General features: G+C 62.7%; 108 protein-coding genes and 2 pseudogenes (2 of these 110 running past the window's edge). 48 read left to right on the top strand and 62 right to left on the bottom strand.

Going from position 1 to position 113,937, the window contains the following annotated elements:
* The 4 genes in view from U5A67_RS15040 to phnG are tightly spaced (at most 11 nt apart) and all read right to left on the bottom strand, a layout consistent with a single transcriptional unit that may run on beyond the window.
* On the bottom strand, positions 1–71 hold the 5' portion of the coding sequence (locus U5A67_RS15040; protein WP_321815059.1) for an alpha-D-ribose 1-methylphosphonate 5-phosphate C-P-lyase PhnJ. It extends 841 nt beyond the left edge of the window; the window shows 71 of its 912 coding nt (coding positions 1–71); the start codon lies at positions 69–71; its stop codon lies off the left edge, out of view.
* Complete coding sequence (locus U5A67_RS15035) at positions 68–1,189, bottom strand: carbon-phosphorus lyase complex subunit PhnI (protein WP_321815060.1); 1,122 nt, start codon at positions 1,187–1,189, stop codon at positions 68–70. Before U5A67_RS15035 ends, U5A67_RS15040 begins: the two co-directional genes overlap by 4 nt.
* Positions 1,189–1,833, bottom strand: coding sequence for a phosphonate C-P lyase system protein PhnH (phnH, locus tag U5A67_RS15030; protein ID WP_321815213.1), 645 nt, complete (start codon positions 1,831–1,833; stop codon positions 1,189–1,191). Before phnH ends, U5A67_RS15035 begins: the two co-directional genes overlap by 1 nt.
* 11 nt (positions 1,834–1,844) lie before the next feature.
* Positions 1,845–2,345, bottom strand: coding sequence for a phosphonate C-P lyase system protein PhnG (gene phnG / locus U5A67_RS15025; protein ID WP_321815061.1), 501 nt, complete (start codon positions 2,343–2,345; stop codon positions 1,845–1,847).
* A 249-nt stretch (positions 2,346–2,594) separates the two neighbouring features.
* Between phnG and phnF the strand changes: the two genes are divergently transcribed.
* The 4 genes from phnF (at position 2,595) to U5A67_RS15005 (ending at position 5,639) form a co-directional block, all read left to right on the top strand.
* Positions 2,595–3,350, top strand: a complete 756-nt coding sequence (gene phnF / locus U5A67_RS15020) for a phosphonate metabolism transcriptional regulator PhnF (protein ID WP_205987398.1) — start codon at positions 2,595–2,597, stop codon at positions 3,348–3,350.
* Positions 3,347–4,087, top strand: coding sequence for a DUF1045 domain-containing protein (locus tag U5A67_RS15015; RefSeq protein WP_321815062.1), 741 nt, complete (start codon positions 3,347–3,349; stop codon positions 4,085–4,087). Before phnF ends, U5A67_RS15015 begins: the two co-directional genes overlap by 4 nt.
* Positions 4,084–4,638 carry a phosphonate metabolism protein/1,5-bisphosphokinase (PRPP-forming) PhnN gene (gene phnN / locus U5A67_RS15010; protein ID WP_321815063.1) on the top strand — a complete coding sequence of 185 codons (555 nt, stop codon included), beginning with the start codon at positions 4,084–4,086 and terminating at the stop codon, positions 4,636–4,638. The genes U5A67_RS15015 and phnN overlap by 4 nt, the downstream gene beginning before the upstream one ends.
* 107 nt (positions 4,639–4,745) lie before the next feature.
* Positions 4,746–5,639 carry a LysR family transcriptional regulator gene (locus U5A67_RS15005; protein ID WP_205987392.1) on the top strand — a complete coding sequence of 298 codons (894 nt, stop codon included), beginning with the start codon at positions 4,746–4,748 and terminating at the stop codon, positions 5,637–5,639.
* Positions 5,640–5,657: 18 nt separating this feature from the next.
* Here the strand turns inward: U5A67_RS15005 and U5A67_RS15000 are convergent, their stop codons facing one another.
* Positions 5,658–6,071: a VOC family protein gene (locus U5A67_RS15000; protein ID WP_205987390.1), complete on the bottom strand. Its 414-nt coding sequence runs from the start codon at positions 6,069–6,071 to the stop codon at positions 5,658–5,660.
* The gene (locus U5A67_RS14995) at positions 6,068–6,574 is read right to left on the bottom strand and encodes an AraC family transcriptional regulator (RefSeq protein ID WP_321815064.1); all 507 of its coding nucleotides are present in this window, start codon (positions 6,572–6,574) and stop codon (positions 6,068–6,070) included. The genes U5A67_RS15000 and U5A67_RS14995 overlap by 4 nt, the downstream gene beginning before the upstream one ends.
* 136 nt (positions 6,575–6,710) lie before the next feature.
* Here U5A67_RS14995 and U5A67_RS14990 point away from each other — a divergent pair, with 136 nt between their 5' ends.
* Both U5A67_RS14990 and U5A67_RS14985 read left to right on the top strand, forming a co-directional pair.
* On the top strand, positions 6,711–7,184 hold the full coding sequence (locus tag U5A67_RS14990) for a MerR family transcriptional regulator (protein WP_321815065.1): 474 nt from the start codon (positions 6,711–6,713) through the stop codon (positions 7,182–7,184).
* Positions 7,118–7,537: a carboxymuconolactone decarboxylase family protein gene (locus U5A67_RS14985; RefSeq protein ID WP_321815066.1), complete on the top strand. Its 420-nt coding sequence runs from the start codon at positions 7,118–7,120 to the stop codon at positions 7,535–7,537. The genes U5A67_RS14990 and U5A67_RS14985 overlap by 67 nt, the downstream gene beginning before the upstream one ends.
* Positions 7,538–7,572: 35 nt before the next feature.
* Here the strand turns inward: U5A67_RS14985 and U5A67_RS14980 are convergent, their stop codons facing one another.
* Positions 7,573–8,397, bottom strand: coding sequence for an IclR family transcriptional regulator (locus tag U5A67_RS14980; protein WP_205987379.1), 825 nt, complete (start codon positions 8,395–8,397; stop codon positions 7,573–7,575).
* Between the two features lie 620 nt (positions 8,398–9,017).
* On the opposite strand from U5A67_RS14980, the gene cyoA reads away from it, so the two are divergent.
* The 6 genes from cyoA (at position 9,018) to pcaF (ending at position 15,377) form a co-directional block, all read left to right on the top strand.
* A complete protein-coding gene (gene cyoA / locus U5A67_RS14975; protein WP_205987377.1) occupies positions 9,018–9,911 on the top strand; it encodes a ubiquinol oxidase subunit II in 894 nt (297 codons plus the stop codon).
* 6 nt (positions 9,912–9,917) lie between these two features.
* On the top strand, positions 9,918–11,921 hold the full coding sequence (gene cyoB, locus U5A67_RS14970) for a cytochrome o ubiquinol oxidase subunit I (protein WP_321815067.1): 2,004 nt from the start codon (positions 9,918–9,920) through the stop codon (positions 11,919–11,921).
* Positions 11,922–11,924: 3 nt separating this feature from the next.
* Complete coding sequence (gene cyoC / locus U5A67_RS14965; RefSeq protein ID WP_321815068.1) at positions 11,925–12,536, top strand: cytochrome o ubiquinol oxidase subunit III; 612 nt, start codon at positions 11,925–11,927, stop codon at positions 12,534–12,536.
* Positions 12,536–12,853, top strand: a complete 318-nt coding sequence (cyoD, locus tag U5A67_RS14960) for a cytochrome o ubiquinol oxidase subunit IV (protein ID WP_205987372.1) — start codon at positions 12,536–12,538, stop codon at positions 12,851–12,853. The genes cyoC and cyoD overlap by 1 nt, the downstream gene beginning before the upstream one ends.
* Before the next feature lie 202 nt (positions 12,854–13,055).
* A complete protein-coding gene (locus U5A67_RS14955; RefSeq protein WP_321815069.1) occupies positions 13,056–13,913 on the top strand; it encodes a DUF3800 domain-containing protein in 858 nt (285 codons plus the stop codon).
* A gap of 261 nt (positions 13,914–14,174) precedes the next feature.
* Complete coding sequence (gene pcaF, locus U5A67_RS14950; protein ID WP_205987371.1) at positions 14,175–15,377, top strand: 3-oxoadipyl-CoA thiolase; 1,203 nt, start codon at positions 14,175–14,177, stop codon at positions 15,375–15,377.
* Between the two features lie 343 nt (positions 15,378–15,720).
* Here the strand turns inward: pcaF and U5A67_RS14945 are convergent, their stop codons facing one another.
* Positions 15,721–15,951 carry a hypothetical protein gene (locus tag U5A67_RS14945; RefSeq protein WP_321815070.1) on the bottom strand — a complete coding sequence of 77 codons (231 nt, stop codon included), beginning with the start codon at positions 15,949–15,951 and terminating at the stop codon, positions 15,721–15,723.
* Between the two features lie 316 nt (positions 15,952–16,267).
* On the opposite strand from U5A67_RS14945, the gene U5A67_RS40720 reads away from it, so the two are divergent.
* A complete protein-coding gene (locus tag U5A67_RS40720; RefSeq protein WP_415767839.1) occupies positions 16,268–16,540 on the top strand; it encodes a hypothetical protein in 273 nt (90 codons plus the stop codon).
* 24 nt (positions 16,541–16,564) lie between these two features.
* Positions 16,565–16,885: a hypothetical protein gene (locus U5A67_RS40715; RefSeq protein ID WP_415767838.1), complete on the top strand. Its 321-nt coding sequence runs from the start codon at positions 16,565–16,567 to the stop codon at positions 16,883–16,885.
* 126 nt (positions 16,886–17,011) lie between these two features.
* On the opposite strand, the gene gabD is transcribed toward U5A67_RS40715, so the two are convergent.
* A complete protein-coding gene (gene gabD, locus U5A67_RS14935; RefSeq protein WP_321815071.1) occupies positions 17,012–18,463 on the bottom strand; it encodes an NADP-dependent succinate-semialdehyde dehydrogenase in 1,452 nt (483 codons plus the stop codon).
* Positions 18,464–18,603: 140 nt separating this feature from the next.
* Positions 18,604–19,896, bottom strand: coding sequence for a 4-aminobutyrate--2-oxoglutarate transaminase (gene gabT, locus U5A67_RS14930; protein WP_321815072.1), 1,293 nt, complete (start codon positions 19,894–19,896; stop codon positions 18,604–18,606).
* A 131-nt stretch (positions 19,897–20,027) separates the two neighbouring features.
* On the opposite strand from gabT, the gene U5A67_RS14925 reads away from it, so the two are divergent.
* A complete protein-coding gene (locus tag U5A67_RS14925; protein WP_321815073.1) occupies positions 20,028–21,710 on the top strand; it encodes a PLP-dependent aminotransferase family protein in 1,683 nt (560 codons plus the stop codon).
* A gap of 15 nt (positions 21,711–21,725) precedes the next feature.
* Here the strand turns inward: U5A67_RS14925 and U5A67_RS14920 are convergent, their stop codons facing one another.
* The 17 genes and pseudogenes from U5A67_RS14920 to phnC form a co-directional block, all read right to left on the bottom strand.
* Complete coding sequence (locus tag U5A67_RS14920; RefSeq protein ID WP_321815074.1) at positions 21,726–22,265, bottom strand: YSC84-related protein; 540 nt, start codon at positions 22,263–22,265, stop codon at positions 21,726–21,728.
* A gap of 185 nt (positions 22,266–22,450) precedes the next feature.
* A complete protein-coding gene (locus U5A67_RS14915; protein WP_321815075.1) occupies positions 22,451–23,089 on the bottom strand; it encodes a PqiC family protein in 639 nt (212 codons plus the stop codon).
* 66 nt (positions 23,090–23,155) lie between these two features.
* On the bottom strand, positions 23,156–23,890 hold the full coding sequence (locus U5A67_RS14910) for a paraquat-inducible protein A (protein WP_321815076.1): 735 nt from the start codon (positions 23,888–23,890) through the stop codon (positions 23,156–23,158).
* A complete protein-coding gene (locus tag U5A67_RS14905; protein WP_321815077.1) occupies positions 23,887–24,540 on the bottom strand; it encodes a paraquat-inducible protein A in 654 nt (217 codons plus the stop codon). Before U5A67_RS14905 ends, U5A67_RS14910 begins: the two co-directional genes overlap by 4 nt.
* Positions 24,537–25,808, bottom strand: a complete 1,272-nt coding sequence (locus U5A67_RS14900; protein ID WP_321815078.1) for an anaerobic sulfatase maturase — start codon at positions 25,806–25,808, stop codon at positions 24,537–24,539. The genes U5A67_RS14905 and U5A67_RS14900 overlap by 4 nt, the downstream gene beginning before the upstream one ends.
* A gap of 122 nt (positions 25,809–25,930) precedes the next feature.
* On the bottom strand, positions 25,931–28,315 hold the full coding sequence (locus U5A67_RS14895) for an arylsulfatase (RefSeq protein WP_321815079.1): 2,385 nt from the start codon (positions 28,313–28,315) through the stop codon (positions 25,931–25,933).
* Positions 28,316–28,396: 81 nt separating this feature from the next.
* Positions 28,397–28,990, bottom strand: a complete 594-nt coding sequence (locus tag U5A67_RS14890; protein WP_321815080.1) for a hypothetical protein — start codon at positions 28,988–28,990, stop codon at positions 28,397–28,399.
* A 35-nt stretch (positions 28,991–29,025) separates the two neighbouring features.
* Positions 29,026–29,757, bottom strand: a complete 732-nt coding sequence (locus U5A67_RS14885; RefSeq protein WP_321815081.1) for a TolC family protein — start codon at positions 29,755–29,757, stop codon at positions 29,026–29,028.
* 138 nt (positions 29,758–29,895) lie between these two features.
* Positions 29,896–30,264, bottom strand: a complete 369-nt coding sequence (locus U5A67_RS14880; protein WP_321959717.1) for a TolC family protein — start codon at positions 30,262–30,264, stop codon at positions 29,896–29,898.
* Positions 30,227–32,599: an FUSC family protein gene (locus U5A67_RS14875; protein ID WP_321815083.1), complete on the bottom strand. Its 2,373-nt coding sequence runs from the start codon at positions 32,597–32,599 to the stop codon at positions 30,227–30,229. Before U5A67_RS14875 ends, U5A67_RS14880 begins: the two co-directional genes overlap by 38 nt.
* Positions 32,596–33,655: pseudogene (gene mdtN, locus U5A67_RS14870) on the bottom strand (multidrug transporter subunit MdtN). Before mdtN ends, U5A67_RS14875 begins: the two are co-directional and overlap by 4 nt.
* An 18-nt stretch (positions 33,656–33,673) precedes the next feature.
* Complete coding sequence (locus U5A67_RS14865; protein WP_205987341.1) at positions 33,674–33,913, bottom strand: YtcA family lipoprotein; 240 nt, start codon at positions 33,911–33,913, stop codon at positions 33,674–33,676.
* A 156-nt stretch (positions 33,914–34,069) separates the two neighbouring features.
* Positions 34,070–35,236 (bottom strand): porin, encoded by a 1,167-nt coding sequence (locus U5A67_RS14860; RefSeq protein ID WP_321815214.1) that lies wholly within the window; start codon positions 35,234–35,236, stop codon positions 34,070–34,072.
* Between the two features lie 576 nt (positions 35,237–35,812).
* Positions 35,813–36,649: an EamA family transporter gene (locus U5A67_RS14855; protein ID WP_321815084.1), complete on the bottom strand. Its 837-nt coding sequence runs from the start codon at positions 36,647–36,649 to the stop codon at positions 35,813–35,815.
* Between the two features lie 192 nt (positions 36,650–36,841).
* Entirely contained in the window at positions 36,842–37,612 is a 771-nt protein-coding gene (gene phnE / locus U5A67_RS14850) for a phosphonate ABC transporter, permease protein PhnE (protein ID WP_321815215.1), read from the bottom strand.
* Between the two features lie 65 nt (positions 37,613–37,677).
* A complete protein-coding gene (gene phnD, locus U5A67_RS14845; RefSeq protein ID WP_321815085.1) occupies positions 37,678–38,664 on the bottom strand; it encodes a phosphonate ABC transporter substrate-binding protein in 987 nt (328 codons plus the stop codon).
* A 65-nt stretch (positions 38,665–38,729) separates the two neighbouring features.
* Positions 38,730–39,584: a phosphonate ABC transporter ATP-binding protein gene (gene phnC / locus U5A67_RS14840; RefSeq protein WP_321815086.1), complete on the bottom strand. Its 855-nt coding sequence runs from the start codon at positions 39,582–39,584 to the stop codon at positions 38,730–38,732.
* Positions 39,585–39,820: 236 nt separating this feature from the next.
* Between phnC and U5A67_RS14835 the strand changes: the two are divergent.
* Both U5A67_RS14835 and U5A67_RS14830 read left to right on the top strand, forming a co-directional pair.
* Positions 39,821–39,965: pseudogene (locus tag U5A67_RS14835) on the top strand (hypothetical protein); the annotation flags it as partial.
* Between the two features lie 477 nt (positions 39,966–40,442).
* A complete protein-coding gene (locus U5A67_RS14830) occupies positions 40,443–40,637 on the top strand; it encodes a D-Ala-D-Ala carboxypeptidase family metallohydrolase (protein WP_321959716.1) in 195 nt (64 codons plus the stop codon).
* 264 nt (positions 40,638–40,901) lie between these two features.
* On the opposite strand, the gene U5A67_RS14825 is transcribed toward U5A67_RS14830, so the two are convergent.
* Both U5A67_RS14825 and U5A67_RS14820 read right to left on the bottom strand, forming a co-directional pair.
* A complete protein-coding gene (locus U5A67_RS14825; RefSeq protein ID WP_321815088.1) occupies positions 40,902–41,528 on the bottom strand; it encodes a hypothetical protein in 627 nt (208 codons plus the stop codon).
* Positions 41,529–41,948, bottom strand: coding sequence for a hypothetical protein (locus U5A67_RS14820; RefSeq protein ID WP_321815089.1), 420 nt, complete (start codon positions 41,946–41,948; stop codon positions 41,529–41,531).
* 332 nt (positions 41,949–42,280) lie between these two features.
* Here U5A67_RS14820 and U5A67_RS14815 point away from each other — a divergent pair, with 332 nt between their 5' ends.
* The 5 genes from U5A67_RS14815 (at position 42,281) to U5A67_RS14795 (ending at position 52,010) form a co-directional block, all read left to right on the top strand.
* Complete coding sequence (locus tag U5A67_RS14815) at positions 42,281–43,309, top strand: M14 family zinc carboxypeptidase (RefSeq protein WP_321815090.1); 1,029 nt, start codon at positions 42,281–42,283, stop codon at positions 43,307–43,309.
* A complete protein-coding gene (locus tag U5A67_RS14810; protein WP_321815091.1) occupies positions 43,306–44,091 on the top strand; it encodes an alpha/beta hydrolase in 786 nt (261 codons plus the stop codon). Before U5A67_RS14815 ends, U5A67_RS14810 begins: the two co-directional genes overlap by 4 nt.
* Before the next feature lie 93 nt (positions 44,092–44,184).
* On the top strand, positions 44,185–45,258 hold the full coding sequence (gene selD / locus U5A67_RS14805) for a selenide, water dikinase SelD (RefSeq protein ID WP_321815092.1): 1,074 nt from the start codon (positions 44,185–44,187) through the stop codon (positions 45,256–45,258).
* Positions 45,255–46,160 carry a cation diffusion facilitator family transporter gene (locus U5A67_RS14800; RefSeq protein ID WP_321815093.1) on the top strand — a complete coding sequence of 302 codons (906 nt, stop codon included), beginning with the start codon at positions 45,255–45,257 and terminating at the stop codon, positions 46,158–46,160. Before selD ends, U5A67_RS14800 begins: the two co-directional genes overlap by 4 nt.
* Before the next feature lie 327 nt (positions 46,161–46,487).
* Positions 46,488–52,010 (top strand): YadA-like family protein, encoded by a 5,523-nt coding sequence (locus U5A67_RS14795; RefSeq protein WP_321815094.1) that lies wholly within the window; start codon positions 46,488–46,490, stop codon positions 52,008–52,010.
* A 163-nt stretch (positions 52,011–52,173) separates the two neighbouring features.
* Here U5A67_RS14795 and U5A67_RS14790 read toward each other — a convergent pair whose 3' ends face one another.
* Both U5A67_RS14790 and U5A67_RS14785 read right to left on the bottom strand, forming a co-directional pair.
* Complete coding sequence (locus U5A67_RS14790) at positions 52,174–52,548, bottom strand: DUF4148 domain-containing protein (protein WP_321815095.1); 375 nt, start codon at positions 52,546–52,548, stop codon at positions 52,174–52,176.
* Positions 52,549–52,788: 240 nt separating this feature from the next.
* Positions 52,789–53,793 carry a LysR family transcriptional regulator gene (locus tag U5A67_RS14785; RefSeq protein ID WP_205985412.1) on the bottom strand — a complete coding sequence of 335 codons (1,005 nt, stop codon included), beginning with the start codon at positions 53,791–53,793 and terminating at the stop codon, positions 52,789–52,791.
* A gap of 191 nt (positions 53,794–53,984) precedes the next feature.
* Here U5A67_RS14785 and U5A67_RS14780 point away from each other — a divergent pair, with 191 nt between their 5' ends.
* From U5A67_RS14780 to U5A67_RS14755, 6 genes are all read left to right on the top strand, one after another.
* On the top strand, positions 53,985–54,917 hold the full coding sequence (locus U5A67_RS14780) for an alpha/beta hydrolase (protein ID WP_321815096.1): 933 nt from the start codon (positions 53,985–53,987) through the stop codon (positions 54,915–54,917).
* Between the two features lie 69 nt (positions 54,918–54,986).
* Complete coding sequence (locus U5A67_RS14775; protein WP_205985410.1) at positions 54,987–56,207, top strand: efflux RND transporter periplasmic adaptor subunit; 1,221 nt, start codon at positions 54,987–54,989, stop codon at positions 56,205–56,207.
* An 83-nt stretch (positions 56,208–56,290) separates the two neighbouring features.
* Entirely contained in the window at positions 56,291–59,476 is a 3,186-nt protein-coding gene (locus U5A67_RS14770; RefSeq protein WP_321815097.1) for an efflux RND transporter permease subunit, read from the top strand.
* A gap of 42 nt (positions 59,477–59,518) precedes the next feature.
* Positions 59,519–61,039, top strand: a complete 1,521-nt coding sequence (locus U5A67_RS14765) for an efflux transporter outer membrane subunit (protein ID WP_321815216.1) — start codon at positions 59,519–59,521, stop codon at positions 61,037–61,039.
* A gap of 198 nt (positions 61,040–61,237) precedes the next feature.
* Positions 61,238–62,446 (top strand): acyl-CoA dehydrogenase family protein, encoded by a 1,209-nt coding sequence (locus tag U5A67_RS14760; protein ID WP_321815098.1) that lies wholly within the window; start codon positions 61,238–61,240, stop codon positions 62,444–62,446.
* A gap of 61 nt (positions 62,447–62,507) precedes the next feature.
* The gene (locus U5A67_RS14755) at positions 62,508–63,833 is read left to right on the top strand and encodes an Nramp family divalent metal transporter (RefSeq protein WP_321815099.1); all 1,326 of its coding nucleotides are present in this window, start codon (positions 62,508–62,510) and stop codon (positions 63,831–63,833) included.
* Between the two features lie 140 nt (positions 63,834–63,973).
* On the opposite strand, the gene flhC is transcribed toward U5A67_RS14755, so the two are convergent.
* The 3 genes from flhC to U5A67_RS14740 all read right to left on the bottom strand — a co-directional run bounded on the left by flhC (position 63,974) and on the right by U5A67_RS14740 (position 66,417).
* A complete protein-coding gene (gene flhC / locus U5A67_RS14750) occupies positions 63,974–64,576 on the bottom strand; it encodes a flagellar transcriptional regulator FlhC (protein ID WP_205985426.1) in 603 nt (200 codons plus the stop codon).
* 10 nt (positions 64,577–64,586) lie between these two features.
* A complete protein-coding gene (gene flhD / locus U5A67_RS14745) occupies positions 64,587–64,907 on the bottom strand; it encodes a flagellar transcriptional regulator FlhD (RefSeq protein WP_183732050.1) in 321 nt (106 codons plus the stop codon).
* Positions 64,908–65,577: 670 nt separating this feature from the next.
* A complete protein-coding gene (locus tag U5A67_RS14740) occupies positions 65,578–66,417 on the bottom strand; it encodes a helix-turn-helix domain-containing protein (RefSeq protein ID WP_321815100.1) in 840 nt (279 codons plus the stop codon).
* Positions 66,418–66,609: 192 nt separating this feature from the next.
* Here U5A67_RS14740 and U5A67_RS14735 point away from each other — a divergent pair, with 192 nt between their 5' ends.
* From U5A67_RS14735 to U5A67_RS14725, 3 genes are all read left to right on the top strand, one after another.
* Entirely contained in the window at positions 66,610–66,765 is a 156-nt protein-coding gene (locus U5A67_RS14735) for a hypothetical protein (RefSeq protein ID WP_205985405.1), read from the top strand.
* Positions 66,766–67,006: 241 nt separating this feature from the next.
* Complete coding sequence (locus U5A67_RS14730; protein ID WP_205985404.1) at positions 67,007–67,438, top strand: DoxX family protein; 432 nt, start codon at positions 67,007–67,009, stop codon at positions 67,436–67,438.
* A 70-nt stretch (positions 67,439–67,508) separates the two neighbouring features.
* Entirely contained in the window at positions 67,509–67,778 is a 270-nt protein-coding gene (locus U5A67_RS14725) for a hypothetical protein (protein ID WP_205985403.1), read from the top strand.
* A gap of 96 nt (positions 67,779–67,874) precedes the next feature.
* Here the strand turns inward: U5A67_RS14725 and U5A67_RS14720 are convergent, their stop codons facing one another.
* Both U5A67_RS14720 and U5A67_RS14715 read right to left on the bottom strand, forming a co-directional pair.
* Entirely contained in the window at positions 67,875–69,365 is a 1,491-nt protein-coding gene (locus U5A67_RS14720) for an MFS transporter (RefSeq protein ID WP_321815101.1), read from the bottom strand.
* A 140-nt stretch (positions 69,366–69,505) separates the two neighbouring features.
* Positions 69,506–70,807 carry an MFS transporter gene (locus U5A67_RS14715; protein WP_321815102.1) on the bottom strand — a complete coding sequence of 434 codons (1,302 nt, stop codon included), beginning with the start codon at positions 70,805–70,807 and terminating at the stop codon, positions 69,506–69,508.
* A gap of 397 nt (positions 70,808–71,204) precedes the next feature.
* Here U5A67_RS14715 and U5A67_RS14710 point away from each other — a divergent pair, with 397 nt between their 5' ends.
* Entirely contained in the window at positions 71,205–71,921 is a 717-nt protein-coding gene (locus U5A67_RS14710) for a response regulator transcription factor (RefSeq protein WP_205985400.1), read from the top strand.
* Positions 71,922–72,044: 123 nt separating this feature from the next.
* Here U5A67_RS14710 and U5A67_RS14705 read toward each other — a convergent pair whose 3' ends face one another.
* Both U5A67_RS14705 and U5A67_RS14700 read right to left on the bottom strand, forming a co-directional pair.
* Positions 72,045–72,257 (bottom strand): hypothetical protein, encoded by a 213-nt coding sequence (locus U5A67_RS14705; protein ID WP_205985425.1) that lies wholly within the window; start codon positions 72,255–72,257, stop codon positions 72,045–72,047.
* A gap of 297 nt (positions 72,258–72,554) precedes the next feature.
* Complete coding sequence (locus U5A67_RS14700; protein ID WP_205985399.1) at positions 72,555–72,887, bottom strand: hypothetical protein; 333 nt, start codon at positions 72,885–72,887, stop codon at positions 72,555–72,557.
* Positions 72,888–73,212: 325 nt separating this feature from the next.
* Here U5A67_RS14700 and U5A67_RS14695 point away from each other — a divergent pair, with 325 nt between their 5' ends.
* Positions 73,213–76,446: a transglycosylase domain-containing protein gene (locus tag U5A67_RS14695; protein WP_321815103.1), complete on the top strand. Its 3,234-nt coding sequence runs from the start codon at positions 73,213–73,215 to the stop codon at positions 76,444–76,446.
* Positions 76,447–76,547: 101 nt separating this feature from the next.
* Here U5A67_RS14695 and U5A67_RS14690 read toward each other — a convergent pair whose 3' ends face one another.
* Both U5A67_RS14690 and U5A67_RS14685 read right to left on the bottom strand, forming a co-directional pair.
* Entirely contained in the window at positions 76,548–77,075 is a 528-nt protein-coding gene (locus tag U5A67_RS14690) for a YMGG-like glycine zipper-containing protein (RefSeq protein ID WP_205985397.1), read from the bottom strand.
* Positions 77,076–77,130: 55 nt separating this feature from the next.
* On the bottom strand, positions 77,131–77,511 hold the full coding sequence (locus U5A67_RS14685) for a hypothetical protein (protein WP_205985396.1): 381 nt from the start codon (positions 77,509–77,511) through the stop codon (positions 77,131–77,133).
* 605 nt (positions 77,512–78,116) lie between these two features.
* Between U5A67_RS14685 and U5A67_RS14680 the strand changes: the two genes are divergently transcribed.
* The 6 genes from U5A67_RS14680 (at position 78,117) to U5A67_RS14655 (ending at position 85,126) form a co-directional block, all read left to right on the top strand.
* Positions 78,117–78,581: a DUF2844 domain-containing protein gene (locus tag U5A67_RS14680; RefSeq protein ID WP_321815104.1), complete on the top strand. Its 465-nt coding sequence runs from the start codon at positions 78,117–78,119 to the stop codon at positions 78,579–78,581.
* 11 nt (positions 78,582–78,592) lie between these two features.
* Positions 78,593–80,017 (top strand): DUF3443 family protein, encoded by a 1,425-nt coding sequence (locus tag U5A67_RS14675; RefSeq protein ID WP_321815105.1) that lies wholly within the window; start codon positions 78,593–78,595, stop codon positions 80,015–80,017.
* A 490-nt stretch (positions 80,018–80,507) separates the two neighbouring features.
* Positions 80,508–82,205, top strand: a complete 1,698-nt coding sequence (locus U5A67_RS14670) for a methyl-accepting chemotaxis protein (RefSeq protein ID WP_321815106.1) — start codon at positions 80,508–80,510, stop codon at positions 82,203–82,205.
* Positions 82,206–82,223: 18 nt separating this feature from the next.
* On the top strand, positions 82,224–83,075 hold the full coding sequence (locus U5A67_RS14665; protein WP_321815107.1) for a protein-glutamate O-methyltransferase CheR: 852 nt from the start codon (positions 82,224–82,226) through the stop codon (positions 83,073–83,075).
* Positions 83,062–83,562, top strand: coding sequence for a chemotaxis protein CheD (locus tag U5A67_RS14660; protein ID WP_205985391.1), 501 nt, complete (start codon positions 83,062–83,064; stop codon positions 83,560–83,562). The genes U5A67_RS14665 and U5A67_RS14660 overlap by 14 nt, the downstream gene beginning before the upstream one ends.
* A gap of 70 nt (positions 83,563–83,632) precedes the next feature.
* On the top strand, positions 83,633–85,126 hold the full coding sequence (locus U5A67_RS14655; protein ID WP_321815108.1) for a chemotaxis protein CheW: 1,494 nt from the start codon (positions 83,633–83,635) through the stop codon (positions 85,124–85,126).
* 14 nt (positions 85,127–85,140) lie between these two features.
* Here U5A67_RS14655 and U5A67_RS14650 read toward each other — a convergent pair whose 3' ends face one another.
* Together U5A67_RS14650 and U5A67_RS14645 are read right to left on the bottom strand one after the other, a co-directional pair.
* Entirely contained in the window at positions 85,141–86,151 is a 1,011-nt protein-coding gene (locus tag U5A67_RS14650; RefSeq protein WP_321815109.1) for a DUF2891 domain-containing protein, read from the bottom strand.
* A gap of 59 nt (positions 86,152–86,210) precedes the next feature.
* The gene (locus U5A67_RS14645; RefSeq protein WP_321815110.1) at positions 86,211–86,960 is read right to left on the bottom strand and encodes a TetR/AcrR family transcriptional regulator; all 750 of its coding nucleotides are present in this window, start codon (positions 86,958–86,960) and stop codon (positions 86,211–86,213) included.
* 228 nt (positions 86,961–87,188) lie between these two features.
* Here U5A67_RS14645 and U5A67_RS14640 point away from each other — a divergent pair, with 228 nt between their 5' ends.
* From U5A67_RS14640 to U5A67_RS14625, 4 genes are read left to right on the top strand one after another with little or no spacing between them, the layout of a single operon-like run.
* Entirely contained in the window at positions 87,189–88,370 is a 1,182-nt protein-coding gene (locus U5A67_RS14640) for an isovaleryl-CoA dehydrogenase (protein WP_205985387.1), read from the top strand.
* 32 nt (positions 88,371–88,402) lie between these two features.
* Positions 88,403–90,010: a carboxyl transferase domain-containing protein gene (locus tag U5A67_RS14635; protein ID WP_205985386.1), complete on the top strand. Its 1,608-nt coding sequence runs from the start codon at positions 88,403–88,405 to the stop codon at positions 90,008–90,010.
* A 27-nt stretch (positions 90,011–90,037) separates the two neighbouring features.
* On the top strand, positions 90,038–90,823 hold the full coding sequence (locus tag U5A67_RS14630) for an enoyl-CoA hydratase/isomerase family protein (protein ID WP_321815111.1): 786 nt from the start codon (positions 90,038–90,040) through the stop codon (positions 90,821–90,823).
* Positions 90,824–90,855: 32 nt separating this feature from the next.
* Complete coding sequence (locus U5A67_RS14625) at positions 90,856–92,865, top strand: acetyl/propionyl/methylcrotonyl-CoA carboxylase subunit alpha (protein WP_321815112.1); 2,010 nt, start codon at positions 90,856–90,858, stop codon at positions 92,863–92,865.
* A 70-nt stretch (positions 92,866–92,935) separates the two neighbouring features.
* On the opposite strand, the gene U5A67_RS14620 is transcribed toward U5A67_RS14625, so the two are convergent.
* The gene (locus tag U5A67_RS14620) at positions 92,936–93,394 is read right to left on the bottom strand and encodes a carboxymuconolactone decarboxylase family protein (RefSeq protein WP_321815113.1); all 459 of its coding nucleotides are present in this window, start codon (positions 93,392–93,394) and stop codon (positions 92,936–92,938) included.
* A 96-nt stretch (positions 93,395–93,490) separates the two neighbouring features.
* On the opposite strand from U5A67_RS14620, the gene U5A67_RS14615 reads away from it, so the two are divergent.
* Positions 93,491–93,964 carry a MarR family transcriptional regulator gene (locus U5A67_RS14615; RefSeq protein ID WP_321815114.1) on the top strand — a complete coding sequence of 158 codons (474 nt, stop codon included), beginning with the start codon at positions 93,491–93,493 and terminating at the stop codon, positions 93,962–93,964.
* A 15-nt stretch (positions 93,965–93,979) separates the two neighbouring features.
* Here the strand turns inward: U5A67_RS14615 and U5A67_RS14610 are convergent, their stop codons facing one another.
* From U5A67_RS14610 to U5A67_RS14560, 11 genes are all read right to left on the bottom strand, one after another.
* The gene (locus U5A67_RS14610) at positions 93,980–94,780 is read right to left on the bottom strand and encodes a CDP-diacylglycerol diphosphatase (RefSeq protein ID WP_321815115.1); all 801 of its coding nucleotides are present in this window, start codon (positions 94,778–94,780) and stop codon (positions 93,980–93,982) included.
* Positions 94,781–94,978: 198 nt separating this feature from the next.
* Complete coding sequence (locus U5A67_RS14605) at positions 94,979–95,269, bottom strand: DUF6587 family protein (protein ID WP_321815116.1); 291 nt, start codon at positions 95,267–95,269, stop codon at positions 94,979–94,981.
* Entirely contained in the window at positions 95,266–97,125 is a 1,860-nt protein-coding gene (feoB, locus tag U5A67_RS14600; RefSeq protein ID WP_321815117.1) for a ferrous iron transporter B, read from the bottom strand. The genes U5A67_RS14605 and feoB overlap by 4 nt, the downstream gene beginning before the upstream one ends.
* Positions 97,122–97,388 (bottom strand): FeoA family protein, encoded by a 267-nt coding sequence (locus U5A67_RS14595; RefSeq protein WP_321815118.1) that lies wholly within the window; start codon positions 97,386–97,388, stop codon positions 97,122–97,124. The genes feoB and U5A67_RS14595 overlap by 4 nt, the downstream gene beginning before the upstream one ends.
* Before the next feature lie 278 nt (positions 97,389–97,666).
* Positions 97,667–98,467, bottom strand: coding sequence for a transporter substrate-binding domain-containing protein (locus tag U5A67_RS14590; protein WP_321815119.1), 801 nt, complete (start codon positions 98,465–98,467; stop codon positions 97,667–97,669).
* Positions 98,468–98,575: 108 nt separating this feature from the next.
* A complete protein-coding gene (iaaH, locus tag U5A67_RS14585) occupies positions 98,576–100,030 on the bottom strand; it encodes an indoleacetamide hydrolase (RefSeq protein ID WP_321815120.1) in 1,455 nt (484 codons plus the stop codon).
* A gap of 77 nt (positions 100,031–100,107) precedes the next feature.
* Positions 100,108–101,028 carry a ferritin-like domain-containing protein gene (locus U5A67_RS14580; RefSeq protein ID WP_321815121.1) on the bottom strand — a complete coding sequence of 307 codons (921 nt, stop codon included), beginning with the start codon at positions 101,026–101,028 and terminating at the stop codon, positions 100,108–100,110.
* A 73-nt stretch (positions 101,029–101,101) separates the two neighbouring features.
* Positions 101,102–101,365 (bottom strand): transcriptional regulator, encoded by a 264-nt coding sequence (locus U5A67_RS14575; protein WP_321815122.1) that lies wholly within the window; start codon positions 101,363–101,365, stop codon positions 101,102–101,104.
* A 372-nt stretch (positions 101,366–101,737) separates the two neighbouring features.
* Positions 101,738–102,397, bottom strand: a complete 660-nt coding sequence (locus U5A67_RS14570) for an NAD(P)H-dependent oxidoreductase (protein WP_321815123.1) — start codon at positions 102,395–102,397, stop codon at positions 101,738–101,740.
* Between the two features lie 386 nt (positions 102,398–102,783).
* Positions 102,784–103,215, bottom strand: coding sequence for a hypothetical protein (locus U5A67_RS14565; RefSeq protein ID WP_321815124.1), 432 nt, complete (start codon positions 103,213–103,215; stop codon positions 102,784–102,786).
* A 261-nt stretch (positions 103,216–103,476) separates the two neighbouring features.
* A complete protein-coding gene (locus U5A67_RS14560) occupies positions 103,477–104,733 on the bottom strand; it encodes a cyanate transporter (protein WP_321815125.1) in 1,257 nt (418 codons plus the stop codon).
* 170 nt (positions 104,734–104,903) lie between these two features.
* Here U5A67_RS14560 and U5A67_RS14555 point away from each other — a divergent pair, with 170 nt between their 5' ends.
* Positions 104,904–105,641 (top strand): GntR family transcriptional regulator, encoded by a 738-nt coding sequence (locus U5A67_RS14555; protein WP_321815126.1) that lies wholly within the window; start codon positions 104,904–104,906, stop codon positions 105,639–105,641.
* Positions 105,642–105,685: 44 nt separating this feature from the next.
* On the opposite strand, the gene U5A67_RS14550 is transcribed toward U5A67_RS14555, so the two are convergent.
* The gene (locus U5A67_RS14550) at positions 105,686–105,901 is read right to left on the bottom strand and encodes a hypothetical protein (RefSeq protein ID WP_205985370.1); all 216 of its coding nucleotides are present in this window, start codon (positions 105,899–105,901) and stop codon (positions 105,686–105,688) included.
* Between the two features lie 263 nt (positions 105,902–106,164).
* Here U5A67_RS14550 and U5A67_RS14545 point away from each other — a divergent pair, with 263 nt between their 5' ends.
* The 3 genes from U5A67_RS14545 to U5A67_RS14535 all read left to right on the top strand — a co-directional run bounded on the left by U5A67_RS14545 (position 106,165) and on the right by U5A67_RS14535 (position 107,078).
* Positions 106,165–106,359 (top strand): DUF1653 domain-containing protein, encoded by a 195-nt coding sequence (locus tag U5A67_RS14545; RefSeq protein ID WP_205985369.1) that lies wholly within the window; start codon positions 106,165–106,167, stop codon positions 106,357–106,359.
* A 37-nt stretch (positions 106,360–106,396) separates the two neighbouring features.
* Positions 106,397–106,591 carry a YqaE/Pmp3 family membrane protein gene (locus tag U5A67_RS14540; protein WP_205985368.1) on the top strand — a complete coding sequence of 65 codons (195 nt, stop codon included), beginning with the start codon at positions 106,397–106,399 and terminating at the stop codon, positions 106,589–106,591.
* Positions 106,592–106,718: 127 nt separating this feature from the next.
* Complete coding sequence (locus U5A67_RS14535) at positions 106,719–107,078, top strand: hypothetical protein (RefSeq protein ID WP_321815127.1); 360 nt, start codon at positions 106,719–106,721, stop codon at positions 107,076–107,078.
* A gap of 206 nt (positions 107,079–107,284) precedes the next feature.
* Here U5A67_RS14535 and U5A67_RS14530 read toward each other — a convergent pair whose 3' ends face one another.
* The 7 genes from U5A67_RS14530 to U5A67_RS14500 form a co-directional block, all read right to left on the bottom strand.
* Positions 107,285–107,545 (bottom strand): DUF4148 domain-containing protein, encoded by a 261-nt coding sequence (locus U5A67_RS14530; RefSeq protein WP_205985366.1) that lies wholly within the window; start codon positions 107,543–107,545, stop codon positions 107,285–107,287.
* 201 nt (positions 107,546–107,746) lie between these two features.
* Positions 107,747–108,088 (bottom strand): H-NS family nucleoid-associated regulatory protein, encoded by a 342-nt coding sequence (locus tag U5A67_RS14525; protein ID WP_205985365.1) that lies wholly within the window; start codon positions 108,086–108,088, stop codon positions 107,747–107,749.
* A 146-nt stretch (positions 108,089–108,234) separates the two neighbouring features.
* Positions 108,235–108,468, bottom strand: a complete 234-nt coding sequence (locus tag U5A67_RS14520) for a hypothetical protein (protein WP_241023958.1) — start codon at positions 108,466–108,468, stop codon at positions 108,235–108,237.
* 83 nt (positions 108,469–108,551) lie between these two features.
* Positions 108,552–108,872, bottom strand: coding sequence for a hypothetical protein (locus tag U5A67_RS14515; protein WP_321815128.1), 321 nt, complete (start codon positions 108,870–108,872; stop codon positions 108,552–108,554).
* 894 nt (positions 108,873–109,766) lie between these two features.
* Positions 109,767–112,154, bottom strand: coding sequence for a hypothetical protein (locus U5A67_RS14510; protein WP_321815129.1), 2,388 nt, complete (start codon positions 112,152–112,154; stop codon positions 109,767–109,769).
* Positions 112,155–112,172: 18 nt separating this feature from the next.
* On the bottom strand, positions 112,173–113,111 hold the full coding sequence (locus U5A67_RS14505) for a hypothetical protein (RefSeq protein WP_321815130.1): 939 nt from the start codon (positions 113,109–113,111) through the stop codon (positions 112,173–112,175).
* 8 nt (positions 113,112–113,119) lie between these two features.
* Positions 113,120–113,937 carry the 3' portion of a hypothetical protein gene (locus U5A67_RS14500; protein ID WP_321815131.1) on the bottom strand. The gene runs 550 nt beyond the window's last position, so the window shows 818 of its 1,368 coding nt (coding positions 551–1,368); its start codon lies beyond the right edge, outside the window — the gene reads right to left on this strand; its stop codon occupies positions 113,120–113,122.

Here is a 113,937-nt window from a genome sequence, read left to right as displayed (position 1 = left end):
AAGTTGTAGCCGTCGGCGGCCTGGGTTTCGTGCGAGGCCAGCGAGGTGTCGAATGTATCGGGCGCGTTCATGCGGCCTCTCCGGTTTGCGGCTCGCCGCCTGAAGCTTCGCGATGCTGCGCGCGCAAACGGCGCACCAGTTCGAGTTCGGACTGGAAATCGACGTAATGCGGCAGTTTCAGATGCTGCACAAAGCCTGACGCTTCCACGTTGTCGCTGTGCGAAAGCATGAATTCGATGTCCTGAGTGGGCGAGGCAAGCGTCTCGCCCAGTTCTTCGGCGCGCAGTGCGCGATCGACCAGCGCCATCGCCATGGCCTTGCGCTCGCCATGACCGAAGCTGAGACCGTAGCCCTGCGTGAAGGCCGGCGGCATGTCCTTGCTGCCTGCGAACTGGTTGATCATCTGGCATTCGGTCAGATCGATTTCGCCGATCTCGACAGCTTCGCCCAGTTCGTCCAGCACCATTTCCACGGCCACGGTGCCGAAGCGGATCTCACCCGCGAACGGATGCGAGTGTGCATAGCCGCGCTGCGTGGCATAGCCCATCGCGAGTAGAAAACCTTCGTCGCCACGCGCGAGGTTTTGCAGACGCACACTGCGATCGGCGGGAAACGACAGCGGCTCGCGCGAGAGATCGCCCGGTTCCACGCCTTCGCCCGCAACCGTTTCCTGCTCGATCAGGCCTTCGTGGTTCAGCAGGGTGACGACGCGCGGCATGGCTTCGGTTTCGCGCGTTTCTTCAGCTTGTTCAATTGATTCGATATCCGAATCATTATCGCCTTCGGCCATCAACGCAAAATCGAGCAGACGCTGCGTGTAATCGTAGGTCGCGCCCAGCACCTGGCCGCCGGGCACATCCTTGAACGTTGCGGAAATGCGGCGCTCGACGTCCATCTGCTCCGTTTCCACGGGCACGGTGTAGCCGAAACGCGGCAGCGTGGTGCGATAGGCGCGCAGCAGAAAAATCGCTTCGACCAGATCGCCCGCGGCTTGCTTGATCGCCAGCGCGGCGAGTTCTTCGTCGTAGACCGAGCCTTCGGCCATCACGCGCGCAACGGCCAGGCGCATCTGTTCGCGAATCTGCGCGACGGACAGCTCGGGCACGTTCGTGTCGCCACGGCGGGCCTTGTCGAGCAGACGCCACGATGCCTCGATCGCGCGTTCTCCTCCTTTGACGGCGACGTACATCAGTTCACCTCCACGCAAGTCGTGCGCGGCAGGCCGACAAGCTGGGCGCCGCAGACGAAATAGAAGTCGATGCCGCACGGAAAGAGCGGCGCGAGCGCGGCCCGTTCCTGCCAGAAGCGCGCAGGCAGGCCGGCGGGCGTGAACGATTGCGTCGTTTCGATGCCGGGGCCGCTGAGCGTGAGCGGCGCGCCGCCGGTCAACGAATCGACGCACACGAACACGGTGGCCGATTGCTCGGGCGATTCGGCTGTGCCGCAGGCGAACGCGTCGAGCGGCGGCAGCGCGGCGGCGTCGTGCACATAGGCGAAGGCGGCGTCGCGCGGCGCGGTGGCGAGCGGCGCGTCGGCGTGAAAGCGCAGGGCGGCGGCCAGCGCGGCGTCGGGCTGGGCGAGCCAGATCGGCGTGGCGTAATCGGCCAGCGAAAGCAGCGCGGCGAAGGCCGCAAGGCCGGCGCGCGGTGTGCCGTCGGTGGCGGCATCGGCGGCGGGCAGCAGCGTGTCGATCGATTCGATCGTGCCGGGGCGCGCGAGCGCGTTCAGCAGCGTGCGGAACACGGCTTGCGTGTCGTGCACCGGATCGGCGAAACCGGGTGCGAGGACGTCGAGCGTCAGGTGCACGGCGGTGCCGGCGATATCGGCAGTCATGGCGCGTTCGTTCATGCGTCACCTCGAACCATCGTGAAGAACTCGACCTTGGTGCTGGCGGCGTCGGTGCGGCGCGCGGCGCGTCGTTGCGCCTGACGCGCGGCCAGCGGCTCGATCAACTGGGCGTGCAGCCGGGCGTGGCGCTCGGGTTGCTGGAGCAGGGCGTCGGCGAGCGCGGCGAGTTCGGCGCGGCGCTTGTCGCGGCCCAGATGGCAGGCCACGCCGACCGTGGCGCCTTGCTGGCCTTGCGCCGCACGCAGGCGCAGCGTGGCGCGCGTGACGGTGGCTTCGCCCAGGTTGAAGGCGTTGCCGGTGCCGCCGACGCGCCCGCGCACCATCGCGAGGCCGATCTGCGGGGCGCGCAGCCAGTCGAAAGAAGGCGCCGGCTCGTCGCCGAGCGCCGCGGCGAAGGCCGCTTCGAGCTCGGCGCGCGGCGTGCGCGCGAGAACCGCCATCCAGGCGCGGCGTGCGGCAGACGCGGCAGCGGTGGACGGGGCGGAGGATGCGTTCATCGGAGTTCCTGTGTCATGAACGGAATTGAACCGCGGAAAAACGGACAAAAGCGGGTGAACCGGATACTGGATTGCGCGTGCCGCAGGACGCCGCCACGTGCAAACATTGAAGCATCTATTCATCTAAACGTCTAGACGTTTAATGTTACAGTCAGCCCACACGGGCTCGGGAGGCGTTTCATATTTCCATCACGCCTTGGCCACTACAATGCGCAAAACGCTATTGAAACCGAGGGGAATGACAGCACCATGACATCGAATGACGACGCGGCACACAGCACCCTCGAACGCGGCGCAGGCCTGGCGGTGTGGCGCCAGATCGAGCAGATTCTGGCGGCGGAAATTGCCGCGAAAGGTTTCGGCGACGACGGCCGCCTGCCGAGCGAAGGCGAACTGGCGAAGCGCTTCGACGTCAACCGCCATACGGTGCGGCGCGCGATGCTGGGGCTGGCCGCGCAAGGTCTGGTGAGCGTCGAGCAGGGACGCGGCACCTTCGTGCAGCCCGGCGCGATCGATTACAGCATCGGCAAGCGCACGCGTTTTACCGAAAATCTGCAGCGCCATCAGCATTCGGCGGTGGGCAAGCTGCTGGCTGCGTCGCGCGTGAAAGCCGATCCTGCGGTCGCCAAGGCGCTGGGGCTGCGCGCGGGCGCGCTGGTTTATCGGCTGGAAACGCTGCACGAGTCGGACGGCGTGCCGCTCACGTATGCGCGAAGCTGGTATCCGGCCGCGCGTTTCGCCGATCTGCCCGCAGTCATGGAGCGCGTGGACAGCACCTCGAAGGCGCTCGCCGAATTCGGCGTGAGCGACTATCTGCGCAAATGGAGCCGTATCGGCAGCGTGCTGCCTGAGCCGGAAGTGGCGCGGCGCCTGAATATCAACCGGCAGCAGCCGGTGCTGTGGGTCGAAAATGTCGACGTCGATCTGGAAGGCGTGGCGATCAAATACGGCGTGACGCACTTCGCGGCCGATCGCGTGCAACTGATGGTGGAACACGAGATATGAGCGACGCGATGACCACGCCGCAAGAAGGCTGGAGCGCGGCCACGCGCTTCGCGCTTTATTACGCGCCGCCGCGCGCAAGCGTCTGGTGGCGCGCCGGTTGCGCGTGGCTGGGCCGCGATCCTGAAAGCGGTGCCGCGCTCGCGCCGCCGCAGCCTGCCGAAATCGACAAGCCGCTCGCCTCGCTCGCCGTGGCGCCCGCGCGCTACGGCTGGCACGGCACGCTGGTGCCGCCATTCCGGCTGGCCGATGGCGTGACGCCGCAGGCGCTGCTCGCCGCCACGCAGGCTTGGGCCGCGCGGCGTGCGCGCTTTGAAGTGCCGGCCGAAGCGGCCACGCTCGGTCGTTTCGTTGCCGTGTGCGCTGCCGACGAAGCCGGCGCGCAGGCGCTCCAGTCGCTCGCCGCCGACGCCTTGCGCACGCTCGGATCGCTGCGCGCCGCGCAGACGCCCGCGGAACTGGCGAAGCGTCTGGACGCGCCGCTCACGCCGCGCCAGCGCGATTACGTCGAGACCTGGGGCTATCCGTATGTGTTCGACGAATTCCGCTTTCATATGACGCTCTCCGATTCGCTCGACGACGCGCCGACGCGCGCCGCCCTCATGCACGCCTGGAACGCACAGATGCGCGATGCGGGCGCGTTGCCGGTGGACGGCGTGGCGATCTACGTCGAGTCGCAGCCGGGCGCGCCCTTCGTGCTCTGGCAGCGCGTCGATTTTCCGGCGCAGGTGCAGCCATGACCTCGCGGCTGGTCTACGTGATGGGCCCGTCGGGCGCGGGCAAGGACACGCTGCTCGGCTACGCGCGCAAGCGGCTTGCGGTGGAGGGCGTGGTGTTCGCGCATCGCTACATCACGCGCGAAGAGGGCGGCGGCGAGAACCACATCGCCCTGACCGAAGCCGAATTCGAGGCGCGTTCGCGCCAGGGCCTGTTCGCGCTGGAGTGGCGCAGCCATGCGCTGCGCTATGGCGTCGGCGTGGAAATCGAGCAGTGGCTCGCGCTGGGCTGCACGGTCGTGGTGAACGGCTCACGCGCCTATGTGAGCGAAGCGCTCGCGCGTTATCAGCGCATGACGCTCGTGCATGTGAACGCCGCGCAGCATGTGCTGGCCGCGCGGCTCGCGTCGCGGGCGCGGGAAACGCCGGAGCAGGTGGCGGAACGGCTCGCGCGGCGCGCGCCCTTTGTCGTGCCCGAAGGCGCCACTTTCGTGCAGATCGACAATTCCGGGCGGCTCGAAGATGCGGGCGCGGCGCTGGTCGCAGCGGTGCAGCGCGTCGTGCTCAAGGGCTGATCCGGCACGGCCGGACCCGGGACGCGGGTCATTTTTGTCGGTTCACAGGCTCGTGAGAAGATGACGACGCCCCCCAAAACTGCTCTGAAAACCCAACGAGACCGCCCTTGGACCGTTTCCAGGAGATGCAGATCTTCACGCGCATCGTCGATCGCCGCAGCTTCACGCAGGCGGCCGAAGACCTGAACCTGCCGCGCGCCACCGTCACGAATTCGATCAAGCGTCTGGAGACGCGCCTGGGCGTGCGCCTGCTGGAGCGCACCACGCGCCAGGTCAAGCCCACGCCCGACGGCGAAGCCTACTATCAGCGCTGCACGCGTCTGCTCGCCGATCTGGAGGAAACCGAGGAAGCCTTTCGCGACACCGATCCGCAAGGCCGCCTGCGCGTGAACATGCAGGGCACGCTCGCGCAGTATTTCGTCATGCCGCGCCTGCCGCAGTTTCTCGCGCGTTATCCGCGCATCGAGCTGTTTATCGGCTCGGGCGACCATTTCGTCGATCTGGTGCGCGAGGGGATCGACTGCGTGCTGCGCGCGGGCGAACTCAGCGATTCGTCGATGATCGCGCGGCGCGTGGCGCTGCTCGAACAGGTGACGGTGGCGAGTCCCGCGTATCTGGAGCGGCACGGCGATCCGGCTTCGATCGACGCGCTCGCGGACGGCCACCGCGCCGTCAACTATCTCTCGCCGGCCTCGGGCCGCGCGCATCCGCTGGAATTCGCGATGCCCGATGGCGTGCGCAACGTCACGCTGCCGGGACCGGTGGCGGTGAACGGCGCCGAGCTTTACACGGCGGGCGCGGTCGCCGGGCTCGGGATCGTGCAGGTGCCGCGCTACCGCGTGCGCGAGCAACTGGCGAACGGCGAGCTGTGCGTCGTACTGCCCGACCAGCCGCCGCCGCCCATGCCGGTTTCCGTGCTGTTTCCGCAGGCGCGCCAGCTATCGCTGCGCGTGCGCGCCTTCGCGGACTGGCTCGCACTGGTGTTTGCGGATGTGGGTTGAGCGTTTCTGCGGCGAGTCCTACGCCGGTTGCGCTGCCTGAATCAGCTTCCAGCCGTTGCCCGCCGGATCGCGAAACCCCGCGTCGATACTGCCGTAGCGCTCCACCGGCTCCTGCGTGAACTCGACGCCCCTGGCCTTCCATTCGGCGTAACGCGCGCGGCAGTCGGCGACCGTCAGGACCAGCGGCGGCATCGCGCCTTTGGCGACCATCGCGCGCAAGGTCTGCGCGGTGGCTTCGTCGTGCACGGGCGGCCCCGGCGTAAACACGCCGAGCTGGAACGACGGTTGATCCGGGTGCTGGATCGTCAGCCAGCGATACGCGCCGTTGCGCACATCCGTGTGAACGCGAAACCCCAGTTTGTCGACGTAAAACGCCAGCGCCGCGTCCTGATCGTCCACGTAGATACCAACGACATTGATCCCTTCGCTCATGATTTCTTCCTTGTTGGGTGGGTCGATGGCCGCACTGTATCGCCGGCCGCGCGGCGGCGCTTCTCCAAAACTGCGCTGGTGAGATCGGGGCGCTGCGCGGCCTTGAGCACGCAGGCGGGCACGCGCTCGAGGCGGGCGGTATCGGCATCGGCTTGCGCCTGGTGGCGGGCTTCGCTGGGGCTCAGGCCGGTGATGTCGCGAAACGTGCGGCCGAAGGTGCCCAGGCTCTCCCAGCCGGTTGCGAAGGCGATGTCCGTGACGCTGAGCGCGGTGTCGCGCAGGAGCGTGGTGGCCTGCTCGATGCGGCGCGTGAGCAGATAGCGGTGCGGCGGAATGCCGAACGCGCGCTTGAAGGCGCGCGCGAAGTGGGCTTCGGAGACGCCGCTGACATCGGCCAGACGGCTGACGGGCCAGGCTTCGTGCGAGGCGGCGTCGATGCGGTCTTTGGCGCGCAGCAGGCGGCGCAGCAGGGCGGGGTCTTGTGGCGGAAGGCTGGCTGACATGCGTTTTGATTTCGAAGCGACCTGGTCGACATCAGTGATCGAAGGCTGACTCGAGGCAGATTCAAGGCTGACTCGAGGCTGACAGCGGACGACGCTTGACTTAGAGTGCACTCGAAGTCCTAACCTGAGATCCGTCATGTCAAACCTTCTGACGATCGGTCAGGTGGCTACGGCCACCGGCGTCACCGCCCATACGCTACGTTATTACGAGCAGGCCGGCTTGCTGCGCGCCATCGGACGCACGCCCGCCGGTCACCGGCTGTATTCGCCCGCCGATCTGGACTGGCTGCAGTTCGTCATGCGCCTCAAGGCGACGGGGATGCCGATCTCGGCCATCCACGCGTTCGCCGAACTGCGCGCGCAGGGCGAATCGACCTACGACGCGCGGCGCGCAATGCTGGCGGAACATCGCAGCGCGGTGCTGGCGCGGATCGAGGCATTGCAGGCGAACCTGGCCGCGATCACGGACAAGATCGCCTGGTACGAGAACGCAGCGCGACATGACGAAGATTCATCCACTCATCGACAGGAAGAGGATTCGCCATGGACAACCGACATCACGCAACGCCCGCGCAACAGGACCGCTACGCGCAGGGCTGGCAAAAACTGAAGCAGATCGACGGCGCGGCGGGCGAAAAGGTCGTGGCGGCGCTCGCGCCGATTGCGCCGGCCTTTGGCCGTCTGCTGATCGAATTCGGTTTCGGCGATATCTATAGCCGGCCGCAGCTGGACCTGCGCGCCCGCGAAATCGCCACGATTGCGGCGCTGGCCGCGCTCGGCAACGCGCAGCCGCAACTGAAGATCCACATCAAAGCCGCGCTCAACGTGGGTTGCACGCGCGACGAGATCGTCGAAGTGTTCATGCAGATGGCGCTGTACGCCGGTTTTCCGGCGGCGCTCAATGCGCTGTTCGCCGCGCGCGAGGTGTTTGCGGCGAAGGACGCAGAGGCGCTGGTCGATTAAGCGTAAGCGCTGGTCGAAATAGCGCGCTGGCGCGCTCAGGTGCGCCGCGACACCATCCCCGAAACGCGCTGGGCCGCCTGCTGCAGCGGCTCCAGGAACGTCTTCACCATCTGTTTCGCCGATGTGCGCTGCGCATTGCCGCTGATGTTCATCGCGGCGATCACACGGCCCTGGCGATTGCGGATGGGCGCCGAAATCGAGATCAGCCCGCCCTCCAGTTCCTGATCGACGATCGCCCAGCCCTGTTGGCGCACCTGGGCGATGATCTTCTTGAGTTCGTCCTTGTCGGTGACCGTGCGCGGCGTGTGGGCGTAAAGCGGCGAGGCGCCCAGCGTGGCGTCGAGCGCGTCTTCGTCGAGCGCGGCCAGCAGCACGCGCCCCATCGAGGTGCAATAAGCCGGAAGGCGGCTGCCGATCGACAGATTGATCGTCATGATCTTGTGCGTGGGCACGCGCAGCACGTAGACGATTTCGGTGCGGTCGAGCACGGCCGCCGAACAGCTTTCGTGCACTTGCCCCGACAGTTCTTCCATGACCGGCTCGGCCAGATTCCAGAACGGCATCGACGTCAGATAGGCGAAACCGAGGTCGAGAATCTTGGGCGTGAGGCGGAACAGCCGGCCGTCGGCTTCCACGTAGCCGAGCGTCTGCAGCGTCAGCAGAATGCGGCGCGCGCCGGCGCGCGTGAGGCCGGTGGCCGCGGCGACGTCGGTGAGCGTCTGCTCGGGGTGCTCGGCGTTGAACGCGCGGATCACGGAAAGCCCGCGTGCGAACGACTGCACGTAGGAGTCACCCGGTTTTTCGGGGATATCCGTCTGCTCGTCGGAGGGGGCGGGCGAGGCGCGGTTAGCGGGGTTCATGGCGTCGTGGCGTCGGATCAAGGGCTGGAGGCGGCGCGAAAGGAACCCATGACGATAGCGCAAGCGCTTTGTTTCGCCAACCGGCACCCGGCGCGAGGCGCGGCTCGACGGAAAAAGCAAGCGCTGCGGCGCAGCTGTTCAAACGTGTTATTTGATTTTTCGCAATTAACCCGCGGATTAATCAGATTGACGATTTTGGTTTGATTATTTTCCGCGGGAATTAAATCGGATTTCCCATTAGCAGATCGATTTCACGAAAGCAAGACGGTTAATCGTGTGCCGTGCTTGTGACAGGAGTGAATCGGCTGCTGAACGGTGTCTTGAGCGAGGCCGCATTCATACTCGTTTTCGCCTGGCAAGGCTGCTCCATCGCCTGCGACGCCTTGCCGCGCGGGGCTGTTCCGCGCGCGAAAGCTATTCGAAAGATATATGTGTCGTTCCGTCGCGGCTGGGCGGATGCGCTTTGACGCCCTGAATAAACCTTAATCTGGATCAAATTTTCAGATAAGTCGTTTCCGTAGAATTTCGCTAAAAACGGTACGGGTGCATTTTGCATAGCGGTTTTAGCGATGCGGGTGCGTAAAGGCGTTCAAAGTGGTTAAACGGAATAGCAGGCAAACATGAAGAGAAAAGCCTTCAAAAGGTGGTTAATCCCCCTCGGCGGCGGGCTCGTCGCCACGCTCGCGGGATGCAGCGGCAATCTGACGGTGCTCGATCCCAAGGGCAGCGTGGGCGTGGCCGAAAAATCCCTCATCGCCACGGCCACGTGGGCCATGCTGCTCGTGGTCGTGCCGGTGATCCTGCTCACGCTGTATTTCGCCTGGCGCTACCGCGCGTCCAACCGCAACGCCACCTACGCGCCCAAGTGGGCGCACTCCACGGCGATCGAAGTGGTGGTCTGGACCATTCCGGCCGTCATCATCCTGTTCCTCGCCGTGCTCACCTGGAAGACCACGCACGAACTCGATCCCTACCGGCCGCTCGAGTCGAACGTGAAACCCATCAACGTCGAAGTCGTCGCGCTCGACTGGAAGTGGCTCTTCATCTATCCCGATCTTGGCATCGCCACGGTGAACCAGCTGGCCGTGCCGGTGGGCACGCCGGTCAACTTCCGCATCACGTCGGATTCGGTGATGAACTCGTTCTTCATCCCGCAACTGGGCACCCAGGTCTACGCCATGGCGGGCATGCAGACGCGCCTGCACCTGGTCGCGGACGAAGCCGGCAACTACGAAGGCATTTCGGCCAACTACAGCGGCAAGGGCTTCTCGGACATGAAGTTCCGCACGCTCGCCACCAGCCAGCAGGATTTCGACGCGTGGGTGCAGAAGGTCAAGGCCTCGCACGACGGCCTGTCGATGGACCAATACGCGGGCGTCTCGCAGCCGACCGAGAAGGCGCCGGTGCAGTACTTCTCGACCGTCGATCCGAAGCTCTTCAACAACATCATCGCGAAGTACAACAACGGCCACGTCACGGACTTCACTGATCCGTCGTGCGTGACCAAGGGGTAAGCAGTCATGTTCGGAAAACTCACTTTAGAGGCGATCCCGTTCGATCAGCCGATCATCATGGGCGCCGCGGCGTTCATGGCGCTGATCGTGGTCGCCGTGCTCGGTCTCGTGACCGTGACCGGCAAGTGGAAAACCATCTGGTCCGACTGGATCACGAGCGTGGACCACAAGCGCATTGGCGTGATGTACATCATCGTGGCGGTGCTCATGCTCGTGCGCGGTTTCGCCGACGCCGTCATGATGCGCATCCAGCAGGCCATCGCCTTCGACGCGCCCGGCTATCTGCCGCCGCATCACTATGACCAGATCTTCTCGGCGCACGGCGTCATCATGATCTTCTTCATGGCGATGGCGCTGATGGTCGGCCTGTTCAACCTCGTCGTGCCGCTGCAGATCGGCGCGCGCGACGTGGCCTTCCCGTTCCTGAACTCGCTGTCGTTCTGGATGACGGCGATCAGCGCGATCCTCATTAACCTGTCGCTCGTGGTCGGCGAGTTCGCGCAAACGGGCTGGCTCGCGTATCCGCCGCTGTCGGAATTGCAGTTCAGTCCGGGCGTGGGGGTCGACTATTACATCTGGTCGCTGCAGCTTTCGGGCGTGGGCACGCTCATTACCGGCATCAACTTCTTCGTGACGATCCTGAAGATGCGCGCGCCGGGTATGAGTCTCATGAAGATGCCGGTGTTCACGTGGACGGCGCTGTGCTCGAACGTGCTGATCATGGCCACGTTCCCGATTCTCACGATCGCGCTCGCGCTGCTGGGCTTCGACCGTTATGTCGGCACGCACTTCTTCACGAACGACGGCGGCGGCAATGCCATGCTGTATCTGAACCTGATCTGGGCATGGGGCCACCCCGAGGTGTACATCCTCGTGCTGCCTGCGTTCGGTATCTATTCGGAAGTCATGGCCACGTTCTCGAAGAAGCCGCTGTTCGGCTACAAGACCATGGTGTACGCCTCGTGCGCGATCATGGTGCTGGCCTTCCTCGTGTGGCTGCATCACTTCTTCACGATGGGTTCGGGCGCCGACGTCAATGCGTTCTTCGGCATCATGACCATGGTGATTGCGATCCCCACGGGCGTGAAGATCTTCAACTGGCTGTTCACGATGTATCGCGGCCGCATCGAATTCACGGCGCCGGTGCTCTGGACGATCGGCTTCATGGTCACGTTCTCGATCGGCGGTATGACGGGCGTGATGATGGCGATCCCGGGCGCGGACTTCGTGCTGCATAACTCGCTGTTCCTGATTGCCCACTTCCACAACGCCATCATCGGCGGCGTGGTGTTTGGCTACCTCGCGGCCCTGCATTACTGGTTCCCGAAGGTGTTCGGCCTCAAGCCGAATGAAAAGCTCGGCAAGGCATCGTTCTGGTGCTGGTTCGTCGGCTTCTACGTGGCCTTCGTGCCGCTCTACGTGCTCGGTTTCATGGGCGCGACGCGTCGTCTGAACCACTACGACAATCCCGCGTGGCAGCCGTACTTCATCGTTGCGGCAATCGGCGCGGCGATCATCGCGGCGGGTGTGGTGTTCCAGGTGCTGCAGTGGGTGATGGCCTTCGTCAATCGCAACAAGGCCGAATGCCAGGACGTCACGGGCGATCCGTGGGATGGCCGCACGCTCGAATGGGCGACTTCTTCGCCGCCGCCGGTCTATAACTTCGCGGTTATTCCGCAAGTCCACGAAATCGACGCCTTCACGCATATGAAGGAAACGGGCCGCGGTCTGGGGCTCGCGGCGAAGTACACGGATATTCATATGCCGTCGAACACCGCGGCGGGTTTCCTCATCGGCATGTTCAGCCTGGCGCTGGGTTTCGCGGGCGTGTGGCACATCGTCTGGCTGGCCGTGCTGGCGCTGGCCGCGATCGTCGTGACGATCGCCGCGCGCAGCTTCAGCGACGACGACGGCTATTACATTCCGGCCGCGAAGGTTCGCGAAATCGAAGAGAAGCGCCATCGCGCGGCGGTTGCCGTCGAGCGCGAACTGGCGGAAGTGGAGGCCTAAGCCATGCTACAGAAAACCCATACGGCAAATCTGGCCGACCTCGATCATCACGATCATCCGCCGTCGAACTCGGTGTTCGGCTTCTGGGTGTATCTGATGACGGACTGCGTCCTGTTCGCTTCGTTGTTCGCCACGTTTGGCGTGCTGGCGCACCAGTACGCGGGCGGCCCGTCGGGCAAGGACCTGTTCGATATCGGCGGCGTGGCGATCGAAACGGCCGTGCTGCTGCTGTCGAGCATCACCTACGGCTTCGCCATGCTCGGCGCGCAGCAGCGCAAGAGCGGCGCGGTGCTCGGCTGGCTTGGCGTGACGTTTATCCTCGGCGTGCTGTTCCTCGTGCTCGAACTGCGCGAGTTCTCGCACCTGATCGCCGATGGCGCCGGTCCGCAGCGCAGCGCGTTTCTCTCGTCGTTCTTCGTGCTGGTCAGCACGCACGGTCTGCACGTGTTCTTCGGTCTCGTCTGGATGGCCGTGCTGATGATGCAGGTGCTGCGCCGCCCGCAACTGGACGAGCGCGAAGTGCGCCGCCTCACGTGCCTGAGCCTCTTCTGGCACCTCCTGGACGTGGTCTGGATCTGCGTGTTTACTTTTGTCTATCTCGGGAGCGCGCTCTAATGGCTCATTCTCATAGCGAAGCTCATGGTTCTCTCGGCAGCTATGCTGCGGGCTTCATTCTCTCGGTGCTGCTGACTGCAGGCGCGTTTGGCGTGGTGCTGCATGGCTCGTTCGCGCCGGGCACCGGCATGACGATACTCGCCGTGCTCGCCTTCGTGCAGGTGATCGTGCATCTGCTGTTCTTCCTGCATCTGAATTCGCCGGGGCAGGGCTGGAACGTGCTGTCGCTGGCTTATACGGTGCTGGCTGCGGCGTTCCTGATCTTCGGAACCATGTGGGTCATGCATAACGTGACGATGAATATGATGTCGCGATAGAAGGAGGCATGCTGTGTGCCACCGCCTTGCGACTCGTCAAACCTGACGGGTTTACATCGCGGTGAGCCTCAGATAAGCTTTTCGGTGAGTCGAGAGTACTGACCGATGATTTTTTGCAGTGCGCTGGGCGCTTGCTCCACTCGGCTTACCGATTTCCAGGGCCACCTTCGGGTGGCCTTTTCATTTGCGCTGCTGAATCTGTATGTATCTCGCATACCTGGACGACTCCGGTTCGCCTGACGATCCCAATAGCCAGTTTTTCGTGCTGGGAGGGATCATGCTGTTCGAACGGCAAACGCATTGGCTGGAATCGCGAATCAATCCTGTCGCTGCACGATTCGAGGCGGACGGAAAGTATCGGGAGTTGCACGCCGGTCCGATGCGTGCGGCAAAAGACGGTTGGGAGAAGTTTTCGCCTGTTGAGCGGGCGCAGGCAACAGCAGACGTTTTGCGTCTGTTAAAAGATAAGCAGTCCAAAGTCAGTGTCATGGCAGCCGTTATCGAAAAGTCGATGCTGAAGCCAGCCGAAATTTTGCCGTATTGCTACGAGATACTTGCGACGTGCTTCGATGATTGGCTCGCGTATCGCTATCGAAAGTACGGAGAGCCGGCGCGCGGTATTTTTATACTCGATCGGTCGAAGTCGGTCGTCGAACAGAACATGCAGACGCTCCATCGCGTGTTCAAGCACACGGGCCACGCGAGCGGCAAGCTGAGGAACTTCGCGGAGGTTCCCATGTTCCTCGACTCCAGAGCATCCCGGCTTATCCAGATGGCCGATAACGTGGCGTACTGGATTTATCGCCGATACCAGGCTCTCGATAACCGGGGCTTCGAGATCATCGAACCGCATTTTTTCAGAATGGGCGCCGAACGGACGTCTTTGCACGAGTTGGTTAGCGAAGCGACTCGCGAACGGCTCAGAAACATGCCGGAGCCGAAGTACCCGTTCCCGCCGCCTGTCCACGCAAACGCCGCAACCTCAAATGCCGCGTTGCAAGTTTTGATTCCCCCGTCGAGCGAAATCGCCGCAATGACGGCGTTCGCCGATATGCCGTGACCGCGAAGGCGGCCGCCCATCCCCCCACGCCCCCAGACTTCACCTGCGGTTACCCCTGCTTGACACTCGCGCGCCGCGACGCCTATCATGGGCGCCAAATGTTCGATTATCGACCATGAGTTCGCAATTCGAACAATTCGCACGAGGACGTGCGCGTTCGATACCCCATTCTTCGCCCGCGCAGTCCGTCGATCCCAACCGGTTTAGCATGGGATTGCGTCCGACGCTGATCTTGGCGCGCGCAATCGACAGGAGACTCTTATGACGGAAGCATTCATCTGCGACGCGATTCGCACGCCGATCGGCCGCTATGCGGGCACCCTTGCGCAGGTTCGCGCCGACGACCTCGGCGCCGTGCCGCTGAAGGCGCTGATGGAGCGCAACAAGGATGTCGACTGGACCGCAATCGACGATGTGATCTACGGCTGCGCAAACCAGGCGGGCGAAGACAACCGCAACGTTGCGCGCATGTCGTCGCTGCTGGCGGGGCTGCCGCAAGTCGTGCCGGGTTCGACGGTCAACCGTCTGTGCGGTTCGGGCATGGATGCCGTGGGTATTGCCGCGCGCGCGCTGAAGTCGGGCGAAACCGGTCTGATGATTGCCGGCGGCGTGGAAAGCATGAGCCGTGCGCCGTTCGTGATGGGCAAGGCCAACACCGCGTTCGCGCGCGATGCGGCGATCTACGACACGACGATCGGCTGGCGCTTCGTCAACAAGCTGATGAAGCAGCAGTATGGCGTCGATTCGATGCCGGAAACGGCTGAGAACGTCGCCGTCGATTACAAGATCAGCCGCGCCGATCAGGATGCGTTTGCGCTGCACAGCCAGCAGAAGGCCGCGCGTGCGATCGCCGATGGTACGTTCGAGCAGGAAATCGTGTCGGTTTCGATCGCGCAGAAGAAGGGCGATCCGCTGGTGTTCTCGCGTGATGAGCATCCGCGTGAGACGTCGCTCGAGGCGCTTGCCAAGCTTAAGGGCGTGGTTGGGGCGGAGGGTTCTGTTACCGCCGGGAATGCTTCGGGTGTGAACGATGGTGCTTGTGCGCTGTTGCTCGCGAATGAAGAGAATGCGAAGCGTTTTGGGTTGACGCCGCGCGCGCGCGTGATCGGCGTTGCTACGGCTGGCGTTGCGCCGCGTGTTATGGGTATCGGGCCGGGTCCGGCTACGCAGAAGCTGCTCGCCCGTCTTGGTATGACCATCGATCAGTTCGATGTGATCGAGCTCAATGAGGCGTTTGCTTCGCAAGGGCTCGCGGTGCTGCGTATGCTCGGTGTCGCGGATAACGATCCTCGTGTTAATCCGAACGGCGGCGCAATCGCGCTTGGGCATCCGCTGGGGATGAGCGGCGCTCGTCTCGTGACTACCGCTATGTATCAGCTTCATCGCACCGGCGGGCGTTTTGCGCTCTGTACGATGTGTATTGGCGTCGGGCAGGGGATTGCTATTGCTATTGAGCGCGTTTAAGGCGGTTTTTTTGCCTTGATTGCGCTGTTTGATGTGGTGTGATCGGAGCCGTGAGCCTTTGGGGTCGCGGCTCTTTTTGTTTGGGCATTTTCTTGTTTTCGTGTCGGTCTATTGGCGTCGCCCCTGTGCGGGGCGGCACTTACTTTTCTTTGCAGCGGCAAAGAAAAGTAAGCAAAAGAAAGCCGCTCACACCGCCAGTGTGACGCAGTCCACAACCTGCCTTATGCGGGGAATGGTGTAGGAGCATCCGGCTCTTCGCACCACCCAACGCTGTGACAAGGCGCCCGCACACCCGGCGGCTCTGCGCGCGCCGTGGGGCATAATTTTTACACCTCGTGGCCTTTTAACGGCTCGCGCAGGCTACGACGTATGCAATCAGGAACGGCATGAACAGCAAGGTGCCGCCCACTAAGCCCTTGATCTGGGCAAGGCGCTCCTCTCGCTTTGCGTCTTCCTTCTTCGATATCGTTTGTTCGTCCTCGACTTTGTCTGCTTCGCTCGGCGCAAACGAATACAGCGTCTGGACTCGGTTCATCAGTTGCGAATGATCGATCAGCAGTGAAAGCGGGCTCATGGCTTCTCTCCAGTACGTGTTGTTTCAGGACAGGTATCAGGATAGGGAGTCCGTTCCGCTCGCTATATCGAATGAATTCGAGATATTGGTGGGGGTTCGTTGGGTTGCGCAAGACGCAATAATTCTCGTGATCGTTTCAATATCGATCTCTCGATTTATGCGAAACGAAATCTAACGAAGTTCGCGGCGAATAATCTGTGTCAACGCCCGTTCAACTTGCATCCCCGTTTTCGATCGCCCGCGTAGAATCGCTCCACATCCCCGTGCAACCCGCCTGGTTGAACGAATCGAATTCATCGTGATGAGGAGATCGCAAGTGACCAAGACTTCGGTATGGATGGCCGCGCTGTTGATGGGTTTCGGTGTTTCGCACATTTCGTTCGCGCAGAACGAGCAGCCCGCTTCGGCGCCTGCTGCGCAAACGGCGCTCGCCGGCGAGGCGCAGTCGGTTATCGCCAATGCGGCGCCCGTTCATCTCAAAGCGAAGATCGTCGGTATCGATCGCGGTGCGCGTATCGTCACGCTGCGTGGTCCGCGCGGTAACGATATCGATATCGGTCTGAGCGAGCAGGTCAGTAATTTCGATTAACTGAATATCGGCGATACCGTCGATGTGCTCTACAAGAACGCGCTGCTCGTGACGGCGGAAAAGGTCACCGGCAAGGACAAGGGCATTCGCAAGCGTGTCGATACCAGCGTCTATATGCCGGCTTCGTCGGGTTATAGCGCGGCGCGCCAGGTCGAGGTGCAGGCCACCGTGCAGCACATCAACGCGAAAAAGCGCGAGGTTACGCTGCGCGGCGCCTATCAGACCGTGACCCTCGAGGCCACGCCCGATATCGATCTCAAGACGCTCAAGGTCGGCGATACCATTCACGCCGTGTTCGTTTCCGCTTACGCCACGCAGGTCACGCCGGTCGAGGCCACGCAGTAAGCGTCAGCATCGGCTTCGAAGCTCGCGCACAAATGCAAACCGGCGCGCCGCGATCCATTCGCGACGCGCCGGTTTGGCGCAGTTCCACGCGGGCGCCAGGGTGGCGCCCGTCGTTTTTCCGGCGGCTTACATGCCGGCCATGCACAGGTACTTGATGACGACGTAATCGTCGATGCCGTAGTGCGAGCCTTCGCGGCCCAGGCCCGATTGCTTCACGCCGCCGAACGGTGCGACTTCGTTCGAGATCAGGCCGGTGTTGATGCCCACCATGCCGTATTCGAGCGCTTCCGCCACGCGCCAGACGCGGCCGATGTCGCGGCTGTAGAAGTAGGCAGCCAGGCCGAATTCGGTGTCGTTGGCCATCTTGATCACTTCTTCATCCGACGAGAAGCGGAACAGCGGCGCCAGCGGGCCGAAGGTTTCGTCGCGCGCGACCTTCATCGCGGGCGTCACGCCCGTGAGAATCGTCGGTTCGAAGAAGCCGTGGCCGAGCGCGTGGCGCTTGCCGCCCGTCAGCACCTGCGCACCCTTGCCGAGCGCGTCTTCGATGTGCGATTCCACCTTCAGCACGGCCGCTTCGTTGATCAGCGGGCCTTGCGTCACGCCGGCTTCGGTGCCCAGACCCACCTTGAGCTTTTCCACGGCGTCGCGCAGTTTCGCGGCGAACGCGTCGTACACGGCGTCGTGCACGTAGAAGCGGTTCGTGCAGACGCAGGTCTGGCCGCTGTTGCGATACTTCGAGGCGATCGCGCCCGCGACTGCGGCGTCGAGATCGGCGTCGTCGAATACGATGAACGGCGCGTTGCCGCCCAGTTCGAGCGAGACTTTCTTCACGGTTGCGGCGCACTGGCTCATCAGCAGGCGGCCCACCGGCGTCGAGCCCGTGAACGAGAGCTTGCGCACGATCGGGTTGCTCGTGAGTTCGCCGCCGATCGCCTTCGGGTCGCCCGTGACGACGCTGAACACGCCGGCCGGCACGCCTGCGCGTTCGGCCAGCACGGCCAGCGCGAGCGCCGAGAACGGCGTGGCTTCAGCGGGCTTCAGCACGATCGGGCAGCCGGCCGCGAGCGCGGGGCCGACCTTGCGCGTGATCATCGCAGCCGGGAAGTTCCACGGCGTGATGGCAGCGCACACGCCGATCGCTTCCTTCGTCACCACGATGCGCTTGTCGTTGGCGGGCGTGGGGATCGTGTCGCCGTAGACGCGCTTGCCTTCTTCGGCGAACCATTCGAGGAACGAGGCCGCATAGCCGATTTCGCCCTTGGCTTCGGCGATCGGCTTGCCTTGTTCGGTCGTGAGGATCAGCGCGAGGTCGTCGGCGTTTTCGATCATCAGATCGTGCCATTTGCGCAGGATGACGCTGCGCTCCTTCGCGGTCTTCGCGCGCCACGCGGGCCAGGCGGCGTTGGCGGAGGAGATCGCGCGGCGCGTTTCAGCCGCGCCCATGCGCGGCACCGTGCCGATCAGCGCGCCGGTGGCCGGGTTGACCACGTCGAGCGTGGCGCCGTCTTCCGCGCCTTGCCATTCGCCATTGATATAGGCCGCGTTCTTGAGCAGCGATGCGTCTTTCAGGTTCATCTGGGAACTCCGGGCAATGCTTCTATTCAGTTCGATTCGGTATGTCGCCGGCGCGAGGCACAACGACGAACGGCACAGCGGCAAACGCCGGTGTGCCGTTTCGGGACTCAGATTAAAGCGGTGAGGTGCTCAGGCGAGGCTTACGCCGGCACGCCCACGGCTTCCTTGATCGATTCTTCGAGGATCGCCAGCGCTTCGTCGAACACGTTGTCCTGGATCGTCAGCGGGAACAGGAAACGCACGACGTTCGAGTACACGCCGCACACGAGCAGCAGCAGGCCGCGGTTCAGCGCGGCGGTTTGCACGCGCTTCGTGAAGTCGGCGTCGGCTTCGTTGGTGCCCGGCTTGCAGAATTCGACGGCGTTCATCGCGCCCGGGCCACGCACGTCGGCGATTTGCGGCACTTCGGCCTTCATCGCCGTGAGCTTGGCCTTGATCTTGTCGCCCAGCTTCGTGGCGCGCTCGCAGAGCTTTTCTTCTTCGATGATCTCGATGACAGCGTGTGCCGAAGCGACAGCCAGCGGGTTACCCGCGTACGTGCCGCCGAGGCCGCCAGGCGCTGCGGCGTCCATCACTTCCGCGCGGCCGACCACGCCCGACAGCGGCATGCCGCCGGCCAGGCTCTTGGCGATCGTCATCAGGTCCGGCGTGACGTCGTAATGTTCCATCGCGAACAGCTTGCCGGTACGTGCAAAGCCGGTTTGCACTTCGTCGGCGATCAGCAGGATGCCGTGCGTGTCGCAGATCTTGCGCAGGCCGCGCACGAAGTCCGCCGGTGCCTGGTAGAAACCGCCTTCGCCCTGAACCGGTTCGAAGATGATCGCGGCGACGCGCTTCGGATCGATATCGGCCTTGAACAGCATTTCGATGTGCTTGAGCGAGTCAGCCGTGCTGATGCCGTGAACCGAGTTGGGGTACGGAGCGTGGTAGACGTCGGCCGGGAACGGGCCGAAGTTCAGCTTGTACGGCGCGACCTTGCCGGTGAGCGCCATGCCCATCATCGTGCGGCCGTGGAAGCCGCCTGCGAAGGCGATCACGCCCGGACGGCCGGTCGACGCGCGAGCGATCTTGACGGCGTTTTCGACGGCTTCAGCGCCGGTCGTGAAGAACGCGGCCTTCTTCGCGAAGCTGCCCGGTGCGCGGGCGGCGACCTTTTCGGCCAGCGAGACGTACGACTCGTACGGCACGATCTGGTAGGCGGTGTGCGTGAAGCGCTCGAGCTGGTCCTTGATCGCAGCGACGATCTTCGGATGGCGGTGGCCCGTGTTGCACACGGCGATACCGGCAGCGAAGTCGATCACGCGGCGGCCTTCGACGTCCCACAGTTCCGCGTTTTCAGCGCGCTCAGCGTAGAAGTCGCACATCACGCCCACGCCGCGCGGGGTAATTGCGTTCTTGCGGGCCTGCAGATCGGCGTTCTTGCTCACGTTCATCTCCTTCAATGCTCTCGGTTCTGGGTTGACTGGCGGACCGGATGGTCGTGCATCCGTCCATGCCGCGACTATACTCACGTTTGGCTCTAATATTCAGAGCCATTCAGTGCAATCTTTAGGAGCCAATTTCCATGCGAGCGAGTGTCCTGTCCGACTGGCTGGCCCAGCGGCTCGAGCGCGGCAGCGGCCAGCCCGTGTACCGGCAACTGCACAAACTGCTGCAGCAGGCGATCCACTCGCGCGAGCTGCCGGCCGGCGCGAGAGTCCCGTCATCGAGGCTGCTGGCGGCTGAGCTGGGAATCGCGCGCAATACGGTCACGCAGGTTTACGAGCAATTGGTGCTCGAAGGCTATGTCACCTCGGCGACGGGGCGCGGCACCTTTGTCGCCGATACTTCACCCGATGAAATCGTCGGCGCGGCGGAAATTGGCTCTATCGGATCGGTGAAAACCCCGATCAAATCAGGTTCCATTACGGGCCAATCTTCAAGCATTGCAACTAACAGCCAGGTTTTGCCCGGCGCAGAGCGGTCGAACAACCTGATTTCGCCGGTTTCCGTCGCTACCGATCTGCGCGATGACCTTGGCGAGCAGACTCAAGGCCCGATTCAGCCAGCGCAGTTGCCGCAGCCGCACCGTCCGGGAGCCCGCGCATTGTCTGCGCGAGGCGCACGCCTGATCGCGGGCGCGGGCGTGTCCAAGCGCCAGGGCGGCGCCTTCATGCCGGGCGTGCCCGACGTCTCGCGCTTTCCCGCGCGCATCTGGACCCGATTGCACAACAAATACTGGCGCACGTTGCGCCCCGATCTGCTGACCTACGCGCCCGGCGGCGGTCTGGCCTTGCTGCGCCACGTGCTGGCCGACTATCTGCGCACCTCGCGCTCCGTGCGCTGCTCGCCCGAGCAGATCATCATCACGACGGGCATCCACCAGTCGGTCGACCTGGCGGTGCGTCTGCTGTCCGATCCCGGCGACACCATCTGGACCGAAGACCCGTGCTACTGGGGCGTGCGCAGCGTGCTGCACGTTTCGGGGCTCAACCCGCGCCCGATTGCCGTCGATAGCGAAGGCATCAACCCTTCCGCCGCCGATTTCGCCGCGCCGCCGCCGAAGCTGATTCTGGTCACGCCGTCGCATCAATATCCGCTTGGCATGGTGATGAGTCTTGCGCGCCGCCGCACGCTGCTCGAATACGCGCGCCAGCATCAGTGCTGGATCATCGAGGACGATTACGACAGCGAATTCCGCTACGGCAGCCGGCCGCTCGCGTCCCTGCAAGGTCTTGATACAGCCGGGCAGGTGATCTACGTGGGCAGCTTCGGCAAGACCTTGTTTCCGGGCTTGCGCGTGGGCTACCTGGTGGCGCCGGAATCGCTCGCGGAGAGCTTCGCGACCGCCAGCGCCGAGCTTTATCGCGAAGGCCAGCTTTTGCAGCAGGCCGTACTGGCGGAATTTATCGCCGAGGGGCATTTCACTTCGCACATCCGCAAGATGCGCGCGTTGTACGGTCAGCGCCGTCAGGCTTTGCTCGACGCCGCCGCGCGCCGCTACGGCGACGCGTTGCCCGCGATGGGCGGCGACGCGGGCCTGCACGTGGTCATGCAGTTGCCCGAAGGCAGCGACGACCGCGCCGTGGCCGAAGCGGCGCTGGCGCGCAATATCGTCGTGCGTCCGCTGTCGGGCTATTACTCGGAGCGCGAACGCGCGGCGTCGGGTTTGTTGATCGGCTATGCGTGCGTGCCGGACGAGGAAATCGCGCCGTCCTTCGACACGCTCGCACAAGCGATTGACGCTACGCTGCCGGCCTTCGCGTAGCGCGACCTGCAACGCTCAAGGACTGAGCTTCGTGATCTTTTGCCCTTGCACGCCGATGCCTGCCATCAAGCCCGCCTGAGCGAAGATCATGGCGTAGACGTCCGAGCGCAGAGTTGTACTCGAATAGTCTTCCGCCGCGCCCGAGTTCGCGACCACAACGCTCGGGCCCGAACCGATCGACCAGCCATCGGCGCTATCGAGATACGTTTGCGCGGCGGGCGTCATGAGGAACAGCGCTTCGGCAAAACTCTGCGCGCCGGCCTGCAACCCGTACGACAGCGAGCTCGAATTGTAATAACCGAGTACCTGGCCATCGCGCGAGAACAGCACGCCATTGCCGCTCGCGCCGCCGACCAGCAGGCCCGCTTTCAGCATGTCCGGGAAGACCAGAATCGCGTTGGCGCGCGAACCCAGCGATCGGGCGTTCGGTACGCTCTTGTAGAGCGTGTTCAGTGCAACCCGAGCGTCGCGTTCGAGTTGCGCGTGCGAGGCTGCATTGCCCGATGTGCTGCTCGTGGGCAGCATGCTGCCGTTCTGTGTCGAACAGGCAGACATGAGCAGCGCCGTTGAAATAATCAGTATGCCTACGTATTTGGATGACATGTTGGCTTTGCGTTTTGCGGTTCTGGAATGAACCACATTAGCAAAGCGAACTGTTCAGGTCTTTGCGCGCCGTCACGCCAGGCGGCGAAAGAGACGACGACTCGATCGAAATCGAGTCGTCGTCCTGCAACTGCGATTTACGGGCAGGCGATGCTTGCCCGCGCGCCCGAACGCGGCGCAGCCGCGAGCGCGCGCACGCCGCTGGCGATCGATTGCGAGAGCGCCTCGATGGCTCGCCGATGTCCGTCCACGATTGCGTCATAGCCCTCGCCAACCGCTTCGTTGCGCGCGCTTCGGCAGGTCATGGCGGTTTGCGCGCCCAGCGCGCGCACGCTCCACACGGCATCGATCAGCACGTGCGAACCCGGCCAGGATTCGAAGCGCTGCACGTTCACGCTCACGCGATAAACGGGCACGCCCGCGGCATGCGGCGCGCCATATACGTCGATGGTGCCGAGCTGCTGCGTGAGGTCGCCCGAAAGCGCGTGGCGGATTTCGTCGCCGGGCAGCGAGGCCCAGCGATCGTGTTCGAGCACGCGCACCTGGTTTGCGTCGGTTTGCACCACGAACTGCGATTTCGCGACTTGCGGCGGCACGTCCACCGGCGCGAGTTCGATCAGCCACGGCGGGTTGCTCGCGATCGTGGCATTCGTGCCACTCGTGGCGGGCGTGCCCGGGCTGAGCGTATAAAAGCGCGTGGCGGGCGACCCGCAACCGGCCAGCGCGGCGGCCGCGAGCAGGGTTGCCGCCATCGAGGGGACGCGTCGGAACATCATGGCTGGTCTCCTGACTTGCCGCGCAGCAGCGATTCCGGGTGGCGCTCCAGGTAGTCGGAAAGCGCGTTAAGGGATTGCAACGTACGCGTGAGTTCCTGCATCGCCTGATGCACGTCCGACTGCAGCGGCGAATCCTGCTGCAGCGTGGACTGCGCGGCGCTGAAGGTCTGACGCGCTTCGTCGAGCGTGCTGCGCATCTGCGGCATCAAGGCGTGGGTCGAACTGCATCGAAGCGATCATCGTCAGGATCACGACCGAGCCGAACGCGATGGCGCCGGGCCCAGCCGTAATCACCGCAAGCGACTGGAAGCGTACCAGAGCAACGGTCAGCGTGACGACGAACACGTCCAGCATCGACCAGCGCCCGATGAATTCGACAAGGCGATAGAGTTTCGTGCGTTCGATCGGCCGCCACGTCGAGCGCCGCTGCGTGGTCAATGTCAGCAGGGCGAGCACGGAGAGCTTGAGCATCGGTACGAGAATGCTGGCGATGAAAACGATCACCGCAAGCGGCCACGAGCCCGAAGTCCAGAAATAGACCACGCCGCTCATGATGGTGTCGTCCTCGTTGCCGACGAGCGACTCCGTATGCATGATCGGCAGCAGGTTCGCGGGAATATAAAGCAGCGCAGCGGCGATGAGCAGGGCCCAGGTGCGCATCAGGCTGTTGGGTTTGCGCGGATGCAGTGCAGAGCCGCAACGGTGGCAGCGCGGGTGCGTGCGTTCATGCGATTGCGCCTGGACACGCCCGCACGCGTGGCAGGAAAAATAGCCGGCTTGGGCGGCGGTTAAATATTTCATTGTGGTGGTTCCGGCAGCGGATTGTTTCGCTGCGCGTGCGGATTGTGTGTGCGTGCGGCATCGCGCAAGGCGTCGGCGATGTCCCAGAGCAGGCGCGCATCGAATGTCGCAACGACGGTGAACATCAGCGTGAGCGCGCCGAAGGCGAATAACGCGGTTTCGGGAATCACGCGCGCAAGGCTCACCATTTTCACGATGGTGATCAGCACGCCCAGCATGAACACTTCGAGCATGCCCCATGGCCGCACGAACTGGATCGTGCGCAGCACCCGTGTGAAGCCCGGCGGGATAACGCCGCGCCGCACGGGCAGCAGAACATAGAGAAGCGCCAGCATCTCCGTGAGCGGGAATAGCACAGTCGCGCAAAAGACCATCGCGGCAATGACCTGCATGTCGTCGCGCCACAGCACGGCGATGGCGCCAAACAGGCTCGACGTCGAGAGGATGCCGTTGGCGTCAAGCTCGATGATGGGAAACGACTGCGCGATGATAAACATCACGAGCGCCGCGACCGTGATCGCACTGATGCGGTCGAGTTGTGACGCGGCGTTACGGTAAAGCGTCGCGCCGCAGCACGCGCAGCGCGCGCTGCGGCAGCTGGCCAGACGGGGTTTGCGGTGGAGCGTGTCGCATTCGTGACAGGCGATCATTCGACGGCACGAGAAAACGTTACGTTCATCTGCAGAATATCGCTGGCTGGCCGGCCGCTTTCGACGATCTGCGCAAGCGCCTTTAGCCACGGAACGCAGTGGCTGAAGAAATGGTAGTAGCCCTGACAAAGATAGTTGAGGCCGGGCTCGCCTTCCGTCGAGCGCGTGAAGCGATGTTTCGGGCAACCGCCCCAGCAACCCTTGAGCATATTGCAGCGCAGGCATTGCTGCGGCAACGCCTCGAACTTGTCTCTGCCGAAACGTTGCTGCAACGGCAAATCGAGCATCGACGCAAAATCGTTCTGCGCCAGATTACCCAGCCGATAGTCGCCATAAACATAGTGATCGCAAGCATAGACATCGCCGTTATGCTCGACGACCACGGCTTTACCGCAGGTTGGCTGGTGATGGCAAGACGCGCCGGGGCGGCCCATAAAATTCGCCAGCGCCCATTCGAAGTTCATCACATGGATGTTGCCGACATCGCGCTTGATCCATTCGTCGAAAATCGTCGATAAAAATGTGCCGTAGTGCTCGGGGCGCACGGACCATTCGGTAACCGATGTGTCGGCTTGGGGCCGTGCGGCTGCCGACAGTACCTTGCCGCCAGGGCCGCGCAAGGTGAGGCCGATTTCCCGCTCCTGCTCGCCCGGCGCACGCTCGACGACAGGAATGAACTGCATATACTCAACGCCGTGCTCACGCAGGAATCGATAGACTTCGAGCGGCGCCTGCGAACTACGATGATTGACGCAGGCGAGCACGTTGTAACGCACGCCCCACGCCTTGAGCCTGTCCAGCGCGCGCATCACGAGCGCATGCGAAGGCCGTCCGCCCACGGTCACGCGATACGCGTCGTGAAGATGCGCGGGTCCATCGAGCGATAACCCGATCAGAAAATCGTGCTGCTTGAAGAAGTCGCACCACGCTTCGTCGATTAACAGACCGTTGGTCTGGAAACTATTGGCGATGCGCCGGCCTTCGCCATAGCGCTGCTGCAACGCAATCGCGCGTTCATAAAACGCCAGGCCCAGCAGCGACGGTTCCCCGCCTTGCCACGTGAACACGACTTCATGGTCCGGCGGCGTTGCGGCGATATAGTCGCGCACATAGGCTTCGAGAACATCATCGCTCATGCGATGCCGGTTGCTATCGCGATACAGCGCGGCTTTCTCGAGATAAAAGCAGTACGAGCAATCGAGATTGCAATCCGATCCACTGGGTTTCGCCATGGCGTGAAAACCGCCATCGACGTGTGTGTGATTCATGATTCAGGGCTCATCCGGTTACGGTGGGGCGGCCGCGCTGCGAAAATCCGCGCGGCCGCCCATGAACGCCAATGTGCGTTCGTCAGGCATCGAGACTCACTATCGAGACTTACTATCGAGATTTACTGCAGATCGACCGTCAGCCTGTCGATCTTGCCGTTGAACCTGAACGGCGGCGTATAGGTGTTGTCGACGGGCGTGCCCGCGTCTTCGCCGATATCCTGCGATTCGAACGACGTGTACTTCATCGGCACGGTCTTTTCGACGCGTCCTTCGCCGATCTGCTTGCCGTTTGCGAACATCGTCACCGTGCCGCCCTTGCCAAGGCCACCGCCGTCATACTGGAAGTGGAACGACAGCGTGACGTTGCCCGTGGGCACATTGCCGGTCGAGACGATGCGATAGCGCGCCATATCCACGAAGTTGTGCGTGACTACCAGCTTGCCCTTCTGGGTATAGAAGCCCCAGCCGGCGGTAAAGCCGCCCTGCGTGAAGATCATGCCGTTCGCGCCGCTTTGCGGAACTTGCGTCTGCGCTGTCACCGTGAACGAGCGGTTCTTCAGATCCGGCGCGGAGCCTTCCGGCAAGCCGACCAGCGGATAGTCGTAGACGAACTTCGTGCGGCCCTTCGCAAGATTCGGGCGGCCGGTGAGATCGTCGGAGAAACGCTCGGGACCGCGCCAGTCCAGCGGCAGTACGTTGTGCGTCTTCGCCTGCTCCCACCACATCGCCTGGAGTTCCTTGAGCTTCTCCGGGTGTTGAGCGGCGATGTTGTGCGCCTGCGAAAAGTCCTCGTCGATGTTGTAAAGCTCCCAGGGCACCTTGTTGATGTCCACGTCCTTACGCACCACCTGCAGCGGATTGAACGCCAGCGACGACGCCATCCAGCCATCCTTGTACATGCCGCGGTTGATCAGCAGTTCCCACATCTGCTCGTGACGCCGGTCGGCCGCCTTCGGATCGTTGAAGGAATACACCAGGCTGATGCCGTCGAGCGGCGTCTGGTCGACCCCGTTCACCTTCGTCGGCACCGTGATGTGCGCGGCTTCGAGGATGGTCGGCATGATGTCGGTGATATGGCTGAACTGCGTGCGGATCTGGCCGCCCTGGCGGATGCCGTCCGGCCAGTCGATGATCAGCGGATTACGCGTGCCGCCAAAGTGCGACGCCACCTGCTTGGTCCACTGGAACGGCGTGTCCATCGCATGCGCCCAGCCGATCGGCATGTGGTTGAAGTGCTTCGGCCCGCCCAGTTCGTTCATGACCTTGTAGACATCCTGCCAGTCCTGCTTCATCCCGTTGACCGTGATGAGCTCGTTGGTGATGCCCGCAAGACCGCCTTCGCCGGAAGCGCCGTTATCGCCCACGACGTAGATGATCATGGTGTTGTCGGCGTCCGGCAGACGCTTCACCACGTCGATCACGCGACCCATTTCGAAGTCGGCGTGCGCGCCGTAGGCGGCGAAGATTTCCATCATGCGCGCGTACAGCTTCTTCTGTTTCGGATCGAGCGAATCCCATGCGGGAATCTCGGCAGGACGCGCGGTGAGATCCGTGTTCTGCGGCACGACGCCCAGCTTCTTCTCGCGCGCGAGCGTTTCCTTGCGGTACTCGTCCCAGCCCATGTCGAAGCGGCCCTTGTACTTGTCGATCCAGTCGGCGGGCGGCTGGTGCGGCGCGTGCGTGGCGGCCGGCGCGAGATAGAGGAAGAACGGCTTGTCCGGCGCAATGGCCTTTTCTTTCTCGATCCACGCGATGGCGTGATCGGCGAAGTCGGTCGTGAGGTGATACTTCGGGTCCGTGGAGGTTGGCACCCGCGTGTGGTTTTCGTAGAGGATTGGCTGGAACTGGCTCGAATCGGCCGCGTTAAAGCCGTAGTAGTACTCGAAGCTCCAGCCGGTCGGCCAGTGATCGAACGGGCCGACTTCGCTGGTTTCCCACGGCGGCGTGTTGTGATTCTTGCCGATCCACGCCGTTGCGTAGCCGTTCTGGCGCAGGATCTCGCCCACCGTAGCGGCCGAGCGCGGAATCAGGCTGGTGTAGCCGTCGTAGCCCGTGCTCATTTCGGTCAGGATGCCGTTGGCGACCACGTGCGGATCGCGCCCGGTGATGAGCGCCGCGCGGCTTGGCGAGCACATCGCGGTGGTGTGAAAGCGGTTGTACAGCAGCCCTTCGTGCGCGAGCTTGTCGAGCGCAGGCGAGGGCACCGCGCCGCCCGTCACGTCGAACTGGCCGAAGCCGACGTCGTCCAGCATGATCAGCAGCACGTTGGGCGCGCCTTTGGGCGGGCGCACCGGCTGCGGGAAGGTGGCGGGGTCCGAGTCCTTGAAGGTTTCGCCGATCTTGCCGGTGAAATGGAAGTCGGGGTACGGCAGCACGGATGCCGTTTGCCCGGCGCCCGGTGTGCCCGCCGGCGGTGCGCTTTGCGCCGTCGTGAGCGGTATGCAGAACACGGCCATGCTCACGATCGCGGCGAGCGCGGTCTTTTTCGCTTTGAGTTGTTTCATTCGTCCCTCTCTAGCTACGGCGCAATGCCGGATAGCCTTCGCCCTTTTGACGGGCGTCTCTGGATCGCTTGTTGCGTGCGCTTACTTCACGACCGCGCCGTTGCGCGTCACGCTGATCGCCATGGCGGCGGCATAGGTCGCGGCGATGCTATCGCCGACCTTGAACTTGCTGAGATCGACATCGGGCGAGACCGCCATCGTGACCGTCTGGCGCGGACCGGCCAGCGTCGCTTCGCGCGTCTTGACGTCGAGCGCCTGGATCGTCGCGACGATCTGCACGGTGCGCGTCTTCACGACCACGCCGTTCGAGGCCGGCGCGGTGGTTTCCGCCGTTGCGCGTGCGCGCGCGCCCTTGGGGTCGGCCTTGTCGGCGGCCATGAGCAGCGCCGCGCGATAGGCGACGTCCACTTCGTCGCCGACCTTCAGCTTGTGCACGTCGGCCGTGGCGGGATCGACGTCGAACACGACGGTGTGCCCTTTGGGGCCTTTGACGGCGACGCTGTTGGTCTCCGGGTAGATCTGCGTGATCTTCGCGCTGAGGTTGATGGCGCCTTCGGCGCCGATGGCATTGGCGCTGGCCGATTGCGGTTGCGTATCGGCATGCGCGGCCGGGATGGCGAGAAATACGGCCGTTGCCGACAGGACCTGCGCAACGTGGTAGGTGAACTTCTGCATGGTTTCGTCTACTCCAGGGTTATCGACCGGAATGGTCATTGGGAAAGCGGCCGGGCGCCGTCATAGCCGCCGCCCAGTGCCTTGATCAGGGCGATGTCGCCGCCAAGACGACGCTCGTCGAGCGCGAGCAGCGCGATACGTTCGGCGATCACCGGCAGGCTGGCCTGCTCGACGACAAGCTGGCTGGCCAGGCCGCGTTCATGCGACGCGCTGGCGGCGTCCAGCGCGAAACGCGCGGCGCGTACCTTTTCGTCCTGCAAGGAACGTTCGGCGTTGAGCGCCTGCAACTGATTACCGTTGACGACGACGTCGCGCACGGCGTTGAGCACGGCCTGGTTGTACTGTTCGATCAGGATGTTGCTGGCCGCGCGCTCGTTGCGAAGATTGGCGTTCAGGCGGCCGCCGTCGAAGATCGGCAGATAGAGGCCTGGCACCAGGTTGAATTGCTGGCTCGCGGCGCTGAACAGCTTGTTCATGTGCAGGCTGTCCAGCGCGAACAGCGCTTTCAGATCGAGACTGGGATAGAACGCGGCGCGGGCGGCGTCGACCTGACTGAGCGAAGCCTGCACGTACCAGCGCAAGGTCTGAAGATCGGGGCGGCGCGCCAGCAGTCGATACGGCAGATCGGGCGGCAGCCCCGCCGCGGGCACGGACAACGGCACGGGTTGCAGCACGAAGGGATCGTCGCTGGCGGCGTGTACGAGCGCGCGCAACGCCTCGCGGCTTTGCGCGACCTGCGCCTGCGCGGCCACGATCTGACGCTGCACGCCAAGCAATTCGCTACGCGCAGCGAGTACCGGCAGCTGCGCTTCAAGACCGCGCGCCTGCTTGCCCTGATGCGCCTGGACCGCGTAGTTGAGCGCCGTTTGCGATGCCTTGAGCAGATCGATCAGCTGATAGCCGGCCTAAATGGCGTAATAGAGCCGTGCCGCGTCTGCCGTCAGTTCGAGTTCGGCGGTGGCCAGTTCGGCTTCGTGGGCGTGCTGCATGCCCATCGCAGCGTCGACCTGGGCGCGATGCCGCCCCCAGAGGTCGATCTCAAGACTGCCGCCAACGCCGATTAACCCTTCGGTGTACCAGGGACCGTCTATCCCCAGCCGTGGCAAATTCTGCGCATAAGGGCCGAGCAAACCATTGGACGATTCATGCTGAACGTTGATGACCGCGCCCGCGCCCAGATGCGGCAGCAGGCCGGAACCGGCGAGATCGGTCTGCGCGCGCGCGGCCGTGATGCGTTCACGCGCGGCGGCAATCGTGGGCGAGCCGCTGAGCATGCGCTCCATCAGCGTATTGAGTTGCGCGTCGTGGTAACGCGTCCACCATTGCGCGGCGGGCCACAGTCCTGCGGGCAACTGCATGTCGGCGGCGATCGGCGTCGATAACTGAAGCTGCGCGTGCGGTGCGCTGTCGTCGCGGATCAAGGCACAGCCTGCGAAAACGCCAAATAAGGCCGCGGCGCATACCGACAAACTCAGGTTCCTGACAATCATTGAGCGGGTCCTTCAACGCGGGGGGGGCCGCCGGCGACTTGAGCGGGTTCTCCGGCAAGCCGGCGACGCATTCCAGCAGCCGACGCAGACGCGCCATCAACGCGTCTTTTTCCTGCTGCGGCAGATTGAGTTTTTCGAAGACCGTTGCGAGAGCAACGATCGATGAATCCGGTCGTGCGGCGCGGGCATCTGCGCTGCGCTCGACGGCCTCGGCGTAGTGATCGAGCGCATCGCCGGTTTGATCGAGCACCTTCGCGATGACCGTGGTGCCGTCCGGCGGCAGCACGCCTATTGCAGCGAGCGCACTGTAGAGATCGTCCTGCGCGACCAGGATCAGACGTGCCTGATCGAGCAGTGTGCGAGCGCGCTTTGCCAGCCCGGCTTGCGGACCGCTGCGGAAATCGCGTTCGTAGACGATGCGTTCGTACATCGCTTCGCATTCGTTGAGCGTCGTCCACGCCTGTACGAGCGGCTCCTGGCGCTCGATCGCCGATCGTTGCTGCTGACCCGGGCGCATCAGATCCGCGATCTGCCGAAGCAGTGCCGCAAGACGCTGGCGCATGGCCGCGCGCTCGCTCTCTGGCCAAAGACACGAAAACACCACCGCGCTGATGACGATGCCCAGCACGATGCCCACCGCGCGGTCGCGCACTTCGGTCAGGTCGTAGCTCGGGCCGAAACCTTCCACCAGCGGCAGGCAACAGGTGCCGATCATCTGTACGCCGATATAGCTACTGCGCTCGGGCCCGCCTGCGATCCAGCCGCCGACCAGAAACACCGGCGCGAGCATCAGTAAAAGCCCGACGATGCTGTCGAGATGCGGCATCACCAGCACCGTCAGCAAGATCGCGAGCAACGCGCCGAACAATGCGCCTGCAAGGCGCAAGGGCATGCGTTGCAGCGACATGCCGAGCGTCGGGTAAAGCAGCAGCGAGACGCTGATCATGATCGTGTGGATGCCTTCCCACTGCGTCGCCGTATAAAACACGTAGGCGATCAGCGAAGCGATCAACGCCTTGAGCGCGAACTGCAGGTAGTGCGGATTGGTGCGGGCGTCCGGCAGCCACATGGCGTCGGCGGTGCTGGCTTCGGCGGCCGGCGGCTTTCTGTCGCTGGAACTGAACTGGGCGAAAGCATCGAGCGCACGCACGATCGCGCCGGTTTCAGGATTGCGTTCGAGCGCGGCGCGCTGCTCCGGCGTGCAATCGAGCGAATACGGCGCCTGAGCGGCAATGGACGTATCGAGCGCCTCGATCTGCCGCACAAGATGGCGCAGCAACGAAGCGGGAACGCTCAGGATGATGTTCGCAGCGAGCGCATTGGCGCCGTAACGCACGCGCGACACCACGCCCAGCCAGCTTTGCCGATACAGCTTGCCCGCATCGTCGTGCGGCGCGTCCATGGCGGCAAATTGCGCGAGTTTCTGCAGCTTGTCGAAGCCGAGTCGCAGCGTGCGCAGGGGCTGCGGCGCGAGACCTTCTGTGCGGCCGTTTGCGCAGGCGGTCAGACGCGCATTGGCCTGCGCGAGTTGCGCGTGCGCTTCGTCGCTCATCTGCTTCGCGGGCGAGCGCGGCAAAATGCAGCGATTGACGAACAGCGCGACGATCGTGCCGTAACCCGTTGCGACCATCGCCCAGAGGATTTCGCGCGTCACGAGTTCCGGCGGCATCGCCGAATCGAGCATGGATTGCGCGTACATCACCACGAGCCCGACGCCCGAAAAAATGATGCCGAGCTTCATCGCGCGCATCAGGTACATGCAGCCCAGATAGATCAGCGAGGCGAGCGCGATGCGCAGCAGCGGATAGTCGTAGGTGAACTTCACGAGCAGGAGCGTCGTGCCGATCGCCATGGCCAGCGCCACCAGCGTCAGCACGCCGATCAGGCGCGTGAGTACCGTGTTCGATTGAATCGTGCCGATCACGGAGACGACCGCGAGGATCGTCATCGGCAATTGCAGGGTCATGCCGATCACGATCACCAGCAGGTTCGCGATCAGCATGCGTAGCATGAAGTTGGCGCGGCCGGGGTACGGTGCGAGTTCCGCGTGCAGAATTTCGCGGCAGGAATCGGGGAGCGTAGGCGCCCGGTTGCGGTCAGACGTGGCGAAACGCGTCATCGTGCGGTCGCGCCATTGCGCTTGTCGGGGTCCAGATCGAGGCGTGCGACTGCCGATGCGCCGATGCGAAAAAGCGTGTTATCCGGCGCATCGACGCGAATTTTCACCGGGAAGCGCTGTGCCACATGCACCCAGTTCAGCGAGCGTTGTACGCGCGGCAGGCCTTCGAGCACGAGGCCGCCATCGTCGGGCAACACGCCATAGCCGATCGAATCGACCGTGCCGCGAAAGCGTCTGCCGCTGTCGGTCATCAGATAGACGGTGGCGGGCGTGCCCGTGCGAATACGCTTGAGTTGAGTTTCGCGGAAATTCGCCACGATGTACCAATGCTCCGTATCGATCAGCGTGAAGATGGGTTTCAAGGGCGTGGCGTATTGGCCAACCGTGGTTTTCAGCGACACGATGCGGCCGTCGAACGGCGCACGAACGCTCGCCATGTCGAGCCGATGCTGCGCGAGCGCGATCTCCGCTTCGATCACGCTGCGTTGCGCAACCAGCGCGTCGACGCTGCCGACAGCGGCGCTTGCCTGCTGGAACTGCAGTTGCGCGGCATTTGAGTCGGCTTGCGCGGCGGCGTGTGCCGTGCGTGCGCGATCGACGTCTTCGGCGGAGACATAGCCGGGCGCGAGCAGCGGTTCGGTGCGGCGCAGCGTTTGTGCGGCGAGCGCGGCAGCGGCGCGCGCTTTTTCGCTCACCGCCTGCACGGACTTCGCGTTGAATCGCTGGGCGTCGATGGCGCGCTGCATCAGCGCGATCTGTGCGTCCAGCGCCGCGAGCGACGCCTGCGCGCGCGAGTTCGTCGGCGAGCGGACGCGGGTCGATGCGCAGCAGGAGGTCGCCTTTCTTGACCGCCTGGTTGTCGCGCACCGGCATCTCGACGATACGGCCGGGTACTTCGGCGCTGACGTCGATCGTGTCTGCATAGGCGTAGGCGTCATCGGTCGATGGCGCGGTGTCCACGCGCCACCACACGAACACCAGTAACGCGACGGTCACGATGACAAGAAGGAGAGCGGGCCACTTGCTCTTCGAAGCGGGAGACGACGTGCTCGGCATGAGTGCAATCCGGGAAAATCAGTTGAAGACGATCAGCCAGCACAGCAGCGAAAGCAGCACGATCAAGGCCGGCCAGACGAGCAAAGGCAGAGCGGGAGGCATGCCGCTGCGCACGCGCGACAGTGCAGCGCGCAGAACGCAGGTCAGCAGAACGCCTGCGAGGATGCAGAAAATCCAGTCGGGAAAGTAAGCACCGCTAACGGGAATGGATGGGGCTTTCGAGCAGCCGGCCACGCTTGCCAGAAGCGCGATGGACAAAAGAAGTGGCTTTCTCATCTTGGGCGGATGGGGTAGAGGGTCCATCGCGCTGGCCGTGGCACGACGGACCGGAAGTGACCTGATTGTGGAGCGCGAGCGCGTGCGGCGTAGCGGGATGGATCGCATCGCTACGCCCACGCTCCCAATCTCGAACGCTTAGAAGCGATGGCGAATACCGGCGGACACGACGGCCTGAGCGCGGCTCGTCGACGGCGTATCGGTACCGTTGATTTGCGCCATGTTGGTGCCGTTCTGGTTGTTTGCGCCGATCTGGAAGACGCTTTCCGCGTAGAGGTCGGTGCGCTTGGACAGCGAGTAATCGGCCAGCAACCCGAACTGGTTCCAGTGCGCGGAAAGGTTGTTCGAGGTGCCGCTAGCCGGCGTGTTGCGCAGGCCTTGCGTGTACGTGTAAGCCGCGCCCACGTAGAACGCCGGCGTGAAGTTGTAGCGGCCGTTGACTTCGATGTTGTTGTACTTGACCGAGGCGTCTGCGAGGTTGTCCTGGAAGCGGCTCTGCGTGAACACGAGGCCAACGAGTGCCGGACCGAAGTCATAGCTCGCGCCCAGACCCCAGGTGCGCTGGTTCTGGATGCCCGGCAGGTTGGCGGTGGTGAACGTAGGCAGGTTCTGAACTGCGCCGTTGCCGTTGCGGGAATTCAGGCCCTGCAGTTGCAGATAGGCCGCGCCCACGCGCAGACCGCCGTTGGTGTAGCCCGCGCCCACGCTGTAGGCGCGGTTGTCGGCGAAACCGCCTGCACGGTTCGAGAAGCCATACAGCGCGTTGGCCGAGAACCCGGCGTAATTGGCGCTCTGATACTTGATTGCGTTGCTGATGCTGAACGACGCGTTGAGGTTGTCGTTGTCGCCCGGGTGCGCGAAGTAGGTGCCGCCAAACGTGCCGGTTGCCGACATCGGCGCGATGTAGTCGACCATCGAGTCGTACTGGCGGCCGAGCGTGAGCGTGCCGTAGTCGCTCGACAGACCCACGAAAGCCTGGCGATTGAAGAGCGCGCTGCTCGCGGAACTGCCGTTCGTGACGTTGAAGCCGCTTTCGAGGTTGAAGACCGTTTTCAGGCCGCCGCCCAGATCTTCAACGCCGCGCAGGCCCCAGCGGCTTTGCTGCAGATTGCCGCTGGTCATGCCGAACATTGCCTTGCCGCCGGTGAGGCTGCCAGTTGGCGAGACCGGCGAATTGCGGTTCCCTTCGTTGCTCACATAGGTCAGACCGGCATCGACAAGGCCATACAGCGTCACGCTGCTCTGGGCGTGCGCGGCGCTCGCAAGGGTGGTCGTAGCCGCTGCAAAAACGAGAGTTTTCTTGATCATCGATAGTTGTCCTGATTGAATGGTGGAAATATCACAAGCAAATGTTGTGAAAAATCTGACCTGGTTGCGCTGGCGGAAAAACAGGAGAGGCAGTCGGAATTCGACTATAGATGGTCAAGTAGATTTATATAAATAAGATTAATCTGTCGGCCGGATTTTACCTTTATTTGAGATGGCAACTTATGTCGATCATGTGTTAAATGAAAACTCTTTTGTTAAATTGATGTAGTTAAATCAATGACTTATTTTTTCCTGTTGAAATGGAATGTCATTGAATTGTATGCATATTGTCTTGTTTTGACTCATGGCGATAATTATGCAGTGTCTATATCGACAAGGAGCGATTCTTGTCGGGATAGGCGCTCGCATTAATTCTGTCGGATAAGCGTGCGCTGGATTTAACCGAACTTGATCGATGCTAAAAAATAGTGTGATGGCGCAGGGGTTTTATTGCGTGCGCCCTATGCAAAGACCTTTTGCGATGTGCGTTCATCCAGACGAACGGGGTGTGCGTTTCGCGCGCTCGAATCCGGCGCGCATAGACAGCGCTGGATCAGGGAAGCATAGCGTGCTCTAGAGACGAATCAGCACGGCGCCGCAGGTCACAAGCGCGCATGCGACCATGCGGCGCGCGGTCAGTTGTTCTTTCATGAAGAGCCAGCCGATCAGCACTGCAAAAATCGACGACATTTCGCGCAGTGCGGACACCATCGCGATCGGCAGATAGCGGAACGCTTCGATAACGAGGCAATACGCGATCAGCGCGAGCACGCCCGCGAGCATGCCGCGCGCTGCGTTGGCCTTCGATACGAACATCTGCGTCACGCCGCCGCGCAGTGTGCAGACGACGATGAACTGCGGCACGTTCCAGAGCAGATAGACCCACATGATGTAACTGAGCGGATTGCCCGCGACGCGCGCGCCCAGTCCATCGACCAGCGAATAGACTGCGATAAAAAGACCCGTGAGCAGCGCCCAGGGCACGCTCTCGCCGGAGAAGCGCATGCCGCGCCGCAACGCCAGCGACATGATGCCGAGCGACACGAGTACGACACCGGCAGCGGCGGGCGCATGCAGTTTTTCGTGCGCGAACACGAACGCACCTGCGGAAATCAGCAACGGAGACAGACCACGCGCGATCGGGTAGATCAGGCCGAAATCGCCGCTGCGATAGGCGCGGATCAGCGTGAAGCAATAGGCGAATTCCAGCAGCGCAGACGCGCCGATATACGGCCATGCCCCGGCCGCCGGTAACGGCAGCACGCACACGGCGACAGCGCTCACCAGCAGATAGGGAATCGAGAACATGCCGAGCAGCCAGACGCGGTCGCCCGAGAGGTGGAGGAAGGCATTCCAGCTCGCGTGCATGAGTGCAGAGAGCAGAACCAGCAGAACGACGAAGCTTGCCATTGAGCGTTAGCGAAAGAGCGAAAGAACGAAAGAGCAAAAAGCGGCGCGCAAGGCTGGCGTCCGCAAAGGGTATTTTGACTTGATCGATTATTTTAGCGAACGCCACTGCGCTGCCAGAAATGCGACGAGGCGCGAACCGCTTGAACGATGCGGTTCGCGCCTGCCAAGAGATGCGATGGAAAGCGGCGTGCGTCAGGTCACGCGGGCACGCAGGCGGGCGGAAATCAGATCGATTGCGGTCACGACAGCGATCACCATGATCAACACCGCGCAGGTCTGCGCGTAGTCGAACGAGCGGATCTCCTCGTACAGCACGACGCCGATGCCACCCGCGCCCACCATCCCCACGACCATCGCGGAGCGCACGTTCGATTCGAAGCGATAGAGCGCGTAGGAGATCCACAGCGGCATGACTTGCGGCAGCACGCCGTAGATGATTTCGTCGAGCGGCGTGGCGCCGGTTGCGCGCACGCCTTCGGCGGGACGCGGATCGATGGCTTCGACGGCTTCGGCAAAGAGCTTGGCGAGCACGCCGGTCGTATGGACCCAAAGCGCCAGCACGCCCGCGAACGGACCGAGTCCCACCGCGACGATAAACAGCATCGCGAACACCATTTCGTTGATCGCGCGGCATGCGTCCATCAAACGGCGCACCGGATGCAGCACCCAGCGCGGCGCGAGATTGTGCGCGGACATCAGCCCGAACGGCACCGCGCAGACGATCGCCAGCACCGTGCCCCATAGCGCGACGGCCACCGTGACCCACATTTCGTGGACGTACGTGCGCCATTCGGTGAAGTCGGGCGGGAAGAAGTCGCGCGCGAACGTGCCCATATTCGACGAATCGGCGATCAGGTCTAGCGGGCGCATGTCCGCGCCCTGCCACGCCGCGCCGAGCAACATGAACACGATCGCCCAGAGCACGAGAGAGGACCAGCTACGCTTGGCCTTTCCCGCTGCCATCGCCGCTGCGGCTGCCTGCGATTGCGCTGTTTTCGTCGAAGAAGCCTCGAAGTCCATCGTGCTCATTAGGGCTTGGCCGCAGCGTTGAGCGCGCCGATCTTCGCATCGATGCCCGCGATCTGGCTCTTGCGGTCGTCGTCGGAGAGATGTGTGTCGGCGGTGATTTTCTCTTTCTGCTGGTTGAGCGCGATCTGGCGGATCGGCAGCAGTTGCGCGTCGGTAGCGGGCGCGAAGCCGGCGTAACCGGTGATCGCGGCCATCACGGCCTTTTCGTGCGGATCGGTCCTCGCGTAGTGATAGAAGAAGTCGCGCAGCTTCTGTTTGGTGGCTTCGGGCAGGTCCTTGCGCCACACGAGCGGATCGGACGGAATCAGCGGCGAGGTCCAGAGCACGCGCACCTGGGCGAAACGCTCAGGATGCTTCTTTTCCAGCGACGAAAGCTCGATGGTGTTATTCGTGGCGATATCGACCTTGTTATTGACGACTGCGAGCAGATTGGCTTCATGGCTCGACGGCAGAACGGTCTTGAAAGTCGTGGCGCTCACGCTCAGGCCGTGTTGCGCGAACAGATAGTATCCGGGAATCAGCGTGCCGGACGTCGAATTCGGATCGCCCCAGCCGAGCGTGAGGTCTTTAGGATTCTTGAATACATCGTCGAGCGTTTTGACGCGGCTGTTGACGTTGGTGATGAGCACCGATTTGTAGCCCGCGTCGCCGTTGGCGTAGAGCACCTTGGCGAAGATCTCGCCATTCGAGCGGTCGACGGCTTCCATCGCCGAGGCATTGCCGAAATAGCCGATTTGTACCTTGTTAAAGCGCATGCCTTCGATGATGCCCGAGTAATCGGTGGCGAAGAACGCATGGATGTTCAGGCCCGTCTGACGGTTCATATCGTCGATGAACGGTTGCCAGCGCTGTTTGAGTACCGCCGACGAATCGGTCGAAATGATGCCGAAATTCAGGTCTTCCGCGTGGGCAGTCGAAGCGCCGAGCGAGGCGAACGCCACGGCGCCGGTGGCGCACCAGGAAAGCATGGAACGGAGCAGTTTCATGTGAGAGTCGATCCGGTTCGTGAGAAGGTAAACGTTTGCGTGTTATGGACAACGAATGATCGTGTTCACGCAGCGTTCGGCTGTGCGCCAAAGTGCTGCATGGCTGCGCGATCTGCGTCGGTTTCGAGCAATTCGCGCGCAGCGCTGCCGTAAAGCTGTTGCAAAAGCACAGGCGTGAGCGCGGCGGACGGCCCGTCGTACACCACGCGGCCATCGCGCAGCGCGACGGTGCGCGGGCAATACTGCATGGCGATATTGACCTGATGCAGCGAGACCACCACGGTCAGCCCATGATTGCGATTGAGCATGCGCAGCATGTCCATCACGCGGCGCGACGATTCCGGATCGAGCGAGGCGATGGGTTCATCGGCGAGAATCAGGCGTGCGCGTTGCACGAGGGCGCGGGCAAGCGCGGCGCGCTGCTGCTGGCCGCCCGAAAGGTTCGCGGCGCGCTCGCCAGCCTTGTCGCCGATGCCGACTTCCGCCAGCGCCGCTGCGGACAGATCGCGTTCGGCGCGCGGAAAACGGCCGGTCAGACGACGCCACAGCGGCAGCCGCGCGAGAGCGCCGATCAGCACGTTGGTCTCCACCGTCAGGCGATGCACGAGATTGAACTGCTGGAAGACGAAGCCGATGTCGCGGCGAATGCGGCGCACTTCGCGCACGATGCGGCCGTTCTGCTGGATCGGCCGGCCCAATATTTCGATCTGCGAAGGTTGCGGGTCGGAGGCTACAAAGCCTGCGATATGGCGCAGCAAGGTGGATTTTCCCGAACCCGATGCGCCGATCAGCGCAACCATTTCGCCGCTGCCCACGCGCAGATTGATTTCGTCGAGCGCTTTGCAGCCGCAGGCAGATGCGCCCCCTTTAAAGGTCTTCGAGAGGCGTTCGATACGTATCGCGTCCATCGTGGCTTCCATTCCGATTCGTCATATGAGTCGGGCGCGGTGCCGCGAGTCACGGTTGAGTCGGTGCCATTCTAGGAAGCGACTGTGACGGTTGAGTGAAGCTGTCGCGACGTCTAGACGACTACGCAATCTAAGACGCGTTCGCGGCCGTTCTGGCGGAGTTCGGATGTGCGGGGCGATGTCGTTGTTGTGACATCTTTCCTTTCGCGTGCGTGACATCTGTGTGACGCCGCACACGTGTTTGAGACCCCGGTATGCCCATGGGCATGACCGAAATCGCCGTCGCGCTGTGGGGCGGCCATCTTCACCACAACCCGACGAAACTCGCACTGGAACGACCGCGACCGCTTCGTGCTGTCGAACGCCCATGGCTCGATGCTGTTGTACTCGTTGGCACTGGATATCGCCCGCACCATAAAATCACCTCGCCCAGTTCCCGGCAAATAATTCGCATTGCACGGCGGTCGTGATCGGCCACGAGAACGGTTTGAAATCTCTCGTCGAAAAGGTCTGCTGCTTCTGCGAGGGCCAACAAGTTATGACCGCTCGAAATCGGCACGCCTACAGTCCTGAGATCGGCTTGCGTGGCTTGACCGGCCCCATCCATGGCAACACGCACCTCATATTGCCATCTTCAGCGGTGCGATTACCTTCTGGTTCGTCGATCAGTCGATCGCGAGCCGCGTTCCGACTTCCACGATTTCCGCTCCCCCAAAGGGGTGATCATGGAAATGTTATCGGCGCATTTTTCGCTCGAAGAATTTACCGCATCGCAGACGGCCTCTCGATTCGGCCTGGCGATTACTCCCGATACGACCGCCTTAGCAAACTTGCGGCGGCTTACGTATGCGCTCGAAAACGCTCGAAAACGTGTGCACGCTGCTCGTCGGCAAACCGATCCTGATCTCGTCGGCGTTTCGCTCGCGGGCGGTCAACAAGGCAGTCGGCGGCGTGCCGAACAGTGCGCATGCGCTTGGCTTCGCCGCAGACTTCATCAGCCCCCCCGACCGGCACGCCGCTCCAGATTTGCACGGTCATTTCCCGCGCGTCGTCGATCCCGTTTGATCAAATCATCTAAGAGGGGACGTGGGTACGTTACCCAATTCCCGCGAAGGACAACGATGCGGGCCGGCGTGAAGTGTTGACCGCGCACTTTATCAACGGGCCCACTACGTACATCCGCGGCTTGACCTGATCCGACTCAACCAGTACGTGCTGGTATCTCGCAAGCGGCATCCCAAACCTAAATCGCGAGCAGAGCACCGTAACTTCGCCTGTTTAAATAGTCAACTGCGATCGTGCTTATCATTTTCAAGTTGGCAATCACATTTAATTAGTGTTGCTTATAAATTGAAGGCTTCGCAATACTTTAATCGCATCCGGTAGGAAATTTTCTTGAGGTTTCGATAGTTTCATAACAATTCCATCTCCACAAATCGCCTGATCTTGATGTGCGCGTTTGTCGAATACGCAATAGGAAATCTTCCTGTCACGTGATTTTTCGTCTCCAATTACATCGTCTGTTAACCGCACAAACCCGGTTCCAGTAGGCGAGTCGAAGGCTATGATCTTCGTCGCCGGGGCCAGCATCTCTTTGTCCTGATCGCTCACATAGAAAGCGCTCCAATGGCCGGACTTGTCGTCGTATGAGCCACCATTGTCGTTCGCGATATCATTTCGACTATCGAAACCTCGTTGGCATTCCATTGAGAATCCGAATTTTCGAGAATCGTTGGAATTTTCTAGGTTTTGCTCATATCCGGCAAATTTGAAGTCATTTTTTGAGGTTGGTAATATGAATTGACCGTCTTTGTTTGGGATGATCGATACCGTGCAACTCTCAATTTTTATTACTTTTCTAGTAGTTGACGATTCCTGAGAGAAGGAGTTGGTCGTGAATATGGCGATAAAGATGCTGAAAGCAAAAATAATTTTTTTTGCGATTTTGGTTTGCACTTACGCTCTCCTCGGGGATCTGTCTTCCGGAAATAGTAACACCTGATTTCCGGATGAATCGGGAAACATCATTTCGCCAAGAACAGCCAGTGCTTGAGCGAATCCAACGCATCGAGCAATGTATCCATTGAAGTGATGGTTTGGGTCACCGACAGCGGACGGCAGATTCACCGAAGCTGATGCATCTCTGAAAGCCATACAGTGATAGTAAATCTTCTGCACTATGGGATTAGGGGCATCGGGGTGATGATGATCAACCGGCTTCTTCGCCTGAACAGTTTTTCGTTCTAGTTTCAAAGGTTTGTCGGCATACTTTGCCATCTGCATCATTGCCCAGTAAAAGCCCGCACTGTCTGCCGGAGACGTCAGATCGCGAGTAATGTTGTTGTTGTCACCAACGTCCTCACGCCAATTGACCATCTGTGCAGTGGCTCCACTAGCACTATCAGCTAGGTAGCTATGTGCGTGTGGCCTTGTGAATTTCCGCTGCGGTTGGTGTAGCGTGAATACGCGTCGAAAGTAATTGGCCGAAGTGCGCCAGGCGAGCCAGGCGCCTGCGCTGTTTGTAAGTGCTCCCTGAGCCACCGGTGGCCTTGAACATTAAACCTGCCCGACACCGTTCGGCAGATCACCGACAATCCACAATTAGCGCCACATCATTGTGCGAGCAACGGCAACAAACATAAGGCAGACTGCCTGCTTCCCATCCGAGGTACGCCGTTGGCCGAACCTAATGCCGGACATATCGCCATATGACCAGCTTCCTGCCCGACAGCTTCGAAGAGTATGACGACCTGAAGGCGCTGCTGGACGAAGCTGCGCCGTGGTTCGACACGCGTAGCATTGCGTCCGTTGAATTGCGTGGCCGGAAATTCGACGTTTTTGTCACCTCGATTGGGTCGACGGACCCACAGGCGCCGGCGGTGGCCTTCTTCGGCGGTATACATGGCCTCGAGCGCATTGGCACGCGGCTGGTTCTGGAGTACCTGCGTTCGTTGATTTCCCGGCTAGCGTGGGATGACCTCCTGCACGAGGTTCTTAAATCCGTGCGAATTTATTGCTGCCCCATCGTCAACCCCGGCGGCATGTGGCTCGCCACCCGCGCCAATCCCAACGGCGTCGATCTCATGCGCAACGCCCCGCAGGATGCCGACGAGCGCGTGCCTTTCCTCGCCGGCGGCCAGCGCCTGGGTTCGTGGCTGCCCTGGTATCGCGGCCGGCGCGGCGCGGCGATGGAAACCGAGGCGAGCGCGCTGCTCAGGATCGTCGACGAAGAACTGGCGCATCGGCCGCTCGCGTTTGCACTCGATTGCCACTCGGGCTACGGCTGGCGCGACAGCATCTGGTTTCCCTACGCGCGCACGCGCCAGCTCATGCGCAACCTGCCGGAAATGTACGTGCTCAAGACGATGTTCGAGCGCGCTCATCCGCACCACGGCTACGCTTTCGAGCCGCAAAGCCATCAATATCTGCTGCATGGCGATCTCTGGGATTGCGCCTACGACCGCGCGCCCGCGAACAATGTGTTTTTGCCGCTCACGCTCGAACTCGGCTCGTGGTTGTGGATCAAGAAAAATCCGCGTCAGTTGTTCTCGCGCCAGGGCATGTTCAATCCGGTGATGCAGCATCGCACCGCACGCGTGCTGCGGCGGCACGCCAATCTGTTCGATTTCCTCACGCGCGCGGCGTTTTCGTCCGAACGCTGGTTGCCGGAGGGCGTGGCGCGGCAGCAGGTGCTGCAAAGCGCCATCGGGCATTGGTACACGCAGGCCGGCTCATGAGCGCGCCCTGGATACTGCTGCGCGGGCTCACGCGCGAATCGCGCCACTGGGGCGCGTTCGCGCCGCTGCTGGCCGCGCGCTGCGGCGCCGTGCTGCCGGTCGATCTCCCGGGCAACGGCACGCTCGCACAGGCCCGGACGCCGTCGTCCGTCGAAGCCTGTGTGGACGTCGTGCGCGCCGAAGTGCAGCGGCTGGGCGCGCGCGCGCCGTACAAGGTGCTGGCGATGTCGTTGGGCGGCATGGTCGCCACCGCCTGGGCGTTGCGCTATCCCGACGAGATCGCGCAACTCGTGCTGATCAATACGAGCATGCGGCCCTATAGCCGTTTCTACGAGCGCCTGCGGCCCGCCGCGTGGCCCGCGTTGCTGCGCGCGGCGTGGCACTGGCAGGCGCGCGGCGAGAACACCATCGCCGAGTCTGCCATCCACGCCCGCACCTGCGCGCGCCGCGACACGCTCGCCGCCGACCTCGACGCCTGGCGCGCGATCCGCGCCAGCGCGCCGGTAAGCCGCGCCAATGCGGTGCGTCAGCTACTGGCCGCCGCGCGGTACACCGTAAACAGCGCGCCGCGCTGCGCGACGCTCGTGCTGTCCTCGCAGGCGGATCAACTCGTCGATCCGGTCTGTTCGGCGCGGCTTGCGCGTGCGTGGGGCGCGGTGCAGCGCATGCATCCGTGGGCCGGTCACGACCTGCCGCACGACGATCCGCAATGGCTCGTCGAAGCGGTCTGCGCCGCGTTTCCCCTGGCCGAACCCATCCAGACCCACCGCGCGGGCAACTGAAGCAAGTCAGCGCGCCGCGCCCGCAAGCTCCGCACGCCGATTGCTCCATAATAGGGACCGTTTTCCCCGCATTCTTTGGAACGACTCCCGCATATGAACGATCAAGACCGTCTGGCGGCCGCCCCGGCTGCGCCGCGCCTCACGAGCCTCTCGCACGGCGGCGGCTGCGGCTGCAAGATCGCGCCGGGCGTGCTGTCCGCGCTGCTGGCGCGTAGCACGCCGCTCACCGCCGCGTTTCCGAACCTGCTCGTGGGCACCGAAACCGCCGACGACGCCGCCGTCTACAAGCTCAACGACGAGCAGGCCATTGTCGCGACCACCGACTTCTTCATGCCGATCGTCGACGATCCCTACGACTTCGGCCGCATCGCCGCCACCAATGCGCTTTCCGACGTCTACGCGATGGGTGGCAAGCCGATCCTCGCGCTCGCGCTGGTCGGCATGCCGATCAACGTGCTGCCGCATGAAGTGATCGCGCAGGTCTTGCGTGGCGGCGAAGACGTCTGCGCCGCGGCCGGCATTCCCGTGGCGGGCGGCCATTCGATCGATTCCGTCGAGCCGATCTACGGCCTCGCGGCGCTGGGCGTGGTGCATCCCGAACGCGTCAAGCGCAATGCGTCCGCGCGCGCGGGCGACGTGCTGGTGCTCGGCAAGCCGCTGGGCGTGGGCGTGCTGTCCGCCGCGCTCAAGAAAGATCTGCTCGACGTCGCCGGATACAAGGCGATGGTCGATGCCGCCACACTGCTCAACAAGCCCGGCGCGCCGCTCGCGGAGCGCGACGGCGTGCACGCGATGACCGACGTGACCGGCTTCGGCCTGCTGGGCCATACGCTGGAAATCGCGCGCGGCGCGTGCCTCACGGCGCGCGTGCGTTACGCCGATCTGCCGTGGCTGCCCGGCGTCGAGGCGTTCGTGGAGCAGGGCGTCTTCACTGGCGCATCGGGCCGCAACTGGGCTTCCTATGGCGATGGCGTGACGCTCGCGCCGCATCTGCCCGAAGGCGCGCGCACGCTGCTGACCGATCCGCAGACGTCCGGCGGCCTGCTGGTCGCCTGCGCGCCGGAAGACGTCGACGCCGTGCTCGCGTTGTTCCATGCCGATGGCTTCGCGTCCGCGTGTGTGATCGGCGAACTCAGCGATGGTCCGGCACGCGTCGAGGTCGTATGAGCGGCGAGTCACCGAAAGCCATTTTCTACGCCCTGGCGGCGAACGCCGGCATCGCGGTCTGCAAGTTCGCGGCGGCGGCGTTCACGGGCTCCGGCTCGATGTTCGCCGAGGCGATTCACTCCACGGCCGATTGCGGTAACCAGCTTCTGCTGCTGTTCGGCCTGCGCCAGTCGCGCGAGGCGCCCACGCCGCTGCATCCGATGGGCACGGGCCGCGCGATCAACTTCTATTCGCTGCTGGTGGCGCTGCTGCTGTTTTTCGTGGGCGGCGCGTTCTCGGTGTACGAGGGCGTGCATCGGCTGGTCCTGCGCGAGCCGCTGCAATATGTGTATGTGGCGCTGGGCGTGCTCGGGATTTCGGTGCTGCTCGAAGCGTTTTCGCTCTACGGCGCGATCAAGGAAATCCGCAAGGGCTCGCCAACGAAATCGCTGTGGCGATGGGCGCGCGAAACGCGCGATTCCGATCTGCTGGTGGTGGCGGGCGAAGATATCGCCGCGCTGGCGGGTCTGGCGATCGCCTTTGTCGCCGTGCTGCTGACGGTTATCACGGGCAATCCCATCTGGGATGCGTGCGGGTCGATTGCCATCGGCATCTTGCTGATGGGGATTGCGTGGTTTATCGCGCGCGAAGTGAAGTCGATGATCGTCGGCGAATCGGCGAGCCCGGAAATGCGCCGCGATATCGAAACCTATCTGCGCGCGCGGCCCGAAATCCGCAGCATCATCAGCCTGATTACCCTGCAATGGGGCCGGGAAGTGATGGTGGCCGTGCAGTGCGAGATGCTCGACTACGAGCACAGCCGCACGATGGTCGAGGCAATCAACGAGATCGAAGCCGATCTGCAGGCGCGCTTTCCCGTGGTGCGCTGGGTGTTCTTCGAGCCGGATTTCGTGAACCGGTGATGTTGTGCTGCAGGTAGTGCCTCAGGTAGTGCCGCAGCACCCGCTCCATCGCGCCCGACAGTTCTGAAAACTGTCGGGCTTTTTTTCGCGCTGCCGTCTGGGCGCGTCGGTGGTTCCGCCCCTTTTTATTCATCTCGTCTCGAAATAGAAAACGTTCTATATCGACGTTTGGCTCCAATCGCAAAAATGGATACCAGTTCGCAGAGATGACGTGGCAGGTTCAAAGTGCCACGGAATTCGAAGCGTCTTGGGTCTGGTTACTTTCGATCATGGTTCGGTATCCGAATTAATCGATCGAGGCGACGTTTTTGAATTGGAGAAGGCAAGATGAACAAGAGCTATCGGTCGGTTTGGAATGCGTCCACGGCGACCTGGACGGCGGTGCAGGAAAACGCGAAGGCCAAGGGGCGTGGGACGTCGCTGAAACTCGGCGAACCGGTGGCTTTCAAGGGCGGCGCATTGCGCGCACTCTCGCGCATGTTCGTGCTGGTGGCGGGCTGCGTGGGCCTGACCGTGCCGATGTTGGCTTCGGCTTCGGATCTTTGCGTGACGGATGCGTCGGGTAGCTACGACTATTCGACAACTGGACAGACGAGTGGCGGCAGCTGCGCAATCTCGCCGTCGACCTTCACGGGCCTCAATAACGCGAACTACGTCATTCTGGGCGATAGCGGCACGGCCGCGATGGCCATCAGCAACAACCAGTTCCAGTTTTACGTTCAGAACGCGTCGAACGGCACGGGTTCATACCTGACGTTCCAGAACCTCGGCACCGGCGGCGTGACGATCGACGGCCTTGCACCTGCCGCATTGAGCTCGTCCAGCCAGCAGGCTGTGAACGGCTCGCAGCTCTATGCGACCAACCAGAACGTCGCGAACATGACGACCACGCTGAACGCCATCACCAGCGGTGGCGGCGTCAAGTATTTCCATACCAATTCGTCGGGGGCAGATTCCGTTGCTATCGGCCAGGACAGCACAGCCATCGGGCCGGGCGCGAGCGCAAATAACGGCGAGGCCATTGCGTTCGGGCCGAATGCGACAGCGGGTGTGGCGGGATGGAGCCCGGGCGGGCAGGAAATCGCCATCGGCAGTGGTGCCGTCGCCAGATCCGGTGCCGCAATTGCGCTGGGAGCCAATGCGCGCACAGGCGTGACGGCGTTCTTCAACAACTCGTTCGACATGATTGCGATCGGCCGCAACGCCGACGCGGAATATGGCAGCAGCATTGCGCTTGGCGGCTATGCGCTTGCCGCACCGCCATCCAACGGTAGCAGTGGCGCAATTGGGTACGCCGTGGCGATCGGTGAATATGCGACCTCTACAGCGACCGGTGGGCTTGCGATCGGCGCGGTATCCAGCGTTTCGGCCACCGGCGGCGTCGCGCTTGGGTGGAGCTCGACGGTTAGCGGAACCAACGGGCTGGCGTTTGGCGCGAACTCGACCGCTGCGGGCACAAGCGCCATCGCATTGGGCACCGGTGCGAAGACTAGCGGAGCGAATGCCGTCGCAATAGGGGGGAGCGCAATGGGCAGCGGTGTTACATCGGTTGCCATGGGCGCTAACTCGAATGCCGCTGGTCAGGCCTCTGTTGCCATCGGCAACGGTTCGTATGGTGGACTTGATTATGCGACGTCGCTCGGCAATTACTCGTCGGCGAGCGGTGACCGTAGCGTTGCCGTGGGAGCGAGCGCCAAGGCTGCCGGCAGCTACTCGACTGCGTTGGGTACGCTTGCAAGCGCGGCGGGCATAACTTCGACGGCAGTGGGTGCGTCGGCGAATGCCAGCCAGACGAATGCAGTGGCGATCGGCAATGCCGCCAACGCATCGGTGGCGAATTCGGTCGCGTTGGGTAATGGTGCGACGACGACCGCTGCTGTTGCAACGGCGAGTGGGACGATTGGCGGAACGGCATACAACTACGCCGGCGCGACGCCTACGGGTGTTGTCAGCGTGGGCACGGCAGGCGCTACGCGCCAGATCCAGAACGTGGCGGCGGGTCAGATCACGGCGGCGAGCACCGATGCGGTGAACGGTTCGCAACTCTATGCAACGAACACGCAGGTTACGGCGAATTCGACGGGCATTGTCAATCTGCAAGGCTCGGTGACGACGCTTCAAGGTCAGATGACGTCTGTGCAGGGCCAGTTGACGACGCTGCAGGGCACGATGGCCGATGCGGTGGCGTATGACTCGTCGGCGCATGGCTCGGTGACGCTCGGTGGAGTGGGCGCGAGCGCGCCGGTGGCGTTGCGTAACGTGGCAGCCGGTTCGCTCGGCGTCTCCAGCACCGATGCCGTGAACGGCGCGCAGCTCTACGCGACGAACACGCAGGTGGCGAACAACGCTTCGTCGATTACGAGTCTCGATGGCCGCGTGACGCAGAACACCGTGGATATCTCGACGATCTATGGAAATCTCACGAACATCAGCGGGCAAATGGCCGATGCCGTTGCGTATGACTCGTCGGCGCATGCATCGGTGACGCTCGGTGGAGTGGGCGCCAGCACGCCGGTCGCGTTGCATAACGTTGCAGCAGGTACGCTCGGCGTATCGAGCACCGATGCCGTGAATGGCTCGCAACTCTACGCGACGAATACGCAGGTGGCGAACAACGCCTCCTCGATCACGAATCTTGATGGCCGCGTGACGCAGAACACCTCGGATATTTCGACGCTCAACGGCAATGTCACGAACCTTGATTCGCGTGTGACGCAGAACAGCTCGGATATCTCGACGCTCAGCAGCAGTATCACGAACATTAGCGGCACGATCGCCGATGCGGTGGCGTACGACTCGTCGGCGCATGGCTCGGTGACCTTGGGCGGTGTGGGCGCGAGCACGCCGGTGGCGCTGCGTAACGTTGCAGCAGGTACGCTCGGCGTATCGAGCACGGACGCCGTGAACGGCGCGCAACTCTACGCGACCAACGCAAACGTGACGAGTCTCCAGAATACCGTCACTAATCTCAGCAACGGTGTTGGGATCAAATATTTCCATGTCAATTCATCCATGGCCGACTCCAGCGCGTCAGCGTTGAACAGCACCGCAATTGGCCCGAACGCTCAGGGAGCCGGCACGGGTTCGACTGCGCTTGGGACCACCTCCTATGCGGGCCTGGATTTCACGACGGCCATCGGCAACGCAGCTTCGGCGACTGCGGATCGTAGCGTCGCGGTGGGTGCGAGCGCGAAGGCATCGGGGAGCTATTCGGTGGCGTTGGGGACCTTGGCGAATGCTGGCGGCGTCAATTCGGTCGCGCTCGGCAATTCTGCGAACGCGTCCGTGGCGAACTCGGTGGCAATCGGCAATGGTGCGACTACGACGGCAGCCGTCGCGACAGCTAGCGGCGTGATTGGCGGTACGACGTATAACTACGCTGGCGCAAACCCGACTAGTGTCATCAGCGTGGGTACCGCCGCCGCTACACGTCAAATTCAGAACGTAGCAGCGGGTCAGGTGGCGGCTGCGAGTACGGATGCGGTGAACGGTTCGCAACTGTACGCCACCAACACGCAGGTCAGCAGCAACGCTACGGCGATCACGAACCTGGATTCGCGTGTGACGCAGAACACCTCGGATATTTCGGCGATCTATGGAAATCTCACGAACATCAGCGGCACGATGGCCGATGCGGTGGCCTACGACTCGTCGGCGCATGGCTCGGTGACCTTGGGCGGTGTGGGCGCGAGCACGCCGGTCGCACTGCGTAACGTTGCAGCAGGCACGCTCAGCGTATCGAGCACCGATGCCGTGAACGGCTCGCAACTCTACGCGACGAATACGCAGGTGGCGAATAACACCTCCTCGATTACGAATCTCGATGGCCGCGTGACACAGAACAGCTCGGATATTTCGACGCTCAACGGCAATGTCACGAACCTTGATTCGCGTGTGACGCAGAACAGCTCGGAGATCTCGACGCTCACCAGCAGCATCACGAACATCAACGGCACGATGGCCGATGCGGTAGCGTACGACTCGTCGGCGCATGGATCGGTGACTTTGGGCGGTGTGGGCGCCAGCACGCCGGTCGCATTGCGTAACGTCGCGGCAGGCACGCTCAGCGTATCGAGCACCGATGCCGTGAACGGCGCGCAACTCTACGCGACGAACACGCAGGTGGCGAACAACGCCTCCTCGATTACCAACCTCGACGGCCGCGTAACGCAGAACAGCTCGGATATCTCGACGCTCACCAGCAGCATCACGAACATCAACGGCACGATGGCCGACGCGGTAGCGTACGACTCGTCGGCGCATGGATCGGTGACGCTCGGCGGAGTGGGCGCGAGCACGCCGGTCGCACTGCGCAACGTAGCAGCCGGTTCGCTCAGCGTATCCAGCACCGATGCCGTGAATGGTTCGCAGCTCTACGCGACCAACACCCAGGTCAGCAGCAACACCACGTCGATCACGAATCTGGATTCGCGCGTTTCGCAGAACTCCCAGGATATCGCCACCATCAACAGCAACATCACGAACCTCAACGGCACGATGGCCGATGCGCTGGTGTACGACTCGATCGCACACACCTCGGTGACGCTGGGCGGCGTGGGCGCGATCGTGCCGGTGATGCTGCGCAACGTGGCCGCAGGCGGCGTCAGCGCGTCGAGCACGGACGCCGTGAACGGTTCGCAACTCTTCGCGACCAATCAGCAGACTGGCAGCAACACGTCGGCGATCACGAACCTGGACGCCCGCGTAACGCAGAACACGACCGACCTCAGCAACCTGACAAACAACATCAACAACAGTGTCGTGGGCCTCGTTCAGCAGGATGGGACGACGCAGGACATCACGGTGGCGAAGAGTCTGGATGGCACGGTCGTCGACTTTACCGGCACGGCGGGCACCCGCAAGCTCACGGGTATTTCGGCAGGCGCGGTGAATGCATCGAGCGCCGATGCCGTGAACGGCGCGCAGCTTTACGCGGTGGCAAACTCCACTGCGAACGCACTGGGCGGCGGTTCGACCGTCAACGCGGACGGCACGATCACCGGCCCGACCTACACCATCGGTGGCAGCACGTACACGAATATGGGCAGCGCGCTGACCAACATCGACAGCCGCGTGTCGAGCATCGAAACGCAGGTCAACAACGTGGCGGGCGGTGTGGCGAATGCGGTGCAGTACGATTCGCCGGCGCACGACAAGGTCTCGTTGGGCAATGCGGGCATGACGGTGCAACTTACGAATCTCTCGGACGCCGTGCTCTCGGAAACGAGCACCGACGCCGTAACGGGCGCGCAACTCTACAAGACGAATCAGGATGTCTCGAACCTGACTCAGGCGATCCAGAACATCGGCGATACGTCTTCGCAGTACATCTCGATCAACACGTCGAGCGGTGCGGCGACGGCTACGGGCGATAACGCGGTGGCGCAGGGCGGCGGCGCTTCGGCTTCGGGTTCGAACTCGACGGCGATGGGCAACAACGCAGCGGCGACGGCGGACAATGCCGTGGCGATCGGCGCGAACTCGGTAGCGGATCAGGCCAATACGGTTTCCGTCGGTTCGCAGGGCAACGAGCGCCGTATCACCAACGTGGCCGACGGCCAGGCGCCTACGGACGCCGTGAACATGCGTCAGTTCCAGGCTGGCATGAGCGACCTTCAGCGCAACGCGTACAGCGGTGTGGCCGCCGCAACCGCGCTGACCATGATCCCCGATGTCGATCACGGCAAGAGTATTGCGGTCGGTGTCGGCACGGCCAACTACAAGGGCTATCAGGCGACGGCGCTCGGTGCATCGGCGCGTATCAGCCAGAACCTCAAGGTGAAGGCAGGCGCAGGTTATAGCGCTGGCGGCGGCACGACGGTGGGCGCCGGCATGTCATATCAGTGGTAATCGACTGATATATTCCAACGCAAAGCGGACACCTTATGGTGTCCGCTTTTTTTATTTCAACGACGAAATGGCGTCCAAACCGGCGTGGTTTCGTCCCAGTTATCGAGTTCCGAGTTTTGTGGAGACATGATTCGGCATCCTTATCGAATGGATTAATGCAAAGTTATTCGCCGGCGCGAGCCACGCGCGTCGTATCGCTGTCGCGGCTTTCCTGCAGCGCGATGCGTTGAGCCTGCGTGCGGCCAATCAAGCTTTGCTCGGGATAGCTGGTCTTGTTCAACGCGGGCAGCGTGCCGTTGCGATAAGCCTCGACGATTTCCGCCTTCACTTGAGCGCGCGTCTTCGGTGCGCTGTTGTCGTTGCTCAGAACCGGCTCGACTTGTGCCGTGGTCTGCGTGTTGGCCTGCGCCGTGGCCGCCGTCGTATCTTGCGGGCCATACGTGCCGGCGCGGCCAATACCGCCTGCCAACGCCGATGCGCTGGCAGCGAGCGTGACGATAACCGTAGCGGCGAGGGTGCTTGCGAGAGTGCGTTTCATGATCTGCTCCTTTGTGAAGGTGCCGCGAGTGCCGGGTTTCGAATCGGGCGCTGCGGCGACAGGAGCAAATGTAGGCGGATGGGCGCGCGCGATAAACGGCCCGAATACGAAAGGAATTGTCGAAAATACGGAACAATCCCTGCGCTTCAAATGACGACGCTCGCCGGCAATCTCTTGCCTGGCGAGCGTTTCAACGGGGCCGGAACCCCTGAAAAAGCAGCCGGAAACCCGCCTGAAAAATCAGGCAGCCCACTCCGTAATGACCGGCGTTTCCAGGTTCGGCGCGGATTCGCGCTCTTCCAGCGTGCGCAGCGTGCAGGTTTTGTCGAGCGATGCGCGGCCCGAAAGCAGCGGGCAACGGTCGAACACTTCCGCGATCCAGTCGACGAAAACACGCACTTTCGGCGAGAGATGGCGGCTGTGCGGATAGACCGCGGAAATCGGCATCGGCAGCGGTTTGTAGTCGGGCAGCACCTCGACGAGTTCGCCTGATTTCAGATACGGCAGCACCATGTAGCGCGGCGCCTGGATCAGCCCGAAGCCTTCGATACCGCAGGTTACGTAGGCATCCGCATCGTTCACCGACACCATGCTCTTGAGCTTGACCTCGACTTCCTTGTTATCGACAAGAAAAGCCCAGTCGATCACGCGGCCCGTGCGGCTCGAAAAATAATTCACGGCGCGATGCTCGGCCAGTTCTTCGAGCGTGGTGGGCGTGCCGCTGCGCTCCAGATACGCGGGCGCGGCGCACGAAACCCCTTCAAACAGGCCGATCCGGCGCGCCACCAGCGACGAATCCTGCAGCGCGCCCACGCGTACCACGCAATCCACGCCTTCCTGCAGCAGGTCGACGGGGCGATCGGTCAAGCCCAGTTGCAGGTCGATATCCGGGTAGCGCGTGTGGAATTCGCACAGCGAGGGAATGACGATCAGGCGTCCGATCGAACCCGGCATGTCGATGCGCAGCTTGCCATGCGGCTTGCGGTTGCGGTCCTGGAACGTCAGCTCGGTTTCTTCGACATCCGCAAGAATGCGCACGCAGCGCTCGTAGTACGCGGCGCCATCCGGCGTGAGCGAGAGGCGGCGCGTGGTGCGATGCATGAGACGCACGCCAAGGAACGCTTCGAGATTCTGGATGATCGTCGTGACCGAGGCGCGCGGCATGTCGAGCGTTTCCGCGGCGCGGGTGAAGCTGTTGGTGTCCACGACGCGGGTGAACACCTGCATGGCCTGAAGGCGGTCCATTACCACTCTCCAAAAGACATCGGACGCACGCCGCGCGGCGCCCCGCAAAAGCGAGGCCAGGGCGACTAAAGGAAACACATTGTTCAGGTGCGCCGAATTGTGTTGCCGGATTATAGGCATTTATTTGCAAGTCTGCCGAACCCACAATTCGCACCATTCGAATTTACTTTCGCGCTTTGCGCCGTTTCGATATGGATGCCTTTAAACGTTCGACCCCGTGGAATTCCGCCGATCAGGCCGCGCCTGACGTGGCTGCCGAAGTGGCGCCCGATGTTGCACCGGCGCAAGCCACGCCCGCGCGCAGACTGGCTGCGGCGCCTGCGCCGAAGGCCCGCGCGGCAGCCATCGAGGTCAACGAAGTGACGATCGAAGGCCACGCGCAGGACATCGTATTGCGGCTTTATCGTCCGCAGGGCGCGACCAATCTGCCGGTGCTGCTCTATTTTCATGGCGGCGGTTTCGTGCGCGGCACGCTCGACGATGCGGAAAAAGCCAGCCGCTTTTTCGCAGAACGCTTACCGGCGCTGGTGGTGTCGGTGGGTTATTCGCTGGCGCCGCAGTTTCCGTTTCCGGCCGCGCCCGAAGACGCGCATCGCGCCGCGCAATGGGTGCTCACGCGTGCGCGCGCCTTTGGCGGCAGCGCTAAACGCATTGTCGCGGCGGGACACGATGCGGGCGGCCAGATCGCCAATGTGCTCGCGTTTATCGGCCGTGATCGCGGCGACGTGAAGCTCGCCGCGCAGGCCCTGTTCGCGCCGATGCTCGACCCCAGCCTCACGCGTCTGGGCGACGAAGCGCGCCTCGCCTCCGATATTTCGGCGAGCGAATGCGCGGCCTGTTATCGCGCCTATCTGCCCGAAGCCGCGCAGCGGATGCACCCTTACGCTGCACCGCTGGAGTGCACGCGTCTGGCGGGCTTGCCGCCCACGTTCATCGTCACGGCGCAAAACGACGTACTGCATATCGAAGCGGAAAAGTACGCCACGCGCCTGATCGAAGCGGGCGTACGCACCCATGTGATGCGTTACCCGAGCGTATCGCACGCGCAGATTGGCGCGCATCCCGAAGCGCTGGCCGAAGCGGTGCGCTTTTTCCGCTGCTGTTTCGAATCCGGTTCGTGTTGATGGCGAACGCCACGCACCAAAGATCGTATTCAACCAACAAAAAAATCATTCATCTTTCTGGAGCCCGGCATGTCACTTAACTCGCATTCCCGCACGCGTATCGCGCTCGCGGTCGTTGCCGTACTCGTCGTCGCGGGTCTCGGCACCCTGGGCGCGATGCGCCTGAACACGCACACGGCTGTTGCCGCCGAAGCGCCGCCCGCGCCCGAAGTGGACGTCGCAGCCGTGCTGAAGCGCAATATCACCGATTGGCAGAGCTATTCGGGCCGCCTGGCAGCCGTCGAAAAAGTCGATGTCCGACCTCAGGTCTCGGGCACGATTGTTTCGGTGAACTTCCGTGATGGCGCGCTCGTGAAGAAGGGCGACACGCTGTTCGTGATCGATCCGCGTCCGTATCAGGCGGCCGTCGATCAGGCCGCCGCGCAACTGGCCGCCGCGCAGGCGCGCACCGGTTACGCGCAAAGCGACTGGGAGCGCGCGCAACGTCTGATTGGCGATAACGCCATCGCCAAACGCGATTACGACGAGAAGCAGAACGCGTCGCGCGAAGCGAATGCGAACCTGAAGGCCGCGCAGGCCGCGCTCGAAGCCGCGCAGATCAACCTCGGCTTCACGCGCATCGTCGCGCCGGTTGCGGGCCGTGTTTCACGCGCGGAAATCACCGTGGGCAATGTGGTGTCGGCAGGCGCGAGCGCGCCGCCGCTCACGACGCTGGTGTCGGTTTCGCCGATCTACGCCGAATTCGACGCCGACGAGCAAACCTATCTCGACTACATCAGCCGCATGAAGGATGGCTCGAAGGTGCCGGTGGATCTGGGTCTTGCGAACGAAACAGGTTATTCGCGCTCGGGCACGATCGAATCGGTCGATAACCGGCTCGATACGTCGTCGGGCACGATCCGCGTGCGCGCGCGCTTCGATAACGCCGATGGCGCGCTCGTGCCGGGCCTCTACGCCCGCATCAAGGTGAGCGGCAGCGCGCCGCATCCGGCGCTGCTGGTGGACGAAGCCGCCATCGGCACCGATCAGGACAAGAAGTACGTCTACGTGGTCGATGGCACGGGCAAGGTGGCGTATCGCAATGTGCAGATCGGCGGCCAGCAGGGCAATCTGCGCGTGATTCTCGACGGCTTGCAGGCTGGCGATCATGTGGTCGTGAACGGCACGCAGCGTGTGCGTCCGGGCGCGGCCGTGCGCTCGCATATGGTGCCGATGAACGGCGACCCGGACGGCGACGCCGCTTCGGCAATGGCCACGCAATCTCCCGCAAAGGACGCAAAGGCTTCCTGACGTGTAGCGATGCACAGATGGCGCATGGCGCCGTCTGCGCGATGCTCGCACCAAGTTAGTCATCCGAAATAAAAGAGCGACCCATGAACATATCGAAATTCTTCATCGACCGGCCGATCTTCGCGGGCGTGCTGTCCGTGCTGATCCTGCTGGCCGGGGTGATCGCACTGTTCCAGTTGCCGATCTCCGAATACCCCGAAGTCGTGCCGCCTTCGGTGGTCGTCCACGCACAGTATCCGGGCGCGAACCCGAAAGTGATCGCCGAAGCAGTGGCCGCGCCGCTGGAAGAGCAGATCAACGGCGTCGAGAACATGCTGTACATGCAGTCGCAGACCAATAGCGACGGCAATCTCACGCTGACCGTCACGTTCCGTCTGGGCACCGATCCCGACAAGGCCACGCAGCTGGTGCAAAACCGCGTGAATCAGGCTTTGCCGCGTCTGCCGGAGGATGTGCAGCGCCTGGGCATCACCACCATCAAAAGCTCGCCGACGCTCACGATGGTGGTTCACCTGATCTCGCCGAACAACCAGTACGACATGACGTATCTGCGCAACTACGCGCTGCTCAACGTCAAGGATCGCCTGTCCAATATTCAGGGCGTGGGCGAAGTGCAGTTGTGGGGTTCGGGCGATTACGCCATGCGCGTGTGGCTCGATCCGCAGAAGGTGGCGCAGCGCAATCTCACCGCGCAGGATGTGGTGAATGCGATTCGCGAGCAGAACGTGCAGGTGGCGGCCGGTGTGATCGGCGCATCGCCTAGCGTGCCGGGCACGCCGCTGCAACTGAACGTGAACGCGCGCGGGCGTCTGCGCACGGAAAGCGAATTCGGCGACATCATCGTCAAGACCAATCCCGATGGCGGCGTGACGTATCTGCGCGATATCGCGCGTATCGAACTGGCCGCTTCGGAATATGGCCTGCGTTCGCTGCTCGATAACAAGCCGGCCGTTGCGCTCGCAATCAATCAGGCGCCGGGTGCAAATTCGCTCGCGATTTCCGAACAGGTGCGCGCGGCGATGAAGGACCTCAAGCAGGACATGCCCGCAGGCGTGGACTACAAGATCGTCTATGACCCGACGCAGTTCGTGCGCTCGAGTATCGAGGCCGTGGTGCACACGCTGCTCGAAGCGATTGCGCTGGTCGTGGTCGTGGTGATCGTGTTCCTGCAAACGTGGCGCGCGTCGATCATTCCGTTGATTGCCGTGCCGGTGTCGATTGTCGGGACGTTCTCGCTGCTGCTGGCGTTTGGTTTCTCGATCAATGCGTTGTCGCTGTTCGGCATGGTGCTGGCAATCGGCATCGTGGTGGACGATGCGATCGTGGTGGTGGAGAACGTCGAGCGCAATATCGCGAGCGGTTTATCGGCGCGAGATGCCACGTATAAGGCCATGCAGGAAGTGAGCGGGCCGATTATCGCCATTGCGCTGACGCTGGTGGCCGTGTTCGTGCCGCTCGCCTTCATGAGCGGTCTCACGGGCCAGTTCTACAAGCAGTTCGCGATGACCATCGCCATTTCGACGGTGATCTCGGCGTTCAATTCGCTCACGCTCTCGCCTGCGCTTTCCGCACTGCTGCTGCGCGGCCACGATGCGAAGGAAGACTGGCTGACGCGCGGCATGAATCGCGTGCTGGGCGGCTTTTTCAAGCGCTTCAACAAGGTGTTCCATCGCGGTTCGGAGAGCTACGGCCGCGGCGTGAATGGCGTGCTGCGCCGCAAGGGCGCGATGCTCGTGGTCTATGTGCTGCTGCTGGGCGCGACCGTGTTGATGGCGCGTATCGTGCCGGGCGGTTTCGTGCCCGCGCAGGACAAGGAGTATCTGATCGCCTTCACGCAGTTGCCGAACGGCGCCTCGCTCGATCGCACGGAAAACGTGATTCGCGAGATGAGTTCGATCGCGCTGAAGCAGCCTGGCGTGGAAAGCGCCGTGGCGTTCCCGGGTCTCTCGGTGAACGGCTTCACGAATAGTTCGAGCGCGGGCATTGTGTTCGTCACGCTCAAGCCGTTCAAGGAGCGCAAAGGCAAGGCTTTGTCCGCGGGTGCGATTGCGGGCGCGCTGAATCAGCAATACGGCGCGATCAAGGACTCGTTTATCGCTGTGTTCCCGCCGCCGCCGGTGCTCGGTCTCGGCACGCTTGGCGGTTTCAAGTTGCAGCTGGAGGATCACGGTGCGCTCGGTTATGAAGCGCTCAACCGCGCGACGCAGGACTTTGTGAAGCGCGCGTCGCAGACCAAGGAGCTGGGCCCGACGTTCTCGAACTATCAGATCAACGTGCCGCAACTGAATGTCGATCTCGACCGCACCAAGGCCAAGCAGCTTGGCGTGCCGGTGACGGATGTGTTCGACACGATGCAGATTTACCTGGGCTCGCTGTACGTGAACGACTTCAACCGCTTCGGACGCGTCTATCAGGTGCGCGTGCAGGCCGATGCGCCGTTCCGCCAGAAGGCCGACGACATCCTGCAACTGAAGACGCGTAACGCCGCTGGCGATATGGTGCCGCTCTCGTCGCTGGTGACGGTGTCGCCCACGTACGGCCCCGAAATGGTGGTGCGTTACAACGGCTACACCGCAGCGGATATCAACGGCGGTCCCGCGCCGGGTTATTCGTCGGGTCAGGCGCAGGCCGCGGCCGAACGCATTGCGGCGGAAGTGCTGCCGCGCGGCGTGAAGTTCGAATGGACCGACCTCACGTATCAGCAGGTGCTCGCGGGCAATGCCGGTGTCTGGGTGTTCCCGATCAGCGTGCTGCTGGTGTTCCTCGTGCTGGCCGCGCTGTACGAAAGCCTGACGCTGCCGCTCGCCGTGATCCTGATCGTGCCGATGAGCGTGCTGTGTGCGCTGACCGGCGTGTGGCTCACACAGGGCGACAACAACATCTTCACGCAGATCGGCTTGATGGTGCTGGTGGGGCTGGCGTCGAAGAACGCGATTCTGATCGTGGAATTCGCCCGCGAACTGGAGCATGACGGCCATACGCCGCTGTCCGCGGCGATCGAAGCGAGCCGCCTGCGTCTGCGCCCGATTCTGATGACGTCGATCGCATTCATCATGGGTGTGGTGCCGCTCGTGCTGTCGTCGGGGGCGGGTTCGGAAATGCGCCATGCGATGGGGATTGCGGTGTTCTTCGGCATGCTGGGCGTGACCGCGTTCGGTCTGCTGCTCACGCCGGTGTTCTACGTGGTGTTGCGCACGCTCGCGGGCGGCAAGATTCACGTGGCGCAGAAGGACAACGCGCGCCATACGCCCGACACGGTGGATGCGTAAGGAAGGATGATCAAGATGACTAACTATTCGTTCTCGCAAGGCATGACAAGTCCGTTGTGGCGCCGTACGCGTCTCGCGCTGGGCGTGGCGCTGTTTGCGTGGCTCGCGGCCTGCTCGGTCGAGCCCACTTACAAGGTGCCCGACGCGGGCGTGCCCGATGCGTACAAGGAAGCGCCGCAGCAGACGCAACCGGCCGGTCCGCATGACGTGGGTTCGTGGACGGCCGCGCAGCCCGCCGACGATGCGCATCGCGGCGAGTGGTGGAAGGTGTTCGGCGACCCGACGCTCGACCAGCTCGAAGAGCAGGCGCAGTCGGCCAACCAGGACCTCAAGGCGGCGGCCGCGCGCGTGCAGCAGGCGCGGGCGGTCACCCAGGCGGCGCGCGCGTCGTGGTTCCCGTCGCTCGACGCGGGCTTTGGGCCGACTTACGAGCACGCTTCGCCGGCTTCGCAGTATCTGCCGCAGAACACCAGTGTGCCGACGCAAACGCTCTGGCGCGCGCAGGCCACGACAAGCTACGAAGCCGATCTGTTCGGCCGCGTGAGTTCGAACGTGAACGCCGCGCGCTCGGACGCGCAGCAAAGCGAAGCGCTGTTCCGTTCGGTGCAACTGGCCTTGCAGGCCGATGTCGCGCAGAACTACTTCCAGTTGCGCCAGTTCGATTCCGATGCCGATCTGTATCGCCGCACCGTGACGCTGCGCGCAGACGCGCTCAAGCTGGTCGAGCGCCGCTTCAAGGAAGGCGATATCAGCGAGCTGGACGTTTCGCAGGCGCGCAATGAACTGGCGAGCGCGCGCGCCGATGCCGTCGGGGTGGCGCGTCAGCGTGCAGCTTCGGAGCATAGTCTGGCGATTCTGCTGGGCAAGGCGCCGGCCGATTTCACGTTCGCGCAGGCGCCGCTCGTGCCGGTCACGGCGCGCGTGCCGGCGGGTCTGCCTTCGACGCTGCTCGAACGCCGTCCCGATATCGCCGCCGCGGAGCGCGCGATGGCCGCCGCGAACGCGCGCGTCGGTCTGGCGAAATCGGCGTTCTTTCCGAAGCTCGATATCACCGGCGCGTTCGGCTACGAGTCGACCACGCTCGGCGATCTGTTCATGTGGTCGAGCCGCGCGTTCTTCCTCGGGCCGCTCGCGGGCACGGCGCTCACGGTGCCGCTGTTCGACGGCGGCCGCCGCACGGCCGATCTGGCCCAGGCGCGCGCGAAGTACGACGAGGATGTCGCGCAGTATCGGCAGCAGGTGCTGGTGGCGTTCCGCGAAGTCGAGGACAACCTCTCCGATCTGCGTCTGCTCGACGATCAGATCCGCGAGCAGAACGACGCCGTGAGTGCCTCGGAGCGCGCCGCGCATCTCTCGCGCACGCAGTACGAAGAGGGCGAGGTCAGCTATCTGAACGTGATCGATAGCGAGCGCTCGGTGCTGGTTTCGCAGCTTCAGGCGAGCCACCTGGAAGGCTCGCAGGCAGTGGCGACGGTCAACCTGATCCGCGCGCTGGGCGGCGGCTGGGGCGACCCGAAGCCCGCTGCGCAGCCCGATGGCGCACCACCGCTCGCGTCGCGATAAACGGGCGCTGGGCGCTCCTCTGCTGGGCCCTCGCGGCTGGCCGGTATGCAAGCGCATATCGCCAGCCGCGATTTCATTTGCGGAAACGATTCGTAGCCTGCCCAAGCGCGCGCCACTATCATCGGTCGATCGAAGCTGGAGCGGATGGCGCGTGCGCCCCAGCTCCGGGCACCGCGCAACTCATTCGGGACACCTGGCATGAACGATCCACGGCCGCCGCAGACGCACCCTTCAACCGAGCCTACGAACGGCGATGCGCGTCTCGCGACGCTGATCGAGAGCTTGCGCGCGAGCGCCGCGCGCCGCGATCTGGCGGGCGGTCACGCGGCCGCCGAAAAGCAGTTGATCGCCGATGCCGGGCTGCTCACGCTGGCGGTGCCGCAGGAATTTGGCGGGCGTCTGGGCGCGGACGGTTCCGGCTGGAGCGCGCCGTATCGGACCATCCGCCAGATTGCGCGGGTGGATAGCGCGCTTGCGCATCTGCTCGGCTTCGAGTTCTTGCAGATCGCGACCGTCGATCTCTGGGGCAACGCCACGCAGCGCGCGAACTGGCTGCAAGGCACGGTCGAGCATCGCTGGTGGTGGGGCAACGCGGTGAATCCGCTCGATACGCGTCTGATCGCGCAGGCCGATGGCGCGGGCGGCTGGCGTCTGCACGGCAAGAAGGGATTTTGTTCCGGCACCACGGGCTCGCAGCTGATGACCGTGAGCGGCCATGATCCGGCGAGCGGCAACCCGGTGTTCGCCGTCGTGCCGACCACGCGCGCGGGCATCACCGTTCACGACGACTGGGACCCGATCGGCCAGCGTCAGACCGATAGCGGTACGGTCTCGTTCGATGCCGTCGAGGTGCTCGCCGCCGAGGTGCTGCATCGGCCGGATACGCCGCGTGCGTCGCTGCGCACGCTGGTTTCGCAACTGGTGCTGACCAATCTGTTTGTTGGCCTCGCGGAAGGCGCGCTCGAAGAGGCGCGCGAATATGTGCTGGCCAATGGTCGTCCGTGGGTCAATTCGGGCGTGCAGCACGCCGTGGACGATCCGTATCTGCAACAGCGCTTCGGCGAGATGCGCATCAAGGCGCTGTCCGCCGCGGTGCTGGCGGATCGCGCGGCGGCGATTCTCGATCACGCCTGGCAGCAGGGCGACGCACTTCAGGCCGCCACCCGCGCCGAAGTTTCGCTTGCCGTATCGGAGGCGAAGATCGTCGCGCATCGTGCGGCGCTGGATGCAGGCGAGCAACTGTTCGACGCCTGCGGCGCTCGCGCGACCAACGCCGCACTCGCGCTCGACCGCTTCTGGCGCAATGCGCGCGTGCATACGCTGCACGATCCGCTCGACTATCGCGTGCGCGACGTGGGCCGTCACGCGCTCACGCGAGAACTGCCGCAGCCATCGCTGTACACTTGAGGGACCGATCGCGCACGCTATAAATCAAGGCGCGCATTTCACCCCTTCGAGGATCGCACCGTTGGAGTTCCGCTTACCCACCACGGCGACGGCGCCGTTTTGCCCATCTGAAGTGCAAGGCAGCGTGGCGGTTTCGCCGCGCGCGCCGTTCTGGAAGAAGCTGCTGCAATTCGCGGGTCCAGGCTTGCTGATATCGATCGGCTATATGGACCCGGGCAACTGGGCCACCGATATCGAGGCCGGTTCGAAGTACGGTTACAACCTGCTGTTCGTCGTCGTGCTGTCGAGCCTCGCGGCGATGGCGCTGCAATGTCTCGCGATGCGCCTCGGTATCGTCACCGGCCGCGATCTCGCCGAACTGTCGCGCACGCGCTACAGCAAACCGGTCGTGCTCGGCCAATGGGCGCTGGCCGAACTCGCGATCATCGCCTGCGATCTGGCCGAAGTGCTGGGCGGCGCGCTCGCGTTTCATCTGCTGCTGGGCTGTTCGCTGATGTGGGGCATCGTTCTCACGGCGTTCGACACGATCATCGTGCTCGGGCTCAAGGGCAAGAACTTCCGCACGCTCGAAGCGATCATGGCGGGGCTGATCGCCACCATCGGGCTGGGCTATGTGATCGAGCTGGCGCTCGTGAAGCCGCACTGGCATTCGGTGTTCGCGGGCGCGGTGCCGTCGTGGCATGCGGTTGCCGCGCAGGAACCGCTCTATCTCGCCATCGGCATTCTGGGTGCGACGGTCATGCCGCACAACCTCTACCTGCATTCGTCGATCGTGCAGACGCGCGCCGTGAAGCGCGACGAAGCCAGCATCGGCCAGGCGATCGGGCTTTCGCGCATCGATACGATCGTCTCGCTGGTGCTCGCGCTGCTGATCAACGCGGCGATTCTGATTCTGGCGGCGGCGGCCTTTCACGCCACGGGCCACACCGGCGTCACCGAGATCGAGGACGCCTACAAGCTGCTCGCGCCGATCGTCGGCAGCGGCGCCGCGGCCGTGCTGTTCGCGGTGACGCTGCTGGCTTCCGGGCAAAGCTCGACGTTTACCGGCACGGTGGCCGGGCAGGTCGTCATGGAAGGCTTCCTGCAGATGAAGATCCCGTGCTACCAGCGGCGTCTCATCACGCGTGTACTGGCGCTGATTCCGGCTTTTATCGGCGTGTGGTGGCTGGGCAACGGCGCGGTGGGCAAACTGCTGGTCGCAAGCCAGGTCGTGCTGAGCCTGCAACTGCCGTTCGCACTCTGGCCGCTGATCCGCATGACGAACGACCGTGCGCTGATGGGCGTGTTCGTGAATCGCCTGCCGACGCGGCTGATCGCCTGGCTGCTGTTCGCCGTTATCACGGCTGCCAACCTGTGGCTGGTCTGGGCGACCTTTTTGGGCAACTAGAAGGGACTGAAAACAGGAAGGGCGGGCGATGCGACGCTCAATGCGCTTCGCCGTCCGGCACCTCTGGGGGCGCCGGACGGCTTCGCGTCTAGGTCTCTTTGCTGCTGCGTCCGGTTAACCGGATCTTGGCTCTCCTACGCTTATGCAGCCTCGGCAATGCCGTCCGATGTTTCCACCGGAAGGTCGCTCTCGGTCTGCTCTGCGCCCCGTCGCGCTGCAGCCGCCTTCTTCGTCTTGCCGGCGCGCGAAGGCGGCTGGCATGCACCACACACGACGTTATGCTGCAGGTCGTGTTTGTGCGCGACGAACTTACCGCCACATCGGCAGCAAGGCGTCATCTGCAGAATCTCCGCATCGAAAAAGCGCACCAGGGTCCACGCACGGGTGAGATCGAGCACCGGCTCGGTCCCGCTGTGGCGGCAGTGTTCCAGATACAGCCGGAACCCCTTGGTGAGCGCGTCGAGATGCGAGCAACGCGCTTCGTTCTTGAGGAACAGGTACGTGTTGTAGAACAACGAGGCGTGGATGTTAGCCAGCCACGTCATGTACCAGTCCGCCGAGAACGGCAACATACCCTTGGGCGGCGAAACGCCGCGGATCTCGCGGTACAGACGGATCATGCGGTCGCGCGAAAGCGAAAGCTCGCTCTCCAGCACCTGCATCCGTGCACCCAGCTCGATCAGCGCGATCGCGCGAAAAACTTCCTGCGCGTCTTCGGTGAGGCTGCGGCGGTTCGTAGTCATGACCCGTCCCTCAGGCGAATTGCACAGCCGGCTGACCTGCAAGCAGGATCGCCGCGTGTGTAGCCGCCACGTCGGTATGCCGGGTTGTCTGCGTCAGAGCAGTCAACATGGCATGGTCGTCGAAGCGGAAAAGACAAAGAAGCTGGTCGGAAGCGGCCAGCTTGACGATCTGTGCGAGCGACAGACCAGCAAGCAGATCAGCCAGTTCCGACGACAGTCCCAGTCGGAACATACCGACCGGCTTGTCCTCGCGCAGCATCCGCTGAGCGAGCATCAGGTACGACAAATTAATTTCGCGGATTGAATCCAGCGTCTCGCTGCTACGGTCCATTTCTCTCTTTTCCGAAGCCCCGATTAACCCCCCGGCATTCGCTGCCGTTGTAACTTTTTTGGCTCTTGTGTCGGTCCACTCATTCACGGTGGCGCCTGACTTCTTGATACAACGTGTTACAACTCGTAACACGTTGGAGCGAATTGTATGAGGACTAATCTCAGAAATCAATCCCTTCTCAAAAAAATAATGCCGCTGTTACAAATAATTTCGGTAACTTTTTCTGAGGAAAGATTGCGCTTCTGTGACAGCCGCCAGCAAAGCCTTTAGGGACGGGGTATTTAGCGGAAAACCCCATGAAATAAGGGTTTTCAAGGTGGTGTCGATGCTTGCGCAACGAGTCGGAACGGACCGCTGCGCCGGATTATGCAGATTAAACGATTCGAAAGGATTTACGTTGACAGGTAAGAAATACTCAGTGAATAGTTAATACGTATGAGGATTAATCTGTAACTAGTGTTTCGACCCTGTGTAACTAGCTTTGTCAAGATGTGACAGACGGCCTTGGTCTGCGGCTCGTTGACGCGCTTTTTACCGTTACTGGTTTACGCGTAGATGTAAATCGCATAAATCGACGCGTCCAACGGCTTTTAATCGCGATTTGTAGCGTCGGCGCGACAAACTGGCGGGATTGAGCCTTGAGAGGCGCGGGAAGCCGTTCTGAAGGCGCTTATGGGGCCGGAGAGGCGTGGGCGCGCAGCAGGCTGGCGGTGTGGGGATCGGCGGGGAAAAAAGCTTCGATCGCCAGCTCGGCAAGCGTGATATCGACTGGCGTGCCGAAAATCGTCGTGGTGCTGTAGAACGCCAGCTCGCCGAGGGCGGTTCGCACGCGCAGCGGCACGGCAATGAGGTTGTGGATCGGCTCGGGATCGGCGGGCGCGGCGTCGGGCGGCGCCGGGTAGGCGGCCAGTTCGTCGTGAAGTGTAACGAGAGCGGTATCGGCGCTGGCGTCGATCTGGCGCTGCAGGCGCGCGAGCAGATGCGCGCGCCACGCGTGCCAGTTCACGATGCGCGGCGCGATGCCCGCCGGATGTAACGAAAGCCGCAGGGCGTTGATGGGCGCTTGCAGCAAGGCAGGCGACGCATCGCCGATCAGCGGCGCGAGCGCACGGTTGGTCGCGACGATATTCCAGTGCCGGTCCACCGCAAGCGCGGGGTAAGGTTCGTGACCGCGCAGCACCAGTTCGACCGCCTCGCGCGCCGCCGCCAGTTGCGGGTCGTCGAGCGTGCGTTCGCGATACAGCGGCGCATAACCGGCCGCGAGCAGCAGCGCATTGCGTTCGCGCAGCGGCACGTCCAGGCGCTCGGCCAGATGCATCACCATTTCCCGGCTCGGCAGCGCGCGGCCCGATTCCACGAAGCTCAGATGCCGCGTCGAGATTTCGGCTTCGGTCGCGAGCAGAAGCTGGCTCATGCGGCGGCGCAGACGCCACTCGCGCAGCAACTCGCCGACGCCGCGGCGGGTTTCGCCGGCACGCGGCGCGAAACTGGAAGAGGCGAGCGTGTTCATTGGGCCGATTCTAGCGAAACGCTCAGCGTATTCCATTACCTCCGGGGTCATGTTCGCGAGGCGCTGCACGTCATAAGAAAACCGTGCAAAAGAACGCGTTCGGCGATCGCGCAAGCCACTTACGGGCCGACTTTTGATCGCCTAGAATTCAATCCTCGAACTCTGTCTGGCGGCTTGGCAAAGGAGACGGCCATGAGGGAAACGGTTGCTGCTTATCTGCTGGGTCCGGCCGTCATGGTGCTGGTCTGCGCGGTGTCGTGGGCCATTTCGCGCCGTAGCCGCGGCACGCTTGAACAGCGTGTGGCCCGGTGGCTCGATTCGCATCGCCCCATGCATCACCGCCATTGAGATGGCCGATGGCCGGCGAGCCGGCAGAATCGGGTAAACCTGTATCGGTGTTGCCGCAGCTATCCGCTTTCTTCAGACGGTATCAATAGATCGGATTCCGAATCAATTTTCGGCGCCGTGATGCGCAAGGCGGCCTCGGCGAGGTGGTCCACGTCGTCCGTCCCATATTCACGTAATCCAGTATCCCGGGAACTGTAGGGCGCGAACACGGTCACTGCGTTATTGCATACTGGAGCCCTTCATGACACGTCCCGCAGATTCCCTCATCATCTTCATCGCCCGATTCGCGCTCGCGATACTGTTTCTCTGGGGCGGCGCCATGAAGCTTTTGGGGTACGCGGGGTTCCTCGGCTATCTGCATGCCCATGCCGTGCCCTACGCGCAGTTCGTCGCGCCTGTGGCCGTGGCGATTGAGTTGCTGGGCGGTCTCGCGGTGGTTTTTGGCGTGCGTACGCGTTTCGTGGCGTTCGTGCTGGCTATCTACGCGATCGTCACGGCGATACTCGGGCACGATTTCTGGAACGTCACCCAGGCCGCCCTGCAGCAGGATGCGGTCGTGCACTTCTGGAAAAATGTGGCGATCGCCGGCGGTTTTCTGCTGCTTGCCGTAACGGGCGCGGGACGTGCTTCCATCGATGGACTGCGTGCGCCGCGCGGCGGTTTCGGCGGTTGAAACGTCACGTTGCAGCGCAGGTCGATCGCGATTGCGGTCCTTTGAATCCACTGGAAACAGGGAGCCGGCTTTGATACAAAATTTCGAATACAACGTGGGCGGCGCGACGGGGCAGTTCTGCGCAAGTCTCGCCGATGATGGCACGCGCCGCGTGTTGATCAGCGCCGCGGATACGGCGAAGACGCTGGTGATCCTCGACGCCTCGGGTCTGCTGGGCGCACTCAAGGCGGAACTCGAGGAACCGGAGCAATTGATTGCGCACGCCATCCGCAAGGCGCAGAACGAAGGCTTGATCGAGCGCGCGCTGAGCACGGGCGCGATTCAGGAGGCGTCGCTTTAGGCTTGTCTCCAGGCGTGTACAAATCGCATGGTGTTTGCGTAAAAAAGGCCGCGTTTTGCGCGGCCTTTTCGTTTTGATGTGTCGTTTGCAATCGTCTCAACGCGACGCCTTCATGTTCGGCGATCCGGCCGATGCCGATGCGGGATGTGCGGGATGCGCGGTATCCGCGCGCATGGTCCATGCGAGCCACGCTGCCAGCAACAGAATGGCGGCGGAAATCGCGGCATCGGCGTGCAGGCCGTTGGCGACTTCGCCCGCCAGACCGCCGCCCGTGAGCGCGCCGAACGCCGCCACGCCCACCGCGCCGCCGGCCTGACGCGCCGTGTTGAGCAGCGCCGAAGCCGTGCCCGCACGCGCCGGTTCGACCGAACTGAGCACGGTCGTCGTCATGGCCGGAACCGCGAGACCCATGCCGCTCGGGATCAGCAGAAAGGCCGCGAGCAACGCGATGAGCGGCGTGCCCGCATCGACGGGAATCAGCAACGCGTAACCCAGCCCCGCCACCAGCGCGCCGCCGATCATCGGCAGGCGTGTGCCGAAGCGCGACACCACGTGACCGCTCGCAATATTCGAGAGCAGGAAACCGCCCGTGAGCGGGATGAAGGTGAGCCCGGCCTGCAGCGGCGTCTGTCCGCGCGTGTGCTGGAGAAACAGGGCCAGCACGAATACGGTGCCGTAATAGGTCAGGTTCACGCAGACGCCGAACAGCACCGCCGCGCTAAACGTGCGATTGCGCAGCATCGCGAGCGGCAGCATCGGATCGGCTGCGCGCGCTTCGAGCGCGACGAAGGCCATGCCCGCGAGCACGGCCAGCAGCAGGCCGCCCCAGATGGCCCAATGCGTGAAGCCGAGCGGCCGCCATTCGATCACCGCCCCCGTGAACGCCGTCAGCGCGACGATGGCGAGCAACTGGCCGCGCACGTCGAGGCTGCGCGGGCGCTGGGGAACGGCGGCCGGTGTATCGGCGTGGCGAGGTCTGGCGGGAGTCCACGCGAGCGTCGCGGCCAGTCCCGCCGCACACAGCGGCAGATTCACCAGAAAGATGCTGCGCCAACCGAACGCGGCAATCAGCAAACCTCCGGCAACCGGCCCGGCGGCGATCGAAATCGCACCGGCGGCGGTCCAGAAGCCGACGGCGCGGGCGCGCAGCGAGCGTTCGTGGCGGCAGGCTTCGTTGAGCAGCGCGAGCGAATTCGGCAGCATGGCCGCGGCGCCGGCGCCTTGCAGCGCGCGTGCGGCGATCAGCAGGGCGGGATTCGCCGCGAGGCCACACGCCAGCGAGGCGAGCGCGAACACCACGAGGCCCGCCGCGTACATGCGGCGCGCGCCGTAGCGGTCGCCGAGCACGCCGCCCGAGAGCATCAGCACCGCGAAGGCGAGCGTATAGGCATCGACGATCCATTGAAGCCGGGCGACGTTGGCGTGCAGATCGGTGGCGATGCGCGCGAGCGCGATGTTGACGATGGTGACGTCGAGTTGCGTCACGACAAAGCCCACGCTGACGGTGCCTACGACGCGGATCAGCGCGGGCGTAAAGCGAACGGGCGGCGTGGGCGCGGCGGGCGGAGTGGTCTGTGCGGGTTTCATGCGTCTAATGTTAGGACGCATGCCGCCGCGACGTTTCAGGCTGAGGCGAAAGGTGGAAGCGACCTTCGCCGCAAAGAAAAACGGCGCCGGATCATGTTCCGGCGCCGTTTTTATGGCCGATGCGAAAGCCGCCGCGCGGCTCAGCCTTCGCGAACCGGATCCTTGAAGAACAGGGTGGTCAGCGCGCCGAGCACGCAGATCGCCGCCACGTAATACGTGGGCGCAAGCGGCGCCGACTTCATCATCAGCGCGACGACGATCGGCGTGAGGCCGCCGAACAGCGCGTAGGCGACGTTGTAGGAAAACGAGATGCCCGAGAAGCGCACCACCGGCGGGAACGCGTTGACCAGCACGAACGGCACCGCGCCGATGGTGCCGACCAGCAGGCCCGCGACGGCATAAAGCGGCATCAGCAGCGAGCTGTCGACGGCCACCTGGCGGAACAGCGTGTAATACGAGATCGCCAGCGCAATGCCGCCGATCGACAGCACGCGGCGCGCGCCGAAGCGGTCGGCGAGCGCGCCCGCGCTGACACAGCCCACGGTCAGGAAGACGGTCGCGACGCAGTTGGCCAGCAGCGAGGTGGTGGCGTCGAGGTGGAACTGCTTTTGCAGCAACGGCGGCGTCATCAGAATCACGACGACGATGGCGGCCGACAGCATCCACGTCAGCAGCATCGAGACGATGACGGCGCGCCCATGGTCGCGCAGCACGGCCTTGAGCGGGATTTCATCGGCGAGCGACTTGCGCGCCTGCATTTCGGCGAAAACCGGCGTTTCGTGCAGCCATTGGCGCAAATACACCGAAAACAGGCCAAAAACACCACCAATCAGGAACGGAATGCGCCATGCATACGAAGCGATTTCGGTCGGCGCGAAATGGTGATTGACCGCTGCGGCGATCAGCGAGCCGAGCAGAATGCCGAAGGTCAGGCCCGCCGTGAGCGTGCCGCAGGCATAGCCGGTATGGCGGCGCGGCACGTGTTCGGAGACGAACACCCATGCGCCCGGCACCTCGCCGCCGACAGCCGCGCCCTGCAGCACGCGCAGCGTCAGCAACAGCACGGGTGCGAATGCGCCGATCGTCGCGTAGGTGGGCAGGCAGCCCATCGCGAGCGTGGGCAGCGCCATCAGCAGCACGGAGAGCGTGAACATGCGCTTGCGCCCGAGCAGATCGCCGAAGTGCGCCATGACGATGCCGCCGAGCGGCCGCGCCAGATAGCCCGCGGCGAAGATGCCGAAGGTCTGCAACTGACGCAGCCAGTCGGGAATCGCCGCCGGGAAGAACAGCTGGCCGATCGCCGGGGCGAAGAACACGAAGATGATGAAGTCGTAGAACTCGAGCGCGCCGCCGAGTGCGGCGAGGCCGAGCGTCTTGTAGTCGCTGCGCGTGAGCGCGCGCGCCGGGGTGCTCGCGGGAGCGCCCAGATCCGTTGCCTGCATTTGCGAAATGTCCGAATACCGTGGTGGTTGTTATCGATGTCGATGTGCTGGTGATTCGCTTGCGACTGGCTGTCGAGTGGCGGCGCGCCGATTCACGCGCGGGTGGCGCGTCGGGCGGCGGCGTTCGGAAGGCGGGCGCGGGTGGGCACGGGATACGGCGCGCGCGGGGCCGGGTAGGCCTGGAGGGGCGCGCGTCGACGACTTCTAGCCAGGCGGCGATTTTACAGTAAGCCAACGATGCGTCCGGCATCGCCCCGGAGCGGGCAGTGACGGCGTCAGGTTGACGTATCGGCAGGAATTTGATGCGCGTCCCTGTAATTCAGACTCTTCTTATGTGCGGCCTTTGCACTTCTCAACAAAATTGCAGCCGCTTTGTCTGAACATGAGAGAGGTTTTTATGCGTATCGCGATTCTCCAGCGCGACGCCATCCAGCGCGGCCAGATCGAACGCGCACTTGCCCAGTCGGGCCACGCGTGCATGCCGTTCAGCGACGGCGTACTGCTTGCCAGGGCGCTGGCTGCATCTACCGTCGACATGCTCGTGCTCGACTGGCAGGGCACGCGGTTCTCGGGCGCCGATCTGTTGAAGACCGTGCGCGCCGTGAACGGCAGCCAGATTCCGGTGCTGTTCGCCTCCGAAGACGCCTCGGACGACAGCGTGGTGCGCGCGTTCTCCGTCGGCGCAGATGACTACGTCAGCCTGCCGGTCTGTTCCTCGGTGCTGCGCGCGCGCGTGAATGCGCTGCTGCGCCGCGCGTTTCCCGAACGCTACGACATGCCGATGCTCGACGCCGGCCCGTATCACTTCGATATGCGCCGCCAGATCGTGACGGTGCATGGCAATGCTGTGGAACTGTCGGGCACGCAGTATCGGCTCGCTTCGCTGTTCTTCTCGAACGTCGGCCGGGTGCTGTCGCGCGATCATATTTATGCGATGGTCTGGGGCCGCGAGTTGCACACGCTCACGCGCACGATCGACAGCCATGTTTCGCGGCTGCGCGTGTTGCTCGACATCGAAGAGCACAACGGTTTTCGCCTGCAGCCGGTTTATAAGAGCGGCTATCGTCTGCTGCGTCTGCAGGACGAGGCGCCGTTCCAGCGCGCGGCGGCCTGAGCGCGGCAAACGCCCACCACGCACCCGCCACGCGCCCACAAAAAAGCGGCGGCACGCCTTTGCGTGCCGCCGCTTTTGTTATTCGTGCCGCGCGCGAGTGAGCCGCGCGTGCTTTGACCTGCATCAACGTGCGAGGCCGAGCCCTTGCAGGACTGCATTGCCTTCGGACGTGAGGCGAATCTGCGTGGCGCCTGCCGCGACGTCGCCGGGCACCTGCTCGACGAGACCCGCTTCCTGAAGCGAGGAAATTTCCGGCTTCGCGTGTGCGTCGATGGGAGCGTGCAACAGCACCAGCAGCGTGGCCAGCTCGTGATGGCTCAGCAGGCGGCGCAGCATCGTCTTCCTGACGGGTTTAGCCGGTTTGGCGCCCTGCTCATTGCTTGCTGCTTTTGCTGCTGATTGCTTCGAACCTGTCCAGTACACGGGCACCTCCTGCTGCGTTTCTTTATGGGTGACGCGATGATGCGGACGAAGACTTAAACGATTCTTAAAACGCGGCCGCGAAAATGTGTCGTCGTACTACATGGCGTTACGTCACGTAAGCCGATGTAAGTGCGCTTGCGCCAACGCGTGATCCGCATGGCGCAAAGTCTTGATTACAGAAGAAAAACGAAAGGCAAACGCGGGCGTGAATCAGGGTGCGCAGGTCTTGCTCGCGCCTTCGATCCACAGGTTCGCGGCGTGACGCTTGCCTGCATAGAAGCGGTAGGTGGTCGTGCCATTATCCGCACGGACCTTGATGACATTCGAGTCGCCGAAGTCGAGCATTTCGCCCTGTGGCAGCGAGGTGGTGCCGAAGCTCGAGTTGTGCCGCGTGGCTTCCACCGTCAGGCACGAGATCACGTCGCGAACCGAACGGTTGGTCGTGGAATCGATAACGGGCTGACCGGAATCCGGGTTGCTCTGGAACCAGGCGCAGGCGCCGAGCGTGAGCGAAAAGGCGAGGGGCACGACAAGCTTCTTCATATTGCTCCTGATGCGTGGGCCCAATGTGGACCGTTTGGGCCTCGGGTCATGAACCCATTGGCGGCCCGGAGGGACCGAAGATTATATCGGCAGCACGTTGCGTGCCGCGTGGGTTCGCGCACGTTGGCGAGGCGATAAAAGCGGCCTGGCGGCGCAGGACAGGCGCATGGCGGATGCGTGATGAATATGGCGGGCACGGGTGTTGCGGGCATGCGACTGTTGCGCTGAAGGCGCTTCACGAGCGCACACAAGAATGATCCAGGCAAGATAGACTATCTTTCAGAGGTGTACTCCGCGATCTGACGCGACGTCAGGGAGAATAACCATGAGCCGCCCGTCGGTCCGTTTTCCTGTTCGCGCCACCGGTGCCGGTTCGATCTGGCGGTGGATTAAATGGGGCTTCGTCGTCGCGTTTCTGGCCGCCATCGTCATATTGGCGCGCATCGTCCAGATCGAGATCGACACCTCACGGTTACAGGCGCGTTATCTCTCCGAACTCACCCGCGATATCGGCTTCACAGTCGAAAACGGGCCGAGTCACAACGTACGCTTTCCTACCACCAGCGGTCCTTATGACGTGCGCCTGGGTTATGCGCAGATGCCGTCGTTCACCGACCGGCTCGCGCAACGCGGCTTCACAGTCGCTGCTCAGGCCCGTGAATCAGAGCGCATGATCCAACTGTCCGACGATGGCCTTTTCCTTCCCTACGAGGAAAAGGATCAGGCCGGCATCGTGCTGCGCGACACCAGCGGCTCGACGCTGTTCCACACGCGTTACCCGCAGCGCGCCTACGAGAACTTCGAAGCCGTGCCGCCGCTCGTGCGCGACTCGCTGCTGTTTATCGAAGATAAATATCTGCTTGCCGCCGATCAGCCGAACCGCAATCCGGCCATCGACTGGGGACGTTTTAGCCGCGCGCTCGTCGATCAGGGCGTGCGCGTGTTCAACCGTCATCAGCAAACACCCGGCGGCAGCACGCTGGCCACGCAGATCGAGAAGTTCCGCCATTCGGCTGGCGGGCGTACCGCTACGCCGCCGGAGAAGCTGCGCCAGATCGCATCGGCTTCGGTGCGCGCGTATCTGGACGGTCCGCAGACCCTGCCCGCGCGCCAGCAGATTCTGGTGCACTACCTGAATTCCGTGCCGCTTTCGGCGAAGGCGGGGATTGGCGAAGTCAGCGGGATTGGCGACGGTCTCGCGGCCTGGTACGGGCGCGACTTCCGCGATGTGAACCGCATTCTGCGCGCGCCGGTGTCGGGCTCGACGCTCGACGAACAGGCGCTGGCTTTCCGCCAGGTGCTTTCGCTGCTGATCGCGCAACGCGCGCCTTCGTATTTCCTGCAAAAGAATAACGACGCGCTCGCCAAACTGACCGACAGTTATCTGCGCCTGCTGGCCTCCGGCGGCGTGATTTCGCCCGCGTTGCGCGATGCGGCGCTCGCCACGCAGCTTTCGCTCGATCGCTCGAAGCCGGCGCCGCGTCCTGCCGTATCGTATGTGGACCGCAAGGCGGTGCTCACGCTGCGCACGCAGTTGATGCAGGCGCTCGGTCTGAAGACGCTCTACGATCTCGATCGTCTCGACCTGAGCGCTACCGCCACGCTCGACGATTCCGTGCAACAGGCCGTGAGCCAGCGTCTCGCCGATGCCGCCACCAAAGACGGCGCGCGCGAAGCGGGCCTGGTGGGCTTCGAGATGCTGCGTCCTTCCGACGATCCCTCGAAGATCGCTTATAGCTTCACGTTGTTCGAGCGCCATAACGGCGAAAACCTCGTGCGCGTGCAGACCGACAGCGTGAACCAGCCCTTCGACATCAATTCGGGCGCGCGCCTGAATCTGGGTTCGACGGCGAAGCTGCGCACCATCATCACGTATCTGCAGATCGTGACCGCGCTGCACGACAAGTACGCGAACGAAGATGCGAAAACGCTGCGCGCGATGCTGCCGCAAGTCGATCCGAGCGATGCGCTTACGCGCTGGGCCATCGATTATCTGTCGAAGACGCAGGATCGTTCGATCGATGCGATGCTCGAAGAAGCGGTGCAGCGCAAGTATTCCGCGAACCCCGGCGAAACGTTCTACACGGGCGGCGGCGCGCAAAGCTTCAACAATTTCGAGTCGAGCGACAACGGCCAGATTCTCACGCTGCAGCGCGCGTTCCAGCATTCGGTGAATCTCGTGTTCGTGCGGCTGATGCGCGACATCGTTCACTACGAGATGATCCAGACTTCCGGGCCGCCTTCGACGTGGCTCGAAGATCCAGTGGTGCGCAACCGTTATCTCACGCAGTTCGTCGATGGCGAAAGCCAGGTCTATATGAAGCGCTTTTATACGCGCTATCAAGGCAAGACCAGCGACGAAGCGCTCGCCCTGTTGCTGCAACATACGCGCAAGGGTCCGGCGCGCATCGCGACCGTGCTGCGCAGCGTGAACCCGGACGGCAAGCCTGACTGGTTCAATGCGCAGATGCGCGCGCAGTTGAAGAACACCAAATTCCAGTGGCTCGACGACGCCGATCTGGCGAAGTACTACGACAAGTACGCGATCGACAAATTCAACCTCAACGATCGCGGTTATATCTCGGGTATTCATCCGCTCGAACTGTGGCTGCTCAACTATCAGCACACGCACCCGGATGCGACGCTCGCGCAGGTTCAGCAGCAAAGCCGCGATGTGCGCCTCTACACTTACAAGTGGCTCTTCAAGACGCGCTATCACGCGACTCAGGACCGTCGCATCCGCCGGATGGTCGAATTGCAGGCGTATGCCGCAATCGGCAAATCGTGGCGCGCGCTGGGCTATCCGTTCGACAACATCACGCCGTCGTACGGCGCGGCGATTGGCGCTTCGGGCGATCGTCCCGCTGCGCTGGCCTATCTGATCGGCCTCGTTTCGAACGATGGCGCCAAGCTGCCGACGCATAGCTTCGAATCGCTCGACTTCGCGCGCGGCACGCCGTACGAAACGCGCTTCGTGCATACGGCCACGCCGCCGCAACCGCTGATCTCGCCGCAGATCGCCAAGGTAACGCGCGAGTTGTTGAGTTCGGTGGTGGAGGGCGGCACGGCCAAACGCCTCGCCGACGGCATGCCGATGCCCGACGGCAAGATGCTGCCCGTCTACGGCAAGACGGGGACGGGCGACCAGCGCTTCAACGTCTACGCGCCGGGTGCGCGCCTGATCGAATCGCGCAAGGTGAACCGCAGCGCGACCTTCGTGTTCGTGATCGGCGACCGCTTCTTCGGCACGCTGACCGCGTGGGTGCACGAGCCGTATGCGGCGCGTTATACGTTCACGAGCGCGCTATCGGTGCAACTGCTGAAGTCGATGGCGGCCGTGCTGCAGCCGCTGCTGGAAGAGAAGGCCACGCCGGACGGCAAACTCAAGGCGGGCGCGAAGCCGCCGCAAGTGACGCTGATCGACACGGAAACGGGCGGGATGCAGCAGGTCAGCTGGACGCAACTGGCGCATGCGGCGAGCCCCGCCGGCTGGAGCAGCACGGTGCCGGGTTTTTATTCGGATGCCGAAACGTCGATGAAGGTATCGATGGGCAAATGAAGCGGTGCGCGTCGCCATCGATCAATGGTGAATCGATGAAAAAGACCTGAACGCCATGGAGCGTTCAGGCCTTTTTTTACTACGTGCGCGCAGTATTGCGCTTAGTACGAACCGGCGGGCGGCGGCGGTGCCGATCCCGGCGGCGGCGGCGGCAGATAACGCTGCTGCTGCGGCGCGCTCTGATAAGGCTGTGACGTCTGCATGCGACCCGCGACCGGAATGCGGTTGCCGTTCGCGTACATGCATTGCAGATACGCGTAGTCGTAACGGCGTTGCACGTCATACGCCGAGCCCTGCGCGTTACCCATGCCGATGGCGCTGCCGGCCAGCAGGCCCGCGCCCGCGCCGACGGCCGCTCCCTGGCCGCCGCCGAACGCCGCGCCCGCCGCCGCGCCGAGCGCCGTGCCGACCACGGCGCTGCCGACTGCGGAGTTGGTTGCCGCCTGGTTGGTGCTCACGCCGCCCGTTTGCTGGAAGGCGAACTGGCGGCAGTTGTAATCGTCGTTGCGGAACTGGTCGAAGGTCTTGCCGGTGCCCGGCAAGGCCATCACGCTCGGTCCCGAGGGCACCACGGCGCAAGCGCTCAGCAGGCCCGCTGCGGCGAGCAGCGCGAAGTAAGTCGGTTTCATGTGCGGCTCTATATCGTGAAACGAGTTCGTCAAATGAGCGTCAATCAGCTTCAAATCAGTTCGAAGGCGCCGGTTCGGCCGGCACCGCGCGCCAGCCCGACGAGCACTGCTTGACGTACGGGTAATAGGTTTTGGAGGCGTCACAGTAGTACCAGGTGTCGCCGTTTTCGCTGCTGCCAGCGGCATCGGCCGGGCCTTGCGCGTAGTTGCCGGCGGCTGCTTGCGGCTGGCCCTGCTCGACGTAATCCGGCGCTTCGGGCGGCGGCGCGACGATCACGGGCGGCGGCGGGCCCCAGTAGTAAGGAGCGGGCGCGACCGGGTAGTAATACGGCATGCCGCCGCCGATGAAGACGCCAACCCGCGCTGCATGCGCCGCGCCGCTTGCGCAGGCGATGGCTGCCACGGCGGCGCCCAAAATCAATTTCGACCTTCTCAAAACGTTCTCCAGAACGGATGGTTCGGGCAGTCCTGCTGACGGGACGATGTCCCGCACGGTTGTGCCCCTACATCATCAAACGCTAAGTCATCGTAGGGCCCAAGGCAATTACGCGAGTTGCGCCGTTTTTTCGAGTTGTTACAGCGGAAAGGATGGGTTTCTCGCAGGTGTGCCAGTAACGTGCCGAACGGCGCGCAAGCTGCGGCTTCGTGTGCGATCGGGCGGCTTCGCGCGTCAGGATGCGGTGCAAAGTCATGTCGCATCGGCGCTGTCTTGTAATATTTAGACATCGTGCTGTCTCTACGACGACTCCGAATCTGTTTGTTTTCTAGCGGTGCAAGAGCGGCCGGTCAGCTTTTCTCTGTTTTGCAGCCTTAACGATGGCTGGCGCCTGCCGTCTTTGCGCATTTCCCGCCATCGCGTCTTATTTCAAAAGGCTTTCAGGGCGTCGCGTGCGCGGCCGCATGCCGCCTCCAGAAATTCAAAATGTCATTTCGAATTAACACGCGCGTGACGTTCGCTGACGCCGCTTAGACTCGCCCGACGCTTCGCAGGAAGCGCATATCGATCTCATCAATTTCCCGAAAATTATTAAGGACTACAACATGAAGGGGATTCTGATAGTGGGCGCGGCGGCGGTACTAGGATTTTCCGCCTTGCCGGTCTGGGCAGCATTGGGCGGCGCGCCCAGTTGGCCGGATGCACCGCGCACGCCCGGCACACGCCTCATGGCGGCAGCGAACAGCGCCGCACCCTACACCGTCACCACGGCGACGCAGGAAAGTGGAACGGTGATTCACGAATATCTCGACGCGCGCGGCAATGTGTTCGCGGTGTCGTGGCGCGGTCCGCGCATCGGCTCGATGGACGTGCTGCTGGGCGGCTATTTCCCGGCGTGGCAGAAAGGGCTCGCGGCCGTGCAGGCTTCGCGCGGCGGCGGCTATGGACCGGTTGCGATGCGCAACGGCGATCTGGTCGTCGAAACGGGTGGGCATATGGGCGCGCTGACCGGGCGCGCCTGGTTGCCGATGGCGTTGCCGCAAGGCTTCGACGCCAGCCAGATTCAGTAAAGGAGCGCGCAATGCACAAGATCATCATGGCCTGCGCACTGGGCGCAAGCGTGCTGCTGGGCGCGTGCGGCGGCGGGGGCGGCAGCGACGGAAGTCCGGCGGTTGCCAATGTCCCGGCTACGGGCGGCAAGTCCAGTTCTGGCACGAACAACGCATCGAATCAGGGCACGTCCGGCGGCTCGTCGGGCAATTCGGGCACGAGTGACTCGGGCTCGGTGGCGCCGCCTACGCCCACGACGAACGGCGACGATAGCGGCGGCGGCACGAACGGTTCGACCGATGCGGGCTCCGGTACGACGCCGTCGGGTTCAGACACCTCGGGCGGCGGCACGCCGGCCGATATCGGCAACACGATTCCCGTGCTGGTTTCGCCGGTCACCGTCGTGCGCAACTTCCCGCTGGTCAGCGTGACGATTTGCCAGCCCGGTAGCGGCGGCAAGACGAATTGCGCGACGATCGACCACGTTCTGCTCGACACCGGCTCGTTCGGTCTGCGCCTGTTTGCATCGGTGATACCTGATGCAACGCTCGCCGCATTGCCCGTGCAGACCGACCCCGTAACCGGGAGGAACGTCGCCGCGTACGCGAACTTCGGCTCGGGTTACACATGGGGCGGCTTGCGCACCGCTGACGTAAAAATGTCCGCCGAGGTCGCCGCGTCCGTGCCGATCCAGGTCATCGGCGATACGGCGGTCAGCGCTGCCGCTCCGCAATCCTGCGTCTACAACACCGCGCTCCCTGGCCCGGACATGCTGGGCGCGAACGGCATTCTGGGCGTGGGCGTCGCGCGTTACGACTGCGGCGCCGCATGCGCGGGCACCACGCCAGTGCCGGGCTACTACTACGCCGACGGCGCACGACCCAGGCCGATCTCGATGCCGCTGGCCAACCAGGTCGCGAACCCTGTGGCGCTTTTCCCGGTCGATAACAACGGTTTGATCGTCGATATGCCGGCCGTGGATGCGAACGGTGCGCCTACCGCGAGCGGCACGGTGACGTTCGGCATCGGTACGCAGAGCAACAACCGTTTGGCGGGCACCGGTACGACCGTTCTGGCGACGGACGGCTGGGGCAATTTCAAGGGCAGCATGAGTGGCGACAATGCCGTGCAGGCCTTTGTCGATTCGGGCACGAACACGCTGATGTTCGACGATGCGGCGATCACCCAGAACAGCTTCTTGTTCTATGCGCCGCCCGCGACGCTCAAGCGCACGGCGTCGCTCACAGACGCACGCGGCGAGAGCGTCAAGGTCGACGTTGCGATTGCCAACGCGGATGCGTTGTTCGGCACCAATAACTTCGCCTTCAACAACCTGGGCGCGTATCTCGCGCAGACCGTCGATCTGGGCATGCCGTTCTTCTACGGCAAGCGTGTCTATTACGGCATCGATGCGGGGGAAGCCGCGCTACCTTACGTCGCGTGGATCGCACCCTGATTTTCATCGCCGCGACATAAATCCCGTTGTTCCAGCGACGCGCGCCACTCAAAACGGCGCGCGTTTTTTATTGAAACTACAGTGCACTTATTTCAACAGCAACATAAAAATAATTGCGGCACGAGCGATTTTGCGTCCCTATATTTTCATCGCGTGCTAATTTCGGGAAGTTTCTGAAAGCAAATAAAAATCGCTCCACATTTATATCTGAAAATATCACGCGGGAAACGTTTGCCTAGGTAAAAACCCCTGGTCAAGCGCTGCATCACGGCGGCCGATATAGCGAAAGTAGGGAAAGCCGGTTTAGCTGGCGGAATACTCGTTCCACATGTAATTTCGATTATTCGATCTGCCTTTCAATAAATAGGGCAGATAGTATTAAACACATTACAAAAAGCCACTGAGAGAACGCGTGCGGTCCATTGCACGCGCTACGCGGAATTGCGCCTGGAAAGCTCAATAGCCGCGACACACAACGACGAGGGAAACGATGGAACATTCGACGCCAGACCGTGAGCTCGAACTGGTCGAGCTGAGCGCGGTGAGCGCGGCACTGAACCGGGTGCAGGCCGTAATCGAGTTCGATCTGCAAGGCATCATCCTGCATGCCAACGACAACTTTCTGAAGACGCTCGGCTACACGCTCGATGAAGTGCGTGGCAAGCACCATCGAATGTTCTGTGATCCCGAATATGCGCGTAGCGAAGCGTATCGCGCGTTCTGGGAACGTCTCGGCCGTGGCGAATTCGATCGCGGCGAATACCGGCGCGTCGCCCACGACGGCCGCGAAATCTGGATCAATGCCTCGTACAACCCGGTGCTCGACAAGAGCGGCCGCGCCTACAAGGTCATCAAGTTCGCCACCGACATCACCGAAGCGAAGCGTCAGAACGCCGAATTCGAAGGGCGTCTGCGCGCCATCGACAAGGCGCAGGCGGTGATCGAGTTCGACACCGACGGCATCGTGCTGGACGCGAACCAGAATTTCCTCAACACGCTCGGCTACCGGCTCGACGAAATCCAGGGCAAGCATCACCGCATGTTCTGCGAAGAGAGCTACACGGCCAGCCTCGACTACCACGACTTCTGGGCCAAGCTCAATCGCGGCGAATACGATGCAGGCCGCTACAAGCGCATCGGCAAGGGCGGGCGCGTGGTGTGGATTCAGGCGACCTATAACCCGATCTTCGATATGAACGGCCGGCTCTACAAGGTCGTGAAGTTCGCCAATGACGTCACGGCGCAGGTCGAACTCGAAGAAAGCGTGAAGCGCCGCGCCGAAGAAGATCAGCGCAAGGTCGAAAAGCTGCTGGACGTCGTGCGCAAGGCGGCATCGGGCGATCTGAGCGGAGAAGTCGTGGTGCAGGGCGACGACCCCATCGACCAGCTTGCCGCCGGTATCAAGAGCATGATGAGCGACCTCGCGAGCGTGATCGGCAAGGTGGTGGAATCGGCGGGCACGTTCAAGGATTCGTCGCAGGACATCGCCGCGCGTGCCGATACGGTGGCGGGCGGCGCGCAGCTGCTCGGCGCGACCGTCGAGGAAATGAACGCCTCGATCGAAGAACTGACCGCCTCGATCAATTCGATCGCCGATAATTCGCGCGGCGCCGACCAGCTTGCCAAAGACACGCAAGTGGAAGCCGAGCGCGGCTCGAAAGCCGTCACGCGCTCGATCGAGTCGATGGAACTGATCAACCGCTCGTCGGAAGATATCGGCGAGATCATCAAGGTGATTGGCGAGATCGCCAGTCAGACCAATCTGCTCGCGTTCAATGCCGCGATTGAAGCGGCGCGTGCGGGCGAACACGGTCTCGGGTTCTCCGTCGTAGCCGATGAAGTGCGCAAACTGGCCGAACGTTCCTCGCAGGCCACCAAGGAAATCTCCAAGCTCATCAACGAGTCGGTCAAACGCGTCGCGCAGGGCAGCGAAATCTCCAAGCAGGCCGGCGAAGCGTTCGAGCGCATCCTGAGCGGCGTGAGCCGCACCACCCAGGCAATCTCCGAAATCTCCTGCGGCGCGGACGAGCAGTTGATCGCCGCGCGCGAAGTCGCCGCTGCGATCCAGCAGGTCGCCGAGGAGACCGAGAAGTCCGCAGGCGCCTGCGACACGATTGCCCGTGCGGCAGCTTCCCTGCGGGGCGGTGCCGAAGGTCTCGACAAGACGGTGGCGCGCTTCGTAGTTTGAAGCGCAGGGAGCTGAACTGTGGATATCGATAAGGATGTCGAAGCATCGGTGCAGCGCGCACTGATCGAACAGGTGCGCCGTCACACCGGCATTGCGATGAACGAGCGCAAGTGGACCATGCTCAAGGGGCGCTTGCGCCGCCGTGTGATGGCGCTTGGCTTGCCGGACTATCGCGACTATCTGCAGGTGCTCGACACGAGCGCCGAGGAAGTGCGCGATTTCATCGACCTCGTGACGACGAACGAAACGTCGTTTTTCCGCACGCCGCGCATCTGGGAATATCTCGCGCAGACCTTCCTGCCTCAATGGAAGGCAACGCACGCGGGCACGCCGCTGCGTGTGTGGTCGGCGGCCGCTTCGAGCGGCGAGGAAGCGTGGACCACGGCCATGTTGTGCGAAGAGTTTCGCGCCAGCGAACCGGCGTTTCGCTACGCCATCGTCGGCACGGATATTTCGGACGGCATTCTGGCGAGCGCACGCGCAGGCAGCTATCAGGGCCGCAGTATCGACGGTCTGCGCCAGAACCATCCGGCGCTCGCTCAGAAGTGGTTTCGCAACGAAGGCGCGCTGGCCACGGTGAACGACGCGCTGCGCACGCATGTGTCGTTTCGTCAGCACAATCTCTATTCGGTGCCGCGCGATCTGGGCCCGTTCGATCTCGTGCTGTTGCGCAACGTGCTGATCTATTTCGATCTCGACGGGCAGCAGGCGGTGCTGTCGAACGTGCGCCGCGCAATGAGGCCCGATGCGATTCTGATCGTCGGTGAATCCGAATCGCTGAGCCGGGTGGCGACGGGCTTTACCTTCGAGCAGCCGCTTATTTATCGCAACGGCCAGAGCCGTGAGGAGCACAGCCATGAGCACGCGTGACGTGCAAGTGAAGATGTGCGAGATCGCGGTGAGCAGCGGCAGCGACGCCAGAATCTTGCGAGCGACGCTGGGCTCGTGCGTGGGTATCGGCTTGCTGTGGCGCGCGCGCGGCACCTATGGCCTCGCGCATTGCCTGCTGCCGCAGCCGGTCGGTCATACGCGTTACGCCGTGCCCGGTGCGCAACTCGGCAACGGTGCGAAATACGTGATCGATGCACTGCCCGCGCTGATCTCGATGATGGGCGCCGAGACCGCGCCGGATGGCGAAATCGAAGCCGTGCTCGCGGGCGGCGCCAACATGATGCAGCATCGCACCACGCTGCATGAGCCGATCGGCGATCTCAACGTACGTATGGCGCAGCAGGTGCTGGCCGATGCAGGCATGCGCGTCGTCCACATGGATGTGGGCGGCGAGTGCGGCCGGCAACTCACCATCGACTGCGAACAGCCGCATTACGCCGTGCGCCGTTTTTCGCGCCCGGCCTGAGTGCGGCCTTGACGTGCATCGTTGATGTGTCCAGTTCAAAGCGCAACGCTCAATCATACGGAGCTTCACGATGAACCAACGTGCGCTGGCCGGTGGTGGCCAGCTCGAGCTATACGGGTCGTTTCATCTGGCCGGGACGGAACTGGCGCTGCCCGTCACCGCGCTCCAGGAAGTGGTCAATCATCCCGGCACGCTGACGCCCGTGCCGCTCGCGCCGCCGTATCTGCTCGGCCTGTTTAACCTGCGCGGCACGCTGATTCCAGTCGTCGATCTGCGTCAGTTGCTGAATCTTCCGGCCGAAGGCGCGACGGGCGTGCGCAAGATCGCGATCGTCGAAACCGCCAATGCGCGCGTGGGTTTGCAATTCGATGCCACGGGCGAGATCCTGCGCGTACCGAAGGATCAGGTGATTGCAATCGAAACCGTCGAAGGCAGCGCGCCTTCGGCGATTGGCGCGGTGCTCAAGCTCAACGGCGGCGAGCGCATTCTGCAGGTGCTTTCCGCCGCTGCGCTGTTGCAGTTGCGCGATGTGCCGCATCTGGCCGAACCGGTTGCGCGCACAACGCAGCGGCGTGCGCAGCAGGGCCAGCGCAAGCAGAATGTCTCGTTCAAGGTGGGCGGCACGGCGCTGGCGTTGCCGATGGACGCGATCCAGGAAATCATCCGCGTACCGGCCTTGCAGCATTCGCCATTCGCTGACGATGTCTGTATCGGCATGCTCAATCTGCGCGGGGCGACGGTGCCGGTGCTGGATTTTGGCCGTTTTCTGGGCTTTGCGCGTGCGAGCGATGACGAAGTCGTGACCGATGATCGTCGCATAGTCGTGCTGCATCGCGACGAGCTTTACTTCGGACTACTGGTCGATGAAGTGGCAAGCATCGTCGCGTATCGTGAAGATCAGCTTTTGCCGATGCCTTCATATGGCGCCGCGCATCGCTCGCTATTCTCCGGTTATCTGGCCGCCGATGGCGTGGCGGGCGTGCTGCTGGTCAGCGCCGACGCGCTCTATGCGAACGCACGTATCGCAGCGGTGGCGGCGGGCCATCGCGATCTCTATCGCAAAGCCACCGAAGCGGCCACTGCGGCGCAGAAGCGCGGCAATGGCACGCGGCAGACGATCGTGACATTCCGCATCGGCCAGTTGATTGGCGTGCGTATTACCGAGTTGCGCGAGGTGATCGACTATCGCGACGACATCGTCAAGACGCCGGGTTTGCCGGCGTTCGTGCGCGGCGTGCTGAATCTGCGCGGCGTGATTGTGACGGTGATCGACGTGCGGGCGATGTACGCCATGCCGCCGTACGAGGATATGGCGCGCGCGAAGATCCTGATCGTCGAGCATCACGGCGAGAAGTACGGCCTGCTGGTCGATACGGTCGAGGACATCATTACGCTCAAGGGCGGCGCGCAACTGGCGATGCCCGCGATGCTCACGCGCGGTGCGGGCGTGAACGTGCGCAGCGATATGCGCGAGGCGGTCGAGTTGCCGGGCCAGGGCACGCTGATGCTGCTCGATCCCGTCTCGCTGTGCGAACGGGTGGCGATGGAGGCGTCGGTTGCCTGACGTGTGGGCGCGCTTCAAGCCTCCAGGGCGAGCACGGCGAACGTCGCCAGCCAGTGCTCGCCCATGTAATCCCCTGCTACGTGCGGTAGCGCAGCGTCAAGGTGCGTCTGGGCGGCCGCGCGCAATATCGTTGCGCGCGCATCGTTTTCAGGCAGTGCGTTTGCAAGCGTGCGCTGGCACCACGCGCGGCTCAGATTCAAGCCGTCCAGATGCGCGATCTTGCCGTCGCTGCGGTCCGTGACCGTTGCGGGTAGGAACAGCGTTGCGGGCTCGCGCGCGGCAAGCTCGGGCAGAAAGCGTGTGAACCACGCGGCGAATTCATCGGATTCCATCACGCGGCTCATCAGGACCGCTTCCATCAGCGCGGGCGAGAGAAATTCGTCGCCTGAAGGCTCCCATGCCTGGCAAGCTGCATCGCCTTCGTGCCAGCGGCGTGCGGTGCTTTCAATCAGCGTCGCCAACGAATAGCGCGATGTTTTCCTCGCGAAATCCAGCGCAAGCGTGAGCGCGAACGCGGTATTGAAATGCGTGCCTACGCGCAACGGGTACGTCGCCATCGGCAGGAATGCTTCGAAACGCTCGGCAAATGCCTCGGTGAGCGGCGCGAGTGCGTGCGACCAGCGCTCGGCTTGCGGCGAAGTTGCCGCGTGCAGTTGCGCGGCGAGCGCCAGCAGCCACGCCCAGCCATAAGGCCGCTCGAAGCCGCGATTATGGGGAATGTCGAGATAGGCGCGCTCGCCGGCCATCTTCTCTTCGGTGAAATGCTCGTCGATTACGGCGACGATGTGCGGTGCTTCGGGCAGATCGGGATAGCGCGCCAGCAGACGCGCAACGAGCCAGTAACCATGCACGCACGAATGCCAGTCGTAGCTGCCGTAAAACACCGGATGCAGCGCGCGCGGACTCTGCACATCGTGGGGCCCGACAAGCGAATGCGTGAGCCGGTTCGGATATTCGCGCGTGAGATGCGAAAGCGCAATCGAAGCGAAGTGCGAAGCGAGCGAAGCCGTAAGCGTGCTGTGCATGACGTCCTGCGCGTAAAGGAGAACGCCTGCCAGCTTAGCGCGAAATCACCGGTGCACGCTCAGTCGTGCGCGTGTTGCGCGCCTGCCTTGCGCGGTGTGCGTTCGCGCGAGAGACGTTGCATGGCTTCGCCGACGTCCTGGCTGAATTGCGCGAGTGCGGCCAGTTCCAGATTGGGCGGTTGCAGCGCGCTCCAGAGCACATCGGCGAGTTGTTCTGCTGTAGCGTCGATATCGGTGCGGCGGTTGGCGAGCGTCGCGTCCCACAGCACGTGTTCCATCGGGCCGAACACGAGCGAGCGCAGCAGACGCAGCGGCATGTCGTTGCGAATCTGTCCGCATTCCTGGCCGCGTGCGAGTACGCGCATGAGCGGCGCGGTATAGCGCCGCTGCATTTCCATGAGCGCTTCGCTCAGATCGTGATGGCGCGTGCGGCCTTCCGATAGCACCAGCTCGCAGATGCCCGTGCCGCTTTCCAGCATCAACTGCAAATGCATGCGCACGATAAAGGCGAATTGCTGACGGACCGTGCCGTCGCGCGGCAGGCCCGATTCGATGGCCTCGATCGATTCGTCATACCAGTCGCCGATCACGCGCGCGCACAACTCGCGCTTGCCGCGAAAGTAGCTGAACACCGTGGCTTCGGAAACGCCGAGCCGTTGCGCGATTTCGGCGGTTGTCGCGCGTGTGTAGCCTTTTTCGGAAAACACCTCGCGTCCCGCTTCGAGAATTTCCTTCACGCGCTGCTGGGACTTGCGTCCGGCGGGTTCGCGGCGCGAGGCGGGCAGGGCGGTTTTGGGAGCGGCAGACATTCTGAGTAAGGTTCACTTAATGGCGAATTTGTGCCGATTATGCACCATGTTTCTCTCGCCGCAAGGCGTTTTTACATGAGGATCGACCTATTGATCCGCAAATCTGAGTGACGATCAGAAATACCTATTGACGTTAACGTAAATGTGGCGTGAAATGTGTCCCCTAAGGGAACCACGGGCAGTCACGACCTGCAGGCCCGCGCCCATGCCGATCAAGGAGACAACAGAATGAGCAACGTACCCGGTTTGCAGTTCCCGCTTGGCGAAGAAGTCGAAATGCTGCGTGACAGCATCGCGAACTTTGCGTCGAAAGAGATCGCCCCGCGCGCGGGCGAGATCGATCGCACCGACCAGTTCCCGATGGACCTCTGGCGTAAATTCGGCGATCTGGGCGTGCTCGGCATGACGGTTTCCGAGGAGTACGGCGGCGCCAACATGGGCTACACCGCGCACATGGTCGCGATGGAGGAAATCTCACGTGCATCGGCTTCGGTCGGGCTCTCGTACGGCGCGCATTCGAATCTGTGCGTGAACCAGATCCACCGCAACGGCACCGAGGCGCAAAAGCGCAAATATCTGCCCAAGCTGGTCTCCGGCGAACATGTGGGCGCACTCGCGATGAGCGAGCCGAATGCGGGTTCGGACGTCGTCAGCATGAAGCTGCGTGCCGATAAAAAAGGCGACAAATACGTGCTCAACGGCACGAAGATGTGGATCACCAACGGCCCGGATTGCGACACGCTGGTCGTGTACGCCAAGACCGATCTCGAAGCGGGCCCGAAAGGCATGACGGCTTTCATCGTCGAGAAGGGCATGAAGGGTTTCTCCGTGGCGCAGAAACTCGACAAGCTCGGCATGCGTGGCTCGCACACGGGCGAACTCGTGTTTCAGGACGTGGAAGTGCCGGAGGAAAACATCCTCGGCCAACTCAATGGCGGCGTGAAGGTGCTGATGAGCGGTCTCGACTACGAGCGCGCAGTGCTCGCGGGCGGGCCCACCGGCATCATGGCCGCCGTGATGGATGCGGTCGTGCCGTACATTCACGAGCGCAAACAGTTCGGTCAGGCCATCGGCGAATTCCAGCTGATTCAAGGCAAGATGGCCGATCTCTACACCACGTTCCAGGCCTGCCGCGCGTATCTCTACGCGGTCGGTCGCCAGCTCGACACGCTGGGCGCGGGTCACGTGCGTCAGGTGCGCAAGGACTGCGCGGGTGTGATTCTCTACACCGCCGAAAAAGCCACGTGGATGGCGGGAGAAGCGATCCAGATCCTGGGCGGCAACGGCTATATCAACGAGTATCCCGTGGGACGTCTCTGGCGTGACGCGAAGCTCTACGAAATCGGCGCGGGCACCAGCGAGATTCGCCGCATGCTGATTGGCCGCGAACTGTTCGCGGAAACCGCCTGAGAGCCTGAGAGAAACGTTGCGAGAACAACGATATGCCGATCATCGAAACGAAGCTCAATCCCCGCTCTGACGATTTCAAGGCCAACGCTGCCGCGCTCGAAGCGCTGGTCGCCGACCTGCGCGAGAAGATCCAGAAGCTTTCGCTGGGCGGCGGCGCGGCGGCGCGCGACAAGCACGTCTCGCGCGGCAAGCTGCTGCCGCGCGATCGCATCGCGCAACTGCTCGATCCGGGCACGCCGTTTCTGGAGCTTTCGCAGCTTGCCGCCTACGGCATGTATAACGACGATGCGCCTGGCGCGGGCGTCATCACCGGCATTGGACGCATTGCCGGCCAGGAATGCGTGATCGTCTGTAACGACGCCACCGTGAAGGGCGGCACGTATTATCCCGTGACCGTCAAAAAGCACGTGCGCGCGCAGGAAATCGCCCAGGAAAACCGCTTGCCCTGCGTGTATCTCGTCGATTCGGGCGGCGCGAATCTGCCGAATCAGGACGATGTATTTCCCGATCGCGATCACTTCGGCCGCATCTTCTACAACCAGGCGAATCTCTCTGCGCAAGGCATTCCGCAGATCGCCGTGGTAATGGGTTCGTGCACGGCGGGCGGCGCCTATGTGCCCGCAATGAGCGATGAATCGATCATCGTGAAGAACCAGGGCACGATTTTTCTCGGCGGTCCGCCGCTCGTTAAGGCCGCGACTGGCGAAGAAGTGAGCGCCGAAGATCTCGGTGGCGGCGACGTCCATACGCGCCTTTCCGGCGTGGCCGATCATCTCGCGCAGAACGACGCGCACGCGCTGGCGATTGCGCGCTCGATCGTCGGCAATTTAAATCGCACCAAAGTGCCGCCCGTTGCGCTGCGTGAACCGCTGCCGCCGCGCCATGACGCGAAAAGCCTGTACGGCGTGATTCCCGTCGATACACGCAAGCCTTTCGATGTGCGCGAAGTCATCGCGCGTATCGTCGACGATTCCGCTTTCGATGAATTCAAGGCACGCTATGGCACCACGCTTGTGACGGGCTTTGCGCATATCTGGGGACACCCGGTTGGCATCGTCGCGAATAACGGCATTCTGTTTTCCGAATCGGCGCTCAAGGGCGCGCATTTCATTGAGTTGTGCGCGCAACGAAAAATTCCGCTGGTGTTCCTGCAGAACATCACGGGATTTATGGTGGGCCGCAAGTACGAAAACGAAGGTATTGCACGCAATGGCGCGAAGATGGTGACGGCGGTGGCGACGGCAAAAGTGCCGAAGTTCACGGTGATCATCGGCGGCTCGTTTGGCGCGGGCAATTATGGCATGTGCGGACGGGCGTATTCGCCGCGTTTCCTGTGGATGTGGCCCAATGCGCGCATTTCGGTGATGGGCGGCGAGCAGGCGGCTTCGGTGCTGGCCACGGTGCGCCGCGATGGTATCGAAGCGAAAGGCGGCACGTGGAGCGCCGAAGAAGAAGAGGCGTTCAAGCAGCCGATTCGCGATCAATACGAGGTTCAGGGTCATCCGTATTATGCGAGCGCGCGCTTGTGGGACGACGGCGTGATCGATCCTGCGCAAACGCGCGATGTGCTCGGCCTGGGTTTGTCGGCGACGATGAATGCGCCGATCGAAGACACGCGCTTTGGCGTGTTCCGCATGTAAGGCCGCGAGCGAGGAGGAGACATCACGATGAACTACGAAACGCTCACTGTCGAATTCGCGGGCCATGTGGCCACGGTCACGCTCAATCGCCCCGATGTGCGCAACGCGTTCAACGAGGCGATGATTGCGGATATCACCGCTACGTTTACGGCTTTAGGTGCTCGCAATGACGTGCGTGCGATCGTGCTCGCTGGCAACGGAAAAGCCTTCTGCGCAGGCGCGGATCTGAACTGGATGCGCAAGATGGCCGGTTACTCGAATGAAGAGAACCACGCCGATGCATTGCGTCTCGCGCAGATGCTATCGGCGATCTATCGTTGTCCCAAACCGGTGATTGCGCGCGTGCATGGCGATGCTTACGCAGGCGGTATGGGCCTCGTTTGTGCAGCCGATATCGTCGTTGCGGCGGATACGGTGAAGTTCTGTCTTTCCGAAGCGCGGCTCGGTCTGATGCCCGCCACCATCGCGCCTTATGTGATTCGCGCCCTGGGCGAGCAGGCAGCACGCCGCTACTTTGTCACGGCTGAAGCGTTCGATTGCGCAACGGCGCTGCGTCTTGGCCTCGTGAGCGAAGCGGTGAACGCAAGCGAACTCGATGCCACCGTGCAGCGTATCGCCGACACGCTCTGCGCAAACAGCCCGAACGCCGTGCGCGAATGCAAGCAGCTTGTCCAGGATATCGCGGGCGCGGCTATCGACGATGCACTGATCGACGATACAGCGCAGCGCATCGCGCGGATTCGCGCGAGCGACGAAGGGCGCGACGGCGTGTCGTCGTTCCTCGAAAAGCGTACGCCCGGCTGGCGCGCCTGAGACCTGCTCAAGACTCCATAGCGAGACTTCTTATGTTCAACAAGATTCTGATCGCCAACCGCGGCGAGATTGCCTGCCGCGTTGCCGCTACCTGCCGGCGTCTGGGCGTGAAAAGCGTGGCTGTCTATTCGGATGCCGATGCCGACGCCAAACACGTCGCGGCTTGCGATGAAGCCGTGCATATTGGCGAAGCGGGCGCACAGCAAAGCTATCTGCGCATTGAACGCATCATCGCCGCCGCGAAAGCAACGGGCGCTGAAGCGATTCATCCGGGTTATGGTTTTCTTTCGGAAAACGAAGATTTCGGCCGCGCGTGCGAAGAGGCTGGCATCGTCTTTATCGGTCCGCCGGTCGAGGCGATTGCCGCGATGGGTTCGAAAGCCGCGGCCAAGGCGCTGATGCACGCTGCGGCCGTGCCACTCGTGCCGGGCTATCACGGCGACGACCAGGACGCCGCGCTGCTGCAGCGCGAAGCCGATGCAATGGGCTACCCGGTGTTGCTGAAGGCCAGTGCGGGCGGCGGCGGCAAAGGCATGCGTGTGGTGGAGCGCAGCGAGGATTTCGCGGCGGCGCTCGCGTCATGCAAACGCGAAGCGGCCAGCAGCTTTGGCAACGATCGTGTGCTGATCGAGAAATACCTCTTGCGCCCGCGTCACGTGGAAGTGCAGGTATTCGCCGATAAGCTCGGCGGCGCGGTCTATCTGTTCGATCGCGATTGTTCGGTGCAGCGTCGTCATCAGAAGGTGCTGGAAGAAGCGCCCGCGCCGGGGTTGCCCGACGATGTGCGGCGCGCGATGGGCGAAGCGGCGGTGGCTGCTGCGCGTGCCGTGCAGTACGTGGGCGCGGGCACCGTCGAATTCATCATGACGGGCGCGGATTTTTACTTCATGGAGATGAACACGCGCCTGCAGGTCGAGCATCCCGTAACGGAAATGGTCACGGGCCTCGATCTGGTGGAATGGCAGTTGCGCGTGGCGGCAGGCGAGCCGTTGCCGCTCGAGCAGTCGCAGCTCACCGTGACAGGCCATGCGCTCGAAGCGCGCATTTATGCGGAAAATCCCGCACGTGGCTTCCTGCCGTCGACCGGTACGCTCAAGCATCTGCGCATGCCGCAAGGCGTCGAATTCCGACTTGGCGAAGCCGGGCAGCGTGCGAGCGTGCGTATCGATAGCGGCGTGCGCGAAGGCGACACCATCACGCCCTTCTACGATCCGATGATCGCCAAGCTCATCGTGCACGGTGCAACGCGCGCCGATGCGCTCGCACGCATGCGTCGTGCGCTGGAGGAGTGCGAGATCGTCGGGCCGCATACGAACGTGGACTTTCTGCATCGGCTTGTGAGCAGCGAGCCGTTTGCGAATGCCGATCTCGACACCGGCCTGATCGAGCGTCATCACGACGCGCTGTTTGCCGCGCAGAAAATGCCGGTCAGCGAAGCACTTGCGCTCGCCAGTGCGGCATTGATCGGACGTGAAGGGGGGCGCGCGCAAGGCGGTTCGCCGTGGCAGGCGCTCGCGCATTGGCGTTTGAATAGCGGCTTCGTACAAACGTTCAACTGGCGCGATGTGGAAAGCGACGCGGCGTTGAGCGTGGCGTTCTCGCACGATGGCGGCGCACAGACGATCGATTGCTCAGGCGTCGAAGAGACCTATACCTGGTGGCGCGGTGCAGAGCCTACGGAATACGGCGCGACCATCGGCAATACGCGCGTAACGGGGCGTGTGTTTATCGACGGCGATGTATTTCACGTGTTCTGTCTGGGCAAGGCAATGGCCTTTGAATGGCAGAATCTGTTGGCGCATGCCGCCGATGCCGAGCATGGCGAAGGCCGCCTCACCGCGCCGATGCCGGGCAAGGTGATTGCCGTGCTCGTCGAGCCGGGCACCGTGGTGGAAAAGGGCACGCCGCTCATCGTCATGGAAGCGATGAAGATGGAGCACACGATTGGCGCGCCGGCAGCCGGCAAGGTGACTGAGGTGCTCTATGGCGTGGGCGATCAGGTGGCCGACGGCGCGCAACTGTTGATGCTCGAAGCGGGTTAAGCGGCGTCCAGGGAGTTTCGCAAGCAAGCGGGCCTGCTCGCGCAACGCAGCAGGCTCTTATCCATTGCGTTCAAGCCTTCACAGGAGGCGCAAACTGCAACGCTACGCCAATGCGATTCCACGCGTTGATGTTGGCGATCGCGGTGGTCAGAAACGCCATCTGCTCGCCGGGAAACTGCTCCGCGACTCTTCGATAGAGCGCTTCGCTCACGCCTTCGTGCAGCTTTGCAGTGAGCGCTTCCGTATAGGCCAGCGCGGCTTGTTCGCGCTCGCTATAGAACGAGCGCGCTTCGTGCCACGCGGTCAGCAGATCGAGCTTTTCCTGGGCAATTGGCAGGCCGCGCGCGATATTCAGGTGGTACTGGATGCAGAACGCGCAGCCGTTGATCTGCGATGCGCGAATCTTCAGCAATTCAGTCAGCGACTTTTCGAGGCCGGACGCATCCACGGCCTTGCTCATCGTCACGAGCCCGACAACCACTTGCGGTGCATCGTGCGAAAACGTTTCATAGGAAATGCGTTGCGACATGACTGGACCTCGTATCGGTTGGAGGATAATATCAGAGCACGAACATAATATTCGAATGCTGACATCATGCGCAATACAACGAAGCGTATACCCAGAATGCCCAAAAACGGGCCTGATGCCGCAACGGTTATTCCGTCGCCGGGCGAAGGCAAGCGTGGCGAGAGCGGTTACATCGGCTATCTGCTGCGTCAGGCGGGCGCCGCGCAGCGCTTGCGCATGGAGCGTGCACTCGACGATCTGGGCATTACGCCGCCGCAATTCGTGGTGTTGACGATGCTGGTGGCGTACCCCGGCGTCTCGGGTGCGGATCTCGCGCGGCTCGCGGCGCTCACGCCGCAGACGGTCAGCGTGATCGTCGCGAATCTCACGCGTCATGCCTTGATCGAGCGCCGCCCGCATCCCGTGCACGGGCGTATTCAGCAGATCGAGGTGACAGAAGCGGGGCAGAGCCTGCTCAAGCAATGCCGTGCCCGCGTGCGGAGGCTGGAAACACATATGCTCGAAGGCTTTAACGCCGATGAAGAGCAGGTGATCCGCCGCTGGCTGGTGGCGCAGGCACGCGAGGACTGAGCCTCGCGGCGTGGCTTAGGGTGCTTTGGCGAGCGCGCAGGCGTGATCGAGCAGACCTTCGGCCGTGCCCGTGCCGCCGTCCACATCCTGGGCGCTGTTGACGATCAGCCAGCCGTCGCGGGCCGTGTCGGGGCCAGCACCGGTGACGAGAATGGTCTGCGTAGCCATGCCTTGCTGCGGACCGAGATCGCGCTCGACCACGCGGAACGGATTCGAGCGGTCGGTCAGGCTCGTTACGCGCGTGATGCGATAGCGCTTGCCGTCGAGCGTCGTCCAGCGCCATGAGCCGGGCGCATCATGCCGATAAGGCGCGAGTGCATCGACGATATCGTTGCGCATGCAATCGACGTGAATATGCAGTTGATTCTGCGAGCGCTGCTGCGACGAATTGATTTCGAGGCCCAGTTGCGTGGGGGCGAGCGTAGTCTTGAGCTTTTCGTTCACGTAGCGGCCCGCGGCCCAGGCGCCGGACCAGTATTCCGGCGAGCCCGCATAGAGAATATCGGCGCTTTCGATGCCGGAAACGCGGTCGGTGGGAATCAGCAAATATTGCGCGCGGCCGTTGATATCTTTGAGCACCGCATAGCGCTTGTCGAAATCGACCTTGGTGCACGGCCCCGGATTGCCCTTGTCGCGCGCGTTCGGCACGCACTGGCCGCCTACGACTTTCCAGAGCCCGTTCGCGTCGAAAGCCGAAAGCCGCACGCAACCGCTGGCGGCCAGCGCTGTGATGAGCGAAGCACCCAGCGCGGCGGCAAGCGACGCGTAGCGGCGGCGGGCAGAAACAACGGCGGGAGCGTGAGGAACGTGAGGCATCGGCGCAGAAGGGCGAATGAAATGAAAGTCGCGCGTAACGTTGCGCGGGTGGGCCTTGCTGCGGGGAGTGTAGCGGAAACTCCGTGACAGGCGCTTGATCACGCCGGGCGAGCGGCGCGCGGCATCAAACGAAACGGCCCGCCGGAGTGATCCGGCGGGCCGTCTTTATCGCACGCTATTGCCGCGCATTGAGAGCGCTCATTTACGCGGCGGATGGAACGTCACGGTCTGTTCAACCGGCGCATCGCTCGGCCCGCAAGTGCCGCACGTACCGCAGCCGTCGCCGCAATCGCCGGTGGCGCCCCTGGGCTGCAGCCAGCGGCCGATGCGTTGCGTCATCGCTCCTCGTTGCGGACGCAACAAAGGTGCGGCCACGCCCGCCTGCACACGCAGGGTGGTTTTCGGCGCAACCTTGCGCAGCGCGGTCCAGAGACTCGCCGCGACCAGCGGTGCGATCACGGCGTATTGCAACAGCAGATTCGTGCTCACAGGAAGTACCTCGCAGCCTGATACGTGACGAAGGAAGCCGCATACGCGATCACGAACATATAGCCGAACGACACCACGACCGCTCGCCACGAACGCGTCTCGCGGCGGATCACGGCGAGCGTGGACATGCACTGCGGCGCGAACGCGAACCACACCATCAGCGAAAGCGCGCTGGCCACCGAGAAGTTCTGCGCGAGCGTGTGACCGAGTGCGGCCACGTCGGCGTCGCCGCCGGCCACCGCATAGACAGTGGCGAGCGCGGCCACGGCCGTTTCGCGTGCGGCGAATGCGGGGATCAGCGCGAGACTCATCTGCCAGTTGAAGCCCAGCGGCGCGAACGGCCATTGCAGCGCGCGGCCCAGATAACCGGCAATGGTGTAGTCGATGGCGGGCCCGGTCGCGCCCGCAGGCGGCGAAGGGAACGTCGACACGAACCACATGATGACGGTCAGCGCGAGGATGATGCCCGTGAGGCGTTTGAGGAAGATCGTGCAACGCTCCCACAGGCCGATCGCCACATCGCGCGCACGCGGGATGCGATACGAAGGCAGTTCCATCAGCAGCGCGTGTTCGGTGCGGTCGCGGCGCAGATGCTTCATGACCCAGCCCACCGCCATCGCGCCCAGGATGCCTGCAACGTACAGCGCGAACAGTACGAGACCTTGCAGGTTGAAGAGGCCGAACACCAGGCGATGCGGAATGAACGCGCTGATCAGCAGCGCGTAGACCGGCAGACGCGCGGAACAGGTCATCAGCGGGGCAACGAGAATCGTCGCCAGGCGGTCGCGCGGATCGGAGATGCTGCGCGTGCCCATCACGCCAGGAATCGCGCAGGCGAAGCTGGAGAGCAGCGGAATGAACGAGCGTCCCGTGAGGCCGACCGACACCATCATGCGATCGAGCAGGAATGCCGCGCGCGGCAGATAGCCCGATTCCTCGAGCACGAGGATAAAGAAGAACAGCACCAGAATTTCCGGCAGAAAGCCGAGCACGGTGCCCAGACCCGTGAGCAGACCGTCGGTCAGCAGACTGCGCAGCGGGCCATCGGGCAGCCACGCGCCCGCGATGCCGCCAAGCCAGTCGAAGCCATCGCCGATCGAATCGGTCAGCGGCTTGCCCAGCGAATACACGGCCTGAAACACGAGGAACATCACCACGGCCAGAATCAGCGGGCCGAGCACGGGATGCAGCGCGACGCTGTCGATGGCGTCGTCGCGTGCGTCGGTGGCGCGCGGCATCGTCACGGCATCGGCGAGGATGCGGCGCACGGTGGCGTGCAGATCGGTATCGGCGTCGGCGGCGCTCGGCTGCTGTGCAAGAGCGGCATTCGCGCCGACACGATCGATCAGGTCGATGAGCGGCTGCGCGCCATTGCGCTGCACGGCCACCGTTTCGACCACGGGCATGCCGAGCGCCTGCGCAAGCTTCGGCACATCGACGGTAATGCCGCGGCGCTTCGCGGCGTCCATCATGTTGAGCGCGAGCACGACCGGGCGGCCCATGCGTTTGACTTCGAGCACGAAGCGCAGATGCAGGCGCAGATTCGTGGCGTCGGCCACGCAGACCACCAGGTCGGGAATCGCTTCGCCGGGATAGCGGCCCATCAGCACGTCGTGCGTGACGCGTTCGTCGGGGCTGGCGGAATCGAAGCTGTACGCGCCCGGCAGATCGAGCAGTTGAATCCTGCGGCCAGCCGGGGTGGCGAAGCGGCCTTCCTTGCGCTCGACGGTCACGCCCGCGTAGTTCGCGACTTTCTGGCGCGCGCCGGTGAGCAGATTGAAAAGCGCGGTCTTGCCGCAATTGGGATTGCCGACGAGCGCAATGCGCAGCGGCGTCGTGTCGATACCGTTCGTCATGCCATGGCTCCTGCGCCGTGCACGACGTCTTCGAGGTTCACGCTCACGCGTTCGGCTTCGGCGCGGCGCAGTGCGAAACGCGTGGAGCCGATCTGCACGAGCAGCGGGTCGGCGCTCCATGGCGCGCGGGCCACGACGCGCACCGGTTCGCCGGGCACGAAGCCGAGATCGCGCAGACGTTGAGCGATGGGGTCGCGAGCGGAGGCGTCTTCGACGCGCTCGACGAAGGCAGTGGCGCCCTTGGTTAGGTCGGTCAGCCGCATGGGGAATCTTGTTTTATGAAATGAGAACTGTTCTCATTGTAGCGACGATCGAGGGCGCGAGTGTTTCAAACCGGCAGGCGAAGCTTGATTTGAAGGCGATTGGCGCGCAAACAGGCTTGAGGAGGCGGGTTGGTGTGCGCTTTTGTCGCACGGCTGCGCGATGTGATTTCGCGCGCAACAGACGTGTTTGCCGAAGATGACAAAACGTTTAATTTCGCTTTGCGAAAGCGAAAGCGAGCATCGCGCGGTCGATCCGCGCGATGCTGCAATACACAGACTTATTGCGCGATCGGCACTGTCACATCGCTGCCGAACCAGTGCATCGAGATCTTCTTGAGCGTGCCGTCCTGCTTCAACTGCGCGAGCGCGTCGTTGATGGCTTTCTCGAACTTCGGATTGCCCTTGCGGAACGGAATGCCCATTTCCTGATTCGCGCCCTTGAGCACGGCGCCCGGACGCAGCGGCAACTGCGAATTCTTGATGATGTACGGCAGCATCAGACGGTCGTCGATGGTGGCGTCGATCCGTTTCGCGGCGAGGTCGCGCAGTTTTTCGGGCGCGCCGGGATAGGTCTGCACGTTGATGTCCGGCACTGCGCGCGCCATCGAATCGTAATTCGTGCCGAGCGTCACGCCGATCTTCTGGCTGCCCTTGAATTGATCGAGCGACGTGAATTCGCGTTTATCGTCGGAGCGCTGAATGAGTTGCGCGGCGGAATACGTGTACGGCTGGCTGAAATCGAGCGCCTGCTGACGCTGCGGCGTGATCGTTACCTGATTGACGATCACGTCGAATTTGCCCGCCTGCAGCGCCGCGATAATGCCGCTCCATTCGGTGGGAATGAATTCGGGTTTGACGCCGAGTTTCGCGGCCACGGCCTTCGCGATATCGACGTCGAAACCTTCGAGTTCGCCCGCGCTATTGCGCGAATCGAACGGCGGATAGGTGCCTTCCAGACCGACCTTCAAGACGCCCGCATGCTTCACGCTGTCGAGCAGATCTTCCGCATGCGCGGCTACGGTCATGCCAAAGGCCGACGCCGCGATGGCGCCTGCGAGCAAGAGCTTCGATACCTTCATCACCTGTCTCCCGATTGTTGGAATGGAGCACTGCATAGCGAATGTGAAGCGTACTACGAAGCCAGATTGTTTCGTTATCCTTTTCTTTTAATCGGATCAAAGATTGGATTAAATATTGGGTGCGGCCAACGTGCCGAGAATGTCTTCGAATGCCAGTCCTATCGCCAGCAGTCTGCGGTCGCTGCCGTTGGGGCCGTCGAGTTCGAGCCCGACGGGCAGGCCCGCATCGGTGAGTCCGGCGGGCAGCGCGAGGCCCGGAATGCCGGCGTTGCTCGCGGGATCGGTATTGCGCAGATAGGCTTCCAGTTCGTCGATGGGCGCGCCGCCGTCGATCGACACGCTCGACGAGCCGTTCAGTTCGTCCAGCGGCACGGCCGCGAGGCGCGTGGTCGGGAACAGCAGCGCGTCGAGTCCGCTGGCGGCGAAGGTCTGCGCGTAAAGCTGTTGCAGGCGCGGGCGCCACACGGTCATGGCGGTCTGATAGTCGCCGCCGCGCGTGTCGGCGAGGATCGCGTCGTAGGCGGCGCGCACGTCCGGGCTCGCGATGCGCGCGGCCACGTCGGCCACGGTGTTCGCGGGCGCCTGATTGGCCGTGAGCCAGGCCTGCAGATCGTCGATGGGTTCGTGCAGCGCAATCGCCATGCTCACGCGGTCGTTGAGCGCGAAAATGTCGCTCATTTCCACGGGCACGAAGGTCACGCCCGCTGCCTCGAGCTTCGCGACCGCAGCGCGCGCGACCGTTTCCGTCGCGGCTTCGAGACCCGACCAGAACGGCGCGGGCAGGCCGATGCGCAGGTTCGTGACAGCCGCGCGCGCCAGCGGGCCGAGCCCGGTAATTACGCCGTCGAGCAGCGCGACATCGGCGACGGTGCGGCCCATGGGTCCAACGGTGTCGCGCGTATGGCTGATCGGCACGACGGCATGCGGATCGTGATAACGGCGCTGCGTGCCGCCGTCGCCCACACTCGGGCGCAGGCCAACGATGCCGCACAGCGCGGCGGGAATGCGTGTGGAGCCGCCCGTGTCGGTGCCTAGTCCGGCAGGCACGATACGTGCCGCAATGGCCGCTGCCGTGCCGCCCGACGAACCGCCGGGAATCCGTTCGGGGTCCCAGGGATTGCGCACGGGGCCTGCGTGCGCAGCGAGATTCGTGCTGGTGATGCCGAACGCCAGTTCGTGCATATTCGCCTTGCCGAGCACGATGGCGCCCGCATCGACGAGACGCTGCACCGAGGGCGCATGGCGCGCAGGCACGAAACCTTCCAGCGCGGGAGTGCCCGCCGAGGTTTGCAATCCGCGCGTGTTGATGTTGTCCTTGACGACGACGGGCAAGCCCGCGAGCGGCAGATGCGCGCGCTCGCCGGCGCCGAGCGCATCGATGCGCTGCGCGGCGGCCAGCGCGCCTTCCACGTCGAGCACGGTCAGCGCGTTGAGATTCGCGAGCGCCTGTGCCCGCGCGATCAGCGTGGCGATGTAATCGACGGCTTTGAGGCGCCCCGCGCGAATCGCCTCGACGGCTTGCGCCGAGGTCAGTTCAAGCTGCTGGTCCACAGTCCAGGTCATGCAGTCTCCTCCTCGTGCAGCTTTTGGGCGTTAGGGTTTGCTGCGGGGTTTGCGGCGCGCCGGAAGTTCGCGCGCGGCTATTGCTTCATGAAGCGCAGCGCGAGCCGCGCGAGAGCGGGCACGACGCTCGGGCGCAGCAGACGCGGATCATAGCCGCTCATGCGCTCGCGATCTTCGCTCAGGCACAGCTCGATCATCTCGCGCGGCTTGAGCGAATCGCCCAGCACGTCGCGATTGGCGGGCAGAAAATTCGAATCCTGCACGGCGCCGTTTGCGTCGATGCCGCGCGCGATCGCCATGCGGTCCCACACCAGTTTGATCCAGATCGCGCCCACCCGCAGCGAATGCCAGGGGCGGCGCCACCACGGCAGATTCTTGCGATACCACGCGACCCAGTTCACGAAGAACAGAATATGGCGCGCCTCTTCCTGAATCACCGGCTCGAAGGTTTCGACCAGTTCAGCAGGAAAAAAGCCCGAGCGCTGTGCGGAACGGAACAGGCCAAACGCGAAGAAGCTGTCGATACATTCGCTGTAGCCCGTAAACATCCACGCCCATTCCGGGTCTTTCGGCGGCGGGTAGCTGGGTTCGGGAGCGAGTTCGATGCCGTAGGCCTGCACGAGATGCGAAAGCACGACCTTGTGGCGCGCTTCTTCGTCGCCGTCCATCTCGATGGCTTCGCGCAGCAGCGGATCGCGCACGGTCTTCGCGTAGGTTTTCACGCGGATCGACGCGCGGCCTTCGGTCTGTACGGCGATGTCCCAGATCGGCAGCGAAGTCAGCCGGCGCAGCGCGTCGGGTTCGAGTTTCGGCCAGTCGAGTACCGCGGGACGGTAGGGATCATGGGTGTCGAGCAACATCCTGCTGAACATCGTGCGATGTTCGTCCGATCCGATCCTGATGGGCCCTGGCGTGCCGTAAGTCCAGCGACGCAGCGCGGCGTCCTGGGCGGCGAGGGCGGTTTCGCCGTCGTCGATGTTCGTCAGGGTTTCGGACATGGAGCGTATATGTGACGGTGATATGACTCCTATTCTGTCACAATCGTAAGGAAAGCCGCTTGCTCACCGGCACTCACGCGCAGCGCCTTTGTTCGTCGATCCACATGCGCGCCCAGCGGCAGGCGTAAGCCAGCGCGTGACGCTCATCGAAGAAATAATCGAGTGCGTCGAATGAAACGATCGTCTGGCGCGTTCCAGCGGCTTGAGTGCCTGATTGCGAGGCTGATTGCGACGCCGCCTGCGTGCCGATCGTCAGATTCGCAGCGTACAGACCATTCGGCAGTTGTTGCGCGCTGGGCGCGACTTCGTAGCCCTTGTAGCGGATGGGTGCGTGCATGGCTTCCTGCTCCTGCTGGTACGTCCTGCTCGTGTGCGAATTGCGCATGTTTGCCTTGCTCCCGCGCGCGGCCGGCGCGCCTTTGCGTGTGCCAGTGTGTGTGCCGATACGGGTTCAGCGTAGGGGCTGGCGTGCGCGGGGGGAACCAATCTTTCGTCGCAAGCAAATCACGGGCGGACTGAAACGGTCAGCAGAATGATCGCGATGAGGCGAGGTTGCGTGCCCGGTTCCAATTTGGCTCCGGCGGCACGTGGCGTCTGTGGGATGGCCGACGCAAGCCGCGCCGATCCGTGCGCTGGCGCGCAAAAGCAAACGAGGCGCCCTCGGGCGCCTCGTCGTGTGTTGCTGGCTGTACCAGCGCGCGGTAATCGATCAGACCGCGACGCTCAGCCGGTCTTCGTTGCGCGCTGCGCCGGGGGCGATCGACAAAGCCGGTTGCGCCGCGCGCTGCGTGTTGAACGCCAGCGCGAATTGCGCGGCCTGCTGGCCGACCGTCGCGAGTTGATCGACGACCTTCGGGTCCGAGCACTGATGCGCGCTCTCGAAGCGCGTTTCGAGCGTGTTGATGCCCGCGCCGAACGGCGTCGGCCAGCCGCGCAGCGCATGCACGATCGAGCGCAGCGAAGTCAGCACCGAACCGGCGGCCTGCCAGCCGTACGCGGTCACGATGCAGCCCACGGCGCGGCCGTCGAGATAGGGGCGTTCATCGGCGCGCAGTTCTTCCAGCGTATCGAGCGCGTTCTTGACGAGACCCGAAACGCCGCCGTGATAACCGGGCGTCGCGATGATGACGGCGTCCGCAGCGCGCACGGCTTCGATCAGTTCGAGCTGGGCGTCGGTGCGGGTGGCGGCTTCGGGCGCATAGTGCGGCAGGCTGTGCAGGAAGGTGCCGCCGAACAGTTGCGTGCGTGCGCCGGCCTGTTCCGCGCCACGCAGCGCGAAGGCCAGCGCGCGTTCGGTGGAGGACGCTTCGCGCGTCGTGCCGCCGATGCCGACGACGAGCGGACGATGTCTGGAATCGGAGATGCTCAAGGGGTGCTCCTCGGATAAGCGGTGGGGGCCCGTCGGGATCGCACCGCACGCGCGGCAACGCGTGTCGGGCTGAGGGCCGGCGCAGGCTTGGCGTTCAAACGGTTTAAGCGAGCGCTTCAGGTCAGAAGTGTCATCTTAGTGACCGCTGCGTCCGGCGCGAAACGACTTTTAGTTCTATCCATATGCCGATCAGGCGGATTCGGCTCTGCGCGGCCGCGCCATATGCATAGCTGAAAGCGTTGGTTGGGCTGGCGGCGGGGTATCGGTACGATGAAACCGTCTCCTCCATGAGCATCTCCTTGACATGGGATTCGGCCCCGCACCGTAAGGTGGCGGGGCCGCTTTTTTTCTGGAGACGGTGGAGCAGCGGGGGCGCCTGAATGCGCTTATTGCGCGCGGGCGACAGGAACGGTGGGAAGCGACTTCAGCGGGTTTTGCTGGCGATGCGCCGGAACGGCGTAGCCGACCTGCAGGACGTTGCCGTCCGGGCCGATCTGCGGCGGGATTTCCGGCAGACCGTCGCTCTTCGTGCGCACGCCGCCGCGTACCGCGCCCTGGCCGGCTGCGCCATCGGGCAGCATCGGCACGGTGGGCGCCGGGGCGCGCATCGCCGGTTCGGCGATCTTGCGCGTGTCCGGGCGCTCCACGCTCGCGAGCTTCTTCTTCGTGTGATGCGCGTGCGCCTTCCTGTCGGGCGATGCGGGATGCGCGCCGGGCGAACGTGCCTCCGGCGGATTCCAGATCTCGGTGTAGTGTTCCCCAGCGAGCGCGGTGGACGCGAGGACGCACAGCATCGTCCCCGTCAAGATGAATCGCACGTCGTGATCTCCGTTTTGATGAACAGACCCGCCTTGCCGCGCCGTCTCGCGCGTGGCGCGGACTGGGCGGGCACGCCCGAAGGCGGCGAAGCCCGGTACGGCAACCGGGCTGCACGCACTGTACATTCGTACAGCGGTGAATGCAAACGTTTGACGGTTCGAGGCGTGCGAGTGTTGCGCCAAAACGGCGCTTTTGCATGCCCTGCGAATCGGTTCTTGCGGACTTTTTCCGACGATGCAGCGACCTGTTTCAGTGACGGATCAGCGCTCCAGAAGCGGTCCGCCATGCAGGCCGAGCCAGCGTCCGTAACTGCGCGGCGAGAAGGCCAGCGTCAGCACGATCATCGCGGTAATCGACACGGCGAGCATGACCCACGCCGCCGTGAATCCGCCCGTGAGATCGCGCACGCGGCCGGCCACGACCGGCGCAAGCGCGGCGATCACGAAGCCGAGCCCCTGCACGAACGCGATGAGCTTCGCCGCGATACGGTGGTCGCCGGAATGATCGAGCGCGGTCACGAGCGTGACGGAGAACGTGCCGCCCAGACCCGCGCCAGCGGCGGCGACCCACAGCAACGGCGCGGCCTCGGGCCACGCGGCGAGGCCCACCACGCCGATCCATTGGAGACACAGCCCGGCGATCAGCCAGGGGCGGCGGTCCGTGAAGCGCGCCGCCGCAAGCGGCAGCAGCAGGGCGCAGGCGGCCTGGAAGACTGTCATCGCGGCCAGCAGCGAACCGCTCGCCGCGACGCTCGCGCCATGCTGCTGGTAATACGCAGGCAGCCAGGCGACGAGACTCGTATAGCCACCGTTGACGAGGCCGAAATGCAGGCCGAGCGTCCAGGCGCGGCGCTTTTTCCAGACCGGCACGGCGGCTTGGTGTTGTTGCGCCTGCGCCTGCGCTGGCGTCGCGCCCGCAGCCGCTCGCGCGCCCCGATTGAGCCATCCCCACAACACGAGTGCGGCCAGCGCGGGCACGGCCCAGATTGCTAGCGCCAGATGCCACGAACCGCCCAGACGCGCCGCGAGCGGGCTCAGGCTCGCGCCCAGCCCGCCGCCGCCCATGATCGACGCCGAGAACAGCCCCATCGCCAACGGGACGCGATGCGCGAAGCGCTGCTTCATCACCGCCGGCAGGAGCGCCTGGATGGCCGCCACGCCCGCGCCCGCCGCCGTTGCGGTGAGCATGAGGGCGCCGCCCGTCGAGGCGAACGCGCGCGCGCCGCAGGCCGCCGCAATCGCAATCAGCCCGAGCGCCACGCCACGCGTCTCGCCGACCTTGCGCGCCAGCAGGCCGGTGCCGAACGCGCCCAGACCCATCGCCACCACGGGCAGGCTGGTGAGCAGCGAAGCGCCATAGAACGACAGGCCGGTGGCGTCGCGGATCGTCGTCATCAGCGGGCTGATCGACGTGAGCAGCGGGCGCAGATTCAGCCCGATGGCGACGATGGTGGCGTACCAGACGACGGCACTGGCGCCGGATGACTGAGAGTGTGCGGGGTCGGATGCGAGAGACATGCGGTCAACCTTTTACGATACATTTGGTTGACCATTATACCTAGTGATTGTCAACAATATGGGTGATGCCGCTATGCTGTGTATAGCGGCATCACCCACCTTATGGCGGGTTACGCCTGGCCGGAGGCCTCGCTACAATGCCGTCTGGCTCCTTTTCCGCACACGGTTTCATGGTTTCTTCGACCCGCTCCGCACGCTCGACCGACTCGCCACAATCGTCTACTCCCGACGATGCCGATGTCGAGGCACAGGTCTACGCTTCGATCGATTCGGCGCTGCTGCAAGGCAAGCTCGCGCCGGGCCAGCAACTGGTCGAGCGGGAACTGGCGGCGGCGTTCGGCTGCACGCGCGGCGCGCTGCGCAAGGTGCTGGCGCGACTGGGCTTCGAGGGCAAGCTCGTGCTCGAACCGAATCGCGGGGCGTTCGTGCCGTCGCCATCGGAAGAAGATATTCGCGCTGCGTATCGGGCGCGGCAGGTGGTGGAAGCGGGCGTGGTCGTGAGTCTGTGCGGCGCGCTGGACGCCGGCATGCGCCGCAAGCTGGCCGCGCACGTACGCAGCGAAAAAAAGGCCGTGCGCGAAGGCCGCGTGGACGAAGCGGTGCGCCTCGCGGGCCAGTTTCATCTGGTGCTGACCGAGCTGGCGGGTGGCGAGGCGCTGGTGTCCGCGCTCGCGCAACTGGTGGCGAAGACGGAGCTGTACAAAGCCTTGTTCGATCCGTCGAAGGCGACCTTATGCGCGCCGGACGAGCACGCGCAGATTATCGAAGTGCTGGAAAGCGGCGAACAGGCCGCAGCGCTCGCGGCCATGCGCGAGCACCTCGACGAGATCGAAGAGCGGGTCGTGCGTCAGGCGCGCCTGCGATCAGGGCACGATCTGAAGGCGGTATTCGCCGGACTGGCGCAATAGGCCCGTAAAACCAGGCCGCTATGGCGCGCAGGCCGCGCGAGCAACTAGCGCGTTTCGGCGACGCGCCGGTTTAATTCCTTCGATGCCGCCAGCGGAATACGCGCATCGTCCCAGGTCGCGAGCCATTCGACTTCCTTGGCGGCGAAAATCTGGCCGTGATTGCGCAGCGCATATTGCAGCGAATCGATAATGTGATTGCGGATGATCTCGGGCGTATGCGGATCATCGAGAACGGTGCGGAAAGCTTCGAGCGTGGCCATCGCATGGCTCCAGCGAGTGTGGCAATACTAGCGTTATTGCACGACAAAAAGCCGCGCGCTACCCTGGAAAAAAATAAACGCCCATAGCGTAGCGATAAAACATGCAGATTTAATCTGGACTGCGTATCAATAAAGCTGGCTCGCTCGCCGCGAAATCCGATGCGGCTTCGTTCGCGCGAATGCCCGTAACACGGCTTGCATGTGCGATTGCTACACTAGCGCATCATGCAAGACAGTCTTGCGCAATCGATGAGGGAAACATCATGGTGCGTTACCGGCACTACAAAGGCGGTTTTTATGAACTCGTTTGCGAGGCGACACTCGAATCCGACCCAACGGTCACGATGATCGTGTACCGCGCGGCCAATGGCACGATCTGGACGCGTCCGGCTTCCGTGTTCTTCGAAATGGTCGAATTCGAAGGCGCGCTCGTGCCGCGTTTCGCTCCCGTGAACTGATTTTTCTATCGGCTTTGTCTACGAGGTCTTAATCAAGATGCGTCTTCTGATTGCGCTTATCGTTCCCTGGTTGCTGTTTTTCACGATCGGCCGCCCGATCGCCGGCATCATTTGCCTGATTCTGCAAATTACGCTGATTGGCTGGATTCCCGCCGCCATCTGGGCGGTTTATTCGCTCAGCCAGTTTCAAACCGACCGCAAGATCAACGACGCTTTCGGCCGTCGCAATTAAAGGCAGTGCCCGCGTAGTCGATCCGCAGTCGATCCGCGGGTAATCGTTACACTCGTAAACTGCGCTCACAATTCAGCGAGAACTTCATAGCGGCTCCGCTTTCTTACATATGGAAAGGGAGCGTGTCATGTTGAAATATTTGCTGATTGCCGGTGCGGCCGCCTTGCTCGGTGGGTGTGCTGTGGCGCCGGGCTATGGTTATGGATACGGTCAACCGGGCTATTACGACTACGGCTACGCGCCAGGGTATGTCGCGCCGGCCTACGGCAGCGTCAATATCGGTGTCTGGGGCGGTGGTGGCGGTGGTGATCGCGGCCATTGGCACGGTGGCGATCACGGCGGCCCGGGCGGCGGTTGGGGCGGTGGACATGGCGGCGGCCATGGTGGACCGTGGGGTCCGCCGGGCGGCGGTCATGGCGGCGGCGGCGGTGGCCGCGGTGGCGGTGGACACGGCGGAGGAGGCGGCCACGGCGGTGGCGGCCGGTAGTGACCGGTAAGTGGCAGGCCGTCATCGAAACCCGCCACACATCGCGCTGCAACCCGGCAGGGATGCAGCGCGTACATGCATCGGCACAAGGCATGGCCGGAAAACGATCAGGCCCGCGGCTCTAAACGAGCGGCGGGCCTGATTGCATTGGGCGCTACGTTACGTACCAAAGGCTGCAAACCTGCAACCTCGATGCGCCGATACGCTTACTGGCCAGACTGCGACGTGCTGCCGGTCGACGGACCGTAAGCCGTATTGGCCTTTTCAGCAGCGATCTTCTGTTCAGCAGCCTGAACGTTTTGCGGATAGTGCATCCAGTCGTTCGGATCGTAGCCGGCTGCGCGCAGCTGGGCCAGTTCGGCGCGAACTTCGGCGCGTGTGACCGGTTGCTGTTGCGATTGAGCGTACGACACGGCCGGGACGGCGACAACTGCGGCGAGGAGCGCGGCTCCAAGAAGCGATTTCATTTCCACTACCTCCGATTTCTTTTTTGAAGGGTTCGCGCGATGGCGTAACCCATGCCGCCAATGTAGGCGTTCGGAGGGCTAGGGTAAATACCTAGAAAACGAATTCAGTGTTCTCCTGGCGACAACAATCGACACGGGTAATTGTCTGATTATTTCGCTCGTGAGGCGCGAAGGTGCGCCGACACGCCGCAAACACGTGTTTCAGGAGGCCTGCAGATTTTCAGCTTTAACGGTCGCGAGCCGGGTGCCGGCAAAAGGATCGTCTTTCCAGTTCACACCGGAGCGTTTCGCCGATTCCGATTCGCCTGCTGGGCGGACCGCAAAATGTTCAATGGATTGCCCTGCACTGGTCGCATTAACGACCCATTGCGGCGTTGCGCCCTGGCCGTCCCAGCTATTACCGGAAGCGTCCCGATACCTGACCGCGCTATTACGGCGCTGATCTTCGGCTATCGAGTTCGCAATAATCTCGGGCGTAATACCAAACTCGGCCATTCTGCGTTGCAGATAGGCCACAATACTATCTCGCTTTCTTTCATCCATCCTGGGTGTCCCCGCTCGGCACGCAGCCATCGATCGGGCTGGTACAAGTCGTATTCCGCCAGGATAGCACAGGTCGGCACTGCAATGCCGTCGAAAGGCACTGCCAGAGCGATTCTCCGCACATTTGCCGACCTGATTTCAAGCCATCAGGTGGTTGGCGGATGCTCGTGAATGTCCTGCCGTTGCGCTGCGCGTTCCTCGGCTTGCTTCTTTGCCATGTGATGGCCAACCATACAGCCGCCAACCGCCCCGACGACGGCATGGTGACCCGCGTAATGTCCGGCCACGCCGCCGACTACTGCGCCTTTGAGGCAGCCAGCGGCGTTGGCCGATCCGGCTGCGGCCAGACCCAAAGTTGCGGCGGCGAACAGCATCGTCATTCTATGTCTTTTGAAACTCATGTTTAAGCCTTTTTCATAATGCAGTGCTAAATCGTTTCAAGCCATTGATTTAAATAATCGGCTTAATTGCCCCAGTCGCCATGATCGCGCCACTCGTGCTCGCGCCAACGATGCTCGCGGCGTTCGTGTTCCCGCCATTCATGTTCGCGCCACTCGCGCGCACGCCAGTCATCGTCGTCGCGATACGCCAGTGCAACCGGCGGCGGGGGCGGCGGGGGCGGTGCGTAGGCGACGGGCGGCGGCGGAGCGACATATTCTGGCTCAGGCGCGTAGGCAACGCCAGGTACGCCGATTCCCACCGCGAGATCCACATGAGCGCTCGCTGCCGTCGATGCGGCCAGTGCCGCCGCGCCCAATACGAGACCGACCATCGTTTTGTTCATTTTCGCTACTCCAGCGCACCTCGAGTGCGTGCAGGTTGAGTACGGTCCGGAGTCTATTGCGCGGTCCTGGATATAGGTGAAACGATGCTGCGAGATTGGTAACAGCGCATGTCATATCCGGAACGCAGATAAAGCGTGATGCGAACGGGTTTCGGATTGCGCAATAAATGAACTGCAAAGGAACGCTGAAAAACGGCAATACGAAAGATCGCGACCAGCAGGTGAACGCATTTGGGGGGCGGAACGCGCTGTCCTGCGCCTAGCAACTTCGAATAGTTTCACTTAAAGCAGCTGGCGGTTTCACTTAAGAACAAGGAAATATCCTTTCCAATCATTGGTCTAGCAGTTTGCGATGCCCAAGGCCAACGTTCTGAAAAAGTGCGAAAAATCTGTCGTTGCTCGGCAACACGGCAAAATCCGCGCACTTCGAATAGTTTCACTTAAGGCGGCGCCGCACCGAGACCTCACCGCGGTCGAGCGCCGCCGCCTTGCCTCAGCTCACTTGCTTCTGGGGCGTCATCCCTGACCTGACGCTGCTTTGATTCTCTGCACGAATTGGCGCCTTTGTTCGACGAGAGCCGCCTCGAGTCCGGGAGTTGAGTGAACACGTGCGAGGCGCTCCTCGACTGTCTCGCTACATCGCGGCGAATCGAGCAACTCAATCTCGAATTCTCTTTCGAGTGCGCGCCGGTACTCCATTAGCGTCTCAAAAAACGTCTGCCGACCATCTTGATGCCGGTCGTGAACATCACCTTGACGTTGGTTATTTCGATTCATGATTGCGACCTAATTTAGCGCAGCCTGTTTGCAATCCGCGAATCCATTCTGGTATGGGGGTATTTCGCCGCCGGTGACTCAGTGCGCTTAGCAACCGACGGCATGCTCTCAGGTCACTTACGGGTGTGCGCCGCCCGGAACCTCTCCGAGCTGCGCGAGAAGACGCGCGGCGAAGTCATCGTCGTAGGCGTCATCTGAGGTCGACATCAGCACTTCGGCTCCGCCGTACTCAAACACTTCGGCCTGCACAGCCGAGAACGTGTTGCTAGCCTCTGCGATGGTAGATTCATCTGCGAAACGACGCGCGTCCTGTCGGACCCGTGCATTCTTCCTCGCCTCCTTGATGTTGCTCCCTTCGAGGACAGTTTCTGGCTTCGCGCGGTTCTTCTCGGCCTTGTCGGTTTGCTTCTGTTGCTTTGACGACAACGTCAATTTGCTACGGCTTCTCGCTTCGGCAGTTTTGTCTTTGTCTGCAGTTTCGGCGTCGTCCGCATTGCGCAACTCAAGCTCCTTCCAGGTCATCACGCCCAGCATTGCGGCATCTTCCTGTGTCAGGTGAAGTTCTCCGCCGCGACCATCAGAGGAGCGCCACAACAACTTCGTCGCGTGCGTGCCGACTCGCTTAAACTCGACGTTCAAAGGTTTGTTGGCTCCGCCGGCCTTTCCTCCGTGCTTGCGCATGTGTTCGTTGTAGAGTTGTTCTAAGCCGTCCGACGTCCACCGCTTGCAGAGGAATCTGACCTTCCCGCCGCGCACCGTTGCCGTCTGCCAAGGGATGAATCGTGCCCAAGCTTCTTCGGGCGTTAAGTCGACACGTTGGTCGGCAACGCGTCGCTTCTGGTACCAGCGCCAGAGCGACGATGGGTTAATCGAGCACTCTTTGGTCTGTCGCATCGCCTCACTACGCAAATGTCGTTTGTTCGCAAACCGATTGACGTGCTGAATTGCCATGAGCAAAAACGTTTCCAATTGCTCTACGGTGATGGGCTGGTCTTCACGTTTAATTTTGCGGAGTTCTTGCGCGAAGAAGTCCTTCTCGCGCGTATAGCCGCCCACAAGGTCCTTCAACAGCTGGACCATGAGGTTGTTCAGGCTCTCACCAACAGATTTCAGGTCGCCCCGTTGCGGTGGCGCATAGAACTGAATCAGCCGCATTTCCGTGCAGGCGGCGTTCACGTCATCAGCGGTGCCTGCGCCGTTGTCTACGAAGACCGCTTCGATGGAACCATGGACCAGATGTTTCCAATATTTAAGTCCTAACTCCTTCGCGCGCTTTTCTTTGGGTATATAGATTGACGCGATACATCGCCGGAATGCCTCGGATTTCTCTCCTTCCATTGCAATCTCGTATCCGACAACGGCGCCGGTGCGCCGTGAAACTGCAAAAATGATGGTGAGGTAAACGTCTTCAATTTTTCCCTTGATGAGTGCTGCGACTGGAATCTTTGCCACGAAGCCGTCGACATCGACAACCTCTGCGTTCATTCCGAAGGTCATGCGTGTCGCTTGACCAGTTCGCGCCGTTGCATACTGTATCGCTAGCCGGCGACCAATCCGCTTCCTACGTGCATCTCCTTTTTCGAGCAGCCGCGCGCGACAGTGATACAAGAACTGTTCTTCGCGAGGTACAAGACGGCGAGGGTATCGCGCATATTGCTTGCCGAGCATCGAGGCGTACGTGCTCTTCAGCGTCTGCTTCCCTTCAATGTAAAACTCTTGCAGCGCCTCGACGAACTTTTTGATATCCGACGGCCGTACGGAGCCACGTCGCGCAATTGGCGCTGCTCCGGCCATTTTCGTTCGCATTTCTGCGCGGCTTTCCGCCCGTGTCTTTGGCCCTGGACGTATCTTGTTGGTACCGACTCGTGATTCCCCGGGGCCGCCTTGCAAATCTGTGCGTCTTGCCAGCCCACGGACAGCGCCGCCGTTGTGAACGTATTTGTGGAACAGTTCAAGTATGTAGGTCTGATATCCCGGTTTTTGCTCCATAGCTTGATAGATATAGCGCAATGCCTCTGACCGTTCTTTTGCGTCGCTGAGCACAAACGGATTGAATACACGATGTTTTTCTCCGTCGATTTCGATGTCAACCTTGCAGAACGCTTCGACGATAGCGTCACGCCGATTCTTTCCTGCAAGGCTGGAAGGCAAAATCGGCTTGTCCAGTTCAGCAAGGTTCGCTGGGGTCACCATCTCGGAAGAAACCAGCCGGACGTCATCGAGCGGCCTATCTTTCGCATCAATTTGCCAGCGTTCCCAGCGTCCGGTGCCTCGCGGGGATGGTTTAGCCTCCGCTGCGATGCGTAGCACGTACAGTGAGCGTGCGGAAGCATCCCAGGTGACAGGGCGGAAAATGAAGCGGCCCTTTTCTCTATCACGTGTGAAAGCTCCGAATCGTACCAGGCCTGCCGGCCAAACATGCTGATGGTAGCTATCGAGAATCTTGCTGCCGAGCAGGGTGTCGGTCACCACTCTCGGTAGGGGCGGAGTTGCGAGTTCTGACATTAAAATCTCCGTTGCAGTTTAGTCAAGCAAAAATAGCGGTTCGAATTTACCGAGCGGCTTCGAGTGATCGATTGTGAGAAAGCCGTATGAGATTGCCGAAGCAAACAGCCGATAAGCATCGTCCGCGCTAACTCTGGACCCTCGGGCGCACCGTTCGAGCACTGAATTGAGCTTGCCGCTTGTGCTGTGCGTCATCAGATAGTGGGCAAATTGCCGAGAGTGTTCATAGAGCTGACGGACGGGCGTCAGCCTGATAAGTGTCCAGAGAAACACGTAGTTATTCACTTCTTGGTGGGGAACTACGCTCGATCGCATCAGCTCCCAAGTCCAGTGCCTTTCATCGGCAAGCCTGCGCTCCTTAATCTCTCGCTTCATGTCTTTTTCATCTGGCACATACTCCGCCGACTTCACTGATATCGCGTGATATCTCAGCTCGAAGTGAGGCGGAAGCGCATAAGTGATGATGATGTCGATGGTTGTCATCTGCGAACGAGGGAGCCGCTGCCCGCGCGCGCGTGCGCGCCAGTAGGCTGCGGGGGAGTAGATGCCGTACTGCTCGCGAAAGTCCAGGACATATGGGTTGAAAAGCATGGCGAGTTGTATGCCAAACTCCGTCAGCGCAAGCGCTTCATAGCGTCGCCCGTGGTAGAAGCCGTGAAACGCGGCTCGGGTGGCCAGAGATGGCTTACGGGCTTCCAGCATTGCCTCGTACGACTCTCCGTGTTCCCAGCCATATTCGTCGAACTCCGGCAATACGATACCTGGTGGCGTCGCGAACGGCCGTGGCAACTCTAGGAGCCGAAAATCCGTCCGGGCAATCAGTGCTGCGTGCGTATCGTCAGCTCTTGGGACTGGAGGCGATTTTCTGACTATCGGCCTATTGAAATCTGGCGTCGTGCTGATGAATGGTCTACGGTGTCGAACACCAGATGAAATGCTGCTGGCCTTTGAATTCATGGTACGGTTCATGTGTTAGGTGAGTCTGCTTCAACGACATTGGGAGATGTCGCCGAGAATTGAACAATGCTTTCAATTAACACGGGTAATTTGACAGAGCGTGGCCGACGCGCACTAGCAGCGCTATGGGGAACTGTTTTTGTTGTGAGTGACGACGGTTGCTTCGTGTTCATGCACACGTGTAGAGCAGCATCAGAAAACGGCACATATCCTTTCAGGAGTTTATATTTTCCAATCCCGAAATCCTGCAAGAGCATTCGAGCGTGTATTTTCCCGCAGTGTCCACGAGCGATGAGTTCATCGTTCTTGTTGAATATTTGTTCTGCGATGTCAATATCTAACTGAGCATACATATCAACACTCAGTTTATAAAATGGAACATCAATTCCAGCTTGATGTAACAATTCTTTTGTCAATATATTTCTGGCATACCCACCAATAATATATGTGATTTCAGTATGGGTTAGGTTTCGATTTTTTGCGTGTATGTCGGAATATTTTTGTGAATAAGGTAGAAAGAATTTTCTACGACATTCTTCAAACCAAGGCAGTCTATATTTGTGTTTTCTAAAATTATTGTATTGATTGTGAGCTTGTAGTGGTTCAGTAGTATTTTTGTAGCCAAACGGGTGATTCGATTTTTCGATTATTTCTTCCACCTTCGACCAGTTGTCGAAGAGTACACACGTTAGCGCAACGCTCTGCAATGGATTTCTAAAAAGCAGACTCCCTTTCAGATACCCTGGTTTCGACTGAACGTGTCCCAGAATCCTCATTCGCTCGAGCACCAGTCGCCACGGGTGCGCATTAAAGAACTCTCGAACCC

Origin of the sequence: Paraburkholderia sp. J69-1 (assembly GCF_905220255.1) — a bacterium.
Lineage (GTDB): Bacteria > Pseudomonadota > Gammaproteobacteria > Burkholderiales > Burkholderiaceae > Paraburkholderia.
Note: the sequence above shows the minus strand (reverse complement) of the source record. Positions and strands in the feature narration are given on the sequence as shown.

Excerpts from the sequence above, each read along its gene's own strand:
- U5A67_RS15035 (WP_321815060.1), bottom strand. The coding sequence starts at position 1,189 with ATGTACGTCGCCGTCAAAGGAGGAGAACGCGCGATCGAGGCATCGTGG.
- phnH (WP_321815213.1), bottom strand. The coding sequence starts at position 1,833 with ATGACTGCCGATATCGCCGGCACCGCCGTGCACCTGACGCTCGACGTC.
- phnG (WP_321815061.1), bottom strand. The coding sequence starts at position 2,345 with ATGAACGCATCCTCCGCCCCGTCCACCGCTGCCGCGTCTGCCGCACGC.
- phnF (WP_205987398.1), top strand. The coding sequence starts at position 2,595 with ATGACATCGAATGACGACGCGGCACACAGCACCCTCGAACGCGGCGCA.
- U5A67_RS15015 (WP_321815062.1), top strand. The coding sequence starts at position 3,347 with ATGAGCGACGCGATGACCACGCCGCAAGAAGGCTGGAGCGCGGCCACG.
- phnN (WP_321815063.1), top strand. The coding sequence starts at position 4,084 with ATGACCTCGCGGCTGGTCTACGTGATGGGCCCGTCGGGCGCGGGCAAG.
- U5A67_RS15000 (WP_205987390.1), bottom strand. The coding sequence starts at position 6,071 with ATGAGCGAAGGGATCAATGTCGTTGGTATCTACGTGGACGATCAGGAC.
- U5A67_RS14995 (WP_321815064.1), bottom strand. The coding sequence starts at position 6,574 with ATGTCAGCCAGCCTTCCGCCACAAGACCCCGCCCTGCTGCGCCGCCTG.
- U5A67_RS14990 (WP_321815065.1), top strand. The coding sequence starts at position 6,711 with ATGTCAAACCTTCTGACGATCGGTCAGGTGGCTACGGCCACCGGCGTC.
- U5A67_RS14985 (WP_321815066.1), top strand. The coding sequence starts at position 7,118 with ATGGACAACCGACATCACGCAACGCCCGCGCAACAGGACCGCTACGCG.
- U5A67_RS14980 (WP_205987379.1), bottom strand. The coding sequence starts at position 8,397 with ATGAACCCCGCTAACCGCGCCTCGCCCGCCCCCTCCGACGAGCAGACG.
- cyoA (WP_205987377.1), top strand. The coding sequence starts at position 9,018 with ATGAAGAGAAAAGCCTTCAAAAGGTGGTTAATCCCCCTCGGCGGCGGG.
- cyoB (WP_321815067.1), top strand. The coding sequence starts at position 9,918 with ATGTTCGGAAAACTCACTTTAGAGGCGATCCCGTTCGATCAGCCGATC.
- cyoC (WP_321815068.1), top strand. The coding sequence starts at position 11,925 with ATGCTACAGAAAACCCATACGGCAAATCTGGCCGACCTCGATCATCAC.
- cyoD (WP_205987372.1), top strand. The coding sequence starts at position 12,536 with ATGGCTCATTCTCATAGCGAAGCTCATGGTTCTCTCGGCAGCTATGCT.
- U5A67_RS14955 (WP_321815069.1), top strand. The coding sequence starts at position 13,056 with ATGTATCTCGCATACCTGGACGACTCCGGTTCGCCTGACGATCCCAAT.
- pcaF (WP_205987371.1), top strand. The coding sequence starts at position 14,175 with ATGACGGAAGCATTCATCTGCGACGCGATTCGCACGCCGATCGGCCGC.
- U5A67_RS14945 (WP_321815070.1), bottom strand. The coding sequence starts at position 15,951 with ATGAGCCCGCTTTCACTGCTGATCGATCATTCGCAACTGATGAACCGA.
- gabD (WP_321815071.1), bottom strand. The coding sequence starts at position 18,463 with ATGAACCTGAAAGACGCATCGCTGCTCAAGAACGCGGCCTATATCAAT.
- gabT (WP_321815072.1), bottom strand. The coding sequence starts at position 19,896 with ATGAACGTGAGCAAGAACGCCGATCTGCAGGCCCGCAAGAACGCAATT.
- U5A67_RS14925 (WP_321815073.1), top strand. The coding sequence starts at position 20,028 with ATGCGAGCGAGTGTCCTGTCCGACTGGCTGGCCCAGCGGCTCGAGCGC.
- U5A67_RS14920 (WP_321815074.1), bottom strand. The coding sequence starts at position 22,265 with ATGTCTGCCTGTTCGACACAGAACGGCAGCATGCTGCCCACGAGCAGC.
- U5A67_RS14915 (WP_321815075.1), bottom strand. The coding sequence starts at position 23,089 with ATGATGTTCCGACGCGTCCCCTCGATGGCGGCAACCCTGCTCGCGGCC.
- U5A67_RS14910 (WP_321815076.1), bottom strand. The coding sequence starts at position 23,890 with ATGAAATATTTAACCGCCGCCCAAGCCGGCTATTTTTCCTGCCACGCG.
- U5A67_RS14905 (WP_321815077.1), bottom strand. The coding sequence starts at position 24,540 with ATGATCGCCTGTCACGAATGCGACACGCTCCACCGCAAACCCCGTCTG.
- U5A67_RS14900 (WP_321815078.1), bottom strand. The coding sequence starts at position 25,808 with ATGAATCACACACACGTCGATGGCGGTTTTCACGCCATGGCGAAACCC.
- U5A67_RS14895 (WP_321815079.1), bottom strand. The coding sequence starts at position 28,315 with ATGAAACAACTCAAAGCGAAAAAGACCGCGCTCGCCGCGATCGTGAGC.
- U5A67_RS14890 (WP_321815080.1), bottom strand. The coding sequence starts at position 28,990 with ATGCAGAAGTTCACCTACCACGTTGCGCAGGTCCTGTCGGCAACGGCC.
- U5A67_RS14880 (WP_321959717.1), bottom strand. The coding sequence starts at position 30,264 with ATGCTCAGCGGCTCGCCCACGATTGCCGCCGCGCGTGAACGCATCACG.
- U5A67_RS14875 (WP_321815083.1), bottom strand. The coding sequence starts at position 32,599 with ATGACGCGTTTCGCCACGTCTGACCGCAACCGGGCGCCTACGCTCCCC.
- U5A67_RS14855 (WP_321815084.1), bottom strand. The coding sequence starts at position 36,649 with ATGGCAAGCTTCGTCGTTCTGCTGGTTCTGCTCTCTGCACTCATGCAC.
- phnE (WP_321815215.1), bottom strand. The coding sequence starts at position 37,612 with ATGGCAGCGGGAAAGGCCAAGCGTAGCTGGTCCTCTCTCGTGCTCTGG.
- phnD (WP_321815085.1), bottom strand. The coding sequence starts at position 38,664 with ATGAAACTGCTCCGTTCCATGCTTTCCTGGTGCGCCACCGGCGCCGTG.
- phnC (WP_321815086.1), bottom strand. The coding sequence starts at position 39,584 with ATGGAAGCCACGATGGACGCGATACGTATCGAACGCCTCTCGAAGACC.
- U5A67_RS14820 (WP_321815089.1), bottom strand. The coding sequence starts at position 41,948 with ATGGTCAATTGGCGTGAGGACGTTGGTGACAACAACAACATTACTCGC.
- U5A67_RS14815 (WP_321815090.1), top strand. The coding sequence starts at position 42,281 with ATGACCAGCTTCCTGCCCGACAGCTTCGAAGAGTATGACGACCTGAAG.
- U5A67_RS14810 (WP_321815091.1), top strand. The coding sequence starts at position 43,306 with ATGAGCGCGCCCTGGATACTGCTGCGCGGGCTCACGCGCGAATCGCGC.
- selD (WP_321815092.1), top strand. The coding sequence starts at position 44,185 with ATGAACGATCAAGACCGTCTGGCGGCCGCCCCGGCTGCGCCGCGCCTC.
- U5A67_RS14800 (WP_321815093.1), top strand. The coding sequence starts at position 45,255 with ATGAGCGGCGAGTCACCGAAAGCCATTTTCTACGCCCTGGCGGCGAAC.
- U5A67_RS14795 (WP_321815094.1), top strand. The coding sequence starts at position 46,488 with ATGAACAAGAGCTATCGGTCGGTTTGGAATGCGTCCACGGCGACCTGG.
- U5A67_RS14790 (WP_321815095.1), bottom strand. The coding sequence starts at position 52,548 with ATGAAACGCACTCTCGCAAGCACCCTCGCCGCTACGGTTATCGTCACG.
- U5A67_RS14785 (WP_205985412.1), bottom strand. The coding sequence starts at position 53,793 with ATGGACCGCCTTCAGGCCATGCAGGTGTTCACCCGCGTCGTGGACACC.
- U5A67_RS14780 (WP_321815096.1), top strand. The coding sequence starts at position 53,985 with ATGGATGCCTTTAAACGTTCGACCCCGTGGAATTCCGCCGATCAGGCC.
- U5A67_RS14775 (WP_205985410.1), top strand. The coding sequence starts at position 54,987 with ATGTCACTTAACTCGCATTCCCGCACGCGTATCGCGCTCGCGGTCGTT.
- U5A67_RS14770 (WP_321815097.1), top strand. The coding sequence starts at position 56,291 with ATGAACATATCGAAATTCTTCATCGACCGGCCGATCTTCGCGGGCGTG.
- U5A67_RS14765 (WP_321815216.1), top strand. The coding sequence starts at position 59,519 with ATGACAAGTCCGTTGTGGCGCCGTACGCGTCTCGCGCTGGGCGTGGCG.
- U5A67_RS14760 (WP_321815098.1), top strand. The coding sequence starts at position 61,238 with ATGAACGATCCACGGCCGCCGCAGACGCACCCTTCAACCGAGCCTACG.
- flhC (WP_205985426.1), bottom strand. The coding sequence starts at position 64,576 with ATGACTACGAACCGCCGCAGCCTCACCGAAGACGCGCAGGAAGTTTTT.
- flhD (WP_183732050.1), bottom strand. The coding sequence starts at position 64,907 with ATGGACCGTAGCAGCGAGACGCTGGATTCAATCCGCGAAATTAATTTG.
- U5A67_RS14740 (WP_321815100.1), bottom strand. The coding sequence starts at position 66,417 with ATGAACACGCTCGCCTCTTCCAGTTTCGCGCCGCGTGCCGGCGAAACC.
- U5A67_RS14735 (WP_205985405.1), top strand. The coding sequence starts at position 66,610 with ATGAGGGAAACGGTTGCTGCTTATCTGCTGGGTCCGGCCGTCATGGTG.
- U5A67_RS14730 (WP_205985404.1), top strand. The coding sequence starts at position 67,007 with ATGACACGTCCCGCAGATTCCCTCATCATCTTCATCGCCCGATTCGCG.
- U5A67_RS14720 (WP_321815101.1), bottom strand. The coding sequence starts at position 69,365 with ATGAAACCCGCACAGACCACTCCGCCCGCCGCGCCCACGCCGCCCGTT.
- U5A67_RS14715 (WP_321815102.1), bottom strand. The coding sequence starts at position 70,807 with ATGCAGGCAACGGATCTGGGCGCTCCCGCGAGCACCCCGGCGCGCGCG.
- U5A67_RS14710 (WP_205985400.1), top strand. The coding sequence starts at position 71,205 with ATGCGTATCGCGATTCTCCAGCGCGACGCCATCCAGCGCGGCCAGATC.
- U5A67_RS14705 (WP_205985425.1), bottom strand. The coding sequence starts at position 72,257 with ATGCTGCGCCGCCTGCTGAGCCATCACGAGCTGGCCACGCTGCTGGTG.
- U5A67_RS14700 (WP_205985399.1), bottom strand. The coding sequence starts at position 72,887 with ATGAAGAAGCTTGTCGTGCCCCTCGCCTTTTCGCTCACGCTCGGCGCC.
- U5A67_RS14695 (WP_321815103.1), top strand. The coding sequence starts at position 73,213 with ATGAGCCGCCCGTCGGTCCGTTTTCCTGTTCGCGCCACCGGTGCCGGT.
- U5A67_RS14690 (WP_205985397.1), bottom strand. The coding sequence starts at position 77,075 with ATGAAACCGACTTACTTCGCGCTGCTCGCCGCAGCGGGCCTGCTGAGC.
- U5A67_RS14680 (WP_321815104.1), top strand. The coding sequence starts at position 78,117 with ATGAAGGGGATTCTGATAGTGGGCGCGGCGGCGGTACTAGGATTTTCC.
- U5A67_RS14675 (WP_321815105.1), top strand. The coding sequence starts at position 78,593 with ATGCACAAGATCATCATGGCCTGCGCACTGGGCGCAAGCGTGCTGCTG.
- U5A67_RS14670 (WP_321815106.1), top strand. The coding sequence starts at position 80,508 with ATGGAACATTCGACGCCAGACCGTGAGCTCGAACTGGTCGAGCTGAGC.
- U5A67_RS14660 (WP_205985391.1), top strand. The coding sequence starts at position 83,062 with ATGAGCACGCGTGACGTGCAAGTGAAGATGTGCGAGATCGCGGTGAGC.
- U5A67_RS14655 (WP_321815108.1), top strand. The coding sequence starts at position 83,633 with ATGAACCAACGTGCGCTGGCCGGTGGTGGCCAGCTCGAGCTATACGGG.
- U5A67_RS14650 (WP_321815109.1), bottom strand. The coding sequence starts at position 86,151 with ATGCACAGCACGCTTACGGCTTCGCTCGCTTCGCACTTCGCTTCGATT.
- U5A67_RS14645 (WP_321815110.1), bottom strand. The coding sequence starts at position 86,960 with ATGTCTGCCGCTCCCAAAACCGCCCTGCCCGCCTCGCGCCGCGAACCC.
- U5A67_RS14640 (WP_205985387.1), top strand. The coding sequence starts at position 87,189 with ATGAGCAACGTACCCGGTTTGCAGTTCCCGCTTGGCGAAGAAGTCGAA.
- U5A67_RS14635 (WP_205985386.1), top strand. The coding sequence starts at position 88,403 with ATGCCGATCATCGAAACGAAGCTCAATCCCCGCTCTGACGATTTCAAG.
- U5A67_RS14630 (WP_321815111.1), top strand. The coding sequence starts at position 90,038 with ATGAACTACGAAACGCTCACTGTCGAATTCGCGGGCCATGTGGCCACG.
- U5A67_RS14625 (WP_321815112.1), top strand. The coding sequence starts at position 90,856 with ATGTTCAACAAGATTCTGATCGCCAACCGCGGCGAGATTGCCTGCCGC.
- U5A67_RS14620 (WP_321815113.1), bottom strand. The coding sequence starts at position 93,394 with ATGTCGCAACGCATTTCCTATGAAACGTTTTCGCACGATGCACCGCAA.
- U5A67_RS14615 (WP_321815114.1), top strand. The coding sequence starts at position 93,491 with ATGCCCAAAAACGGGCCTGATGCCGCAACGGTTATTCCGTCGCCGGGC.
- U5A67_RS14610 (WP_321815115.1), bottom strand. The coding sequence starts at position 94,780 with ATGCCTCACGTTCCTCACGCTCCCGCCGTTGTTTCTGCCCGCCGCCGC.
- feoB (WP_321815117.1), bottom strand. The coding sequence starts at position 97,125 with ATGACGAACGGTATCGACACGACGCCGCTGCGCATTGCGCTCGTCGGC.
- U5A67_RS14595 (WP_321815118.1), bottom strand. The coding sequence starts at position 97,388 with ATGCGGCTGACCGACCTAACCAAGGGCGCCACTGCCTTCGTCGAGCGC.
- U5A67_RS14590 (WP_321815119.1), bottom strand. The coding sequence starts at position 98,467 with ATGAAGGTATCGAAGCTCTTGCTCGCAGGCGCCATCGCGGCGTCGGCC.
- iaaH (WP_321815120.1), bottom strand. The coding sequence starts at position 100,030 with ATGACCTGGACTGTGGACCAGCAGCTTGAACTGACCTCGGCGCAAGCC.
- U5A67_RS14580 (WP_321815121.1), bottom strand. The coding sequence starts at position 101,028 with ATGTCCGAAACCCTGACGAACATCGACGACGGCGAAACCGCCCTCGCC.
- U5A67_RS14575 (WP_321815122.1), bottom strand. The coding sequence starts at position 101,365 with ATGCACGCACCCATCCGCTACAAGGGCTACGAAGTCGCGCCCAGCGCG.
- U5A67_RS14560 (WP_321815125.1), bottom strand. The coding sequence starts at position 104,733 with ATGTCTCTCGCATCCGACCCCGCACACTCTCAGTCATCCGGCGCCAGT.
- U5A67_RS14555 (WP_321815126.1), top strand. The coding sequence starts at position 104,904 with ATGGTTTCTTCGACCCGCTCCGCACGCTCGACCGACTCGCCACAATCG.
- U5A67_RS14550 (WP_205985370.1), bottom strand. The coding sequence starts at position 105,901 with ATGGCCACGCTCGAAGCTTTCCGCACCGTTCTCGATGATCCGCATACG.
- U5A67_RS14545 (WP_205985369.1), top strand. The coding sequence starts at position 106,165 with ATGGTGCGTTACCGGCACTACAAAGGCGGTTTTTATGAACTCGTTTGC.
- U5A67_RS14540 (WP_205985368.1), top strand. The coding sequence starts at position 106,397 with ATGCGTCTTCTGATTGCGCTTATCGTTCCCTGGTTGCTGTTTTTCACG.
- U5A67_RS14535 (WP_321815127.1), top strand. The coding sequence starts at position 106,719 with ATGTTGAAATATTTGCTGATTGCCGGTGCGGCCGCCTTGCTCGGTGGG.
- U5A67_RS14530 (WP_205985366.1), bottom strand. The coding sequence starts at position 107,545 with ATGAAATCGCTTCTTGGAGCCGCGCTCCTCGCCGCAGTTGTCGCCGTC.
- U5A67_RS14525 (WP_205985365.1), bottom strand. The coding sequence starts at position 108,088 with ATGGATGAAAGAAAGCGAGATAGTATTGTGGCCTATCTGCAACGCAGA.
- U5A67_RS14520 (WP_241023958.1), bottom strand. The coding sequence starts at position 108,468 with ATGACGATGCTGTTCGCCGCCGCAACTTTGGGTCTGGCCGCAGCCGGA.
- U5A67_RS14515 (WP_321815128.1), bottom strand. The coding sequence starts at position 108,872 with ATGAACAAAACGATGGTCGGTCTCGTATTGGGCGCGGCGGCACTGGCC.
- U5A67_RS14510 (WP_321815129.1), bottom strand. The coding sequence starts at position 112,154 with ATGTCAGAACTCGCAACTCCGCCCCTACCGAGAGTGGTGACCGACACC.
- U5A67_RS14505 (WP_321815130.1), bottom strand. The coding sequence starts at position 113,111 with ATGAATTCAAAGGCCAGCAGCATTTCATCTGGTGTTCGACACCGTAGA.